Consider the following 115343-nt stretch of genomic DNA (forward strand, 5'->3'; position numbering starts at 1 on the left):
TCATCCAATGAGCGTTTGATATAAGTATAGGCTCTTTCAATATCGCCATCTTCATAAAGTAAAAATGCTAATGAACGAAGCGAAATATATTCTTTTTTAGATAATTGCAAGTCTGATAAAGCCGAAATACTCAGCCATTTTTTCTCCTGTAATCTGTCTTTTTTTTGTTTATAAGCTTGCGAGATAAGATAGGATATAATCGCTCGATTAGGATCTTTATGATTGGTTTTAGAAAAATATGGGAGTAATAAATGTAATGTTTCACTAGGTTTTTTATGATCTAAATCCCAATCAGCTTTAGCTATAATATTAGAAACAGAATGTGTTGGATAATAAGATATACAGGAATCTCGGTATTTTTTAGCGAGAAAGAGATATTTTTCTTTTTCTTGAGGAGAAGATGTGTTGTCGGCCATTTGACCATAAATTGTTCGACTGACATTATAAAAGGGGCCTTTTAAAGAGGAAGCCAGTGCAATTGTAATCGTTTTAAGAATATCAGTACCTTCTTTGTACATGCCTAATGTTCCCATGATAGACACGAGATTTATTTCGGCTTGATTTAATTTTTCTGAGTCTTTAAGGTTTTCTGCAATTTTAAGATTTTTTCTAGCATAAACCAAAGCTGAGTCAGATTGATATGAATTGTAATTGATGTACAGCTTTTGTGTAATCTCATATTTAGAAATAGAAATGTTGGTGCTTTTTAAAAGTGCTTTAAGCTGAGCAATTTCTCGTTCTTTTTTTTGAGTAAAAAAGGAATTATTTTCAATAGTTTGATCTATTTCAGATAATAATGCATCTGAATTTGTTTGAGCTATAGAATAATAAGGCAGAAGCAAAATTGTGACAAATAGCAAAAACTGATTCATTCAACGAGGTTTTATTTCTGTAAAAATAATCAAAAATTTAAAAGATAAAACCGTCTTAAATCTTTAAAAGATAGAAGACGGTTTAAATATATTGATACTAAAAGTTATTCTATTTCAGAAATTCTTAAGGTATTAACCATTCCTTTTTCAGTAATTGGCATTGCTGCCAAGTTGATCAAGAAATCTCCTTTTTTCACAAATCCTTTTTCTTTTACGATATTATTTACATCAGTAACAGTATCATCTGTACTTACTGATTTTTCATAATAGAATGATTTTACTCCCCATAATAAATTAAGCTGAGTTATAATTCTTTTGTTTGACGTAAAAACCAAAATGTGTGCAGAAGGTCTCCAAGCCGAAATTTGGAAAGCTGTATAACCACTATTTGTTAAAGTACAAATTGCTTTTGCTTTGATAACATTAGCCATAGTAGCAGCATGTTGGCAAACTGTTTTAGTGATAAAACGATTTGTTCTTACTTGTGGAGAGTTTTGAGGTACTTGAATAAGTGGAGAATCTTCAACTGCTTCAAGAATTTGAGTCATTTTTTGAATAACTTGTACAGGATAATTACCAGTAGCTGTTTCACCAGAAAGCATTACTGCATCAGCACCATCCATAACCGAGTTGGCTACGTCATTTACTTCAGCACGAGTTGGAGTCAAACTAGTAATCATTGTCTCCATCATTTGAGTCGCTACAATTACAGGAATTCTAGCTGTTTTAGCTCTGTGAATTAATTCTTTTTGAACTAATGGTACTTCGTGAGCAGGTAATTCAACACCTAAATCACCTCTGGCAACCATCAATGCATCACAATAAGCTACAATTCTATCCATATTTTCTAATGCTTCAGGCATTTCGATTTTGGCTATAATTGGAATTTTATATTCAGAGTGTTTTGCAATTAATTCTTGTAAATCTTGTAAATCTCTAGGAGTTTTAACAAATGAAAGAGCAATCCAGTCTAATTTCATTTCTATTGCAAAAATGGCATCAGCAATGTCTTTTTCAGTCAAAGCAGGTAATGAAATTTTAGTATTTGGTAGATTTACCCCTTTTTTAGATTTCAATTCACCCCCTTGTATAACACGAGCAATTACTTCTGTTTTTTTATCTGTTGAAACGATTTCAAAAATTAATTTTCCATCATCAAGTAGTATTCTTTCTCCAGGGTTAACGTCATTTGGGAAGTTTTGGTATTTCATAAATACCTTTTTTGAAGTACCTATAATATCTTCAGCAGTTGTAAAAGTAATTAAATCACCATCGTTAACAACAACTCCGTCTTCCATAACTCCAACACGAAGTTTAGGCCCTTGTAGATCTCCAAGAATTCCAGTAGTGTATCCAAACTCTTCGTTTATACCACGGATAATGTTGATTTTGTTTTTAACATCTTCGTAGTCAGCGTGTGAAAAATTTACTCTAAATACATTTACACCTGCCTCAATCATATCTTTAATGATCTCTCGTGTACTACATGCAGGCCCAAGTGTGGCTACAATTTTGGTTTTTTTGTTTGTAAGCATTTGTATTAAAAAATTAAATTGTTTTTTGATTTTATTTTATTTATATCAACAACATAGTTAGTAGTTATTTGATCTATTGAATTCAGCTCACTTTGAATTTCCAAAAGATTGGTGTTCTCTTCACTGTTTTCTATTTTTAAAAAGTAGTTAACTTTTTTGAATTCAGGAAGAATGTACACTTTTTTAGCTACTTCTATATCTAAGTTTGAAAACAAACTTTGATCGTCTTCTTTTTTTTGTTGAATGACTTCGTTTATATTTTGTATCAAATCCCAAGAAATATCTTTTTTCTTTTCATAATAATGAAATCTAGAAAAATGAACTTCCCCTTCTTTATCTGTAATTTGAATTTCTTTGATAGATTTATTCAGATTTACATGAAGTTTTTGATTGATAAAATAAGCCAATCGGTAATCTTCTAATGGCGTGTGAATAGCGATAAGACTGTAATCTATCTCGTCAAATTCACCAAAATCCAATTTATGAATTGCCATGTTCATTAAAAAATAAGCTGTAAATATAATATTTCTAAACTAGTAATGGGACGCTTGCTGACTAGGATTATGATATTTTATTAACGAAAACGATGTAGTATTGATAATCATTTAGCTATTTTCTTTCAATTTTTTCTTGAAAAGCAAAATAAGCACGTTGCGAGGCTTTTTCTTCTGCTTTCTTTTTTGATGTGGCTCTGGCTTTTGCAATGACTTTATCATCAATACTCAGTTTTACACCAAATAGACGTTGACCATCAATAGCATTGTCTTCAAAAATATCATAGTGAAATTGTTTCTTCTCTTTTTGACACCATTCAATAACAAGGCTTTTGTAGCTAATTACTTTACCTTCTAATCGAGCAATGTCTACATAAGGTATTATGACTCTTTTTTGAATAAATTTTTCACAATATTGGTATCCTTTATCTAGGTAAATTGCACCAATTAAAGATTCGAATATATTACCATGTATATTCTCTCCAAAATGATGAACAGGAACTTTACTTTCTACAAACTCTATTAGGTTTAAGTCTTTACCTAACTCATTCAAGTGTTCTCTGCTGACTATTTTTGAGCGCATTTTTGTTAAATAACCTTCATCTCCAAGTGGGGCTTCATTAAATAAATAGGCAGCAATAACTGAGCTTAACATAGCATCGCCTAAAAATTCAAGTCTTTCGTAATTAATAGGGTTGCCTTTCGAATCGATACGGTTTGAAGAACGATGTGTAAATGCTTTTTTGTAACAATTTATGTTTGTAGGTTCAAATCCAAGGATGTTTTGGATAGCATCAAAAAAAATCCCGTCTTCTTGAGAACGGGATTTTGAGAATATTTTTTTTAGAAAATGCATTTTAAGCTTTGAAATCTAATTTTTTAACCAAAACGCAAGCGTTATGACCTCCAAATCCAAATGTATTACTCATAACAACATTCATTTCTCTTTTTTGAGCTACGTTAAAAGTAAAGTTTAATTTTGGATCGATATTTTCATCATCTGTAAAATGATTTATTGTAGGAGGTACAATTCCGTATTTTAATGAAAGAATACATGATATTGCTTCTATTGCTCCAGTGGCACCAAGTAAATGGCCAGTCATTGATTTTGTCGAATTCAAATTCATGGTGTAGGCATGTTCGCCAAAAACATGAAGAATTGCTTTAGATTCACCAATATCACCAAGTGGAGTTGAAGTACCGTGCATGTTTACACCGTCTACATCCGATGGTTCTAAACCAGCATCTCTTAAACAGTTTAACATTACATTTTTAGCTCCTAATCCTTCAGGGTGCGGTGCGGTAATGTGGTAAGCATCAGCAGACATTCCGCCTCCTCCAATTTCACAATATATTGTTGCCCCACGGGCTACAGCATGTTCGTATTCTTCTAGGATTAATGCTCCCGCACCTTCACCTAGTACAAATCCGTCTCTGCCTTTATCCATTGGTCTTGAAGCTGTTTTTGGGTCATCATTTCTAGTTGATAAGGCATGCATAGCATTAAAACCTCCCATTCCAGCAATTGTTACAGCTGCTTCTGAACCTCCAGTTACTATCACATCAGCATGACCAAGGCGTATGTAATTGAAAGCATCAATAATAGCATTTGTTGATGACGCACAAGCGGAAACTGTTGTGAAATTTGGACCTCTAAATCCATGTTTCATTGAAATAAGTCCACCTGCTATATCAGCAATCATTTTTGGTATGAAGAAAGGATTGAACTTTGGAGTACCATCACCAGCTGAAAAATTAAGAACTTCTATTTGAAAAGTTTCTAATCCTCCAATTCCTGAACCCCAAATGACACCTACTCTATCTTTATCTAATTTGTCATAATCGAAATTAGCATCCTTTACGGCTTGGTCAGATGCAACCATAGCGTATTGTGCGTAACGGTCCATTTTTCGGGCCTCTTTCCTGTCAATAAAATCTTCGACATTGAAGTTTTTTACTTCACAGGCAAATTTTGTTCTAAACTTTGAAGCATCAAAATATGTTATTGGTGCAGCACCACTAACACCATTAATTAAACCATTCCAAAATTCTTCAATATTATTACCAATGGGAGTAAGAGCACCAAGGCCTGTTACAACAACTCTTCTTAAAACCATAACGTTTTTATTTTTGTTATCTTTTAACAAATAAAGCCCATGCTTTCTATACTATAAAAAGTAACTAAAAGAGACATGGGTATTATAATGTAAATATAATGTGATTGAAATTCAATCGAATATTTAATTAAATCAAATAATAACACCCGATTTAAAATTATAAAATTTTAGTAATCGGGTGTATAATTATTATTTTTTAGCTTCCTCGATGTAAGAGATAGCTTGACCTACAGTAGCAATGTTTTCTGCTTGATCATCTGGAATTTGAATGTCAAATTCTTTTTCGAATTCCATAATAAGCTCAACAGTGTCTAATGAGTCAGCTCCCAAATCATTAGTGAAGCTTGCTTCTGTTACAACTTCGTTTTCGTCAACACCTAATTTGTCTACGATAATCGCTTTTACTCTTGATGCAATGTCTGACATAATCTTTTAATTTTAGAATTTAATTTGTTGGCAAAAATAAAACAACTTTATTTTAAAACAACTATTTAGTGAATAAATGTGTCTACTAAATTATAAAATTTATTCCAACAAAGATTTCTTAAAGCTATTTATTTTCGTTTTTTATTCCTTTTTTTGCATAAATTTAAAAAGTAGAATTATGAAAAAAATACTGATATTTGCTTCTGGGTCGGGGACTAACGCTGAAAATATTATAAAATATTTTAAGAATAGTTCTACAGGAACTGTTGTGGCAGTTTTTTCAAATAATTCAAATGCAGGGGTTCTTGATAAAGCAAAAAAATTAACAGTTCCGACTGATATTTTCTCAAAAGAAGATTTAAATTCAGGAAAAGTACTACAAAAAGTTATTCAATTTCAACCTGATTTAATCGTTTTAGCTGGTTTTTTATTAAAATTCCCTCAAGATTTGATTGAAGCTTATCCAAATAAGGTTGTAAATATACATCCTGCGTTGTTGCCAAAATTTGGAGGAAAAGGAATGTACGGAATGTATATTCACTTAGCGGTAGTCGATAATAAAGAGAAAGAAACGGGAATTACTATTCATTATGTAAATGAAAATTATGATGAGGGAGCTATTATTTTTCAGAAAAATGTTGCAGTTTTAGGAACGGATACACCCGAAGTGGTTGCAGAAAAAATTCATGAATTAGAACAAAAATATTTCCCAGAGATAATAGATAAATTGCTTCTTAATAAACTTTAAAACATCATTTTGAATTACGACGTACATATATATACTGATGGAGCGGCTAAAGGGAATCCTGGAAATGGAGGATACGGCGTTGTTATGGAGTGGGTTGGAAAGCCTTATAAAAAGGAATTCTACGAGGGTTTTAGACATACTACAAATAATAGAATGGAATTATTGGCAGTTATTGTAGGTTTAGAAAAACTTAAAAAAGATAATACTTCAGTTTTAGTTATCTCAGATTCAAAGTACGTTGTAGATTCTGTACAAAAAAAATGGGTTTTCGGTTGGGAGAAAAAAGGTTTTACAGGAAAAAAAAACCCCGATTTATGGAAGCGTTTCTTAATTATGTACAAAAAACACAAAGTAGATTTTAAGTGGATTAAAGGTCATAATAATCATCCTCAAAACGAAAGATGCGATGAGTTGGCAGTTATGGCTTCCATGCAAAAGGTGGTTTCCATTGATTCTTATTATGAAAATGTAGCTTCTAAAGAATAAAAAAACGCATCAAAAGCAATTTTTTGATGCGTAATTAAGTTTACTAATTCAAATTTCGGTTACTCTTTGTCGAGATCTTTGGCTTTGTTAAATCCTACAAGCAAGCCCACTCCAGACATTATAATAATTGTTGCTGGGTAAACAACATCTGATTTCAACGCCGTGTAAGTTGTAAGGATTAAAGCAATAAAAAGACCAATCCCTATTCCGATTAAAAGAAAAGCTGTGTTCAGGATAAAGATTTTCCACATAGCAACACCGCTTTGTCTTCCTTGTGCAAAAATGCTTGCGTCTGCACCTTTTTCTATAAGTGCTAAACGTTCCCTGTTTCTTGTTGAAAAAATAAGATAAACGATCCCGAAGATCATTAAAAATAGACTAATTGGTATTAAAAGTTCTGGTCCCATATTGTATAGTATTAAATTGATTGATACTTCATAGGACGAGACAACTTTGATTTAGGTTACAACTTTATTGAAAAAAATAAAATTTTGAAGTATTCTATTTAACTTTATAAGAATTAATTCAATTGTTTTTTAAATAAGTTGTAACCAAAGGGATAATATACTCGTCCTACTATAATCATGAGTAAATTAGAGGATCACCATTATATTAATTTAATATTGCAGGGAGAGCGAAATGCTTTTGCCGTGTTAGTTGATCGTTATAAGGATATGATTTTTTCTTTGGCTTTGAAAATGGTAAAAAACAGAGAAGAAGCGGAGGAAGTTGCACAAGATACTTTTATCAAAATTTTCAATTCCTTGAATAAGTTTAAAGGTGACTCTAAGTTTTCGACTTGGATTTATAAAATCGCCTACAATACATGTTTAGATAATTTGAAGAAAATGAAGAAAGAAGAAAATAACATTTCGATTGATGAATTTTCGGCACATTTAATAAAAACAATGGATAATGCTTTGAGTGCATTGGAAGATAAAGAACGAAAGCAAACTATTCAAAATTGTTTAAATTTGTTACCCAGCGAAGAAAATTTCTTGCTGACTTTATATTATTTTGATGATCAAAGTTTAGAGGAAATTGGTAAGATAATGGATATTTCGGCTAATAATGCTAAAGTAAAATTATTTAGAAGTAGACAAAAATTAGCCCTTATTTTGAAGAAGCATTTAGAATCAGAAAGACTAGAGTATTATGAAAGAGGATAATAAAAATATAGAAAATCTTATTGATAAAATGATGGCAGAAAGTAGTTTGCAATCGCCATCTATTGATTTTACGTTAAGAATAATGTCGCAAGTTTTAGCTGTTGAAAGTAATAAAATTAAAGCATACAAGCCTTTGATTTCAAAGGAAATTTGGATACTGATTATTGGTGCTTTAATTTTTTGTGCTTTTAATAGTGTGGTGACAAATAGCAGTTACGACCTTAGAATAGATGAGTTATATTCTCAAAGAATTTCTAATTTATTTTCAGGAATTCAAATCTCCAAAAAAAGTTTGTATATCATCCTGATTGTGCCAGTTATGATTTTGATACAAATACCATTGTTAAAAAATTATTACTACAAGAAGTATCATTTGTAGCATTTTTCAAGAACACTTTTTTCTTGTAATAAATTGCAGCTTATAACCTTCTGTGAAATTAAATATAATTTACTCATTTATAGGTCTTTTACGCTATAAAAACAATTTATTTTTTTATGAAAATTTTGAGAGCTTGACCCGTTGCAATATTGCAACTTATGGACTATCTTTGCACCCTAATTCGAAACTCATATAATGAATAAATTATTGATTGTTGGAACAGTAGCTTTCGACGCAATTGAAACTCCTTTTGGAAAAACAAACAAAATTCTGGGTGGAGCAGCAACATATATAGGAATATCTGCTTCTTTTTTTAATGTAAAATCTGCAATAGTTTCTGTAGTTGGAGATGATTTTCCACAAGAATATTTAGATTTGTTAACAGATAGAAATATTGATATTTCTGGAATTGAAGTTGTTAAAGGAGGAAAAACTTTCTTTTGGAGCGGATTGTATCACAATGATTTAAACTCTAGAGATACTTTGGTAACAGAACTTAATGTTTTGGCAGATTTTCAACCAAAAGTACCCCAAGATTATAAAAATGCTGAAATTGTAATGTTGGGTAATTTGCATCCTTTAGTACAAAGCAGTGTTTTGGATCAAATGGAAACCAAACCAAAATTAGTAGTTCTTGATACTATGAATTTTTGGATGGATTGTGCTTTACCCGAATTATTAGATATCATCAAAAGAGTAGATGTTATTACCATAAATGATGAAGAAGCACGTCAGCTCTCAGGGGAATATTCTTTGGTAAAAGCGGCTGCAAAAATTCATGAAATGGGACCAAAATATGTGGTAATTAAAAAAGGAGAACATGGAGCTTTATTATTCCATGGTAAAGAAATTTTCTTTGCACCAGCATTACCATTAGAAGAAGTTTTTGATCCAACAGGAGCAGGAGATACTTTTGCAGGAGGATTCTCTGGGTACATTACACAAAGTGAAAATGTATCTTTCGATAATATGAAAAATGCAATAATTTATGGTTCGAATTTGGCTTCCTTCTGTGTAGAGAAATTTGGAACAGAAAGGATGGTTAATTTAAAAGAAGATGAAGTGGTCTCAAGATTGAAACAGTTCAAATCTTTAACCCAGTTTGATATAGAATTATAATGTTCTAAAGCCTCTGTATGAGGCTTTTTTTAATTAGTACAGTCAATATTTATAAGAAGTAGTACGAATTTGCTTCCTATTTTAGTTTAAAAATATAATACAGACACCAATAAAATACCAACAACTACAAACAACAAAACAATGAGCGACGCTTTAAAACACGAATGTGGAATAGCTTTAGTTAGACTTTTAAAACCTCTTGAATTTTATAAAGAAAAGTACGGTACTGCTTTCTATGGTATACAAAAAATGTATTTGATGATGGAGAAACAGCACAATCGCGGTCAAGACGGTGCTGGTTTTGCAAGTATAAAAATGGATGTAGAACCTGGTGAAAGATACATAAGCCGAGTTCGTTCTAATCATGCACAACCGATTCAAGATGTTTTCAAACAAATAAACGAAAGGATAAGCGAAGAAATGACTGCTAATCCTGAGTATGCAGACAATGTTTCTCAAATTAAAGCAAATATTCCTTATGTAGGAGAATTGTATTTAGGACACGTTCGTTATGGAACTTTTGGTAAAAACAGTATCGAAAGTGTACATCCGTTTTTACGTCAGAGTAACTGGATGCATAGAAACCTTATTTTGGCAGGAAATTTTAACATGACGAATGTTAAAGAACTTTTTCAAAATTTAGTAGAATTAGGACAGCATCCAAAAGAAATGGCCGATACCGTTACAGTAATGGAAAAAATTGGTCACTTTCTGGATAAAGAAGTAATGCAGCTGTATCAAGACTGCAAGGCTGAAGGGTATTCTAAAAGAGAAGCTTCACCAGTTATTGCTGAAAGACTTGATATTGCTAAAATATTAACTCGTTCTTCTAAAAATTTAGATGGAGGATACGCTATGGCAGGTCTTTTAGGTCATGGTGATGCTTTCGTTTTTAGAGATCCAGCAGGAATACGCCCAGCTTATTATTATCAAGATGACGAAATTGTGGTTGTAGCATCTGAACGTCCTGTTATTCAAACTGTTTTTAATGTTCCTTTTGAGGGAGTACATGAAATTGATCCAGGAAGCGCCTTAATTATTAAAAAGAATGGAGATGTCTCTATGAAAGAAATATTACCTCCAACAGTAAAAAAGGCATGTTCATTTGAGCGTATTTATTTTTCAAGAGGAAGTGATGCCGAAATTTATCAGGAAAGAAAAAATTTAGGAAAACTAATTTTGCCTGCAGTTTTAGAATCTATTGATAGTGATACTGACAACACTGTTTTCTCATACATTCCAAATACAGCAGAAACTTCTTTTTACGGTTTGGTTGAAGCTGCTCAAGATTTTTTAAATCAAAGAAAGAAAAATTATATTCTTCAAAATAAGGATACTTTAAATGCTGATACTTTAGATGAATTACTTTCAGTAAAAATCAGAACCGAAAAAGTAGCCATAAAAGATGCTAAACTTAGAACTTTTATTACTGAAGATAGTAGTAGAGATGATTTAGTTGCCCACGTTTATGATGTGACTTATGGAGTAATCAAGCCAACTGATAATCTTGTGATTATTGATGATAGTATTGTAAGAGGAACAACTCTTAAGATGAGTATTATCAAAATGATGGATCGTTTAAAGCCAAAAAGAATTGTAATTGTTTCTTCGGCTCCACAAATTCGTTTCCCTGATTGTTATGGAATCGATATGGCAAAATTAGAAGGCCTAGTTGCTTTTAGAGCAGCATTGGAATTGTTGAAAGAAAGGAACTTATATCATATCGTAGATGAAGTGTATGCGAAATGTAAAGCACAAGAAAACTTCCATGATAACGACGTTGTGAATTATGTAACAGCAATATACGACACTTTCACTCCTCAAGAAATATCAGATAAAATTGCTGAAATGCTTAGTTCATCTGATATTAACGCAGAAGTAAAGATTATTTTCCAAACAGTAGAGGATTTACATACAGCTTGTCCAAAGAATTTAGGAGATTGGTACTTTACTGGTGATTATCCTACTCCAGGAGGTAATCGTGTGGTTAATAGAGCATTTATGAATTTTTATGAAGGTAAGGATGCAAGAGCATATTAATGATATTGTCCGATTATCGGCTTTGTAGGTACTTTATCGAATTTATTTTTTAAATCATTAATGCTAAAGTATATTTGCTCTACCATAATTTAGTAGGTTAAGTTTATGGTAGATTTGGGGCAAAAAGGGTGAAAGTAACATTTCACCTTTTTTATTGGAATAAAGTCAGATTTTGATTTTTCTTTGCAAAGGTCATTTATGAAAGAATAATTAGTGATTAAATTTTCTTAATATCAATCAATTCTTTTTTTCAACGACTTTATAGGGCATTCATCGAATAAAATATTGATATTGTTTTTTTCAAATTACATTTGACTACCATAATTTTAGTAGGTTAAGTTTATGGTAGATTTGGGGCAAAAAGGGTGAAAGTAACATTTCACCTTTTTTATTGGAATAAAGTCAAGGTCTTGTTTTTTATATATAAATCGTTGATTAAATGAATAAGTAGTAAATTAACTAATTGTTTATCAGTTAATTATAAATTCAACGACTTTATAGGGTATTCATCGAAAATAGTTTAAAAATAGTTTTTTACAGTGTACATTTGACTACCATAATTTTTAGTAGGTTAAGTTTATGGTAGATTTGGGGCAAAAAGGGTGAAAGTAACATTTCACCTTTTTTATTTTTAAAAAATCACCTCTTAGTTTGTTAATTAACTCATAAATAAACAACTAATTAATTGCTAAACCTACTGTTTATCAATCGATTAGTTGTTTAACGATTTTATTAGGCATTCGTCGAAAATAATATTTAAATCGTTTTTTTCGTTATACATTTGAATACCATAATTTTTAGTAGGTTAAGTTTATGGTAGATTTGGGGCAAAAAGGGTGAAAGTAACATTTCACCTTTTTTATTGAATAGAAATGAAATTATAGTATAAAAAAAGTCGGAAGAATTAATTCTTCCGACTTTTATATTTTCTATTGGTAATAGAAAGAGCTTGTTTAAGAAACTCTTTTTGTTATTTATCTAAAGCAAAACGTCTAGATACTTCAGTCCAGTTAATAACACTGAAGAAAGCCTCGATATAATCAGGTCTTCTGTTTTGGTAATTCAAATAATAAGCATGTTCCCATACGTCCATTCCTAAAATTGGAGTTCCGCCACAACCTACTTCTGGCATTAATGGATTATCTTGATTAGGAGTTCCGCAAACATCAAGTTTACCTCCTTTTTGTACACATAGCCAAGCCCATCCTGAACCAAATTGTGTAGCACCAGCTTTAGCAAATTTTGCTTTAAACTCTTCAAAAGTTCCAAAAGAACTTTCAATCGCTTCTAGTAATTCACCAGTTGGTAACCCACCGCCATTTGCAGACATAACAGTCCAAAATAAGTTGTGATTGTAAAATCCACCACCATTATTACGAACAGCAGCATTAGTTTTATCAAGGTTTATTAAGATATTTTCGATAGTTTTTCCTTCCAAATCTGTTCCTGCGATAGCAGCATTCAAGTTTGTAGTGTAAGCATTGTGATGTTTTGAATGGTGTATTTCCATCGTACGAGCATCAATATGTGGTTCTAATGCGTCATACGCATAAGGTAATTGTGGTAATTCAAAAGCCATAATATAGTTGTTTAATGATTTATAAAATTATTCAAATTTAAACATTTAACTTTGGAATTGAAAATTCTATTTCGTTATAATTTCATCAAGTAAAATGATGTAACAATTTTTATTGATAGAAATAAAGTAATTAGGAGCTATTTCCCGCTGTCATTCCAATCTTTTTTGTTGCAGAAAAAGCAACAAAAAAGGATTTTCCCTTCCATCGGGGCTAGGGCTTTTGAGATTTTAACAACATCAGATTTAGGCAATAAATTTAGTACTTATCAATATGGAAAGACCTTCTTTCGCCATTTACGATGCCTCGGCAGGCTCTGGAAAAACATACGCTCTTGTAAAAGAATATTTAAAAATTATCCTAACGGCGCATAAGAATGACGCCTATCGAAATATTCTGGCTATTACGTTTACTAACAAAGCGGTTCACGAAATGAAAAGCAGAATTGTTGGCAGTTTATCTGAATTTGCAAAAGATGAGCCTTCAAAAAAAGCAGAGGATTTAATGCAGGATCTGGCTCGTGAAACGCAGCTTTCCATTATCCAAATCAAAACCAAATCACAACAAATCATTAAGCATATTATTCATAATTATGCCGCTTTTGATATTTCTACTATTGATAAATTTACACATAAAGTCATTCGCGCTTTTGCTCATGATTTAGGATTACCTATGACTTTCGAAGTAACTTTGGATACCGAAAATCTTCTGATTGAAGCCGTAGACGCAATTATTGCCAAAGCAGGTGATGATGACATTTTAACCAAATTACTTGTAGATTTCACCATAGAAAAAACGGATGATGATAAATCCTGGGACATTTCACGAGAAATTTTAGAAACCGGAAAATTAGTGCTCAATGAAAATAATCGAAATGAAATAGTTCATTTTCAGGATAAATCAATAAATGATTTTATTGTCGTAAAAGAAAAACTAATTCAAGTTTGTAAAGATTTAGAAGAGGAAAATGCAACTCTTGCCAAAGCACTTTTAGAATTAATTGATACAAACGCAATTGATTTAAAATCGTTCTCCAGAGGCACTTTTCCAAATCATCTTCAAAGCATTGCAGATGGAAAATTCAACCCAAAAAATAAAATGTTTCGTGAATTTGAGGACATAGCTATTAATAAAACAGCAAAAGACAAAGCTTTAATAGAAAACATTGTCCCGAATTTACTGAAAAGTCTTTCTGAAATATATAAAAACTTTGAAAAACGAAATTTCTATAAAGCATTCTTAAGGAATATTACTCCTTTGTCGCTATTAAATACAGTAAGTAACGAATTAACGAAAATTCAAAGCGAACAAAATATCCTTTCGATAACAGAGTTTAATGCGATCATCCATCGTGAAATTCAAAATCAGCCGGCTCCTTTTATATACGAGAGATTGGGTGAGCGTTATCGTCACTTTTTTATTGACGAGTTTCAGGACACTTCCGAAATGCAATGGCAAAATTTGATTCCGCTTATTGATAATGCACTTTCAGGTCAAGATGATTCTGGACAAAAAGGGACTTTAATGATTGTAGGAGACCCGAAACAATCCATTTACAGATGGCGTGGAGGTAAAGCTGAACAGTTTATTGAGTTGAGTAAAGCTGAAAATCCTTTTAGTAACCCGGATAAAAAACTAGAGCATTTAGATAAGAACTATAGGAGTTACTCTCAAGTCATAGAGTTTAATAATGATTTCTTTCAATTGTTGTCCAATGAGTTCAGTAATGCAGATTATAAAGATTTATACGAAAACCACAGTCGTCAAAAGATAAATGATAAAGTGGGTGGCTACGTTAATATTTCTTTTTTACCAAAAATAGAAGAACAGGAAGGTGATGAAGAAGAAGCTTTGGATAAAACAGAACAATATGTATTGGCGACTTTAAACACCATTCAAAAAGTTACAAGAGAAGGTTTTGAATATAAAGATATTGTAATCCTTACTCGTAAAAGAAGTCAGGGTATTGCTATTGCTAATTATTTAACGGAGCAAAGTATTCCGCTTTTATCTTCAGAAACGTTGATGATTCAAAATGCAACTGAAGTTCGATTAATCATTCATATATTAAAGTATTTAAAAAACAGCTCTGATTTAGAATCAAAGGCTAATTTCTTGCAGTACCTGGCACAAAACAAACAAAATCAGTTGCCAGTTCACGATTTCATAGCCGAAGGCATGGACAATAGGGAAGAATCTGCTTTCGAAAAATGGCTTGAAAATTGTAATATAGAACTCTCTTTTGAAAACATTAGAAAAAAATCATTGTATGAGGCTGTTGAAGTTATTATTTCAAAATTTTTAAAGACTAATGTGAGTTTGGGAGTGCTTCCATCGGCAACCGCTTATGTTCAATATTTTTTAGACCTTGTTTTGGAACGAGATGTTCGCAATCAGGCAGGAATCTCTGACTTTCTAAATTATTGGGATAAAAACTCTGAAAAATTTAGCATTCCTTCACCCGAGGGGACTAATGCTGTTCGTGTTATGACTATTCACAAATCCAAAGGTTTGGAATTTCCTGTTGTGATTATGCCTTTTGCCGATGAAGATTATAATAGAAAGCCTAAAGACAAGTTATGGTTAAATTCTGAGGAGCTGGATTTTGATATGCCGAAAGTGTTGGTTGATAATACTAGTGGTATTGAAGAATTTGGTGAAGAAGCATCTGCGATTTATAATTTAAAAAAGCAGGAGGAATTATTAGATAATATAAATGTATTGTATGTTGCTTTGACGAGGGCAGAAGAACAATTATATGTTATTTCTCAAAATATTAAGTCTAAAAAAGATGGGGAATATCCAAGTAATATGGCATCATTTTTTATAAAGTATTTGCTGCAACAGGGTATTTACGATGAAAATCTAATTGAATATCAATTTGGAAATTCTGAAAAATTATCAGCAAATGAAAAACATATTGATAAAACTAAAAATATTCCTGTAGTTTCGGAGGTAATGAATCCTAAAAGTATAAAAATAGCTCAAAGAGAAGCTTTAATGTGGGGAACACATCAATTGGAAGCAATTGAATTTGGAAACGTTATTCACGAAATACTATCTTTTGTTGAGACAAAAAAAGATGTTGATCTGGCGATTAATAAGGCTGTTGAAAATGGATTAATTACAATTATCCAAAAAGAACCTGTTACTGATGCCATTTTCAAAATAATGAGTCATAAAGATTTGATAGATTATTTTGCAGAAGGAAATGAAGTTTTTAATGAGCAAACAATCATTCAAAAAGAAAAAGGTACCATAAAACCAGACCGAATAGTAGTTAATAGAAATAAAGAAGCTTTGTTGTTAGATTATAAAACTGGGCTTCCTAATCCAAAGTATAAATATCAATTAGAAAATTATCAAAGTGCTATAGAAAAAATGGGCTTTAAGGTGTTAAAAAAAGCACTCGTGTATATAGGAGTCGAAATCGATGTAGTACATTTGTAACAAAAAAATAAATATTTGTTCAAATAATAACGTTTTGTTTTTCAATTTTAAACAATTCGATTTTAAAACTTAATAAAATGTACGGCAAGATCCAACAACACTTACAGTCAGAACTTCAAACTATTGAAGAAAACGGAATTTTTAAAAAAGAAAGAATTATTACTTCTTCACAAGGTGCAGAAATCACCATTTCAACTGGTGAAACAGTTCTGAATTTTTGTGCCAATAATTATTTAGGATTGTCTTCACATCCTGAAGTTATTCAAGCGGCAAAAGATGCGATGGATTCGCATGGTTTTGGAATGTCATCTGTTCGTTTTATTTGTGGAACTCAAGATATTCATAAAACATTAGAAAAAAAGATAGCAGATTTCTATGGCACAGAAGACACTATATTATATGCTGCGGCTTTTGATGCCAATGGAGGAGTGTTTGAGCCTTTGTTTGGAGAAAATGACGCAATTATATCAGACAGTTTGAATCATGCCTCTATAATTGATGGTGTTCGTTTGTGTAAAGCTGCGCGTTATCGTTATGAAAATAGTAATATGGAAGAGTTAGAGAAACAATTGATTAAAGCAAATGAATCAGGAGCTCGTTTTAAAATAATAGTTACTGATGGAGTATTCTCTATGGATGGGGTAGTAGCGCCATTAGATAAAATATGTGATTTAGCAGATAAATATGATGCTTTGGTTATGGTAGATGAATGTCATGCTGCTGGATTTATTGGCGCCACAGGAAAAGGAACGCTGGAGGCCAAAGGGGTTATGGGGCGTGTAGATATTATCACGGGGACTTTGGGAAAGGCTTTAGGAGGTGCAATGGGAGGATATACAACAGCGAAAAAAGAAATAATTGAATTGCTACGTCAGCGTTCTAGGCCCTATTTGTTTTCAAATTCATTGGCACCAGCTATTGTTGGGGCATCAATAAAGGTTTTTGAATTGTTGGAAAAGGACACTGCTTTGAGAGATCAATTAGAATGGAATACTAATTATTTTAAAGCAGGAATGAAAAAAGCTGGTTTTGATATAGTAGAAGGGGATTCGGCAATAGTGCCTGTAATGCTATATGATGCAAAATTAGCTCAAACGATGGCTAATGAGTTATTAAAAGAAGGAGTTTATGTAATTGGATTCTTTTTTCCAGTAGTTCCCAAGGATAAAGCGAGGATAAGAGTGCAGTTGTCCGCGGCTCACACAAAAGAACATTTGGATAAAACAATAAATGCTTTTGTTACTGTTGGTAAGAGACTTGCTGTAATATAATTGTTAAATTTTATGTTTACAGAGTGTTTTATTTAACAAATTATTTTGATGTTACAGAAAATCGTTCTACTTTTGTCTCAAATTAACTAATTGTAATTAAAATAACAAAGTATGAAACATCTTAACAAACTTTTAGTTGCTGTAACGATGGTGATGGGATTAAGCTCTCAAGCACAGGACAGTAACAATAAATGGGCTGTCGGTTTTGGAGTAAACGCGATTGACTATAGATCTAGTGCTGGTGATGGCTTTCCAAGTCAATTTGATCAGCCATTTAAAGTAAGCGATAACTGGAATATTCTTCCTTCAGTTTCTTATATCAACGTTTCTAGATACGTAGGTAGTGGTTTTATCGTTGGACTTACAGGGTCAATTAATCAAATAGATAAATTTGTTACAGTTCCCAACGTTGTTGTGAATCCTGGAGATTTAATGTACTATGGTATTGATGCTACAGTTACATATAGTTTCATGGAGTTAATTAAGTCTAAAGTATTAGAACCTACATTAAGTGTTGGTGGTGGTTATACTTTCTTAGGAGACGAAAGTTACGGAACAGTTAATCCAGGAGTTGGATTAAATATTTGGTTTACTGAAAACGTAGGTCTTTCATTATTAGGAACTTATAAAGCGTCTTTTGGAGACAGAACATATGATGGTACTCAAACGCCAGATGCTCCATCTTACACTCAATATTCTGCGGGTCTTACTTTCAAGTTTGGTGCTAAAGATACTGATGGAGACGGAATCTATGATAAAGATGATGCTTGTCCAGACGTTGCAGGTTTAAAACAATTCAATGGTTGTCCTGATACAGATGCTGATGGTATCGAAGATTCTAAAGACAAATGTCCTACAACTGCAGGTACAGCAGAATTCCAAGGTTGTGCTGATACAGATGGTGACGGTGTAGCTGATCCTGATGACGCATGTCCTTCAGTTGCTGGTTTGAAACAATTCAAAGGTTGTCCTGATACTGATGGAGATGGTGTAACAGATGCTTCTGATAAATGTCCTACAGTAGCTGGTCCTGCTTCAAATGGTGGATGTCCTGAATTGGATTCTGATAAAGATGGTGTAATTGACAAAGAAGATGCTTGTCCTACAGTACCTGGTCCTGCAAGTAACAAAGGATGTCCAGAAGTAACTGAACAAGTTTTACAAGATCTTAAAGTACAAGCAAGAGCTGTATACTTCGTAAGTGGTAAAGCTGTTTTAGCTACTGCAGATAAAGGAGCTACAGATGGTAGATTAGAAGCGATTAAAGAAATCCTTAAAAACTACCCTAACGCTAAATTTGCTATCGAAGGACATACTGATAATACAGGTAGTGCTAAAATAAATCAAAAACTTTCTGAAGATAGAGCTAAAGTTGTTATGGATAAGTTAATTGAAAAAGGTGTAAACCCTGCTAATTTAACTTCAGCTGGTTATGGTTCAACTAAACCAGTAGCTTCTAACAAAACTAAAGAAGGTAAAGCACTTAACAGAAGAACAGAAATTAGACACATAGGTACAGTATACGAAGGTAAATTGTAATCAAGTCTCTAAATAATTTTAAAAAGCCATTCTTAATTGAATGGCTTTTTTTATATTTATAAAATGACAAATATTTCTTTTTTAAATAAAATAGCAACTGTAATTCTATCAGATTATAATAATGTACTAACTGAAACAGTTATTGTTTTACCTAATAAACGAGCAAAAATATTTCTTGTTGAAGCATTAAAAAATCAAACTGATGAGAATATATTTTCTCCAGAAATTATAAGTATTGAAGATTTTGTTCAAAATATTGCTGGGATAAGAGCAATTGATCCTATAGAACTGCTTTTTGAGTTTTATGAGGTCTATTTATCTATCACTGAAAAAAAGAATCAGCAATCTTTTGAAATTTTTGCCAATTGGGCAAAGACACTTCTTCAAGATTTTAATGAAATTGATCGTTACTTATTAGATCCAGATCATGTTTTATCCTACTTAAAGGATATTGAAGATATTAAGAAATGGGGAATTGAAGTCGAAAACAAAACACAATTACTAGAAAATTACATTGATTTTTGGAAATTATTACCGAATTATTACCAATCATTATACGAACATTTATTAAAAAAAGGAATTGGATATCAAGGTTTAATTTATCGGGAAGCAGTAAAAAATATTAATCATTTTTCTAAATCAATAGAAAAAAAACAGTTCGTTTTTGCAGGATTTAATGCCTTGAACGCTTCTGAAGAAAAAATAATTCAGCTTCTTATTGCCTCAGGTCAGGCTAAAATATATTGGGATGCGGATCAAACATTTTTAAATGATCCCTATCATGATGCAGGTTTGTTTTTGAGACGTTTCAAAGAAAGTTGGAAACATTATAAATCGCATCCGTTTGAATGGATAGTTGATGAATTCTCAGCTGTTAAAAACATTCAAGTCATTGGTACGCCAAAAACTATAGGTCAAGCCAAAATAGCTGGGAGTATTATAGAAAATATTACGGTTAAAAATCCAAACGCTTCATTAGATAAAGTTGCTGTTGTTTTGGGGGAAGAGAATTTGTTGATTCCACTATTATATTCTTTGCCAAATACTGTTGGTGCTTTGAATATTACAATGGGATATTCCAGTAAAAATAACCCAGCCCAAATATTAATTGCCAAATTATTTAAAATGCACACCAATGCATTGTCTAGAAGTAATAGTAGTTATGTATTTTACTATAAAGATGTGTTGGATGTATTAACACATCCATTAATTGAACCGTATGCAAATACAAGCGCTCTGGTTGGAATCATAAATAAAAACAACTATACTTTTATTAGCCATCATAAATTATTAGAACTAAATGATCCTGTCAGTGATTTATTCTTACTAGTGTTTCAAAAGTGGGAGAAAGGGTCTGTTGAAGTTTTAGAAATAATTTCAAGTTTATTATTGAAGGTTAAGAATAATTTGAGCAATGAAAATGAGGAAGAAAAAATAACGAAAGCTTTTGTCTATGCCATTTTCAAAGTAATTAATAAACTCATTAATTATTATTCGCAACACAAGGAAATTGATACAATAGATACACTTTATGCGATTTACAAACAAGTAATTGATTTGGCAGAAGTTTCGTTTGAAGGAGAGCCTTTGAATGGACTTCAAATTATGGGAGTTCTTGAAAGCAGAGTATTGGATTTCGAAACTGTAATAATTACTTCTATGAATGAAGGGAAGTTTCCAGCGGGGAAATCTCAAAATTCGTTTATTCCTTATGATGTGAAGCGCGAATTAGGCTTGCCTACTTTTAAAGAGAAAGATGCCATCTATACGTATCACTTTTATCATTTACTGCAACGTGCCAAGAATATTTATTTGCTTTATAATACCGAGAGTGATGGATTAGACGCAGGAGAAAAAAGCCGTTTTATTACCCAATTGGAAGTTGAGAAACAGCGAAATCATAATTTAACTCATGAAATTTACAATGCAGTTTTGCCAGATACAGCTTATTCACCAATGGTAATACCAAAGTCTGAAAAAGTGATGTTGCGCTTAAAAGAAATTGCAGAAAAAGGATTTTCACCTTCGGCATTGACGAGTTATATTCGTAATCCTATCCAGTTTTATTTTCAAAAGATTTTGAGAATTAGTGAAGTTGAAGAAGTAGAGGAAAATATTGCGTTGAATACTTTGGGAACTATAATTCACGAGACTTTACGAGTTTTATACGAACCTTTTGTTGGTAAATTTATTTCTGAATTTGATATTCAAAATTGTATCAAGCGAATTGATTCTGAAGTTTTAATTCAATTTAAATTGGTTTACAAAGAAGGAGAAATCAAAAAAGGGCGTAATCTTTTGGCTTTTGAAGTGGCCAAACGCAATGTTTTAAATTTCTTAAAAGTAGAATTAGAGAACATTAAAAATGGAGATGCCATAAAAATTGTGGAACTTGAAAAAACATTTGAACGAATAGTTGAACATCCGAGTTTGCCTTTTCCAGTTTTGATTAAAGGAAACGTGGACAGAATTGAAGAACGCAACGGAATAGTTAGAATCATTGATTACAAAACCGGTAAAGTTGAAAAAGCGAGTGTTACTCTTAAATCTTGGAAAGGATTGACAGATGATATTAAAAGTGACAAAATTATTCAGGTTTTGGCATATGCCTATATGTATGAACAACACGCGAAAGGGAAACCGATTGAAGCAGGAATTATTTCTTTTAAAAACCTTAAATCTGGGTTTTTACCTTTTAATTTGAAAGAAGAAAAAGAAAGTGTTGCCATTATTAACAATGAAATACAATCAAGTTACTTGGAGCAAATTGTTTTGTTGTTGAATGAGATATTGGATGAAACGATTCCTTTTGAGGAGAAAATTCTGTAACAAATGAAGAAAACTTGGATGAATGTTTTTGAGTTTTTTAAAAGCACACTTTTTATTAATTTATCTGTTTGTTTGGTGTGTTTGCTCTTTGGAAATATTGATAGCCTCTTTTTTATTTTTGCAAGCTTTGGTTTTATGATTAGTATTTTCTACAAAGAAATTTACAGAAAAAGTGATTATTTGTTTTATGCTAATAATGGAATTTCAAAAATGAAGTTGATTATTTCAAGTTATTTTTGCACCCTTAGTTTGTCTATTTTAGGAATGATTTTGTTTTTTTACATAAAGAAATTATTTTGAGTAAACATGTTTTAGAAGTAGATAGTCTTAGGAAACTTTTTGGAAACAAATTAGCTGTTTCGGATGTGTACTTAAAATGTGAGACTAGTAAGATTATTGGTTTGTTAGGTCGGAATGGTTCTGGAAAGTCAACATTATTAAAAATTATTTTTGGAATTGTTTCTGCTGAAAATAAATGCATTCGTATTGATGGAACAGTAAAACTCAAAACATCAGAAATACTTAAGGATGTTAGTTATCTGCATCAAGAACAATTTATACCAAATTATTTCTCTGTTACAAAGGCTATTTCTTTGTCTATAGGAGTTTTAGAAATGAAACAATTTTTGGAAGATAATTTTATTCAATCAATTTTGAATAAAAAAATACGTCAATTATCTTCTGGAGAATTACGGTATTTGGAGATAAAATTAGTGCTTTATAACTCTTCTAAATTTGTTTTGCTAGACGAACCGTTTAATGGTTTATCTCCTTTAATGGTTGAAAAAGTAATTCAATTGATAAAAGAGAATTCGTTTAAAAAGGGAATTATAATTACAGATCATGATTATGAAAATGTAATGACTATTGCGACTCAACTTTTATTAATGAAGGATGGAAAAATTCATGCAATTAAAGATAAAACAGATTTGATTGAAAAACAGTATTTAAGTCCAAGTATGATTTAAATTCTCTTGAAGAAGTCCGTTAAAACAGTAGTCAACTCCGTTTTGTTTTCTATGGAACTCATGTGACCATCGTGGAAAGTAACTAGTTCTACATCTGTTCCTTTTATTTGTTCCAAATTTTCTTCGTAGTTGAGAACAGGGTCTTTTTCCCCTAAAATTAATAATTTTGGAAAGGCTGTTGTGTGTAAAAGAAACTCTCTGTCTTTTCGGATTTTCATTCCTTCAAGAGAGGCAACGATTCCTTGCAAAGGCGTTTTTAAAGCTTGAATTTTTACTTCTTCGATTTCTTTAATGAGTTTCTCTCTATTTTCTTCGCTGAACAAATTAGAAATAGATAATCGGATGAAAGTTTCGTAATCTTTCTTAACGGCTTTGATGGCACGGTCTCTGTTTTTCTTTCTTTCAGCGCTGTCTTCTTTGGAAGTAGAGTTGAGTAAAACCAATCCTTTTATCTTTTCAGGATATAATTCGGCGAAAGCCAAAGCAACATAACCACCCATAGAATGACCAACAAAAATCGCTTTTCGAATTCGTAATTTGGATAAAACATCATAAACCATATCGGCATTTTCTTCCATAGTTTGCACATAGCCCAAACTTTCTGTTTGACCGTGACCTAACAAATCGATGGTAATGATTCTGTTTTTTGTACTTAATTGAGATACATAATGATCCCACATGGTTTTGTTTTCCAGAAAACCGTGTAGTAAGACTACGGCAGTTCCTTTTCCAGAATCAGTATAGGATATTTGTGTGTTTTTGTAGAGTAATGTTTCCAAAGGAATTGCGAATTAAGTTCAAGATTTATGATTGCAAAATTAATTCTTTCTAATGCAAAATGCTGTATTTGAGAAAAGCATTTTATAAAATAAAACAGCTCACCAATTGAAGTGAGCTGTAGTTATTTAGAATAAAATAATTTTTAAAATCGATTATCACCATCCAAAAGATTGCCTAATCCTCCGAGTAAACTGCCTTCTTCACGACTGTTTCCTCCAGCTCGTGGAGCCGAAGCAATAATACGATCAGCTAATCTAGAGAAAGGTAATGATTGTATATAAACAGTTCCTGGGCCTTGCAAGGTTGCGTAAAATAAACCTTCACCACCAAAAAGAGAGTTTTTGATTCCGCCAATAAACTGAATATCGTAATTAACATCTTTTGTAAAACCGATAATGCATCCAGTATCAACTTTGAGGATTTCCCCGTGAGCTAATTCTTTTTTGGCCATCGTTCCTCCAGAATGCACGAATGCCATTCCGTCTCCTTCTATTTTTTGCATGATGAAACCTTCACCTCCAAAGAAGCCGCGTCCTAGTTTTTGAGAAAATTCTATTCCAACAGAAACACCTTTGGCAGCGCATAAAAAAGAGCTTTTTTGACAGATGAATTTGCCTTGAAATTGTGTTAAATCAATAGGAAGGATTTTTCCAGGATACGGTGAAGCAAATGAAACTTTACTTTTAGTATTTCCTTGGTTTAAAAAAGCCGTCATAAATAAGCTTTCGCCAGTAAGGACTCTTTTTCCCGCATTGAGAAGTTTGTCAAACAAACCTGATCCCTGTTGTTGAGAGCCATCACCAAATATAGTTTCCATCTGTATGTTATTCTCCATCATCATGAAGCTCCCTGCCTCGGCAACTACAATTTCCTGTGGGTCTAATTCTATTTCAACATACTGCATTTCTTCTCCAAAAATCTGATAATCTATTTCGTGTGCTTGCATGATTTCTAATGATTTAGTTTTTAAAATAAGTCGAATGAGTATTTAGAATGTTACAACCGAAAAATTATTTTTTTATTTTAATTGAGGCTAAAAAAAAATGGCTTGCATTACTGCAAACCATTTTTTGTGTTTTATATTGATTTTCTTTAAACTAAGAATTCATTAAACTTTCGATTTCATCTACTTCTATCGGAATGTTACGCATCAGGTTAAAAGGCTCGCCTTTCTCCTGAATAACAACATTATCTTCCAAACGAATTCCGAAACCTTCTGCTGGAATATAAATTCCTGGCTCTACCGTAAATACCATGTTGGCTTTCATAGGCTCGTGTAATAACCCGTAATCGTGAGTATCAAGTCCCATGTGGTGCGAAGTCCCGTGCATGAAATATTTTTTGTAAGCTGGCCACTCTGGATTTTCATTTTGCACATCGGCTTTGTCTATTAATCCTAAACCAAGCAATTCCGAAGTCATGATTTTACCCACTTCTACGTGATATTGTTTCCAAAGAGTTCCAGGAGTCAGCATTTTGGTTGCTTCATTTTTCACATTCAAAACAGCGTTGTAAACTGCTTTTTGTCGGTCTGTAAATTTTCCTGAAACAGGAATCACGCGTGTCATATCGCTTGAGTAATTAGCGTATTCGGCAGCCACGTCTAGCAAAATTAAATCCCCTGCTTTGCATTGTTGGTTGTTTTCGATATAATGCAATACATTGGCATTATTTCCAGAAGCAATAATTGGAGTATAAGCAAAACCTTTGGAGCGATTGCGAACGAATTCATGAATCAATTCCGCTTCAATTTCATATTCGGTTACATTTGGTTTTACAAACGAAAGCAGCCTGCGGAACCCTTTTTCGGTGATATTACAAGCATTCTGAATTAAATCAATTTCTTCAGTTTCCTTAACAGAACGAAGGCGTTGTAATATAGGGTTGCTTTTGGCTACTTGATGTGCAGGGTATTTTTCTTTCCACCATTTTACAAAACGCGCTTCGCGAGTCTCCGTTTCAACAGAGGCACGGTAGTGTTCGTTAGTATTGATGTACATAGTATCTGAATACGTCATCATTTCGTTCAGGATTTTATGAAAATCCTGTAACCAATACACGGTTTTAATTCCCGAAACTTCAAAAGCTCTCTCTTTGGTTAGTTTTTCACCTTCCCAAATAGCAATATGTTCGCTAGTTTCTTTTAGGAACAAGATTTCTCTTTGGTTCTCGTACGGCGCGTCTGGAAAAAGCAGTAGGATACTTTCCTCTTGATCTACACCCGAGAGATAAAAAATATCACGATGCTGTGCAAATGGTAAAGTACTATCTGCAGAAACTGGATAAATGTCATTCGAATTGAAAATAGCGACACTATTTGGCTTCATTTCGGCAATGAATTTTGAACGATTTTTTATAAAAAGGGCGCGATCTATTTGATGATATTTCATTTTAAAGCGATTTTGGGTGTTGATTCATCAAAAATAGTAACTTTTGAAATGTAATTTGTCTTTATATGGTTTTTTTTAAGGTTTACAATTAATCTTTGAATCAATTATTTTTTTGGAGCAGTAGGATCGGGCTTTTTTAGTGAGATGGTTCCTGCTCTTCGCTGTAATCTTTTTATTTTTAAAGAAAAAATAAAAAGGATTTCCACTTCGATCAGGGCTAAAGAGAGAGATCTTGCTTCTTTGTTATTATTTAGACACTGAGTCTTGTTTTACGAGGGGTACTATCAATAAACAGTAAGCATAGCAAGTTGTATTAGGGTTTATCATAAAGTAACTTATGGTTTAACACCCCTATTATTGGTGCTTAACACCAATATACCTACAGTTTAACACTATATTATTGGTGTTTATCACTAATGGAGTTATGGTTTAATACCCCTATTATTGGTGCTTAACACCAATATACCTACAGTTTAACACTATATTATTGGTGTTTATCACTAATAGAGTTATGGTTAAACACCTTTATTGTTGGTGTTTAATACTTCTATTATTGGTGCTTATCACCAATAGAGTTATGGTTTAACACCTATAGTGTTGGTACTTATCACCAATACAATTATGGTTTAGCATCTGTTTTTATTTTTTAAGTAAAATTCTTCAGTTTTCTGTTCTGTTTTTCTGCGAAATCTGAGAGCCGTTTTTCTCTTGATAGCCTCTTATTTTGCTGATTGTTTGCGTGAGGGATAGAAGCAGGCTACCAAAGTAGCGCGTATAGCCCGACAGCATCTAAATAAAAGGGCGAATACTCGTAAAGTGAATTTGCCCTTTTATTGAGATGGGGTCACGCCCAAAAGATTTTAAGAGGTAGTAATGCAAAAAAAACACGAAGAAATAATGGTTTCTTCATGCTTTTTAGAAAAGTAATTAAAATTAAAATTGAGCTACTTCGGTTGAATCTTTCATGGCTGTTGTAGAAGATTTTCCTGTTGTAACGGTGTTTTGTACAGCATCAAAATAAGTGGTGCCAACAAATCCTTGATGTTTTACGGCTTTGAAACCGTGTTGTTGTAAAGCGAATTCTCTTTCCTGTAGTTCAGAGTAACCTGCCATTCCTCTTTCTTTGTAGGCTCTTGATAATTCGAACATGCTGGTATTCAAAGCGTGGAATCCTGCTAAAGTGATGAATTGAAATTTATAGCCCATTGCCGCCAAGTCTTCTCTGAAGGTTTCCATTTCGGCTACCGATAATTTGGCAGCCCAGTTGAATGATGGTGAGCAGTTGTAAGCCAATAATTTTCCAGGGAATTTAGCATGAATAGCATCGGCAAAGCGTTTTGCATATGCTAAATCTGGATTACTAGTTTCCATCCAAAGCAAATCGGCGTAAGGAGCATAGCTCAAACCACGGTCAATTCCTTGATCTACACCGCAATTTACGTAGAAGAACCCTTCGGCAGTTTTTTCTCCAGTAATGAACTTCGCATCTCTTGGGTCGATATCGCTGGTTAATAAATTAGCAGCATCGGCATCTGTTCTGGCTACGATTAGTGTTGGCGTACCCATTACATCGGCAGCCAATCGTGCTGCTACTAGTTTATTGATGGCTTCCTGAGTAGGTACTAAAACCTTCCCACCTAAATGACCGCATTTTTTAGCAGAACTCAATTGATCTTCGAAGTGAACTCCTGCCGCTCCTGATTCTATCATGGATTTCATCAACTCGAAAGCATTTAGATTACCACCAAAACCCGCTTCGGCATCGGCAACAATAGGAACTAAATAGTCTTTTTTGTCTGCAGATCCATTTACTACTTGTATTTGGTCGGCGCGCAAAAGCGCATTGTTGATTCTTTTTACAACCAAAGGAACGCTGTTGGCAGGGTATAAAGATTGGTCAGGGTACATTTCACCAGCTACATTAGCATCAGCTGCAACTTGCCATCCACTCAGATAAATGGCTTCAAGTCCGGCTTCTACTTCCTGAATAGCTTGGTTTCCTGTAAGTGCGCCTAAACCTGCGACGAAATCCTGTGAATTAAGTTTGTTCCATAATTTGGTGGCTCCCATTCTGGCAATACTGTGCTCTATTTGATAAGAACCTTGAAGATTGATTACTTCTTCGGCAGTATAAGGACGTTCGATTCCTTTCCACCTTGGGTTTGTTAGCCAGTCTGTAATTAATTCCTGAATTTTGGTTTCGGTTGTTTTCATGGTGTTTTAAGTTAATAGTGTTTGTTGGTTATTAGTTTGGTTGGTTTTTTATGTTTAAAATCGTAGTTCTGACTTTTATAAGTACTTATAGCCTGTTAGGGTTAGAAATTCTATGAAGTTGTCGTTTACTACAAGTGTATCCAATAGCTTTTCGGCTAAGTGATAGTTGTGGTTTTTATAATTATCATCTCCCACTTGCTTTTTGATTTTTTCAAATTCTTCCATGGCTAAAAAATGATAGTATTTTTTGGTTAGTATTTTGTAGTTGTCCAATTCTACTTCGTTTTGAAGCCATTGCCAAAGTTGCGATCTTGAAATTTCGGCAGTTGCTGCGTCTTCCATTAGATGGTGTAACGCGGCAGCACCTTGTCCGTTAAGCCATGAAGCAATATAAAGTACCGATATACTGATGTTTTTACGAACACCTTGCTCAGTGATTGTACCTTTTGGAACTGCTAGCAAATCTTCTTCTACTACGTTTACATCTTCTCTTTTTATATGAATTTGATTTTGTGTTGGCATGTACTTATCAAAAACTGATTGAGCCAACGGAACTAAATCTGGATGTGCTACCCAAGTGCCGTCGTGTCCATTTTGTACTTCTCTTCTTTTATCGGTTACTACTTTGTCAAACGCAATGTTATTGGCTTCTTCATCATTCTTAATTGGAATTTGAGCAGCCATTCCGCCAATGGCATGAATGTTTCGTTTGTGGCATCTTTGAATAACCAATTGTGAATAAGCACTCATGAAAGGTGATATCATGGTAACTTGGTCACGATTCGGAACGATGTAGGTTTTGTTTCTTCTTAATTTTTTGATGAAAGAAAAAATGTAATCCCAACGACCGCAATTTAGCCCAACGATATGATCTCTTAATTCGAAAATAATTTCGTCCAGTTGAAAACTGGCAGTAATCGTTTCTATCAATACGGTTGCTTTGAAAGTGCCGTTTTGTTCCCCTAAATATTCTTGCGCAAATTCAAAAACTTCATTCCACCATCTTGCTTCCAGGTAATGCTCTAATTTTGGCAAATAGAAGTAAGGAGCCGTTCCATTCTTGGATAATTGCTCATGATTATGAAAGGCATACAATCCAAAATCAATTAAAGAACCAGATGCTTCCTGATTGTCAATAAGAATATGCTTTTCGTTTAAATGCAAACCGCGTGGTCTAACAATTAAAACAGCTGTCTTTTCTTTTAAAGCGTATTTTTTATTTTTTATAGGGTCTTCAAGAGTTATGGTTTTGTTTACAGCATCGATTAGATTTTGTTGACCTTCCATCAAGTTTTTCCAAGTAGGCGAGGTGCTGTCTTCAAAGTCGGCCATAAATGTTTTTGCCCCCGAATTGAGTGCGTTGATAACCATTTTTCGATCCACAGGCCCTGTTATTTCAACTCTTCGGTCACGTAAATCTCTTGGTGTGATTGCGGCAGTCCAATTACTTTCTCTAATCATTCGTGTTTCTGGTGGAAAACACGGTAAGGCTCCGGCATCAAATAAGACTTGTTGTTTTTTACGGTCTTCTAATAACGAAAGTCTTTTGTTATTAAATTTTTGATGCAATTCAGTTAAGAATTCAATAGCTGCATCCGTCAATATTTGTGGATACTGCTGATCCATTCCAGTTGTTATCTGAAATGTTTTTTCTGTGGTTTCAGTTTGGTTTATCATGGTTAGTGCTTTTTGATAATGCAATACTACAAAAAGTTTTTTACAAAACAAGCGAACGTTCGCTAAAAATGAAAAATATTTTTTTTGAGTTTTTTCTTTTTTTAATTTACCTTTGATTTTATGAATATAGAAAAGGATTATATCAAGTTGATTTTCGGGCTTAAACTCAAGCAGGCTCGAACAAATAAAGATTTGTCATTATTTGGTCTTGCCAAAATAACAGAACTGTCAAAATCCTATTTGAATGAAATAGAGAAAGGAAAAAAATATCCCAAAACGGATAAAATCATTCTTTTAGCAGAGAAATTGGATGTTTCTTATGATCACATGGTGTCTTTGAAACTGGATAATAATCTCGCGCCGATAGGTGAAATTTTAAAATCAGGAATTTTAAAAGAGATTCCTTTGGATCTTTTTGGGATTCAGGAAGCCGATTTAATTGATATCATTGCCAATGCTCCGGCCAAAGTCAATGCTTTTATAAGTACTATCATTGAGATAGCACAGCATTATAATTTAAGTCGGGAAAGTTTTTTCTTAGCGTCATTGCGTTCCTATCAAGAAGCACATAATAATTACTTTGAAGACCTTGAGGAAAAAGTGCTGTTGTTTTGCAAAGCATTTCATATTACAAATACTACCAATATTTCAATAGAAGAATTGTCGGCGATATTGATCGAAGAGTATGGCTATAGTATTCAGGAAATCATTTTTTCGGAACAGGAAGAATTGGGCGATTTGAGATCTATTTTTGTGCCAAAAAGCAAAACCTTATTGCTTTCGGTTGGTATTGATGATTCTCAAAAAGCATTTATTTTGGCTAAAGAGATTGCTTATAATTTTCTTGAAATTAAAGAAAGACTCTATACTTTTAGTTGGATTAAGTTTGAAAATTTTGATCAAGTCCTCAATAACTTTTATGCTTCCTATTTTGCTGGGGCATTACTTATTCCGAGAGAACCATTGATTGAAGAGCTAAATGCTTTTTTATCGAAAGAAAATCCAAAACCACAAGAAATGGTTCAGTTGATTAATAAGTTTACTGTTTCGCCAGAATCATTTTACCAACGATTGACGAATATTTTACCAAAAGATTTTCAAATAAAGAACCTGTTTTTTCTTCGTTTGTCTCATGAAATTGGTTCGAATACCTATCAGATTAAAAAAGAATTGCATATCACCAATCAGCAAGAGCCTCATGCTAATGAAATGGATGAGCATTATTGCAGAAGATGGGTTTCTATAAAAACGATTGTAGAATCTTTAAAACAAAAAAAAGAGCACTTTTTTGACGCACAGATTTCACGTTATGAAAACAGTAATAATGAATATCTCGTTTTTTCATCAGCTACGCCCGATCCGTTTAAGAAAAACTGTTTAAGAAGTATTTCGGTTGGAATTTTGATAACACCTTCTGTAAAAAAGAAATTTAAGTTTATTGAAGGAGATTTGATTCAAAAGCAACTGGTTGGAGTTACTTGTGAAACTTGTTCGGTTAAAGATTGTTTAGAACGTGCATCGCCTCCAATTCATTTAGACCAAAAAATCAGACACGAAAAGACGGATGCAACGGTACAAGAATATATTGCTAAATTTAGTTAAGCATTAATTTCTAAACTGATTTTAGCTTAAATAAAAAGAGCCACGAATGGATGTTGTATCTTTCGTGGCTCTTTTTCAGTGTCAATTGTAATTTTAATCAACCCATTTGTAATAACGAGCACCTATCAAATTTGGAATTTCGGTTTCTATTCGATCTAGAATCCATTCATTTTTTGGTGTTTGAATACTTTGTTTTTGTTCCTTTTTATGTAATTTTTCATAAGTGTCAAAATCAATTTCAAAACTTTTTTCCAATGTTTCAAAAAGAGCAATATTGGTTAAAGCTGATTTCCATTCAGTCTGAATAGTTCCTTCAAAAACTTTAGATTTTGATCCGCTTCCGTATGCTAAGAATCCAAATTTTGTTTCTGAAATATCTTTTTTTGTGTCATAAAAATGAGCCAAAGTCGATAATAATCCCATGAAAATGGAACCTGTATAAAGGTTTCCAATTAAAGAAGAAGCTAATTCTGCAGGCTGTAATTTTTCGGAAACAAATGTTTTATAATTCTCAGATTTACTGATTTCTTTCAATTTGTTTTGATATTCCGAAGGATCTTCATTACCAGTAATAATCTTTGTAGAAGCATCCAAAGCGTAAATTTCAGATAGCATTCTTCGCCCTTGAAAAGCGTACGGTAGGTGCATAACAATGCTTTTCCATGTGCTATAAACCGTTTCTTGAGTATTCTTTATTTTTTTGAATGAAAAATAAGCTTCTCTGGTTCGGTCCATATAACATTGGTTCGAATATTGTCCGTCAAACACAGGTTGGTCTTTATGGATTTCAATTTCGGCCTCCAAATTATCAAACCAAGATTCGTTGTTTGTATTCCCAGTAATTACTTGTTTTGAGATTGTTCTGTAAGGTTTAAAGAAATCAAAAACGCCTTTGGTGCTAACTCCCCAATGGTTTTCGAAACTAATGATTCTTGGGTTTTGAGTAACCAACATGGCTACAGCTCCAGCTCCTTGCGTATATTCTCCAGTAGAATTTAAATCGTATTTGGCAAAATCAGTAGTGACAACAATTGCTTTTTTGGTTGGATTTAATTGAACAAAATCAAGGCAGTTTTGTAACGCATCAACACCTCCGATACAGGCAAAGGTAAAATCAACAACATCACATTCTGATAAAGAACCTTCTCCAAATTTTTGTTCCATCAATGCTATTAAAAAAGAACTAATCGGTTTAGAACTGTCAATAGCACTTTCGGTTCCAACGTATATTCGGGCAACTTCATTTAAATTAATGTTGTTGTCTTGGATTAATTTTGTTAATGCATTGGCTCCAAATACAACAGTATCTTGATGTGTATCTGGTAATGTCATTTTTAATAAACCTAATCCTTTTTCTAATTTTTCGGGTTCTATGTTTCTAGCTAAAGCTAATGTTTTTATTGGTAAGTGTAGTTTTGCAACATCAAATGCAAGAGCGTCAATTCCGGTTTTCATGAATAAAATTTAAGGATGTAAAGTTAAAATTGCTTTGGGGGAAATACAATTTTTTAAGGGTGTAAAATGATTGAAATTTAATTTTTAGGGAATAATTTGTAAACCTTGTTTTGAATTATACAATTGTTAGTTTTTTAAACATTTGGCGATAAAATATAATTAGGTTTGTAATTTTAATGCCTTTTTTTGATTTACGATGGATTTCGTTATAAAGGACAAATTTAGCTTGTAAACTACGTATTTTTGTAAGTATTAAATACGTATTTTTTACGTACTTTAAAATGATTATAAATAGTGTAGTAAAATTGCATATTTGGTTGTTATTCTTTCCTAATTACCATAAATTTGTTGGACTTTTTAAAAAAATAAAATATTTATATCATTATGGCAAAATCTTCAATGTTGAAGTCGTCAATAGCTAAAAAAGTAGCTATGGCGCTTTCAGGTCTTTTTTTGATTTCGTTTCTATCGCTACACTTCTTTATTAATTTCGTATCCGTTTTTAGTGAGAATTCTTTTAATGCGATGTCACATTTCATGGGTTATAACCCTTTAATTCAATATGTTATGCAACCTATTTTGGTTGCGGGTGTGATTTTTCACTTCGTTATGGGATTCGTTCTCGAGTTGAAAAACAGAAGCGCCAGACCTGTTGCGTATGTAAAATACGATGGTGCTGCAAATGCTTCATGGGCTTCAAGAAATATGATTATTTCTGGTTTGGTTGTATTGGCTTTCTTAGGATTGCACATGTATGATTTTTGGTTTCATGAAATTGTTTATAAATATGTAGATGTAAATGCAATTAATGAATCTAGATATTATGAAGAATTGGTAGCTAAATTTGAAAGCCCAGTTCGTACAGGATTGTATTGTGTTGCTTTCGTGTTATTGGCATTACACCTTTGGCATGGTTTCACTTCTTCTTTACAATCAGTAGGGTTTGACAATAAAATTGGAAAGTCTTTGCATAAAATTTGTTATGCATTTGCAATTATAGTTCCTTTTGGATTTATTTTCATTGCACTTTTTCACCATTTTAATAATTAATATCAATCTATATAATGAAACTAGATTCTAAAATACCAGAAGGTCACATTTCACAAAAATGGACTGATTATAAAGATCACTTAAGGTTAGTTGCTCCAAACAACCGACCAAAAATAGATATCATCGTTGTAGGTACAGGATTAGCTGGTGCTTCGGCAGCTGCTTCTTTTGCTGAGATGGGTTATAATGTAAAAGCTTTTTGTTACCAAGATTCTCCACGTCGTGCGCACTCAATCGCTGCACAAGGAGGTATCAATGCTGCAAAAAATTATCAAAATGATGGAGATAGTACTTTCCGTTTGTTTTACGATACAATTAAAGGAGGAGATTACAGAGCACGTGAAGCAAACGTTCACCGTTTAGCTGAAGTTTCTGGAAACATCATCGATCAATGTGTGGCTCAAGGTGTTCCTTTCGCACGTGATTATGGTGGAATGTTGGACAACCGTTCTTTTGGTGGTACACAAGTACAACGTACTTTTTATGCTGCTGGACAAACAGGACAACAATTATTATTAGGAGCTTATTCTTCTTTATCAAGACAAATCGGTTTAGGGAAAATCGATATGTACAACCGTCACGAAATGTTAGAATTGGTAAAAGTTGATGGTAAGGCTCGTGGAATCATTGCTCGTAACTTGATTACTGGAGAAATCGAAAGACATTCTGCTCACGCTGTTATTATTGCAACTGGAGGATACGGAAATGTTTATTTCCTTTCTACTAATGCAATGGGATCGAATGTAACTGCTGGTTGGAAAATCCACAAACAAGGAGCTTATTTTGCAAATCCTTGTTACGTACAAATTCACCCAACTTGTATTCCGGTACACGGAACAAATCAATCTAAATTGACATTGATGTCAGAGTCATTAAGAAACTCTGGACGTATTTGGGTTCCAAAGAAAATAGAAGATGCTCAAGCTATTCGTGCAGGTAAAATGAAACCTACACAAATCGCTGAAGAAGATAGAGATTACTACTTAGAAAGAAAATATCCTGCATTTGGTAACTTAGTTCCTCGTGACGTTGCTTCAAGAGCTGGTAAAGAAGTTTGTGACGCAGGTTTCGGAATTGAAGCGAACGCTACTAACGAAGGAGTTTATTTGGATTTCTCTACAGAGATTCAATCTAAAGGAAAACAAACAGCTTACGCTAAAGGAAATCATCATCCAACAGCAGAAGAAATTGATTCTTTAGGGAAAAAATGGTTGGAAGAGAAATATGGTAACTTGTTTACAATGTACCAAAAAATCACGGATGAGAATCCTTATGAAACTCCAATGAAAATTTATCCAGCAGTTCACTACACAATGGGTGGTGTTTGGGTTGATTATAATTTACAATCATCTATTCCAGGATGTTTCGTTGCAGGAGAAGCTAACTTCTCTGATCACGGAGCGAACCGTTTGGGAGCTTCGGCTTTGATGCAAGGTTTGGCAGATGGATATTTCGTATTACCTTACACTGTTTCTGATTATTTGGCTGATGATATTCGTACTGGAAAAATTTCAACAGATTTACCAGAATTCGTAGAAGCTGAGAAAAATGTAAAAGAGACTATCAATAAATTCTTGTCTAATAAAGGATCAAAATCTGTGGATCATTTCCATAAACTTTTAGGACACATTATGTGGAATAAAGTTGGAATGGGTCGTAACGAAAAAGGTTTAACAGAAGCTATTGCGGAAATTGCAGCTTTAAAAGAAGAATTCTTTAAAGAAGTTTATGTTCCTGGAAGTTCAGATGAATTGAATCCTGAATTAGAAAAAGCACTTCGTGTTGCTGATTTTATCGAATTAGGACAATTAATGGCTATGGATGCTTTACAACGTAAAGAATCTTGTGGAGGTCACTTCCGTGAAGAATATCAAGATGCTGAAGGGGAAACTCTTCGTGATGATGAAAACTTCAAATTTGTTGGTGCTTGGGAATACAAAGGATACGACATTACTAAAGAAGAACTTCACAAAGAAGAATTGAATTACGAGTTTATTAAAATAGCCGCAAGAAACTACAAATAAAAGATTATGAGCGCAGCAAAAAATATCAATATAAGCCTTCAAATTTGGCGTCAAAAAGATGCTAAACAAAAAGGAAAAATGGAAACATACAAATTGAATGATGTCTCTACGGCTAGTTCATTTTTGGAAATGTTAGACCAATTAAACGAACAATTAATAAACGAAAAGAAAGAGCCAGTTGCATTTGACCACGATTGTCGTGAAGGAATCTGCGGAATGTGTTCTTTGTATATCAACGGACGTGCACACGGACCAGATACTGGAATCACTACTTGTCAATTACACATGAGAATGTTTAATGACGGAGATACGATTGTTATTGAGCCTTGGCGTTCTGCAGCATTTCCAGTAATTAAAGATTTAATTGTAGATAGAACTTCTTTCGATAGAATTCAACAAGCAGGAGGATTCGTTTCTGTAAATACTTCTGGAAACACTATCGATGCAAATGCAACTCCAATTAATAAAGGTGATGCTGATAAAGCTTTTGAAGCAGCAGCTTGTATTGGTTGTGGAGCTTGTGTTGCTACTTGTAAAAATGGTTCTGCTATGTTATTTGTAGGTGCTAAAGTTTCTCAATATGCGTTATTACCACAAGGAAGAGTCGAAGCTACTGACCGTGTTTTAAACATGGTTCGTCAAATGGATGAAGAAGGTTTTGGTAACTGTACCAATACTGGAGCTTGTGAAATCGAATGTCCAAAAGGAATTTCTTTGGAAAACATCGCTCGCATGAACAGAGAATTCTTATCTGCGAGTTTGAAATAATACTTTCAAATATTTTATATCAAAAACGTCCCGAGAAATTGGGACGTTTTTTTTGTTTTATCTCATTATTTTTGAATGGATATAATATGCAATTTAGATAGCTGTATAAATTATAAACAAGATTCAATAAGCAATTTATGTAACTATATAAAGAACAAACAATATTCAATAAATAATTTAAAGAATTATATAAATTACGAACAAGACTTAATAAACAATTTAGATAAATGTATAAATTATAGACAAGATTCAATAAACAATTTAGATAAATATATAAATTATAAACAAGAATCGATAAACAATTTAAATAATTATAGAAATTCCATCGAACAGTTAATTTTACTAATTTTATAATATGAAAATTGCACTTATCCAATCCTCTTTATCTTGGGAGAACCCAAAAGCCAACCGAAATCATTTCGAAGAACAAATCAATGCTATTGATGAAATAGTAGATTTAATTGTACTTCCGGAAATGTTCTCAACGGGCTTCACTATGAATCCATCAGCTGTTTTTGAAACTATGCAAGGCGAAACCGTTTTGTGGTTACAATCTTTGGCAAAAGTCAAAAGTGTGGCTATTACGGGAAGTTTGGTTGTCAAAGAAAATGATAATTTCTATAACCGATTGTTGTTTGTTTTTCCTTCTGGTGAAATTCAATTTTATGATAAACGACATTTGTTTACTCTTGCTGGTGAAGATAAAATTTATACAGCTGGAAAAGAAAAATTGATTTTTGAGTACAAAGGCTGGAGAATTTGTCCTTTGATTTGTTATGATTTGCGTTTTCCTGTTTTTGCTCGAAATGTTGAAGAATATGATCTCTTAATTTATGTTGCCAATTGGCCAAAATCAAGAATTCTAGCTTGGGATACTTTACTACAAGCGCGTGCCATAGAGAACATGAGTTACACGATTGGAGTTAATAGAGTAGGTTTTGATAATAATAATTTCGAGCACAATGGATATTCCCAAGTTGTTGATTTCTTGGGAAATTATATTTTGGAGCCAATAGAGACAGAAGGTATTTTTATTGTTGAATTGAGCAAAAAAGAGCAGCTTCAAGCCAGAAAAAAATTTAATTTTTTAAATGATCAAGATTTTTTTGATTTAAAATGAACTCTTTTTCTTTCTTTCTTCTTCCTTAGTTTTCTTCTTTTTCTTGGGTTCAGGAGTGTATGGAATACTTAAGTCAAAGGTTTCTTGGTAATCAAAATTAACATGAACATCTATTTCTTTAGAACGATAAATAACTTCTTCGGCTTGTTTCTTTTCTAAATAACTTCCGGTATCCCACTCCTTATTTTTATTATCGTCATAAATTGCTCGAAAGTTGTATATAGCTGGTTCGACCAGATTAAATTGGATCTCTGTTTTGGATTCGGTATATTCGCTTGCTTTTACTATGTCTCCTTTTTCATTGGTCAATTCGATGATAACTGGAAAACGATTTACATTTTTCAAAGAGAGAATGATATTCCCATAATCTGTATAGTTACGAGTAGTAGTTTTAAAAGATAAAGTGTCATTGGTTTTTTCTAAAAAATCAACAACTGCACCAGGTAACATCTTAAAGTTGTATTTCTGTGCTTCATCGATTTTAAAATCAACATATAATTGCTGTTTAAATTCATCGTAGGCTGTAGTAAATGGGACAGCAACCGAATCTTTGTCGATAAGCGTCATTTTGGTTTTATCAAAATTTACTAAAGGAGTACTGGATTCTAAAGTAAATCGATCCCTAAAATTTAAAGTTCCTGATTGAAGAGCTTTAATGCTTAAGGTGTCATTTTTTTGTTTCTTAATTTTAAAAGTAAAGTCTTTTGAGTATTTATCTTTTGTAATATTTAGTGAAAGTGAATCGACTTTCAGTGGTTTATACCAAATTTGCAAAGAGTCTTTTTTATCTATTCTAGTGATTATGGCTGGAATTATCTCCTCTTTATTTTTCAGAGTAAGTTTGGCTAATTCTCCATTGCTTTTTGGATTCCCTTCATAACCAATAATTAATCTATTTCCGGAAGCTTGGCTTGGTTTGTTGGCTTTGAAAGGAAGTGCTTCTTTGAATAATTCCAATTCAAAAACAGTATCGTTAGGAATGGTCACAATTTGTTTGTTAAACCCAATTTTATCGGATTTGGGATTGAATTTGTTATTGCTATTATTATCTTTCATAGCAACCAAAAAGTATTTACCAGCTTTTAAATTTTCTAATCTAAACGTTTTTAAGCTATCTAAAGTGTTGGTAATGTATCGTGGATTTTCTTTATAGACGGTAGAATCGTTAAATTTTTCATTTGCTTCATAAAGCATAATTGAAACAAAAGAAGGGGCTTCTTTATCATAAGCATCTTTTATTCTTCCTCCAAGAGCTAATGAATCAATATAATCTCCAGTTGAAAATACGTATTTAAATTGGTTAAAAGGGTTTCCTTCATTGTTATCAGCAATACTTTGTCCAAAATTAAGGCTGTATGTAGTGTCTGGTGCCAAAGTATCATTTATGGTAATGGATAATGTTTTTGACGCAGTTGTTGGAATGATTAATAGTTCATTCTTCATGGGAGGTGAAACAATTAATTGCTTGTTAAGATTTTTAAGCTTGATGTTTTCGTCGAAAGTAAGTTTGATTTTGTTTCCAGTAAATTTTGTAGAATAATTTTCAGGATAACTAGATTTCAATGTTGGAGCGATGGTATCTTTCAAACCACCAGTTATAGAACCTCTTTTGGCACAACTTATAAAAAAAATCAAAAGCAAAAAGGGAAGATATTTAAAATGTTTTTTGAACATAATGAGCTAAAATTTGATTCTACAAAATAACAATTATATTTACTGTAATCGAAATATTTTAGCAATTATTAGAAGCTATTTACGGCTATCCGCTTGTGTCTTTTTATAAAGTGAAGAAAAATCACTTCATAAAAAGGATACCGCTTCTATCAGGGCTAGGGTATTTGGGTTAAAAAAAAATTAACCAAAAAAAAAGACCTTCTTTACAGAAGGTCTTTATAATATTTTAATTAGTTCAAATTATAGGCTGTATTTCAATCCTAAAGTAAAACCAAGACCAGAAATTCCAACATAAGAACTTAATTCATTCATAGGTTTTGTTTCGTCAAATCCAGTTGAATTATATGTTGAATTATTGGAATTACTATCTAAATGATCAACATAATCTGTGTGAATTGTAGAATATGTTGCTTTTCTGAAAGATGTAGTAGTATTCAATTTATCTACACCATTTTCAGTATATTCTGTAGTTTCTTTAGTTTTTCCATGAACAGTAAAGTTACGGTATTCTAATTCAGCAAAAGCAGAGATATGATTTCCTAATTTATAAGAAGTACCTAAAGCAGCCATAAAACCAACAGTAGCATTAGGTTTAACGACATCTTTTGAATATGCTACGGTATTTGCCACTTGATTGGCGCCTACAAAAGTTGCATAATCTCGGTTAGTTTCGATTTCTAATGTTCCATGAACAGGAACAATAATTCCAACTTTAGTATATGGTTCAAAACCATGAGATTCACCTAAAAACATTACAATTGCTGGAGCTAAATCAAAAGCTTTAATTTGTCCTTCGGCTGTAAAACTTAAATATGTAACTGGTGTACTAGCAGTAGGACTTGGTGTAACAAGTCTATCAGTTGTTTGAGCCATAGTTTTAGAATTACTTGAATAATAATTAGCCGCCAATTCTACTCCTAAGCGTGGAGAAAAACGGTAACCAGCAGTAATTCCACTTCTAAATCCTTCTCCAAAAGATCCTGTCACACTTTCTCTTGAAATTAATTTATTATTTGTCAAAGTACCCGCATAAACATCTCTATTTGGCAACTGTCCTCCAACAACTGGAAATTCAGTTGCGGCAGTTTGTATAAAATAAGAACCTCCTAGTTTAAAATACCAAGTTTCTTTTTTACTATCTGTTGAGTTAGTAGTTTGTCCTACCATAGTCATAGTAGAAACCAATAATCCTAATAAAAATAATTTTGTCTTCATGTTAGAAATTTAAATTTGGACAAATTTATATTTTATTACCTTTCCTATGAACAACGCTTCGTCGAATAACACAAAATGATTATTTTATCTTAAATTTTTTGATGTTAATTGTATTTTTTTGTTAAAAACACTTATTTAAATCATTTATTTTCCAAAAATAACAATGCATGCATACTATTATATTGAAGAATAATATTACATTTAAATTAAAAATAAGTTATTTAACGTGTGTTTTTACAGATAGTTAGTGATGATATTTCTTAATTTAACATTTTTAAATAAAAAAATTCACTTAGAATTTAACTTAAAATTCAAGAGTTCTTTTTTGAATAAATACATAATGGATTGTTATTGCTTTTAAAAATTAAATAATAGAATTAAGCTTGAACCCCAAAAAAAAGTCGGAAATGTGAATTTATTATTTCCGACTTTTAACTTTGTATTTTTGAATTATTTACATGTGACTCAAAATCACTTTTTTGAAAGCATCATACTCTCCTTGTAAGATCAGTCCGTTATCAAGGAGTTTTTTATAATTTTGAAGTTTAGCAAAAAGTTCGTCTTGTGTTAATTCACTATCTTTTTTCTCAGCTGAAACTGTTGTGTCTTCAAGAATAGGTTCTGCAAAATTTGAAACAACAGGCATAATTTCAGCAAAATCTGTCACTTCTTCTGTTTCCATTTCTTCAATCAATTCTGATTCCTGTATTAATGAAGGAGCAATTTCTTCAGTTATTACTGATGCTGGAGTAGCAGTCGTTGTTGTAGTATTTTTCAATAAATCCAATTGTTCTTTGGCATACGTAAATATTTTACGTGCTTGAATCTTAGGAATATAATCAATTGAAACCTGTAATTCAGTTTTGGTAGAAAAAGAAAATTCAGACCCAAGAATGTTCTCTTTTATAAAAGTCGCTTCAATATCATCCCAAGTATAATCAATAAAGTTCATCGACAAGCCTAAGTTTTTAGGTTGACAAATGATAATCCTTTTGTTAGTCATTACAATACTATCTGGAAGTACGGTCAATGCAGGTTTTTTTTGTACTGCAATGTATCCTACTTCTTCATTTTTCATTAAAATATCCTGCAACTTTGAAGTTACTTTCTCAATCGCTTTTGGATCTTGTTCTTCGTTTAAAAACTTTTTAATTTGTTCTTTCATTTTTTTATAAAGTTGCTGAGTTACTAAGTAACCAAGTTGCTATGTTTTTTATTGTTTTACAAAAGTAATGTCTATTTTTCTAATTCAATAATTTCCATTTGAATTTTCTTCGTTAAACTTTTAAAAACCAAGTCATAGGAATGATCGATTAATTCTTTCAATAAAGTATTTGAAACATCATTGTTTACCGTGATAGTGTTCCAATGCACTTTGCTCATATGGAAACCTGGATTTATGGCATCATATTCAGCACGTAATTCTTGTGCTCTTTCGGGATCGCATTTAAGATTTATATGTGGATTTCCTTTTTCCCATTGCAATAAGGATGAAAGAGCAAACATTTTCCCTCCAACCTTAAAAACCAAAGTATCTTCATCAAATGGAAAATGCTCAGTAACTCCTTTTTTTGAAAGACAATATTCGTAATATGTTTCTAGATTCATTTATTTTCCAATTTCACCCAAATGGGTATATTTAAAACCTTTTTCGTATTTCAATCCATAACCAAGTATCCTGTCCATAGCCGAATGCGAGAACAAAATAACTCCTAAAAGTTGAATTTCTGCATTGGAAAAATAAACTCCCGAAAGATATAAAATAACAGCAATACCTCTATGATGGGCAATATTATAGCATACAGCACCAATTTTATCTCCAAATATATAACCAATCATAGATAAATCTGGAACTAAAATTAAGACTAAAAACCACCACCAAGCATAATCGATTTGATTAAAAAAGTAAATTCCGAGTATAAATAATCCTAATTCTTCTAATTTGATAATTGATTTCATTATACTATTTTTTCCATTAATTTTTCGGGGTGTGCTAATGCTTTGAAACCAAATTTCTGATACAAAAAATGAGCATCAGATGTTGCTAAACGCCATATTTTTACTTCTTGTAATTGTGGCTCTTTCATCATAGTATCGATTAAAATAGAAGAATATCCTTTCCCTCTATGTTCTTCGGTTATAAAAACATCCATCAAATAAGCAAAAACTACATAATCGGTAATCACTCTGGCAAAACCAATTTGAGTATCATTAAGATAAATTCCAAAACAAACTGAAGCATCAATTGTTCTTTGTACTTCCTCAAGTGTTCTTCCAGCTGCCCAATAAATATCCTTCAAAAAATGTTGAATGAATGGAACATCTAATTTGTTTTTATCAGTAGAAACGTAAATAATATTGTCCATAACGAACGTTTGAAAATTTTATTTTAAAATATACTTATTTTACCCTCAGCAAATGGCTTATCAAATAAAATTGTCGAATGGTCACTTGTGTCATCATAAGAGGATTTTGGCAAAACAGACGGATTGGAAGGGTATTTTTTTCCATTAAATGATAAATCTTTAAAAACTCCCCGGTCATTTACCAATAAGACTGCCCAACCATTTTTAGTCGTATTTTCAATATAAACAGGCGCTTCCATTACGGTAAATTTAGTAATTATTTTTTGGTGATTGTCTAAAAGTAAAAATGTACAACCTCCTGAACCACAAAAATAAGGAGAAGAAAAGCGAACAAAAGTTTCTGGAATAGCATCTCCATTCAAATCGATATTTTCAAATTGAAATTTATGATCACTTTCTGTTAAAAATTTCATATCATCTTTAATGTAATCATGAACCATAAAATTTTTCAATTTAATTTCTGTCGAATCAATAATTACTTGAGGGTTTGTTTTTACAGTATCAGAAATTGTGCTAACACCATCTTTTACAATATTTTTTTCTTCTTTTACCTCTTGTTTTTTGTCACTACAGGAGAAGAGCACAAGAGTAACTAAACCTAATAATTCAATTTTAAGCTTCATACCTTATTTTTTAAAGTTTAATTTATCGTCGATTTTGTTTACAGGTTTGCTAATAAATTTTGGAGTATCAAATCGGTATCCAAAATACAACAATCCAAACGAACCATCACTTGAAACAATTTGATTTTTACTTTCATTATAAAAACTGGTATTAAAATGAAGACTTAATCCCAAAAGAATTCTATCTGAGTTATATCCCATTTTTAGTCCGCCATTAAGAGTTGTCAAAAAATAGTTATCCTGTTCTTTTTCTTGAATTCCAGATTCATTCGTTTTAGAATTCATGAATTTTACACCTATAGCAGTTGTCAAATTAGGTGCTATGTAAAATCTTTTATGAATGATAAAATTATAAAAATAACCAGTTCCTAAACTTACATCGTATTCATTTTGTTCGGCGTTTAAAATAGTTGCATCCAAAGAAGTTCTTTTATAATCATAAATCAGTGTTGGAATAAAACTTCCTGCACTTTCCTTTTGCCATTCAGTAAAAGAGGTGATACTTTTTAGGGAAAAATTTGGATTGAAAATATAGGATGTTGACATTCCATATTTTATTATTTTTAAATCGGGAAATTGAATATATGGATCAATGTCGGGTTGCCAATCAGTAGAGAAATCTTGTGTATTCTCGATATAATACCCTTTAACTCTACTATAATCAACCGTCTGAAGCCATTTTCCCAAAAAAAAGCGAAAGTTGTATTCTGAGAATTTAGATTTTCCTTTTTTATCTTCATCTTTATTTCCTCCTATAAATTGAGGATAAAATCCATAACTAAAACCTATGAATTTATAATCTACTGATAAAAATACTTTGTAACTATTATTGGTTTCCAAATCTAGATTACTTCCATTTTTGTCTTCTAGAATTTGAGCATCTGTTTGAGTACTTAAATTTGCTCGAATCAGTATTTTATCAGGGTAAAACACAAATTTTGAAGTGTCTCTTTCTTTTTTTTGACTAAAAACAGTACCATTACATAAAAACAAAACAGCAAAAAAAACTACTGATTTAAGTAAATATTGATTAATCTGCTGGGTATAAAATACTCTTGTTGTTTTCAACTCTTAATTATTTAAGAATAATGATGACAATTTAAGCATTTAAAGCCAATTTACAATTCCTCCTACAAAATACTATACAAAATTGGCTTACTTGGACTCGCATCATTTTCAAACGAAGCAATTTGTAAATTCAATAAATAATTTCCGTCTTCGACGTTATCATCTACAAAAATCATCTCGGTAATTGTAGAATCTAATCTCGCATTAGGGTTCAAATTATTAACATCTTTTACATTCCAAAATGCTTTATGAGCCAATAATTTCCCTTCATCGTGTTCTTTATCCACGCTAGGTAAATCAATAAGTAAATGTTTAATTCCGATTTCGCGAATGAAATGTGCTGCGCTCTCTTCTAGATACGGTGGATTGGTATTCGAATATTTTAGGTGTTTTTTTATTTTAAAATTAGGCAATGTTCTAATGATCAGAGCTTCTGTATTCGATCCAAACTCAATTGAAGTATTCAACGTTTTTTTAATCTGTTCTCTTGTTATAACCAAATTTTCATCTTGACTTTCAGGAACAATAGAAACTAATTCGGCCAAAAAGAAAAACTGCTTTAACGATTCATTGATGCTGTAAAAATCGTGTGTAATATGTCCAAGACATTCTGTGTGTGTTCCGTGTCCATGGGGGTTAAAGAAAATATTATTGAAGTTAGTTGATGATTTTCCTTCAGATACTTTTCCAATCCAATCTCCAAAGACAACTGGTTCTATTACGGGTTTTTCTATATACCAGGCAATTGGATTTTCGTCCGTATTCGTTAGCGGAATTGAAATATCAATAGGTTTTGATAAGTCAACCTCAATAGTTTGATCGTTATGTTTGATTGTAGCTTTCATAAAACTAATAAAATGGTTTGGGATATTTCTGTTTAAGGCTAAAAACAATTTCTGAAGTGCCATTTTTTTGTAAATAATCCAGTTTTTCCATTGCTTCGGTAAGATCTGGAATTTCCCCTTTTTTAATCCACCACATTGCAGTTGAAATCTGTCCAAAAGTCTGAAACCATTCTTTTCTACGCCTTAAAAACTCCGAATGGAAGGTTTTATGCATATAATGTTCTAATGTTTCGATACTTTCCCAAATCGAATAATTCACAATAATTTGTTCATCATTGTAGGGATTTAAATTAGTTGCATTATTGTCTTCATCCTTTAATCTCCATATAAATCCGTCACTGTTTTCGGCAATTTTATTAACTTTATCTAGATTATCGACAAACTCTTTCATAATAGGGTCGTTAATGTTTACACCCTTTATTCTAGCTATATTTATTTCTGCAAGTTGATATTCTGCCATTTTTTATTCTTCTATTTGATAAATTCGTTGTTGATAATTGATTCAATAGTTTTTAAAGTTTCATTTCCATAATCGGCATGAATCTGTTTTTAATTGAAGTTTCAAATTCGCCAATTTTTATAAATCCCATTTTCTGATAAAATTTTTCTGCATTTGGTTCTGAATTAAGAATGATTTTTTTGCATTTTTCATCTCGCATTCTTTTTAAAAAATCAGCTATTAAGTATTTACCAAATCCTTTTCCAATATATTCGGGCAAAACAAATAAGTTATCGAGTTTGACAGTATGATTTTCTTCAGTTATATATGAATAGTAACCAATAATTTTAGTGTCACTAACTAATTTAAATACATCATTTTTTTCGATGTAATCCATAGAAACAGTTAGACTATTATTCCATTGTAAAATTTGTTCTGGAGAATATCCCCAGTATGCTTTTGACTTTTTTGTGATTTCTGTTAGGATCTCGTGCTCTTCACTATTTGCTTTTTCAATTGTCATTTTGAATATTTTCCTTAGTTAAGTAACTCCTACGAATTTAAGAAAAATAAATCCGAAGCAATTCCATCGGTAAGAAATTTTCCTTTGGGAGTAGGTTTCAAAATATTATTATCAATTGAAAGTAAACCGTCATTTATAAATTTTTGAGTTTGTTTGTGCAAATAGTTTAAGTAATCCATTCCAAATTCGGTTTCAACTCGCTGAAGCGAGACGCCCCAAATAGTTCGTAATCCCGTCATAATATATTCATTGTAGCGGTCTGTAATGGACAGAATTTCTATTTCGTTAGGAAGTTTATCCTCTTGTATAGACTTTAAATAAAGAGAATTATTAGACACATTCCAACTTCGGGAAATACCATCATAACTATGCGCTGACGGACCAATACCAATGTATTTTTTGCCTAACCAATAGGCCGAATTATTTTTAGAGAAATAGTTTTCTTTACCAAAATTTGACAATTCATAATGAATAAAAGCATTCGCTTCAAGCGTTTCAACAAGAATGGCAAAATGTTCCTGGGCTAATTCATCATTGGGTTTGGCAATTTTTCCCGTTTGAATAAGCTTGTTCAAAGCTGTTTTGGGTTCAACAGTCAAAGCGTAACTCGAAATATGTGGAATTCCAAAAGATAGAGCTGTTTCAATATTTTGTTTCCATTTTTCGTTACTCATGCCTGGAATTCCATAAATCAAATCCAGCGAAATATTATCGAAATGTTGTGTCGCAAATTCTAAACAATTTTTGGCTTCTGCCGAATTATGAGCGCGATTCATCATCTTCAAATCATCTTCGAAAAAGGATTGAATTCCGATGCTTAATCGGTTTATTGGGCTTTGAGATAATTCAATAATTCTATTTTTAGATAAATCATCAGGGTTTGCTTCGATTGTTATTTCTGGATTTTCGGAAACATTATAGTTTTTATATACTTCTGAAATCAAAAATTGTATTTGCTCAGTCGTTAAAACACTTGGCGTGCCACCACCAAAATAAATCGTTTCAATAATCTCATCTTGAAACTCTTTTTTTCGCATCTGCAATTCTTTGGCAATAGCCAAAACCATTTCTTCTTTCTTCTTCATTGAAGTCGAAAAATGAAAATCGCAATAATGACAAGCCTGCTTACAGAATGGTATGTGTATGTAGATTCCGGACATAATAAAAAAAGAGCAAGTTAAATCTTGCTCTTGAATAATTACCATTAATCTCCGATAAATTTAAAATTATCTTTTTAATCCAGTTCGGTGATTAATTGTATATTTAAATAAATGTTATTTATCTTCCTTCTTTAAACTTGCCACTTGTAATTACAATTTTTGATTCATTAACGGGGTTAGTTGCTGTCAAACTAAAAGTTCCCTCCAAATAAGAATCATTTACTTCAGAATACGTTATAGTTCCAGAAACATTATAATTTATAAATTCATGAGTTTCTAAATCAAATTTCATGAAAGAAACTCTGTTATAAAATTCATTGCTTGTAAAAACGTACGTACCTGTTTTTACGTCGGCTTTTGGAAAAACAATACCTAAACTATATTCTCCATCATTTTCAACATTAAGTGTTGTAATTTTGTCAAAATCTATTAATTCAGTAGAACTATCTAGTGACATTCCATGCCAATCTTTACCATCAAATTTCGCAAAAGTTCCTAATCCTGGAATATTTGGCACTAAGTTATCATACGGCACATTAAACGAGCCGCTTACGGGTATGAATTTTGATGGATCGGTGCTATAATTCGCATCGTAATCGTATCCGTCTTCATACAATTTACCGGAAAACTTTACTTTAACTGTTTTATTGATCGTATTAAGATCCTCCAAAGTAAAGGTAAAAGTGTTGGAGGTAAAAACCTCTGAAACCTCATAGCTTGTTCCTGAAGTACTAAGAGTAAAGCCTTGGTACAAATTCCCGTAAATATTAAATTTAAAGTCAACACCAATTCCATCAGCTGTTTGTCCAGTAACTTTGATGAAATCATCTATTTTAATAGCTTTCCATGAACTAACTTTTTTTACTTCATTATTGTAAACAAAGTCAAAAGATGCAGTTGTTGATTGATTCCCATTATTATTATTATTATCATCTCCAGAAGAACATGATGTAGCAAGAGCTATAAATAGCATAAAAGCTATAATTTTAATTTTTATCATTATTTAATAAACTTAAGTTAAGTTTTACAAATATAACTATTTTCTTATCTTATCCTCATTCTGTTTCACAAAAGCATCCCAACCCGAATAACTTTTTCCTGCAACGATTTTTCCTGAATTAAAAAAATGACAAACTGCCGCTGCCAAACCATCTGTTGAATCTAGATTTTTTGGTAATTCCTTTAAACCCAAAAGTTGTTGAAGCATTTTGGCAACTTGCTCCTTACTAGCATTTCCATTTCCGGTAATTGCCATTTTTATTTTTTTGGGCTCGTATTCTGTGATTGGAATGTCTCTCGAAAGTCCCGCTGCCATTGCAACACCTTGGGCTCTTCCTAATTTCAACATCGACTGAACATTTTTCCCAAAGAAAGGAGCTTCAATCGCAATTTCATCGGGATGATGTGTTTCGATTAATTCTATGGTACGTTCAAAAATAATTTTTAATTTTTGGTAATGATTGTCGTATTTGGATAATTGCAATTCGTTGAGTTGCAAAAATTCCATTTTTTTATTGATAACTTTAATCAATCCAAAACCCATAATTGTGGTTCCTGGATCAATACCTAATATGATACGTTCTTTTGTCAAGGTTAGTTTTTTATTTATGTAATCTATGATATATTTTAGTTCTAATCTATTTACTCGAATTGATTTTGGCCTCTTCTAACATCGTAATTATTTTGTCTAATTTTTCGACTTCGATTTTATCCAATCTCAAGGCCAAAGCTTCAATCTCTAATTTTGCTTCAATGTTGGTTTGATAGTCTGATTGTGCTTGGACTCTGTCTCTTTCACTCTGTCTATTTTGAGACATCATAATAATTGGTGCTGCATAGGCAGCCTGAGTTGAAAAAAGTAAATTTAATAATATAAAAGGATAAGCATCCCAATGATTGAAATACGCAACAAGGTTTAGTCCCATCCAAATTATTACAAAAACAGTTTGAATTATAATGAATTTCCAGGATCCCATTCCTTTGGCGACTGAATCTGCCAAACGGCTACCATATCCTAGAGTATCCCTATGTCTTTCGTGCCAATTTTTATTGTGAAATAAATTCATAAGTTTTAATTGTTAGATGTATTCTTCATTGTTTTATTACAGAAAGTGAATCTTAATTAATGCTAAAGTTCTCCTGAAGTAATTTAAAAAATCGACTGCTTATACAAAACTCTATAAGTTCGAATACGCCTTTGTATACTAGTTTTTCCGTTACTTTGCCGTATGATTTCAATTTCAAACAAAATTAAGCAATTCCTTGTACTTCTAATCAAAATTATGATTGTTGGTGGTGCCTTTTATTTTATTTACAATCAATTGGCAAATAACGATAAACTCGATTGGCAAAAATTTATAATTTTATTTCATAAAAATCAATCGGTTTTTGGAATTGGTTTTATTCTGCTTTTGAGTGTTTTGAATCGTTTATTTGAAATTTTAAAATGGAAGTATTTAGTTTCTTATCTAAGACCTATTACTTTGGGTGAAGCAACCAAGCAAGTTTTGGCTTCGCTTACTGCGGGACTATTTACTCCAAATGGTGTGGGAGAATATGCTGGAAAAGCGCTTTATTTTGATAAAAAAGAGACTAAAAAGATTGTTTTTTTAAATCTGATATGTAACGGAATTCAAATGATTTTGACTGTAATTTTTGGTATTTTTGGACTGTTGTATTTCAACTCACAATACAGTGTTATCACTTCAAAAACAGTTGTAATTCTTTTTGCAGGCTGTTTTCTACTTGTTGGAATTCTGTTCTTTTCAAAAAAAGTAAATATTAAAGGATATTCTATTGAAAAGCTAATTCATAAAATTAACGAAATACCAAAATCGATTCATCAAAAAAACACACTTTTGGCGATTTTACGATATCTTGTTTTTTCGCATCAATACTATTTTTTGTTTTTAGCTTTTGATGTTGATTTGCCATATTTGATTCTAATATCGGCTATCTCAAGTGTCTATTTTCTGGCGTCTTCTTTGCCCACTTTTCAATTTTTGGATTTTGCTGTAAAAGGTAGTGTGGCTGTATATTTCTTTGGAAAATTAGGTGTAAATGAATGGATTGTGATTTTTATTACTACGTTAATGTGGTTTCTAAATGTAGTTTTACCAGTGCTTTTTGGAAGTTACTATGTGTTGAATTTCAGAACTAAAACGGCCCAAAAGATATGATTTTAGTTTTATTAGGTATATCAATCATTTATGTACTTACTATAGGTTGGCTCATTTATGGTTTTGCCAAAATAAATTTATTTGAGTACACTAGTTCATCACCAAAAACAAGCTTTACTATTATTGTGCCTTTTCGAAATGAAGCCGAAAATTTGCCAATTTTATTAGAAAGTTTCTCCAAGTTGAATTACCCAACAACTTTGTTTGAAGTGATTTTGGTAGATGATGAATCGGAAAAAGAATTCAAATGGCAGAATACAGATTACAGAATACAGATTGTAAAAAATAATCGATATTCCAATTCTCCAAAAAAAGATGCTATTACTACCGCAATGCAACACATAAAAACCAATTGGGTCATCACCACCGATGCTGATTGTGTGGTTCCTAAAAACTGGTTACTTTCTTTAGATAACTTTATTCAACTGAATGCAGTTTCAATGATTGTGGGTGCAGTCACTTACGATTGCAACAACTCTTTTTTGCATCATTTTCAACAATTGGATTTGGCTAGTTTACAAGGAGCAACAATAGGTAGTTTCGGAATTAAAAAAGGCTTTATGTGTAATGGTGCAAACTTTGCTTATACCAAATCTTTTTTTCAAAAACTCAATGGGTTTGAGAATAATAATAGTATTGCTAGTGGGGATGATGTTTTTCTACTTCAAAAAGCGTTACTTCAATATCCCGAAAAAGTTGCTTATTTAAAATCAAAAAACTCCATTGTTGTCACAAAACCTGTGAATAACTGGAAAGCGTTGTTTTACCAAAGAGTTCGTTGGGCATCAAAAACAACTTCTTATCAAATTGCTTTTGGAAAAAGATTGGGAGTTCTTGTGTTTATTATGAATATTAGCTTAATTATTGCTTTTGTACAAATGCTTTTGGGCATGTTTCCTTGGTTTTTCCTTGGATTACTCTTCATAATCAAATTTGTAATCGATACCGTTTTGATGCAACAAACTAATAGTTTCTTAACCAAAAGCAAAATTTCCTATTTGTTTTTAAGCAGTTTATGGTACCCTTTTTTTAGTTCTGTAGTGGCTTTATATTGTGTCTTTGGAAAATACGAATGGAAAGGGAGACGATTTTAAACAAATTTTGATGTGAAAATGAATGTCTTAGCCCAGATGGAAACGGCATCCTGTTATACCGGGGTTCGTGATAACAGATATAGTGTACAGCTGGAATTGCTCCTGAAAACTACTCCACTTTTAGAATCACAGGAAGTATAAATTGAGTTTTCACGGGTAACCCTCGCTTGATAGCTGGGTTGATTTTTGGGAAATCAATCAAACGGACTTTCAGGATACTGTCAATTTTTACCCTATCGTATGCTACTGAATCTTTAGGAAATTGTGGCTCGAATTTCATAGTTGCGTTAGGAAAAATGGTAACTTTTACTTCAATAGTGTCCAATTCTGGGTAAAGCATCGCTAGTGTATCGTTGCACAATTTCTCTTGAATTAACTGTGTCAAAACCTCAAAAAAGCATTGTTGACGTTGTTTTTTGTCTTCTATTTTATCACAATCAACAACTGAAGGGTATTCGTCTACTTCTTTCCAATTGATAGCTTTTAACTCCTTTTGCAATAATTCCTTTTCGGAAGGAACTTGCTTGTCAAAGTATTGACAGGAATTAAAAAGTATAATGACTAGAAAAAAGGAAAACTGCTTCAAGGTTTGTTTTTTGAATGGGACTATTATCTTATAAAAATACAATTATTTTTCTCATATTCGTGTATTGAATAAGTCTTGTATTTTCGGTTTCAAAATTACTAAAAATATTTTTATGGATATCCTGCTTTTGTTATTGGGTTTTATTTGTGTTGTAGTGGGAGTTTTTGGAAGTTTTCTGCCTGTCTTACCTGGACCTAGCATCAGTTGGGTTGGGATTCTATTAGTTTATTTAACTAAAGCAGTACCTGTGAATTATTGGATTTTGGGTATTTCTGCAATTATAACCATAGTACTTACTATTTTAGATTATATCATTCCTGCCAAGGGAACCAAAAAATTTGGGGGCAGTTCTTATGGTATTTGGGGAACTAATATTGGCTTAATTGTTGGTCTTATTGCTCCAATTCCTTTAGGTTTCTTAATAGGTCCTTTTTTGGGAGCTTTTTTAGGAGAACTTATTTATGACAATAAAGATCATCAGCGAGCTTTGAAAGCGGCCACGGGTTCTTTTCTAGGTTTTTTGGCTTCGTCTTTCATGAAATTTATTGTGTGTATGATATATTTGGGATTGTTCCTTTGGATTGTATGGCAAAATAAATACCTATGAATAAGTGATCTCTTTTTATACTTTTTCTAAATTGGTTAAAAAACAATTTTCAAATTCAAAAATTAAATTGGTACCTTTGCATTTAAATATTTAAAATTTGGCAATTAAGATAAATAAACGTATTTATAAGTTTTTTCTTTCTAGTTGAAAAAATAAATTTATTTAAACGTTAATTTGTACCCTTAATCCAAATTTTTATTTTCATTATAAAAAAATAATTATAGATTTGCGTTTAGGTTATATACTAAAATAAAATTACAATACCACATCTGAGAACAATATGAAGATAAATTCAAATAAAGCATTTCACAAAATAATTCTTTTTGCCTATTGCTTTTATGGTTACGGGGCCTATGCTGAAGACCCTGAAGTGCCAGATGAGCCGCCACTTGAGGATGCTCCAATAGACGGAAATATTATGATACTACTTGTTATTGCTGTATTATTTGGAATATACGTTATATATAAATACAAACTAAACAAAAAAAGACTCATTTAAAATGAGTCTTTTTTTTATAATATAATTTTCTGTTCTATTTGTTAGCGTATAATCTAGAGACATACTTTCCAATTATATCAAATTCCAAATTAATTTTAGTTCCAACAACAAACGAATGAAAATTGGTATGTTCATAGGTATAAGGTATAATGGCTACGCTGAAATTATTTTTGTTAGAATCAACGACGGTCAAACTTACTCCATTTACGGTTATTGATCCTTTTTCAATAGTGATATTATTTAAATCGGTATCATACTCAAAAGTATAAAACCAACTTCCATTTGTTTCTTGAGCCACAATACAAGTCCCAGTTTGATCCACATGACCTTGCACAATGTGTCCATCCAAACGATCTCCTAGTTTCATTGCTCTTTCTAAATTGATGTTATCACCAACTTTCCAATTTGAAATATTAGTTTTTTTAATTGTTTCCCCAATGGCTGTAACCGTATAATGATTTCCAGTAATGGCGACGACTGTTAAACATATTCCATTATGAGCTACACTTTGATCAATTTTTAATTCGTTGGACAAAGCTGAATCTATAGTGATATGGATATTATCTTGCTCTTTTTTAACTTCTTGAACAATGCCAAGTGTTTCGATTATTCCTGTAAACATTTCTTGTTTTATTTTACTAAATTTGCAGTTCAAAATTAGCAATAAATAATTAGAGGGCATTATGAAAAAAGCAGAAAATATAATCGTAGGAATTTCAATCGGAGATTTAAACGGTATTGGAAGCGAAGTAATTCTAAAAACATTCGAAGATACACGGATGTTAGAATTATGTACTCCAGTTATTTTTGCCAATGTGAAAATATTGTCTTTCATCAGAAAGAATTTTGAATCTATAGTTCCTTTACATGGAATAGATAAATTAGATCAAATTGTAATTGGTAAAGTCAATGTTTTCAATCTTTGGAAAGAGGGAATTGATTTAAGTCTTGGAACGAATGACGAAAAAGTAGGGCAGTACGCTATCAAATCATTTGTCGCGGCTACCAAAGCTTTAAAAGACGGAGAGATAGATGTGCTGGTGACAGCACCTATAAATAAGTATAATATTCAATCTGAAGATTTTAAATTCCCAGGACATACAGATTATCTAAATCAGGAATTAGAAGGTGATGCCTTAATGTTAATGGTGCAAGACAACTTAAGAGTAGGTTTGTTGACAGATCATATTCCAATTAATGAAGTGGCTTCACATTTAACAGAAGAGTTGATTTTTAAGAAAATTGAAACCATCAATAAAACTTTAATTCAGGATTTTAGCATTAACAAACCTAAAATTGCAGTTCTCGGACTTAATCCTCATTGTGGTGATGGAGGGGTTATAGGAAATGAAGATGATGCTATATTAAAACCTGCTTTGAAAAAAATATTCGAAAAAGGAACTCTTGTTTTTGGTCCTTTTGCTGCAGATGGCTTCTTTGGTAGTAATCAGTATGAAAAATATGATGCTATTATAGCAACTTACCATGACCAAGGATTAATCCCTTTTAAAACATTATCTTTTGGTAGTGGTGTTAATTATACAGCAGGACTTAATAAAATAAGAACTTCACCAGATCATGGAACGGCTTATGATATAGCAGGAAAGAATAAAGCCGACTATAATTCTTTCAAAGAAGCTGTTTACCTCGCAATTGATGTTTATAATGCGAGAAATCAGTATGCAGAAATTAGCCAAAAGCCCCTAAAAACAAAAGAAAAACAGTTATAAACAAAAAAAGGTGAATAACATTATTAGATTTACATTTATTTTATATCTTTGCACTCCCGAAGTTTAGGGCAAATTGTTGTTGAAATGAAACAGACAAAAGAATATACAATTCCTTTCGTAGGATTGAAGCTTGGGAAACATAAATTTGAGTATCAAATAAGTAATGCGTTCTTTGAAATCTTTGATTATAATGAATTTCAAAATTCAGATATCAAAGTGAATGTTGTTTTAGAAAAACAAAGCAACTTGTTAGAGATAAACTTCAAGCACCAAGGAGTAATAAATGTTCCTTGTGATATGACAGGAGAAGATTTTGATTTACCAATAAAAGGAAAATTGAAACTAATTGTTCGATTTGGAGAGGATTTTAACAATGATAATGAAGAGTTGCTAATACTTCCTTTTGGGGAGTTTGAAATAGATATTGCTCAATATATATATGAGATGATTGTCCTTTCAATTCCACAAAGAAGAATACATCCAGGAATAAAGGATGGTAGTTTAAACACTGAAGCTTTGACAAAACTGAAAGAATTGACAATTAAAGAGCAAAAAAAAGAAAAGAAAGAAGAAGAAAATATAGACCCACGTTGGGACAAATTAAAGCAACTATTAACGGATAAATAATATAGTAAAATGGCACATCCTAAGAGAAAAATCTCGAAAACAAGAAGAGACAAAAGAAGAACACATTACAAAGCTACTGTAGCTCAAATCGCTACATGTCCAATTACTGGAGAAGCACATTTATACCACAGAGCTTATTGGCATGAAGGGAAAATGTACTACAGAGGACAAGTTGTTATCGATAAATCTGTCGTAGCTCTTGCTTAATACGTTTTTGTAAACAATACTAGAACTCTCACCTCGTGAGAGTTTTTTTTGTTGTTTATAATTTCACCCCCAAATAAGAAAAACTTAACACAATTAGTTTGGTTTTTTTATTGTAATTTTAGAGACTTTTAAAAATTTTGCAAATGGTAACATTTGGCAATAAATAATCGCATATAATGAGTACAATTACAGCCGCAATTACCGCAGTTGGTGGTTATGTTCCTGACTTTGTTCTTTCTAACAAAGTGCTAGAAACGATGGTCGACACTAATGATGAATGGATAACCACACGTACGGGGATTAAAGAAAGAAGAATACTAAAAGATGCTGATAAAGGAACTTCTTTTCTTGCTATAAAAGCAGCGCAAGATTTAATCGCTAAATCAAATATTGACCCTCTTGAAATAGATCTAGTTCTAATGGCAACTGCAACTGCAGATATGCCAGTAGCTGCTACTGGTGCCTTTGTCGCTACTTCAATAGGTGCTACGAATGCATTTGCATACGATTTACAGGCTGCTTGCTCTAGTTTCCTTTTTGGAATGTCAACGGCATCTGCTTATATTCAATCTGGAAAATACAAAAAGGTACTACTTATAGGTGCTGATAAAATGTCATCCATCGTTGATTATAAAGACAGAGCAACTTGCATTATTTTTGGAGATGGTGCTGGTGCAGTATTGTTTGAGCCTAACTATGAAGGTTACGGTCTACAAGATGAATACTTGAGAAGTGATAGTGTTGGGCGTGATTTCTTAAAAATACCTGCCGGCGGATCCATTATGCCAACAAGTATCGAAACGGTAAATGATAACAAACACAACATCATTCAAGATGGGAAAACTGTTTTTAAATATGCAGTTACCAATATGGCTGATGCCAGTGAATTGATTCTAAAAAGAAATAATTTGACTAACGAAGATGTAAATTGGTTAGTCCCACATCAAGCAAACAAACGTATCATTGACGCTACAGCTCATAGAATGAACTTAGAAGATGCTAAAGTATTGATGAATATAGAAAAATACGGAAACACTACATCTGCAACATTACCTTTAGTATTATACGATTTTGAGCACCTTTTCAAAAAAGGAGATACTATAATTTTTGCTGCTTTTGGAGGTGGTTTTACTTGGGGATCCATTTACCTAACTTGGGCTTACGATAAAAAATAAATTAAACTAAAAAGAAATAATTATGGATTTAAAAGAAATTCAAAATCTAATCAAATTTGTAGCAAATTCAGGTGTTGCAGAAGTTAAATTAGAAATGGATGATGTTAAAATCACCATCAGAACTACTTTAGAAGGAAACGTTACCGAAGCAACTTATGTTCAACAGTTACCTATTCAAAACGCTCTTCCACAAGCCGCTCCACAGCAGATTGTTCCAGTAGCAGCTACACCAGCAGCTGCAGAGCCAGTTGAGAAAAATAATTACATTACTATAAAATCACCAATCATTGGTACATTTTACAGAAAACCTTCTCCAGACAAACCAATGTTTGTTGAGGTTGGTAAAACTATTGCTAAAGGAGATGTTCTTTGTGTAATTGAAGCTATGAAATTATTCAACGAAATTGAATCAGAAGTATCTGGTAAAATCGTAAAAATATTGGTAGATGATATGTCTCCAGTAGAATTTGATCAACCTTTATTCTTAGTAGATCCATCATAAGGAATTATAAATTATAAATTAATAAATTATAAATGGTTTAATGCATTTGCATTTTGCTATTTAGAATTTAGATTTTATAATTAAATTTTAACTCTTTGCTTTCTTAGCAAAGAATTTAAAATTTATAATTCATAATTTAAAATTTTAAAATTATGTTTAAAAAAATACTAATTGCAAATAGGGGAGAGATAGCACTTCGTGTCATTCGAACTTGTAGAGAAATGGGCATCAAAACTGTCGCTGTTTATTCTACCGCCGATGCTGAAAGTTTACATGTTAAATTTGCAGATGAAGCTGTTTGTATTGGCCCACCACCAAGTAACTTGTCTTATTTAAAGATGTCTAATATTATTGCTGCTGCTGAAATTACAAATGCAGATGCAATTCATCCAGGTTACGGATTCCTTTCTGAAAATTCAAAATTCTCGAAGATTTGTCAAGAACATGGTATCAAATTTATTGGAGCTTCTCCTGAAATGATTGATAGAATGGGGGATAAAGCTTCAGCTAAATCCACGATGATCGAAGCCGGAGTACCTTGCGTACCAGGTTCGGTTGGGATTTTAGAATCTTTTGAACAAGCTGCTGAATTAGCCGACAAATTTGGATATCCAGTTATGCTAAAAGCTACAGCTGGTGGCGGTGGAAAAGGAATGAGAGCTGTATGGGCTCCTGAAGATTTATTAAAAGCTTGGGAAGGTGCTCGTCAAGAATCTGCAGCTGCTTTTGGAAATGACGGAATGTATCTTGAAAAATTAATTGAAGAGCCTCGTCATATCGAAATTCAAGTTGTAGGTGATTCATATGGTAAAGCTTGTCACCTTTCTGAAAGAGACTGTTCTGTTCAACGTCGTCATCAAAAATTGACTGAAGAAACACCTTCTCCATTCATGACAGATGAATTACGTACAAAAATGGGAGAAGCGGCTGTAAAAGCTGCAGAATATATAAAATATGAAGGTGCTGGTACTGTTGAGTTTTTAGTTGACAAACACAGAAACTTTTACTTCATGGAAATGAATACTCGTATCCAAGTAGAACACCCTATTACTGAACAAGTAGTAGATTATGACTTAATTCGTGAGCAAATCCTTGTAGCTGCAGGTGTGCCAATTTCAGGAAGAAATTATCTTCCTCAATTACATGCTATCGAATGCCGTATTAACGCTGAAGATCCTTATAACGATTTTAGACCATCACCAGGAAAAATTACTACTTTGCACATGCCAGGTGGTCACGGAGTACGTCTAGATACACACGTATACTCAGGTTATACAATTCCACCAAATTATGATTCAATGATTGCTAAATTAATTACTACAGCCCAAACTCGTGAAGAAGCTATTAGTAAAATGAGAAGAGCATTAGACGAATTCGTGATTGAAGGAATTAAAACAACGATCCCATTCCATAGACAATTGATGGATAATCCTAAATATATTGAAGGCGATTATACAACTGCTTTCATGGACAATTTCAAAATGAATCCAATAGAATAATATTAAAGGCTGTCAATATTGACAGCCTTTTTTTATTTCATTAGTGATAACCCGACAGATTATTAAAATCTGTCGGGTTTTTTTGTTGCTGTTTTTTTAAAGTAAACAGTGTTTATGTATCCTTTTTACACACTTATTTGGGTAATTACACACTTTTTAGTTTTTAAATTTTTGGTGTATTTTTTAATAAACCCTTTAAAAATAGGCTTTACGGAGAATTGGTATACTTCTTTTTGGTAATGGCACAATTATTTCATTATCTAAAGCGTAAACAACAATTTAATAATTAAAATAAAACACATTATGAAAAAATTATTTCTATCTGCCGCAATTGTTTTAGGAAGTTTAACTTCATTCGCTTCGACTTCTCCTGTTACAAATACTATTGTTAAAAGTATTTCTATCGGAGACGAATACACAGAAATTAAATTAGAAGAATTGCCAGCGCCTATTGCAGAAGCTTTTAAAAAAGGATATCCAGATGCAGTAATTACAAAAGCATACAAAAATGAAAAATCAGAATACAAATTAGATGTTACTGTTGGTAGTAAAGTAGGTTCTCTATATGCAAATGCAGACGGAACTTGGATTAAAAAATAATCCCAACATCTTTAAACTTATATTAATAAACAATACTAAATAATCATATCATGAAAAATCTATTTTTATCAGCCGCAATCGTTTTGGGAGGTTTAACTTCATTTGCTTCAACTTCTCCAATTTCAAATACAATCGTAAAAACAATCTCAATTCAGGAAGAATACACTGAAATAAAATTAGAAGAAGTTCCTGTTGCAGTAACGGATGCTCTTAAAAAAGCATACCCTGATGGAGTTCTTTCTAAAGCATATAAAAATGCTAAATCTGAATATAAATTAGAGGTTACAGTGGGTGACAAAGTTGGGTCTCTGTATGCAAATGCAGATGGGACTTGGATTAAAAAATAAGAATAAATTTAACCATATAAAACTATAACTATGAAAAAGTTAATGGTAGCAGCGGCAATTATTTTTGGAAGTTTGTCAATCTATGCGATAACAAATAAACCTTTTGAAAATGTAAAGATTGAAGCAAATCTTCAAACAGAATATACAGAAATTAGCCTAGATAGCATTCCTGCAGTTGTAAAAACTGCTGTAGAAAAAGCATATCCTGGTGCAAAGCTTGAAAAAGCGTATATAAATGAAAAGAAAGAGTACAAACTTGATTTATCAGTTGGAGACCAGAAAGCTACTGTTTACACAGATGTTAATGGCAATTGGTTAAAATAAAATTTGGGGTAATTAGATTTATGTTTTTGACTAAAAAGAGATTGTTGTACAACAATCTCTTTTTTTTTGCATAATTTTATGAAAATACAAGTTTATTAATATTATTTTCGTGAAAAGTCCCTACAATTAGATGTCAAAGATATTACTGATAGAAGATGATATTTCATTCTGCAAATTATTAGAGAAATTTCTAATAAAGAAAGCATATGATGTGACCATAGCTTTTTCTGCTGCGGAAGCCAGATTAGCAATCAAAAAGGATTCGTTTAATTTGATTCTGATGGATATACGTTTGCCAGATTCGGATGGTATTGGACTTATGTCCGAATTTAAAACTTCAAATTCAGAGATACCAGTTGTACTTATGACGGGATATTCGGATGTGAATACTGCTGTAAAAGCGATCAAAAATGGTGCAGCTGATTATATTTCAAAGCCTTTTAATCCTGATGAGGTTTTATTGGTAATTACAAATGCAATGCTGACTCATCAAGAAGTGGCACCAATCAAAGAAAAGAAAGCCGACAAAAAACAAACAACTTCAGAAAATGAATTTGTAAAAGGGATTTCTATAGCTTCAAAGAAATTATTGGATCATATTCAATTGGTAAGCCCAACGGATATGTCAGTTTTAATTATTGGAGAAAGCGGTACTGGAAAAGAAATTATTGCCAAAAGCATTCACCAGCAAAGTAATAGAAAGAACAATAATTTTATAGCTGTTGATTGTGGAGCAATCCCAAAGGAATTGGCTACAAGTGAGTTTTTCGGGCATTTGAAAGGATCATTTACTGGAGCAATCAGTGATAAAATTGGCTATTTTGAAGCAGCTAATGGAGGAACACTTTTTTTAGATGAAATTGGAAATCTTTCATATGAAAATCAAATACAGTTATTAAGAGCACTTCAGGAACGAAAAATAAAGCCAGTCGGAAGTAACAAAGAAATTAATGTTGATATTCGTATCATTACTGCAACCAATGAAGATTTGCGTGAAGCGGTTAAAAATGGCAATTTTAGAGAAGATTTATATCATAGAATTAATGAGTTTTCCATTCTCTCACCATCATTAACAGACCGAGGGGAAGACTTAATGATTTTTGCCGATTATTTTTTGGAAAAAGCAAACCAGCAACTTAACAAAGAAGTTATCGGATTTTCGCCTGAAGTTGTTGCTATTTTTCAAAAATACAATTGGCCGGGAAATTTACGTGAACTACAAAATTGTGTAAAACGAGCTACCCTTTTGACACGTGGTAATTATATTGAAAGCGATGTTTTACCTGCAGAATTTTTTCAAATCCAAAAGCAACAGGATTCCAGTGAAAGTTTTTCTTTATCAGAAAATGAAAAAGAAGCCATTATTCAAGCCTTATCAAGAACACAAAACAACAAATCTGAGGCTGCGAAATTGCTTAAGATTACTAGAAAAACACTTTATAATAAATTGAAGTATTATAATATAGACTAAGCCACCTCTTTATTTAAAGCTGTAAATAGCGAACTGATTTTTGTTTTTAAAGAATCTAAAAGATTTTTTAAATCAGAATTTTTCAAATCATTTTTCTCTAATGCTGTTAAAATTTCACCTACTGAATGGGCTTCAATCTGCTTAAACATTGGTGCAATTCTGTGTGCAATAGCATTAATTTCGGGAATGTCTTTTTTATCTACAGCATTTTCCAAATACACCAAATTATCTTTACTGCTTTGAATAAATTGTTTCAAAATAACATCTAAAGCTTCATTATCATTCACTAAAAACTGTTTTAAAGTTTTTAGTGAATATAGTTTTTCCGCTGTTATTTCTTCAGATCTATTAATTTCAATTGCTGGGAGGTCTTTTTTTTCTAAAATATTCTGAATCATTTCCAGCAAAACTTTTGGAGAATATGGTTTTTTGATCACAGTGGTAAATCCTGCTTCAATAAAAACGGAGTAATCCAAGTCTGCACGGCCGGTAAGTGCAATTATTGGTTGGTTTTTATAGGTCGATTTTTCTTGAGTTTTTAATTTTTCAATAAATGCAAAACCATCCATTATAGGCATTTGAATATCGGTAATTATAAAATCAAAATCGGTATTTACAATTGTTTCTAAAGCTTTAACAGCATTATCAAAAGATAAAACATTATGTTTTTCCTGTTTTAAAACACCGCTGGTTAAATTCAGCAAATTGATATCATCATCAACTACAATAAAAGTATATTTTTCAGTGTTTAAAGAGATTGTTTTTTCAATTTCTGGAACATCACTTACACTAAAATCATAGAGTAAGGGCAGTTCGATTGTAAAAGTACTTCCTTTACCAAACTCACTTACCAGTTTTAAATTCCCACCTAAAATAGTGATAATTTTTTGACAGATAGACAATCCTAGACCAGTCCCTCCATATTTCTTTTCAATATTTTCATTCGCTTGAGCAAATTCTTCAAAAACAAATTTTTGATTTCCTTTTTCAATACCAATTCCGGAATCTTCAATTGAAATAGTAAAAAAATCATCAGCCGATGTTTTATAAGCGTTGATCTTTATGTATCCTTCTTCGGTAAATTTATAGGCGTTGCCTATGATATTAGTCAAAATTTGTTTTAATCGAAATGGGTCTCCAACTATTCTATTATTTAATCGATCATCAACATGAATAATAAGATCTATATTTTTTTCCTTATAAACAGTCTGAATACTTTTGGAAACTTCATCTATAACGTCGGGCAATGAAAATGGCACTTTTTCAATTGTAATTTTTCCTGCTTCAATTTGAGAAAAGTCTAATAAATCCTGAACCAGTTGTGTAATATACTCTGAAGAGTTTTTTATATTTTTTACAAAATACGATTGTTTTGTGTTGACTTCAGAATTGCTCAAAAGTTCTGTATAACCAACAATTGTACTCAAAGGTGTTTTCAAATCATGACTTACTGTTGAGATAAGCTGTTCACGACTTTTAAGCAAGTTCTTGGTTTTGAAATTGGCAATTTCCAGTTGCTTTTTATACAATTGAGATTTTGAATAATCACTCACAATCAAAATCGAAAAAATTAATGTTAATACTAAACCAATAATTGCTGAAGCCGTTACTACTTCATTGACTTTTTTAAGTGATTTTTCTTTTAGCGTATTGTTTTTTATAGAGTTAATAATGATTTCACGCTCAATGATTCGAAGCACTTTTCGGAGTTGTTCTGAGATTGCGATTTCATTTTTGAGGAGCTTGTTTTCTTCAAAATTCAATGATTCCTTTTTCTTTTCAGCTTTCAGTTTTACTGTGGTCAAAAGCTTTTTTGAATTGGCTAAGATAGAATCGGAAGCTTTTTTACTCAGTGTATTTGTGCTGTCATCAGGAATGTTCTGGTTGAGATAATCTACGTATTTCCGAAGTACATTTCGCTGATAACTTCCTAATTGTTCTGGATTCTTAGTAAAATCCTTAAGAACCAATTTACGAAGTTTTGACTCCATTCGGGTAATTTCACTAATTGCATTATCTACAGAAACTTCATCATCGGCTTTGTTTTTTATAGCTTTTAATTGACGGATATTTTTAGTTTTTTCCGATAATAAATAAGTTACACTATCTAATAAAGTCTTTTGATATTGTGTTGTAACAATTTGTTTTAGTGTGTCAATTCTTGATTTTAAGGAATCGGTTTCAATAAGATAACTTTTAAAATCTTTTTGAGAATTCGTTTGAATCGTTTTTCGTGCTAAACTTTCTGTTTTATAAATATTGGAAAAAAGTTTACTGACTTTTAAAATCTTAGTTTTTTCGAAAGCAATTTTATCTTCCAGTTTGTTATAAACTACATTTTCAGAATATAAAATCCAACCTACAGTAACGACCAATGCTAACAATGCAACGTAACTTAAAAGTACTTTAATAGGTGTATAACTTTTTTTACTCTCCATAAATTATATAACGTTGTTTTGTAAATTTTAGTCCTTGATAGTTGTGCAATTTATTTTTAGACCTGAGCTTAATCGCAATCGTAAATCCTAATAAAGAAATACTGTCTTTCTTTTTACTTCTAAATAAGAAATAATAAAGTTAAGGGTTTTTAGTTTTTCTTAATATAAAAAAATAAGCCGTCTCAGGTTGAGACGGCTTATTCAGTATTGTGGATTTAATTTTTATTAAGCTCCGATTTTCTTAACTATATCAGTTGGAACTCCTCCTTTATTTACCATAAATGAAGTTGTTTTGTATTTTACAAAATTCTTACTCACATACAAATAGCCTTTGTAATCATTTGTAGCTCCCCAAGAATTTTTTACAATATAATATTCTTTGCCCATTTGATCTTTGGCAATACCAACGATATGCATAGCGTGATCATCTGTAGTTTGGTAATTGTCGAAGGCTTTTTGACGAATTTCTTCGGTGATTTCCAATTCTTGTTTTGGACCGTTGAACATATTCTCTTTCTCATCAGCAGTCATGTCGTCAAATTTTTTGATTGGAACATAAGCAACACCATTTTTCCAGCTAAAACTTTTTTCACTTACATCTGACGCCCAGGCTACAGTATAACCATTTTTCAAAGCGTTGTCAATGATGTTAGTCATATCGTTCATTTTGATATTATAAACCAAATCAAATGACCAGTTGTCAGGAACCATCATCATTGTTTTAGAATAATATGGCTGATTAGCATAAGATGCAAATTCAACATATTCGTCTGGATTAATTCCTACTACTTCTTTAGCAAAACTTTGAGGGGTATAGTTTTTTCCTTTGTATGTAAAATTTTCCGGAACCTGACCTAAATAAGAATCAATTACAGCAGCATACGCTTTTTCCCAGTTTGGAGTTAATTCTCCATTTGGATTTTTTACAACTGCAGCCAGCATTGCTTCTGTTAATGAAGCCATTTCTGCAAATTTATTTTTGGATGTACCGTAGTTTAAACCTGTGTACACTGATTGAGGCACCGCTCCGTATTTTTTGTACATATTTATTACATCATGTAATTCTCCTCCGTCACCCAAAGTTACAGCTCCATGCATACGTACGTAGTTTTTTCCTTTTTCTACATAAGCATTTCGAGCCGAGAATACTTGAGATAATTCTACTGGTTGTTTTCCTAATCTAATCATTTCAGATTCTAAAAAGGAATTAGTAGAATAACTCCAACAAGTTCCTGAAGAACCTTGATTTTTGATAGAAGTATTTTCTAAGTTAATTACATCGGTAAACTGAAAACTTTCAACACTTTTTGCACTAGCATTTACTTTCAATGAGTTGACTAGCCCGTCTTGAGCAGTCATAGTATTCATCCCAACTAGTAAGGTTGTTGCAATGAAAAACGATTTAATGGGCAATTTATACATTTTAAAATAGGTTAAGGTTTTGTAATATGTAACAAAAAGATAAATATTGTTACAAAAATATCAATCAATTTAAGAATTACAAGGTTTCCTTAAGCCATTTGTAAAACTCTTTTTGCCAAACTTGAGCATTTTGAGGATGTAAAACCCAGTGATTTTCTTCTGGGAAATATAACAATCTGCTTTTTATTCCTCTCATCTGAGCCGCTTGAAAAGCTTCTTGTCCTTGTCCTATTGGTACTCTAAAATCAATTCCACCTTGAATAATCAAAATAGGTGTATTCCAGTTTTGCACGTGATTGATTGGGTTAAACTCATTGTACGCTTTTTGTGCTACAGCATTGCCTTTTTCCCAGTAAGGACCACCAAAATCCCAATTATTAAAGAAAACTTCTTCGGTGGTTCCAAACATACTTTGTGTATTGAAAACTCCGTCATGAGCAATAAATGTTTTGAATCTATTATTATGAATACCCGCTAAATAAAATACTGAATATCCTCCATAGCTAGCGCCAATGCATCCTAAACGAGTTTTATCTACATAGCTTTCTTTGGCCACATCATCAATTGCCGAAAGATAATCGTTCATTACTTGTCCACCCCAATCTTTACTAATTTGCTCATTCCATTCTACACCATGACCTTGCATTCCACGACGATTTGGTGCAACAACAATATATCCGTTAGCAGCCATTAACTGAAAATTCCATCTAAAAGAGTACGATTGAGTCAATGGAGATTGTGGTCCACCTTGACAAAACAATAATGTTGGGTATTTTTTGGAAGCATCAAAATTAGGAGGTAAAGCTACCCAAACCATCATTTTTTTACCATCGGTAGTAGTAACGTAACGTCTTTCAACTTTCCCCATTTGTAATGAAGCATAAGTTATTGTATTCACGTTAGATAATTGTTTCCAAGTGTTTTTCTTCAAATTATAAGAGAAAATTTCTGCTGCATGATTCATATCGGTTCTTGTAACGATGAAATCATCACCCGAAATACCAATCATATCACTCACATCAAAATCACCATTTGATACTTGGCGAACTTGAACAGCTATTTTGGTCATTCCTGGAAAATTCACTTCAAACAATTGTCTTGTTCCATCAATTGGAGCTATAAAATAAATTTTTCGCCCGTCTTTAGCCCACATAAATTGTTCTACAGTTCCATCCCAATTGGCTGTTAGATTCATTGTCATTCCTTTGAAACTAACCACTAAATCATTTTTATCTGATTCATATCCGTCACGTTTCATTTGCAACCAAGTCAAATCTCCAGATGGTGAAAATTGAGGAGCAGTATCATAACCCAAATTTCCTTCAGATCTATTTACCGTTTTTCCAGATTCCAGATTGTATTCAAATATATTAGTGTCTGTAGAAAGAGCGTATTGTGTTCCAGCTTTTTTCTTGGATACATATACAATACTTTTGCTGTCTGGTGACCAAATATAATCTTCATCACCACCAAAAGGTTTTTGCGGACTATCAAAATTTTCTCCTTTTAGGATATCAATTCCTTTAGCTCCTTCTTTATTCTCTTTGTAAAAAACGTGATTGAATTTACCCTCGTTCCAAGTGTCCCAATGGCGATAATCCAAACCATTATAAATTTGAACATTGGATTTGTCCAAATCAGGGTAATAGTCTTTTCCTAATACCTTATCGATTTTTACTTCTTCATTATAAACCAAATATTTTCCATCTGCAGAGACATTTTTATCTGCTAGAATTTCTTTTGTATCCGTAATTTCAACTGCTGTACCACCAGTAATTGCAACCGTATAATATTTAGAACTGGATTTGTTTTCTTCGATTGAAGGAGTTGATACTTTATAGACAATATTTTTGCCATCTTTAGAAATTCCTAAGGGAGAAATTCGTCCTAATTTCCAAAGTAATTCTGGAGTCATTACATTTTGAGCACTTGCCGTTAAACCCATCATTGTTAGCATTAAAAAGAGTGTTTTTTTCATAATTATTGAAAATATATGTTCAGTTTTCAAATATAGCAATATAATTATCAATTCGAACAAGTAGTTGCACTTAAAAAAAACTTAAAAGAACTGATGCTTTTTATTGCTGAAAAAGAATGTAAATAATTTATTATTTATGGAATATTTCAATTGTAATTAAGGTTACAAAAAAGCATAATACCACTATAATTATGCTGGCAATCATTATTTTTTTCATAAATGATTGTTTTGTTTTTTTTGCTTCAGAATTGATTGTAACCGTTGTATTGACTTTTGAAAAAGGTTCAACGGTTCGCATATACTTTAACCATCCTCCATTCGCATAAATTTGTCTGCCTAAATCTGTTAAATCACATCGAAATCCTTGATCACATTCCAATATAACAAGTCCTTTTTTAACTAATACATCAGCAAAAGCTTTGGAATTTTTCAGATTAAAACCGTATTCGTCCTTGAAATTTATACGCATCATATATTGGGATTTTGATGCATACAATAGCTTCATATTTACTTCTATGAGCTCATCAATATTTTCAAACATAACAAAATATTTTAATTCAATTTTTATATTTAGGCTTCAGATTTCGTCTAACGAAAGAAAAATCTTTTACATAAAACCTTCATTTACTTCACAATTATGATGCCAAATCATATTCCATTGGAAATAATAATATATTTTAAAAGTTAGCAATCTTGGTCATATATTAAATTGATAACATTTGAAAACTGAAAAATTTATTTAATTTTATAAAAAAAAGCAGATGCAACTAAGCTATTGGGAATTGAAAAATTGGTTCAGCCAGATAGATTACACTATTATTGGCAGTGGTATTGTTGGGTTACATACAGCGTTGCGCTTGCGCGAAAAATATCCAGATAGTAAAATATTAATTCTTGAAAAAGGTATGTTGCCACAGGGAGCCAGTACTAAAAACGCTGGATTTGCTTGTTTTGGTAGTATTTCTGAGATCATAGATGATTTAAAATCTCATACAGAAGAAGAGGTTATTCAACTCATCCAAAAAAGATGGAGTGGACTCCAATTATTAAGAAAACGCCTTGGTGATTCCACAATAGATTTCAAACCTTACGGAGGTTATGAATTGTTTTTGAAAGAGGATGAAAGCAGTTTTTCAGAGTGTTCCAATAAATTGCCTTTTATTAATTCCATTTTAAAGCCTCTTTTTAAAACTGATGTATTTGCTAAAGAAGTAGACCGTTTTGGTTTTGGAGGTATCAACGAATATTTAATTTTCAATCCTTTTGAAGCTCAAATAGACACTGGAAATATGATGCAGGCCTTATTGAAGGAAGCCATTGCACAAGATATTTTAATTCTGAACCAACAAACGCTTACTTCCTATATAGATAACGAAAACAGTGTTGAAGTTGCTTTGGGAGATTTTAGTTTCACTACCAAAAAATTATTGTTTGCTACTAATGGTTTTGCCAACAAACTAACCGAAGGAGCTGTAAAACCAGCAAGAGCTCAGGTTATTATCACAGAACCCATTCCAAATCTTGACATTAAAGGAACATTTCATTTAGACAAAGGCTATTATTATTTTAGAAACATAGGCAACCGAATATTGCTTGGTGGTGGACGAAACCTAGATTTTGAAGCTGAAAATACAACTGAATTTGGTCAAACAGAAATTGTGCAAAAAAAATTGGAAGACTTATTAAAAAAAGTAATTTTGCCCAACCAAGAAGTTCAAATTGAACACCGCTGGAGCGGAATCATGGGCATTGGTAACAGCAAAAAACCTATTGTGGAGCAACTGTCTGAAAACGTGTATTGTGGCGTTCGTCTTGGCGGTATGGGAGTAGCAATAGGCAGTATAATAGGAACAGAATTAGCAGATTTAGTATAAAAAAATGGCAACCAAAATAACACCAAAAAAAACAACAACTAAGAAGCCCGTGAAAAAAAAATCGGGAAGTTTTATGACCAAAGTAAAATGGTTTTTATTAAAAGTGTTGTTGTGGTTTTTTGGACTTTCAATAGCCTCTGTAGTCCTTTTTAAATTTGTACCCGTTCCATTCACACCTTTAATGGTAATGCGTTATTTTGAAAACAACGGAGCGAATAAGGAAAATCATTTTAGTCACAATTGGGAACCAATCGAAAAAATTTCTATGAATTTACAAAAAGCCGTAATCGCTAGTGAAGACGGAACTTTTTTAACTCATAATGGTTTTGATTTTATCGCCATGCAAAAAGCCTATAAAAGCAATGAAAGAGGGCGAAAAATAAAAGGAGGAAGTACTATTTCACAACAAACGGCCAAAAATGTTTTTCTTTGGCAAGGACGTAGTTACCTTCGTAAAGGTCTCGAAGCTTATTTTACTGTTTTAATAGAGCTCATTTGGGGCAAAGAACGCATCATGGAGGTCTATCTCAATAGTATCGAAATGGGCGATGGTGTTTACGGAGCTTATGCCGCAACAGAACATTGGTATCGTAAAGATGCATCTAGTTTAACGATGCAACAAGCGGCTGGAATCGCAGCTATTTTACCAAATCCAAGAAGATTTAAAGCAACTAGTTCCTCATCCTACATCAACAATAGAAAAGCAAAAATTGTTCGAATTATGAGGCAAATTGGAAAAATTGAATATTAAAAATAAACCCCAATAGCAAAATGGTATTGGGGTTTTCTTTTTTTAAATATTTCAATTTAGAATTTAAAAGCAATTCCTAAAACACCATTGATTCCTATATTGGGAATCCCTGCCGTTGCCAAACGTGACAAATGTGGAACATAGGTTTTGTTTAGTAAATTATTTCCGTTCAAGTTGATATCAAAAGCGGTTTTTCCAAATTTTACTTTTCCACCAAAACCCATATTTAGTAATGTATAACCATCTGAAGAAATATCATAACCACTTACATTATTTTGGCTAAAAGTGGTTGAAACATTCAAAGTTGCGAATCCATCTTCAAGCCATTTGCCAAGGATAAAATCTGTTTTTAAAGTATTATTCCAATTGTTTGCTGGAATTTGAGGCAAAAAGCCTCCACTTTGTAATTTTCCAGTTACTGTAGAAAAGCTTGTTTCAAAATGCAACCAATCCAAAGGATGCGGATGAATATGCAAGGCAACTTCTCCACCATATAAATTTGCATTGTTTTGAATGTAATCATATACTTTCACTCCATCAAGTTCTTCTCCAGAAGGAGCAGCATAAATATAATCGTTGATATGATTGTAAAAACCACTTACGCTAAACTCAAAATGACTGATTTTATATTCTAAATCTAAATCAGTTTGTAGGTTTTGCTCCGTTTTCAAATTAGGATTCCCAACTTCATATCGAAAAGTACCTTCATGAATACCATTAGACGATAACTCAGCTAAGTTTGGTGCTCTGAAACCAGTTGCAGCATTCAAACGAAAAGTTAAATCAGTTGCTAAATCGGTTTTATAACCCAATGAAGCATTGAAACTATCGTATTTTTTATCAAGAGCTTCAAAATAACCTTCTTCATCAATAATTCCATGCTCATCAGAAACTAAATGTCTGTTATCAAAACGAATTCCTGCTTGTAATGAATTAGAACCCCAACTATAAATTCCTGTTCCAAATATTCCAAAATCATTGGTTACAGCATTTGGAATTAAATATTCTTCACCAAGATTTTTATTTTGTTGAGACATTCCTTGAACACCAACAATAGTTTCAAACTTCCCTAAAGTAGGCAAATAATATTTGACGTTATAATCGAAAGTATTCAAAATCATGTGTAAAACGGCAACATTACTGTCTTCAAACTCATTACGATCATTTCTGATGTAACCCAAATTTACATCCATTTTAGAATTACTAAAAAACAAAGTATTATTCAAAGAGAATAAATTATTATAAACCCCTTGTTTTGGAAAAGCCGTTTTCTTGGAAGTCGTTTGATCTGCAATACCTTCTTCTGGAATTCCAAGATCTAAATTGTTGTAATTATATCTCAAAACACTGGAGAATTTGGCATTACTATACCCAATTCCAGCTTTGAAATCCATTTCTTGATAACGAGTATTAGTAACACGATCTCCGTCTGGAATTTTATAATCAGATTGAGTTGTGTATGCTCCACGAATTAAATATTTCCAATTATCGGTAGATGCTTTTAAACCCAAAGTAGTATTACTTCCAAGAGTATTCGAAAATAATCTTTGTCCAAAATCTCCTTGAAAAGTATTGGCAGCAGCAAATTTTTCGGGATTAAAAAATAAAACACCACCTAACGCATCAGAACCGTACAATAAAGAAGCAGGTCCTTTGATTACTTCGACATTTTCTACACCAGCATCATTTAAGCCCAAACCATGTTCATCACCAAACTGCTGATTTTCTATTCGAACACCTTGGCTGTAGACCAAAACTCGGTTACCGCTTAGCCCTCGAATTACTGGTTTACCAATAGAAGTTCCTGTAGAAACTTGAGAGACTCCAGGAATAGTAGCTAATCCTTCTATTAAAGTTGCACTTCCTTTTTCGTGCATCGATTTGATACTTTGTCTATCAACTTTCATTACATTTTGTGATTGTAATTTTGAGAAAGGGGTAGACACTATAACTTCATCCATTTGAAAAGCCATTTCTTCTAAAACCACATCAAGTATTGGTGTATTTTGAACTTTTACTACTCGTTGGTTTTGAGATGCAAATCCCACGAATGAAAACGCAAGAGTTACATCGCCATTAGGCAATTGAGTCAAAGTATACAACCCATTTTCATCTGTTTTTGTGGATTTATGTAGTTCTGGAGCATCAACTATAACTCCCGCTAAAGGGTTATTTTGAGAATTAGTTACTTTTCCAGAGATTGAATTTTGTGCTTGTAAAAAACTGCTAAGCCCTAGTAATAGAGCTACTATATATTTTTTCATTTAAATAATTGTATTATCTCTGATCAAAGCTCTTTATAGAAAAGTAGCAAATGACAGAAAGTGATTTTGTAAATAATAAAGCATCCGACAATTTTTCAACAAAGAAAATTGTCAGTACATAAGTGCTTAAATTTAAAAATGGAATAACCCAAAAAATGGTTATTTAAATACAATTTGGGGGACCACGATGGGAATACAAACTGCCCGAAAATGAAAAAATAGATTCGGCGTATGTAGAGAAATAGGGGATATTATAATTCCCAGCTAAAAATGCGTAGGAATATTTTATTGGAGTTATAAAACTGCTGAAACCAAATTGACAAACATAACAATGATCAAAACTGTGATGTTGATGGGTAAATTCAGAACTGGAATTATAGGCGTGATGACATTGTTTCTCAGAAAACTTCTCTTGAAGATGCCCAATACTATCAAAAGATTGAAACAGTATCGAGAACAATACTGCAACGACTAAAGAGAGATTTATTATGAGTTGTTTCCTTTTCATCATCGCAAAGGTAGTAAAACAAAAAAACTACAACTGTTTAAAGTTGTAGTTTTTGTAGTTATTAAATTGTAAAAAAGGATTAAACCAATTTTGAAGCTATTAAGTATTCAGCAATTTGAATCGTATTTGTTGCAGCACCTTTTCTTAAGTTATCAGCAACAATCCACATATTCAATGTGTTATCCTGGCTTTCGTCACGACGAATTCTACCTACGAAAACATCATTTTTGCCTTCAGCATATCTTGGCATTGGGTATGTAAAAGTGTCTAAATTATCTTGAACTACAATACCAGCAGTTTGACTCAAAATAGTTCTTACATCGTTTACATCAAAATCATTACTGAATTCAACATTTACTGCTTCACTATGTCCACCAACAACAGGTACACGAACAGCAGTAGCAGTAACTTTGATACTATCATCGCTTAAGATTTTTTTGGTTTCTTTAACCAATTTCATCTCTTCTTTAGTGTATCCATTATCTTCAAAGCTATCACATTGTGGAATACAGTTTCTGTTGATTTTGTATTTGTAAACCATGTCGCCTTCTATTCCAGCCACTTCATTTTCGAATTGCTGAACCGCTTTTACACCAGTCCCAGTGATAGATTGGTAAGTTGAAACAATTACACGTTTTACATTGTATTTTTTGTGTAACGGAGCCAAAGCCAATACCATTTGAATAGTCGAACAGTTTGGATTAGCAATAATTTTATCTTCTTTTGTTAATTGGTCAGCATTGATTTCTGGAACCACTAATTTTTTGGTTGGATCCATTCTCCAAGCAGATGAATTGTCAATAACTGTAGTTCCTGCTTCAGCAAATTTTGGAGCCCATAGTAATGAGGTTTCTCCTCCAGCAGAGAACAAAGCAATATCTGCTTTCATATCCACAGCAGTTTGTAATCCTACTACAGTATGTTTTTGCCCTTTGAATTCAATTACTTTTCCCACTGATCTTTCAGAAGCAACTAATATTAATTCTGTGTATGGAAAATTTCTTTCTTCTAATACTTTCAACATGATTTCGCCAACCATTCCGGTAGCACCTACAACTGCTATTTTCATTCTATATATTTTTATTGTGTATTTCTATTTTGAAGGACAAAAGTAAGTAATCTTCAAAAGATAACAAGGGGGTTAACAAAAATTAACAAAATGTTATAAATCAAACAAAATAGAAAAACCACTCTTTTAGAGAGTGGTTTGGTTAGAATATATAATGTAGCGGTATTTTTTAGAGTTGCTAAGTTTCAAAGTTTATACTGCTCTTTAAAGAATATTTCGAGAACTCTTTATTTTTTAAATCAAAAGCTTAGTCAGTTAGATACTTTTATTGCTTTTCAATAAATCACGAATCTGTATAAGTAATTCTTCCTGTGTAGGTCCTGCTGGCGGAGCTTCAACAACTGCTTCTTTCTTTTTAGCTGCGTTAATTCCTTTGATAATAAGGAATAATACAAAAGCAATGATGATAAAATTAATCACGGCTGAAATAAACATTCCGTATTTTACACCACCAAAAACAGTAAGCTCTTCTATTTTTGACAAATTAGCGGCTGACAATGCTGGCTTTAATAAAAGAGGAGTAATTACATCTTCAATTAATGAGCTTATGATTTTTCCGAAAGCACCACCGATGATAACCCCTATAGCAAGATCAACTACGTTGCCTTTCATTGCAAAGGCTTTAAATTCTGAAAGCATTCCCATATAATTAAAATTTAAGATTAATAACTCCTACGAATATAGTTAATTTTTGAAAGCAAAATCGTGTTTGTATTGCTACTTCTCAATATGATTTTGTCATTTTATTATTAGAAAAATTCGTTTATTTATTCCGCGTGAGGGATTGTAGTGGAGCTCTTTTTATATTTGGCGATTTTTCTTCGCCAAATATAAAAAAGCGGGAACGGAAAGCCCGACCCGACCTTTTCGGGAGGGTCACGCCCAAATAATTGAAATGATTTTATTCTCTATAAAAAACGCGTTTCACTCTTTGCGAAATACTAGTAAGGATTTCATAAGGAATCGTTTTCAGTTGCTCTGCCATATAAGTTACGGTTGGGCTTTCGCCAAAAATAATTACAGCATCGCCTTCTCTGCAATCAATTTCTGTAACATCGACCATTAGCATATCCATACAAACGCTTCCGAGAATGCTGGCTTTTTTATTCTTTATGGTTACAAATCCCACGCCATTCCCCCAACTTCGGGCAATACCATCGGCGTAACCAATAGGAATAGTTGCAATTTTTGATTCTCTACCCGCAATAAATCGTCTGCCGTAACCAACGCTTTCATCTTTTTGAATCGTTCTGATTTGTGATATAATCGATTTTAAAGTACCTACATTTTCAAGATATTTTTGTTCCTCCGGATCATTGGAAACTCCATAAAGGCCAATACCTAAGCGAACCATATCGTATTGTGCCTGTGGAAAATTACTAATTCCCGAAGTGTTCAAAATATGACGAATAGGGGTAATTTGCAATTCGTTCATTAATTGCGAAGATAATTTCTCGAATAAGGCAATTTGATACTGAACAAAATCTTTGTGATTCAAATCATCACTTGTGGCCAAATGAGACAAAATACTTTTTACTTTAACCGCTTGATTCCCTTTTAAAGTAGTTATCAAATCATCAATTGTGTTCGCTTCAAATCCCAATCGATGCATTCCGGTATCTAATTTTATATGTATCGGAAAGTCTTTTAATTTCTTTTGCTCGGCAATTTTCAAAAAGGCATTTAGTCCTTTTATACTATAAATTTCGGGTTCAAGCTGATGCTGAATTATAGCCGAAAAGCTGGTGCTTTCGGGATTCAAAACCATAATTGGTAAATTGATTCCTGCTGTTTTTAGCGATATTCCTTCATCGGCGAAAGCCACACCCAAATAATCTACTTTGTGATGTTCTAATAATTTTGCAACTTCAAATCCTCCGCTTCCATAACCAAATGCTTTTACCATCGCCATCATTTTCGTGCTGGGTTTCAGTTTTGATTTAAAGAAATTGAAATTATGACTTATCGCATTGAGATTAATCTCCAACATCGTTTCATGTGTTTTCTCTGCCAATGCCGACACGATTTCTTCAAATTGAAAAGACCTTGCTCCTTTAACTAAAATGGTTTCATTTTCAAAAGACAAGGATTCTAGTTGCTCTAAAAATTCATTAGTATCTTTATAGAAAAAGGCGTTAGGAAGCTTTGTTTTCAAAGTTGAAATCGTTTCTCCAATTCCGATAAAACGACTGATTTTATTAGAAATAATTAACTCAGCTACTTTAGAATATAATGCTTCATTGGACAATCCACTTTGAAAAATATCCGATAGAATCACCGTTTTTTTCTGATGTTGTTTTTGATTTTCTAAGAAATCCAAAGCGATTTTCAATGACTGAAAATCGGAACTATAACTATCATCAATCAGACTGCAATTATTGATTCCGTTTTTTACTTTCAAACGCATTTCAATTGGATACAATAATTCGATTCGGTTTTGAATCGTTTTGGCATCGTATTCCAAATACAGTAAAACCGAAAGACATGAAATCACATTTTCTAATGAAGCATCATCTACAAAAGGAATTTGCAAAGTCGAAACGGTTCGGTTATAGGTATATTCAATAGTTGTATGTTCGTGAGTATGTTCTTTTTTGGATACAAAAACAGTGGCTGTTTCGTCTGTAAAAGACCAAGAAAAAGGGTTAGTTTCAGGGAGAATAGATTGCTCTACACTATTATTTTTTTGATAAATGACTACTTCCGAATGTTGAAAAAGTAACATTTTTTCTTTAATTTTTGACTCTAAATTTTCAAATCCTTCATCATGCGCCGAACCGATACTGGTTAGAATTCCAATGGTTGGATGAATGATTTTTTCTAATTTCTCCATTTCAGAAGTTGTCGAAATTCCAGCTTCGAAAATACCAAGATTATGTTGTTCATTGATGGCAAGCACCGACAACGGAACCCCAACTTGAGAATTGTAACTTTTTGGACTTCGGATAATGTTAAAATCAGGACTCAAAAGAAAATTGAGCCATTCTTTTACGATGGTTTTACCGTTGCTTCCAGTCAATCCGATAATTGGAAAGGTGAAAAGACTGCGGTAATGGGAAGCAATTTGCTGTAAAGCTGTTAAAGTATTTTCTACAATTAAAAAATTAGCTTTACCTTGAAGATTTTCGGGAATATAAGCAACTACAAAATTCCTAACACCTTTTTCAATTAAATCCTGGATGTATAAATGCGCATCATTATTAACTCCGATTAACGCAAAAAAAATGGTTTTATCGTTGTTTTGTAATGAGCGACTGTCGATAGAAATGGTTTCAATTATTGCGTTACTGTCTCCAAGTCTTTTGGCTTGGAGGATTTTTTCGATTTTTGGGATAGATAAAGTCAAGGGTTTAACTTTTTGGTATTGAAATTAAAAATGAGTGGTTGTCATTATTTGAATATAGTGTTTTTATAATAAAAAAGCAATAACCCATTATGACTTAATTTGTATGTATAAAAGTATAAAATAAATGCTTTGTAGAAATAAATATTCTTGTTAATTATTTATTCCCCTTTTAATGTTCATTTTGGATAAGTATGAATTAATTGGTGATTAATTTAAATTTCACTGGTTGAAAAAATAGTTGCGAATCTTTCTCAAAATAAATTCCGTTTTCCTTTTCCTCTAATTTTACTTGGTAGTTATGAATCATAGTGGTTTGTGCAATCACATTTACTTGGTAAGTAGTACCAATTTTGTTTTCTTTTGTAATATTTTGAACAATACCATTTATCACAATCGATTTTGGAATAATAGCAGTGTTGTTCAGCTCAAAACTAACTACATACCCTTTTTCACTATTTCTGTTATAACTTTTATAGGTTTGGTTCTTAATGTCTAATAGTTGTCTAGAACATGAAAAAAGAAAGAAGCATCCTAAAGAAAGCAGTAAAAAGATGGTTTTTGATGTACTATTTTTCATAATTTTAGAGTTTTAAAGTTTACAAATTTAATTTAAAATAATATTGAATAATAATGAAATTAAAATATGTCATTTTAACGTTGCTTGTAGGGTTGGTTTTTACTTCTTGCAGCAAGGATTCTGATTCTAATGAGACCAAAACTACTACACCAGACGAGATTAACAATTTTGTATGGAAAGCAATGAATTCTTGGTATTATTGGCAGCCCAATGTTGCCGATTTGTCTGATAACAAAATAGCTTCTACCACGACCTATGCTAATTTTATTAACGGAAAAACCCCCGATGCTCTTTTTTATTCGCTCCTATATCAAAGAGGAACTGTTGACCGATTTTCTTGGATTGAAAACAGTAATGAGGTCGTGTATGCTTCCAAAATTGCCGAAGTCGAAAAAAGTGGCGGTTTTAGTTATGGAATTTACCCTAAAGACGCTTCAAATATTAATATGGTAGCCTTGATTAATTATATTGTGCCAGGTTCACCTGCAGCTTTGGCGGGATTGAAAAGAGGTGATGTTATTACAAAATTAAATGGTAGTCCCCTTACTTCAAGCAATTATGATCAATTAAACAATACACAACTAACACTTACTTTGGCAGCAAGCGTGCAATTTATAAGCACTGGTTTGGTAACCACAGATAAAGCAGGAACAGTAACTGTAACCAAAACCGAAATTGATGAAAACCCAGTTGCTTATTACGAAAAGAAAGTATATGATAGCAAAAACATTGGTTATTTGGTTTATAATGGTTTCAAGTCAGATTACAATGACGAACTGAATGCGGCTTTTGCCAAAATGAAAACGGACGGAATTAACGAATTGGTTTTAGATTTAAGATACAACGGAGGCGGATCATTAGAAACTGCAGTTGCTTTGGCACAAATGATTAACGGAAGTTTTACCAATAAACCTTATATTTATTTAGACTTCAATAACAAACACAATAGCGAAGATGGCTTTGAAAACCTTTCCGATAAAGTAAATATTTTCAACTTGGTTGACAACGAACCCACTTTACAGAGGAACGAAAGTATCAACAGCCTTGCTTTGACAAAAATATATGTCTTGGTAAGTTTTCAAACGGCTTCTGCCAGTGAACTCACTATTCAATGTTTAAAAAAATACATTAACGTGACCACAATAGGCGAAGAAACAGTAGGTAAATTTGTAGGATCTAATACGCTATATGATTCCCCTGCTTATAATTACGCTTCATATGCTCATAGAAGCACTAAACACAAATGGCAATTGCAACCTATTACTTTTTCATATTATAATAAAGACAAAGACGTAAATCCAACAAAAATTACGCCTGATTACGAAGTTAATCCTTATCTTGTTTTCTTAAATCTGGTTGAGTTTGGAAACGTAAATGACCCATGTTTGAAGAAGGCTCTCGAACTAATTACTGGGCAAACTATGCGAACTACAGGGAAAAATACCGACACCTCATTATCTTTTAGAATCGACAATCTTGCTGCATTCAATCCTACTAACACTGCCAAAGGATTGTATATCGAGGATTTCAAAAGTTTAAAAAATAAGAATCAGTAACTGCCTAAATTGGATTGTTAAAAATTACAGACAGCAAGGATTTACTAATTTCTATTTAAAAAAAAAGTCTAAAAAAATAAAAGAAACCCTTTCAAAAATTTAAATTCTGAAAGGGTTTCTTTTATTTTTTAGAAAATTTTCTAGACGAACTACAATTTCTTCATTCTGAATAGAAAGCAACTCTTAAACAAATGATATTTCTCTAGTTTGTAAATCTATTGCAGTTAATTTTATATTTTATTGAAACTAAAAAATAGTATTAATTGCTTCCAGACAAACTATTTCTCTTCCTCTTTCCTCATAGCATGATAATAAGCAGCTCGACTCAAAGGTTCATATTCTTCAGTTTCACCAAGCATTACGAGTTTATCATTATCGGTTTTTCTAAAGCTGTAATGCGCCAAATTTCCTGTTCGCGTACAAACAGCATGCACTTTGGTAACATACTCGGCGGTAGCCATTAGAGCTGGCATAGGACCAAAAGGGTTTCCTTTGAAATCCATATCCAAACCAGCAACAATAACGCGAATTCCCTGATTAGCAAGATCATTACAAACCGTAACAATTTCGTCATCAAAAAACTGTGCTTCATCAATCCCAACTACATCACAGCCCTGTGCTAAAATAGCAATGTTGGCTGCAGCGGGAACTGGTGTAGAACGAATTTCATTACTGTCGTGAGAAACTACCATTTCATCATGATAACGAGTATCAATAGCGGGTTTAAAAATCTCTACTTTTTGTTTGGCAAATTGAGCTCGTTTCAATCTACGAATAAGTTCTTCGGTCTTTCCCGAAAACATGGATCCGCAAATTACTTCAATCCATCCAAACTGCTCTTTATGATTTACTGTGTTTTCGAGAAACATTTTGTATTTTTCTACCTTAAAAAATGAATAGTTTTTATTACTTTGTAACGGGTAATAAATCGAATGGGTAAACTTCTATTTTACCTCGTTTCAAAAGTAGATAATTTTTATCAATTCGAAAATTTGAGAGGTCTTATTTCAATAATAAAAATTGAAATAGAAGTTTAATCCTCCTTAATCATTGCCGCCAAATAATAATTTTATTTAAAGCCACATATTCATTATAATTTCAAAAGTCATGCAAAAGAAACTGGAAGCCGATTTAATCAGCATTGCTCATAGAATTTTACAACTTAAGAATAAATCTGACATCAATCAGCTTTATTTGGAAACACAAAAACTCTATGAAAAACTAGCTGTTTTACGATTTGTTGAAGAGCATTTTGGAGAGCCAAAACCGACTATTGGTCAGGCAGAAGTTGTAGAGAAAATGAAAGAGTTTTTTGAAAACATGGCAGTGCCTGAATTTCAGAAACCTGTTGCAATCAGTGAAACAATTATAGAAGACAGTCCGATAACAGAAGAAATAATTGAAGATACAGTTTTAGATTCTATCGAAATTGAAGAAGTAAAAGAAGATGTCATAGACATTGAAGCAGAAGAAATTTCATCTCCTGAAATTACTGCCGATCCAATTGCTACTGTGGAAGAACCCGAAGTTATTGTTGCTGAAGTTATCGAAAACCCAACGCCAATTGAAGAGCCAATCGTTTCTGAAAAAATAGCATTTGAACCAATTGTTGATGCTATAGAACCAATACAACCTGAAATTCCTAAGAAAAAAGAAGCAGTTCAAATTTCATTTGATGATCTTCTTGGTGGTAATTATTCCGATCCTCAGTTTGTAAAAGTATCTCCATCTGATAAAAAACAGGAATTGGAACCAGTTAAAAATGAATCTTCTTTTGAATTCGAACAAGAGCCTATTCCGACTGCTCCTCAAACCACTTTTGAAAAAGAGGAACCAAAATCCATTACTCTGAATGACAAATTGGTAAAAGAAATTACTATTGGTTTAAATGACCGAATTGCATTTGTTAAACATTTATTTGGCGGAAGCAATGAGGATTACAATCGTGTTCTTAACCAATTGATAACTTTTGACACTTTTATAGAAACTAAAAGTTTTATCGATGAAATGGTAAAACCAGATTATAATAATTGGGAAGGAAAGGAAGATTATGAAAACCGTTTTATGGAAATCATAGAGAAAAAATTCTTGTCGTTTTAAGAATTAAATCATTTATTATATTTTATCAAATACTATCTTTAAGTAAGAAAAATGTCAAAATTATATATCGTCCCTACTCCAATTGGCAATCTCGAAGACATGACTTTTCGAGCCATTAGGATTCTTAAAGAAGTAGATTTAATTCTTGCTGAAGATACCAGAACGAGTGGAAAATTACTCAAGCATTTTGAGATTGGCACACATATGTACAGCCATCACATGCATAATGAGCACAAAACAACCGAGAATTTAATCTCAAGATTAAAAGCTGGAGAAACCATCGCTTTAATTTCGGATGCAGGTACGCCAGCGATTTCAGATCCTGGTTTTTTATTAACCCGCGCTTGTATCGAAAACGGAATTGCCGTAGAATGTTTGCCAGGAGCAACAGCTTTTGTTCCCGCTCTTGTCAATAGTGGATTACCCAATGATAAATTTGTTTTTGAAGGTTTTCTGCCAGAAAAAAAAGGAAGGCAAACAAGATATCTGGAATTAGCAGAAGAAACCCGTACAATGATTTTGTATGTTTCACCTCATAAATTACTCAAAACATTAGCTGAATTTATAACCTATTTTGGCGAAGAACGAGTTATTTGTGTGTGTAGAGAATTATCAAAACTGCATGAAGAAAATGTTAGAGGCACTACTCGTGAAGTCTTAACTCACTTTGAAAAAATAGCACCACGTGGTGAAATTGTTGTGGTCGTATCTGGAAAACCAATTGTAAAAGAAGCTAAGAAAAATAAATTCCAAAAAGAAGAAGAATAAATACATATATCATGACCATTACTGAATTTTTAGACAAACTAAAACAAACACCAAACACAATAACATTTCCAGAAACAATCGCAGTGATTGAGGAAAATTACGATTTTACTCCAACGACTTTCGATAATGGAACTCAACATAATGAAGCAGGACAAAACTCAGGTTCTTGCAAATTATTTGCTTTTGCACAATTGCACAATTTATCTCAAGCTGAAACATTGGCTTGTTTTGGAGCTTATTATTTTGAAGAAGTTTTGGGAGATCCAGAAGGAACAAACCACCAAAATATCCGTAATTTTATAAAATTAGGTTGGGATGGAATTCAATTTGAAGGAGTTGCATTAAGTCGTAAGTAATTAATACCTTATATATTCTCAACAAAACTACGATTCTTTTATAGTAAGAATCGGTTAAATCTACACAAAATGCGCTGGACACTTAAGCCAAAACCCGCTGAAGAAAAAATAAAACATTTAGCCCAAGCTTTGAATGTAGAAGAATTTGTTGCAACACTATTGATACAAAGAGGCATTGAAACTTTCGAACAGGCCAAACATTTTTTCCGCCCTACTTTAGACGATTTACATGATCCTTTCTTAATGAAGGATATGGACAAAGCTGTAGAGCGTATTGAATCAGCTATTGAAAAAGGTGAAAACATTCTCGTTTTTGGTGATTATGATGTTGATGGAACTACGGCAGTATCTCTTGTTTCATCGTATCTAAAGAGTTTTTATCCCAATGTTGCTACTTATATCCCTGATCGGTACGCTGAAGGTTATGGGATTTCCTATGCAGGAATTGATTTTGCCGATGACAATGAATTTTCGTTAATAATTGCATTGGATTGTGGCATAAAATCCATTGATCATGTCGCTTACGCAAAAGCACGAAACATTGATTTTATCATCTGTGATCACCACAGACCTGGTGCTTCTTTACCTGATGCCGTTGCTGTTCTCGATCCAAAGCGGGAAGATTGCCAGTATCCCTATGACGAATTGTGTGGTTGTGGTGTAGGTTTCAAACTCATTCAGGCGCTTGGAAGTAACAGAGATCAAACTATTGAAGATCTAGTTTCATACCTTGACTTGGTTGCTACAGCGATAGCAGCTGATATTGTACCAATGACTGGTGAGAACAGAGTTTTGGCTTATTTCGGATTACAGGTTATAAATGTAGAACCAAGACCTGGAATCAAGGCATTAATACATCAGCTGAAAAAGAAAACACTCGACATTACTGATGTTGTATTTATAATTGCCCCTAGAATCAATGCTGCCGGACGTATTAAACACGGGAATCATGCTGTAGAATTATTATCCGAATTTAATTTTGAACAAGCACAACAATTTGCTTCCGAAATTGAACAATACAATTCTGATCGAAAAGATTTAGACAAACTCATTACCAAAGAAGCACTTCAACAAATAAACCAAAATCAAGAAGAAAAAAACTTCACTACTGTGGTTTTTCAAGAAGATTGGCACAAAGGAGTTATTGGAATTGTAGCGTCCCGATTGATAGAAACATATTATCGTCCCACTTTAGTTTTTACTAAAAGCGGTGATAAATATGCAGCTTCAGCACGATCTGTAAAAGGATTTGATGTGTACAATGCTCTCGAAGCCTGCTCAGAACATTTGGAACAATTTGGAGGACACATGTATGCTGCTGGAATGACTTTGGCAGCAGAGAATTATCATAATTTTAAAAATGCATTTGAAAAAATTGTTCAGGAAACTATTCATCCAGATCATTTAACGCCTGAAATAGCCATCGATGCTGAAATTAATTTTGAAGATATCAGCCCAAAACTAATTCGAATTCTAAAACAATTTGAACCTTTTGGGCCATTAAATATGACTCCAGTTTTTTTAACCAAAAAAATTAAAGACACAGGTTATGCCAAAACTTTAGGTTCTGAAGATGAGCATTTAAAGTTATTTGTAAAGCAAAATAATCCGGAAGGCTTTACGGCTATTGGCTTTGGGCTAGGAAACAAAAAAGAATTTACAACCAATCAAAAAGAATTTGAAGCCATATATTGCATCGATGAAAACGAATGGAATGATAAAGTGAGCATTCAATTACGATTAAAAGATATTAAATAATTTAGAATTTATGAAGAAGAAAAATGACCCTTACGCAGCCTTGAGATTTAAAGAATTCAACACCTTTTTATTAATCCGTTTTGCAATGGTTTTTGCTTGGTCAATGCAATTTGTTATCATCGAATGGGAAGTTTATCGAATTACAAAAAGCGCATTATCATTAGGAATTATTGGATTAATGGAAATCATACCTGCCATTGCCATATCCCTTTTTGCTGGTCATATTGTCGATCAAAACGAAAAAAAAGGACTTTTACTCAAATGTATTTTGGGATTCTCCGTAATTAGTTTTGGCTTGTTTTTAATTACTTGGCCAACAGTCACCAATGGATTACCAACCACAACTATATTATATGTTATATATTCCTTAGTATTTTTAGGAGGAATTGTTCGTTCCTTTTTAGGTCCTACTATATTCTCGCTTTTGGCTTTGATTGTTCCTAAAAAAGCATATTCAAACGCTGCCACTTGGAGTAGCTCTGTTTGGCAAGTAGGGTCTGTTGTAGGTCCTGCAGTAGCTGGTTTTTCTATTAATTTAATTGGCGTTCACTGGGCTATGTGCTCTGTATTTGCTTGCTCAATTTTTGCTTTATTAATGTTAACTCAAATTGAAAAGAAACCTATTTTGAATCCAAAAATCGGAGAACCAGTTTTAGAAAGTTTAAAAGAAGGAGTCAAATTTGTTTTCACCAATAAAACCATTTTGGGAGCTTTAACTCTCGATATGGCAGCGGTATTGTTTGGAGGAGCTGTAGCTTTATTGCCTATTTTTGCTTTGGATATTTTGAAAGTTGGTTCGGAAGGATTTGGTGTTTTAAGAGCTGCACCCGCTATTGGAGCCATAATTACAATGTTTTTTGCAGCCTACGTTCCTTTGAACAAAAATGCTGGTATGAAACTATTAACCGCTATCTTTTTGTTTGGACTATGTATCATTATATTTGGCCTTTCTACTAGTTTTTGGATCTCATTAGCTGCTCTATTTTTTAGTGGAGTTGTCGATGGAATCTCGATGGTCATCAGACAAACTATTTTACAAATTAAAACTCCAGATCACATGCGAGGTCGTGTAGCTTCAGTAAATTCGATATTTGTAGGATCTTCTAATGAACTTGGTGCTTTTGAAAGTGGATTGACTGCAAAGCTTATGGGAACTGTTACTGCAGTTGTATTTGGTGGTAGTATGACACTTATTATTGTACTTTTTACCGGATTTGTATCTCCAGAATTTAGAAAATTAGATTTACAAAAAGATTTAGAAGAACACGAAAATCACAAATAATTTTTCGAAATGCTAAGTTGATTTTTTTAAATTGTTATGAATCTAGTAGATTGATTATTAATAATTTACCATATTTCTATTGAATTTACTTAGTATTACTTTTGTTTTTGAAAGGTATGAGGCTCGTGAATTACTTTAGAGCTAAAACAAAAGCTCTGTGTAAATGATTTACTTTGCTATTGGTTTTTAACAATATTCCAAACACTTATTTTAGTTCTAATTTGAAAACCTAATTTTTCATACAGCTTAATAGCTCCGATATTGGATTCAGCAACATGTAAAAAGGGTATTTTGTCTTTAGAAAAAATAGTATTAACAGTATGGGCAACTAATTGTTTGGCGTAGCCTCTACCTGTGTGTTCAGGATGTGTAATTACAGCACTCACTTCAGTAAATTGATCCATTTGCATTCTTTCTCCTGTTACAGCAACGAGTTGATTGTCTTTGTAAATCCCATAATAATTACCCAATGAATAAGTTTTCTTTTTAAAATACTCTGGGTAAACCATCTTTACTAACTCTAACAAATCATTCAGGTGTTCATCTCCCAATTTCACGATTTGATCGTCAACAGTACTATCAATTTGATTATGAATAATCATTTGTAAACAAATCAATTCATTCTTTAATTTTAGATTTTCTGGAATAATAGGTTTTTGGCCAATAATAAAAAAGGTATTGGCTAACACAGCATATTCAGAAATAGCATCTTTAATAGTCTCAAAAGAGGTAAACCCTCCGAAAGGGCAATAGTCAGGGTGATAAAATTTTGTAGTTCCTGAATCGATTCCAAAATTTTTATGCGTTTCAGATAATGAATACCAAACCGGATTGTCTAATTTATATTCAGGAATTGCCATTTTTATTTATTTATGAATCTCGAAAAGAAGTTATCTAAAGTTTTAAATCTATTTTCTTTGTCTATCCAGTTGTAGTATAAGAACAAGTTACGATAAAGATCTAAACAAAGAAATATTCTAAACTATTTAACAATTATTTTTAATTATAAAAATATATTTTAGATTTACGCTGAAAAAAGTATATTTACCCCAATGAAAAAAATAAGGATTCTTTTTGCTATTACTATTTTAGCCCTTTTGTTGACAAACTGCACCAACAAGTCAGATGAATATATTGACCCTCGTGGAACCGATTATGCAGGTTCTGAAAGTTGCATTCAATGTCATCAAGTACAATATGAATCTGCTACTCACACCTCACATTTCAAAGCTACATTGCCTGGTCTTAAAGAAAATATTTTAGGCCATTTTAAAACTGGTCATAATACCTTCATCTATGACAAAAACACTAAAGTAGTCATGGAAGAACGTAATGATACTCTTTATCAAGTATTGTACAAAAATGAAAAAGAAATTGAGGCTTACCCTTTTAATATTATTTTTGGAATTAAACATGCACAAACTAGTGGTTACTGGAAAAATCATTATGCCTATGAATTACCTATTTCTTACTATAAATCTATAAACAATTGGGCAACAAGCCCTACATATTCAGCTGCAACAGCCGATTTTGGAAGAAAAATAATGAAAGAATGTTTTGGATGCCATAGCTCTAATATTTCAAGTAGATACATTACTACAAATAGTTCGGATAGTTACAATAATACTTTTATGGGAATGGATGTTGAAGACTTTATGAGTACAAAAACTTTGATTTATGGAATAGATTGTGAGCGTTGCCATGGGCCAGCAAAAAAACATGTTCAAACGCATTTAAAATTTCCAGATTTAAAGAAGGCTCAATATATGGTAGCTTTTAGTAATCTAAACAGACAACAAAAAATAGATGCCTGTGCTGTATGTCATTCAGGAAATGATCAGACAAAAGTAAAATCTCGATTTCAATATAAACCTGGAGAAAGTCTTTCAGATTATTTTATTCAAAACCAAAAATCAAAAGACACATTGAATTATGATGTTCATGGTAATCAATTAGGCCTACTTTCACAAAGTAAATGTTTTAAGAAAAGTCAAATTATGGATTGTATCACCTGTCATAATTCTCATAAGGATATACCACAAAATCAAATTACTTATTCTAAAATTTGTATGAGTTGTCATCAAGATGCAAAACACAATGCTATAACCTTAAAAACAATTTCAAAATCGATGTTAACAAATAATTGTGTGGAATGCCATATGCCAAAACAGGATTCGAGAGCAATACGTTTTCAAGAATCAAACTCTGCACCAATTATCAGTTATTCTTTAAGAACACATAAAATTGGAATTTATCAAGCGGCGAAAAAATAATTATTTTTCAAACTTTTTTACTTCGAATGTTTCACCATCAAAAACACCGTAGGTAAAATAACCAATCCAATCACCGAGATTGACATATTCTGAGTTTTCGCCTACTGATTTAATCATTGGTAGGTGACGGTGTCCAAACACGAAATAATTATAGTGTTTGGTTTCTAATTTACGTTTGGCATAAAGTATGAGCCATTCGTTTTCATCTCCTAGGAATTTCACATCTTCAGAACCCGAAATAAGTTTGTTTTTAACGGAAAGATATTGTGCTAGTTTAACTCCAATATCTGGATGAAGCCATCTGAAAAGCCACTTTGAAAATGGATTTGTAAATACTTTTTTCATTCTCTTATAACCCAAGTCTCCAGGTCCTTTGCCGTCACCATGACCAATTAAAAAGGTTTTATTGGCAAAAGTAAATTCTTTATTATCGTGATAAACTGGAATATTTAATTCAGTTTCAAAATAATCGGCCATCCATAAATCATGGTTTCCTACAAAAAAATAAATTGGAATTCCGCTGTCACGAATTTCGGCGAGTTTGCCCAAAATACGAACAAATCCTTTAGGGACTACCGTTTTATATTCGAACCAAAAATCAAATAAATCGCCAAGTAAAAAAATAGCTTCTGCATCTTTTTTTACTTCGTCAAGCCAGGCAACGAATTTTTGTTCTCTAGGAAAACTCAATTCTGGAGTTGGTGCACCAAAATGCTGATCGGAAGCGAAATAAATTTTTTTATTATTTGATAATTGCATGAACTACGTTATAGATTATTGATTGTCACTTGCAAACCATTCGGCAAATGATGACTCGGTTTCCTGAAGTTTCAAAGAAAAAAGTTTAATATTAGAAGGTAATCTGCGGATAATTCTTTGAGAAAAATCGACTACCATATTTTCGCTTGTAGGTTGATAATCTACTAATATTACATGATGACCTCTGTTTTTCAATTCGTTTGCCAATTCGATATGTGGTGTAGTCTCGTTGAAAACAGTAGCGTGATCAAATTGATCAACGATTTCTTCTTTTACGATCTTTTTTAAATCTGAAAAATCGATTACCATACCAAACTTTACGTTATTGCGATCGGTAATTGGTTTTCCAATAACTGTAACAGATAATTTATAACTATGGCCGTGCACATTTTTACACTTCCCATCATAGCCATATAAGGCGTGACCTGTTTCAAAATTAAATTGTTTAGTAATTCTAATATTGCTCATCGAAAATCTATTTTGAGTGCAAATTTAATGAATTTGCACGAGAAAAGGGTATTAAAAAGAGGGTTTCCATAGTTAGCCACTTCTAAGCGACCTAATTAATTCTGTTTGTTTTAATGATTTTTAAAGAAATAATTTTGAAATTTTAAAACTATATATAGCTAAGGAATTAGATAATTTAAAGAGTATAATACATTTTTAGTTTTGTAATATTTTCAAAAATGCGACACCTCTCTTGATCCCTGATGGAAACGGCATCTTTTTTATCTCGATTTTTTCGGTATAAAAGATATAGTGAACAGCAGGAACTTTATTTACTAAAAAAAGCTCCATTTTTTGCGCTTTAAAATAATAGAATGCATATAAAAACTTCAGGAGTTTATTACTTTGTAAGGTTGTCTCTCAAAAAAATAGTATTTTTGCACTATGGAAACAAATAGACAGAAAAAAATAGGTGGAGTTATCCAAAAAGATTTGGTTGATATTCTACAAGGTGAAGTGAGAAAAAATGGAATTACAAATTTGATAATTTCAGTATCCAAGGTTGTTGTAACTACAGATTTGTCTGTGGCTACGGTGCATTTAAGTATTTTTCCTCAGGAAAAAGCAGCGGAAACGTTGGTGGGGATTAAAGCTAATTCGACTTTAATTAAGCATGATTTATCTCAAAGAGTGCGTTTGCAATTGCGTAAAGTGCCAAATTTGGTTTTCTTTATCGATGATTCATTGGATTATATTGAAAAGATTGATAATGCTTTGGCAAGTAAAGAAAATCCGATTGAGAATAGAGAGCTTTTGGACAAACGCAGATTTCAATAAAATTTGAATTTTCCTCTTTACATAGCCAAGCGATATATTTTTAGCAAAAGTTCCAATAATGCTATTAATATTATTAATCGTATTGCGAGTATGGGAGTTATTGTGGGTGCAATGGCATTGTTTGTCGTTCTCTCGGTTTTTACTGGATTGAGAGATTTTAGTCTTTCGTTTACTAGTGATATTGATCCTGATCTTAAAGTAAGCAGTACGCTTGGGAAATCTTTTTTTGTTGTACCTGAACAGGAAAAAGAAATCACGAAAATTGAAGGCATTGCATCCTATTCTAAAGTTATCGAGGAAAGGGTGTTGTTTACTTTTAATGGGAAACAAGAAGTTACCTATCTTAAAGGTGTTGACTCTATTTTTAACACCGTCAGCTCATTTGATAAAAAGCTGTATAATGGGCAATGGTTAAAGCCTGATACGTATCAGGTAGTTGTAGGGTATGGTATTGCTCAAAAGTTCTCGATGGGTTTGTTGGACTATAAAAATCCCTTTGAGGTTTTTGTTCCGAAACCGGGTAAAGGAACTATCGATACACCTGAACAGGCATTTAATTCAGTAGATATTTTCCCTGTTGGAATTTATGCTATTAGCGAAGATTTAGATTCCAAATATGTATTTGCTGATTTGGGTTTGGCTCAGGAATTATTGGAATACAAAACCAATCAGATTTCTAATCTTGAAATAAAATTAAAGAAAGATGCTGATGAGAGTGCTGTTATCCAAAAACTTCAATCGGTTTTTAAAAATAAAATTACTGTAAAAAATAAAGAGCAACTCAATGAATCTTTATATAAAATGTTGAACACCGAGAATATTGCGGTGTATTTGATATTTACGTTGGTAATTATTGTGGCGCTTTTTAATTTAATTGGCGCACTTATTATGATGATTTTAGATAAAAAGGGAAACTTAAAAACTCTTTTTAATTTAGGAACAGATATCAAAGATCTGCGTAATATCTTCTTGCTTCAAGGAACTTTATTGAGTTTCTTTGGCGGAATAATTGGATTGTTATTGGGAGTTGTAATTGTTTTATTGCAACAACAATATGAATTGATTATGATTACTCCTACTTTGGCTTATCCTGTAGTTTTTTCTATGGAAAATGTTCTAATTGTTATGGCTACTATTAGTATACTTGGTTTTGTTGCGTCATTAATTGCAAGTAGTAGAGTGAGTAAAAAGCTGTTGGATTAAAAATCGTATCCAATTCTTGCTTGAAGATCTACCGTTGTATTGTTATGATCACAATCGCACCCTTTATTAGTACTAAAAATATTATATTGATAACCAAAACCTCCTGAAAATTCATAATTAAAATGCTTTCCAAATGCCCTTCTAATACCAAATTTAGGAATAACAGTAATTGCCGAAACAACATCAAAATCAGAATTATTTATTAGTGGAGTTTTATTAGAAATATACGATGTTTCTAATGAAACATAATTTGAAGAATTATTAAAGGTTTTTTTTCCAAGTCTTTTGCGTCTATCTAAACCATAATACCAACGTGGTTCCAAGCTTAAATAAGGACTAATCAATGTTGCCGTTTCATCTTCAATTTCAGGATCTTCATAATCCTTAGTAGATGTAATTAAATCTAAACCTGCTTCTGCACGAAGTACAATTTTTCTTTGCAATTGAACTTCATAATAAAAACTAGCACTTATTAAACCTAATTGCACTCCAAAAAGACTTTTCTCTACAGAAACTTTTTCTACTTCTTGTGCATTTGCTAAAAAACTTATTAAAACGAAACCTAGAACTAAATAATTTCTCATTATAATTTTTTCCGCAAAAGTAAATTTTATTTTACAAAAACAAAGAAAAGTAATGATTATTATACCACCTGATAGTCAGAATAAGCTTCTTCAATTTTATTTAAAACGGCATATAATTCTTCAGGACGATCTAGGGTTACTAACTGTTGTTTGAAAGCTTTGAAAGAATGAATTCCTTTGAAATAATTGGTATAATGCGGACGAGTTTCTACAATTCCTAATCGTTCGCCTTTCCATTCCATTGCCCAAGTTAGGTGATTGCGGACAGCTTCGACTCTGTCGGAAACAGTAGGTTTTGCTAAATGTCCTCCTGTTTTGAAAAAATGTTTGATTTCATCAAAAATCCAAGGGTAACCAATAGCGGCGCGACCAATCATGATTCCGTCAATACCGTATTCGTTTTTATAATGTAAAGCTTTTTCTGGGCTATCAATATCTCCGTTTCCAAAGATTGGCATCGTGATTCTTGGGTTGTTTTTTACACGTGCAATATGTGACCAATCGGAATGGCCTTTATACATTTGGGCGCGTGTACGAGCATGAATACTCAAAGCGGCTACGCCAATGTCTTGCAAACGTTCGGCTACTTCATCAATATTAATTGAATTATCATCCCAACCTAAACGGGTTTTTACGGTTACAGGCAAATGCGTACTATCAATAACGGCTTGTGTTAAACGAATCATTAAATCAACATCTTTTAAAACTCCAGCTCCAGCTCCTTTGCAAACTACTTTTTTTACAGGGCAACCAAAATTGATGTCTATAATATCTGGATTTACGGTAGAAACTATTTTTGAAGACAAAGCCATTGCTTCTTCGTCTCCGCCAAAAATTTGAATTCCAACAGGGCGTTCGTAATCGAAAATATCTAATTTCATTCGGCTTTTGATGGCGTCACGAATTAATCCTTCGGAAGAAATAAATTCAGAGTACATCATATCGGCTCCGTGTTGTTTGCACAATCTACGGAACGGCGGATCGCTCACGTCCTCCATAGGTGCTAGTAAAAGTGGGAAATCCGGTAATTCTATGTTGCCAATCTTAATCATCTTCCTGAAATTTTTTGCAAAATTACTGTTTTTAAGTGGAAAGACAAAAGATGGTAAGGAAAGCCTTAATTATAAACTATTTAGTGCTTAAATATGTAACTGAAAAATAGGTTACAGATGAGGCTGATAAAATAGATAAACACAGATTTAGTTTTTGAAAATTTGTAAAAAACCAGTAAATAATTGACTGATAGCTTCCTAAAATAAAAATGTTTGTTCGGAGTTTGTAGTTGTGAAGCTTTGAAACTATTGAATTTAGCGTATATTTGCAGATTAATTGTAGTAATGACGGGATTGCGTGAGGGATAGCAGTGGAAAGCCCACAGCAAAGTGTAGCGTTAGCGGAACTTTGTGAGGACTTCTAACGGATAGCCCGACCCTTGTGGTAACGCCCAAATGATTATGACATATAATATTGATATTTAGATAAAATGAAACATATTAGAAATTTTTGCATTATTGCACATATTGATCACGGGAAAAGTACATTGGCTGACCGTTTACTTGGGGCAACTCAGACGGTTACGGCTCGTGAAGAAAAGGCGCAATTGCTTGATAATATGGACTTGGAGCGTGAACGTGGAATTACAATTAAGAGTCACGCGATACAAATGGAATATACTTACCAAGGTCAGGAATATGTCCTGAACTTGATTGATACTCCTGGACATGTTGATTTTTCTTACGAGGTTTCTCGTTCGATTGCAGCTTGTGAAGGAGCACTTTTAATTGTAGATGCGGCGCAGAGTATTCAGGCACAAACGATTTCAAATTTGTATTTGGCATTGGAAAATGACTTGGAAATTATTCCGGTTTTGAATAAAGTGGATTTACCAAGTGCCAATCCTGAGGAAGTTAGTGACGATATTATTGATTTACTTGGGTGTAAATTGGAGGATATTATTCATGCTTCTGGTAAAACTGGTTTTGGTGTTGAAAATATATTGGCAGCGATTATTGAAAAAATTCCGCCTCCATCTGGGAATAAGGACGAGCCACTTCAGGCTTTGATTTTTGATTCACATTACAATCCTTTTAGAGGAATTGAAGTTATTTTCCGTGTGAAAAATGGAGAAATTAAGAAAGGGCAAAAAATTAAATTCATGGCTACCGGCAATGAATATTTTGCTGATGAAATTGGTACGTTGAAACTGAATCAAGTTCCGAAACAAGTAATTTCAGCAGGTGATGTTGGTTATTTGATTTCGGGTATTAAAGAGGCGAAAGAAGTAAAAGTAGGTGATACTTTAACAGATGCCAAAACGCCAACTACCAATGTAATTACTGGTTTTGAAGATGTAAAACCAATGGTATTTGCTGGAATTTATCCTGTAGATACCGAAGATTATGAAGAGTTGAGAAACTCTATGGAGAAATTACAGTTGAATGATGCTTCATTGGTGTTTTTGCCAGAAAGTTCGGCAGCATTAGGATTTGGTTTCCGTTGTGGGTTCTTAGGAATGTTACACATGGAAATCATTCAAGAGCGTTTGGAGAGAGAGTTTAATATGACGGTTATTACTACGGTTCCCAACGTTTCGTATCATGCGTTTACCAAAAAGGATCCAACTACTGTTTTAATTGTAAACAACCCTTCGGACTTGCCCGAACCGTCTCGTTTAGATCACGTTGAAGAACCTTTTATAAAAGCAACAATCATTACAAAAGCTGATTATGTTGGGAATGTAATGAGTTTATGTATTGAAAAACGTGGTTTGATTACCAACCAAACATATTTGACCACAGAACGTGTAGAATTGACTTTTGACATGCCGTTGGCAGAGATTGTATTTGACTTTTACGACCGTTTGAAAACTGTTTCTAAAGGATATGCTTCTTTTGATTATACACCAATTGGAATGAAAACTTCTAATTTGGTTAAAGTAGATATTTTGTTGAATGCTACAATCGTAGATGCTTTGTCTTCTTTAATGCACGTTGATAATGCTTATTCGATTGGTAAAAAGATGTGTGAGAAATTGAAAGAATTGATTCCACGTCAGCAATTTGACATTCCGGTTCAAGCTGCAATTGGTGTGAAAGTTATCTCTCGTGAAACGATAAAAGCTTTAAGAAAAGACGTTACCGCTAAATGTTATGGTGGGGATATTTCTCGTAAACGTAAATTACTTGAAAAACAGAAAAAAGGTAAAAAGAGAATGCGTTTAGTTGGAAACGTTGAGATTCCTCAAGAGGCATTTATGGCTGTTTTGAAATTGAATGATTAATCTTTTATCTAGAGAATAGAATAAAGAGAATAGAATAAAGAGAAACCTGATGATGTAAAAATTGTCAGGTTTTTTTGTTTTAATTCTATTTTTAAACTTAGTAACTTAGCCTCTTTCAAACTTAGAAACTTTAAAAAAATGCTCGACGAAACTCCTAAGCGATTTGACCGCATTGTTGCTATTCTTATTCAATTGCAATCTAAAAAGATTGTAAAAGCACAGGAATTGGCTGATCGTTTTGAGGTAAGTTTACGAACCATTTATCGTGATATAAGAACATTAGAAGCTTCGGGAGTTCCTATTTACAGTGAAGCTGGAGTTGGTTATGCTCTAATGGATGGTTACCGATTGCCACCAGTGATGTTTACCCGTGAAGAAGCCAGCAGTTTTATTGCAGCTGAAAAATTAATGCAGAAATTTACAGATACAATTCTGGGGAATCATTATGCTTCGGCGATGTACAAGCTAAAAGCAGTGCTTCGAAGTGATGATAAAGATTGGGTTTCTAGCATTGAATCGAGTATTTTGATGCAATCTTCGGAAAAGCTTTTTAATGATAAATCTCCAAATACTTTAGCAACTCTTTTTGAAAGTATTGCCGAGAAAACACAAATTTGCCTTTCTTACGAGGCGTTAAATTCTGATAAAATTACAGAACGAAAAATCGAACCCGTTGGTGTATTTCATGATAACAACAATTGGTACTTTCTAGGTTATTGTCATTTACGCAAAGATTACAGACAATTTCGGGCAGATCGTATTCACGAAATCAAAAAAACTGAAATCCCTTTTTCGTTAGAACATAATTCCTTAGAGACTTATTTGGATAAAGAAAAAACCATTTCGACGATTAAAATCCGAATTCTTGTTGAGAAAAAAATAGCACATTATTTGACATCCGAACGGAAATACCACGGCTTTATTTCTGAACAGAAAATCGATGATAAAATCGAAATGACTTTTATGTCTTGTGATTCTCTGGAAGGATTTTCACGTTGGTATGTCATGTTTGGTGATTATGCTACGGTATTGGAACCAGAAAGTTTAAAAACAAAAATTCTCGATTTACTGGAACGAAACAAACAGCGGCTTTTATAAAAAAAGCTCCAAAAATGAATATTTCATTTTTGGAGCTTTAAATTTTTATCTTTCCCAGAAAAAAGGAGGGTCAATTCCTAAGGCTCTTAAATACACATAACCTTGTCCGCGGTGGTGTATTTCGTTGTCAATTAAATACATGATATTCTGAATTACGGGAAAATTATAAAGGCCAAACAAATTGAAAGTTTCATTAAAATCTTCAATAGTCAATTGGTGCCAGTATTTATTAATTTCTAAAGTTGCTTCATCCCATTTTTCAAGATATTGCGCTTTAAAAATCAAATTTTCAGATGACTCAGTATAAGGGTCCGTACTTTTGTTAATAATTCCTTTCATGGCTGGGGCTCCCATTGCCAAAAATTCATCAACTAATTTTGCAAATGGTCTCATTCCTCCTAGCGAGAATTCGAAAAAATCTTTATCTGGAAAAGCCTCGATGATACGTCTTGTAAGAGCGCGATGTCCTTGCCAGTGTTTCAATAAATCTTCAGGAGTAATAACTTGTGTTGCTAACGTTTTCATAATTTTAAAGTATTTGATTTTTTACTTCTTCAAAATTAGAGAGGGTTGGTGACAACAGTTTGTCAGTAGGTTTTTATTTTTTCAAAAAAAGTTATTTATCCTTTAACCAATCAAATAATCGCTGTGCATCTGAACCTTTAAATAATTGGGTTCCTTCGTTCATTGTTGCGGCAGAACCGCAGGCAACTCCCCAACGAATTACTTCTTTCAAGCTTTTATTTTGCGAAAGTGCCCAAACCATTCCTCCAACCATACTGTCACCAGCACCAACGGTACTCTTTTTGGCTACATTGGGAGCAGGAACAAATTCATAAGTATCTTTAGTTACCAAAACTGCACCTTGTGGTCCAAGAGAAACTACCACAATTTCGGCTCCACCTTTGGCAATGATTTGTTTAGCAGCATCGTTTACTTCTTCCATTTCTAATCGCTCAACACCTACTAATTTAGCTAGTTCTCCAACGTTGGGTTTAATTAAATAAGCACCTGTTTCGAGTACTTTTGCTAAGGCTTCTCCCGAAGTATCGACAATTAATTTTGCTCCAGTTTGTTTGGCAATTTTAGCTATTTTTTGATAAAAATCAGAGGATAAACCTTCGTTCAGGCTTCCACTCGCAACCAAAAAATTTGACTTTGAATTGGCAACTGCATCCAGTACAGCTTGTTCTTCTTCATTGGTGATTTCTCCTCCGGTAAAGCCAAAACGATATTGTGAATTGGTATTCTCATCAACGGCTACAAAACTTTCTCTTGTCCAAGTTTGAATAGGAATAGCTTGAAATGGAATAGATTCTTTAGAAACTAATTCTTCTAGCATTTTACCCATAGGACCTCCAGATGTGAAAATTGCTAAAGAGGCACCGCCCAAACGAGAAATAGCTTTAGAAACATTGATTCCGCCTCCTCCAGCATCAAATCTTGGTTGTGCACAACGGATTTTTTGTTCAGCAACCAAACCTTTAAAATGAGTGCTTTTGTCTAAGGCAGGATTTACTGTTAAAGTAATTATATCGTATGAATTCATTTTTTGATGTTTTGAATACTAAAGATGCAAAAAAAATCATGAAAAGCCATCCAAAAGAACGCGAATATTTCTTTGTATATTTGCAACCACAAAATTTTGTAAAATCAATAATACTGAATGAAGTAATTGCTTCGTTCCTCTCATAATCATGATTGAAGATAAAAACCCACAACGCACTAGCATAGCACAATTAGGAGAATTTGGTTTGATAGACCATTTAACTAATAAATTTGAAATAACTCAGCCTTCTACACTAAAAGGAATTGGTGACGACGCTGCAGTGCTGGATTTCAAAGAAAAGAAAGTAGTTGTTTCTACTGATTTGTTGATTGAAGGCGTGCATTTTGATTTAGCTTACGTGCCATTAAAACATTTAGGATACAAAGCCGTAGTTGTAAATGTATCGGATATTTGCGCAATGAATGCAAGAGCAACGCAAATTACAGTTTCTATTGCAGTTTCTAATCGTTTTCCATTGGAAGCATTAGAGGAATTGTATGAAGGAATTGCCCATGCAGCACAAGAATATAAAATAGATGTAATTGGTGGAGATACAACTTCTTCTCAAAAAGGATTAATTATTAGCATTACTGCTCTTGGTGAAGCGGATGAAAACGAAATTGTTTATAGAAATGGAGCCAAACAAACTGATTTATTGGTGGTTACTGGTGATATTGGTGCCGCTTACATGGGATTACAAGTATTGGAGAGAGAGAAACAAGTTTTTCAAGTCAATCCAAATTCACAGCCCGATTTAGATGCCTATACGTATTTAATTGAACGACAATTAAAACCTGAAGCCCGTAAAGACGTGCGTACGTTATTACACGCTTTAGAAATAAAACCTACATCGATGATTGATATCTCGGATGGATTGTCTTCAGAGATTATGCATTTGTGTAAACAATCAGGCGTGGGTTGTAATTTATATGAAGATAAGTTGCCAATAGATCCTCAATTTATTTCAACTTGCGAAGAGTTTAATATTGATAGTACAACTGTAGCAATCAACGGAGGTGAGGATTATGAATTACTTTTTACCATTGCTATGGAAGATTTTGATAAAATAAAAGGAAATCCGAACTTCTCTATAATTGGTCACATGACTCAAGAAAGCGAAGGGGTACATTTAGTTACTCGTGCGAATACTAGGATACCTTTAAAAGCTAGAGGTTGGGACGCTATAAGTGAATAAAGCACTTTAAATCACAAATGATATTTAAAAAAAAACGATACTATTTAAGTATCGTTTTTTTATTTATTAAAGGTATTTAAAAAATAATTCCTCTGTTTTTAGCTTCCCTAATTAAATCAACGTCGCTTCCTTCCTCTATTTTAAATAATTCTTTGAGATTATCTTTTCGACGTTCAATAGCATGTAAGGAAATAGGAATGTACTGTGGAATATCTTTGGTTTTAGTTCCTTTAGAAATATGAAATAAAATTAATTTATCAAATTGATCAATTCCGTCAATATCATTATTGTTTTGATTGGCCATTTTAATAACAGAATGACTATAATAAATCTCATCTTTCAATATGATATCAAAACCAAAAAGCAACTCATCAAAGGTTAAATCATTTTTGATTACCAATCCAGCTGGATTTATGGTGTCGATTATATTTTTTATTTTGAGTAATTCGGTGTACATGGTGAGCAAAATTATTTTGCAATTGGGCATGTATTCCATAATTAATTTGGCTAAATCTTCGCCAGAATGTATCCCTTTTTCTTCATAGACAGGCATACTTATATCTAAGAAAGCAACATCAAAAGGAGGTATTTCTGGATTTATAACAATATCATAACCAGTTTTACAGTCTTTACCTTGAGTAAATGAATATTCATAAAGATCAGGTTTATAACGGGTGATAGCGTTTTTATATCCGTCAATTATAAAAGGATGGTCATCTACAATTAAAATGTTCTTTTTAATTAACTTTTCTACATTTGAATCAACTGTCATTATGCTGTAGGTTTTTGTGTTTTCTTGATTGGAATTACTAACGTTATAGAGGTACCTTCTTCTTTTTTTGTTTTTATTTCTAGGGTTCCTTCACATTCTATAGTTCTCGTTTTTATATTTTGGAGACCTATTCCTTTTTTGGCTCGATTAATGTTAAATCCTACGCCATCATCACTAATTTTTAATACTAAACTGTCATTTTGTTTTTTGAATTCTACTTTTATCTTTGTTGCATTAGCATATTTGTTGCAATTTTGAAGCGATTCTTGAAGAATACGATATATATTAATTTTATCAGTATTATCAATAGAATCCCACTTTATAGCAGGATCTATATGGGCTAAAAACTTTGTAGGATATGTTTTTTTCTGTTCTTCAAATAAATTAGTTACTATTGCTACGAAGTTATTAATTAATTCTGATTTTTCTCTATTAAGGTTGTGAGATATTTCACGAATATCTTGCTCTATGTTTTTTAGTTCGGTTAAATAGTTTAATCGCATTTCGATTCCAGAGTCGTCCTTAATTTTGTTTAAACCATCTAGATTGATTCGAACTCCAAATAATCTACCTAGAACTCCATCATGTAGTTCTCTTGCAACTCTCTTTTTTTCTTTAATGCTATTTATTTCTATAGTGTTTTGTTGATTGATTAATAAATTATAAATTTCAGCATTGGCTTGTTGTTGTTGTTGTTTGAATAATAATTCTCTCTGCTTAACTTTTTGATTATTAATTATGTACAACAGTATAGCCAAGATAATAAAAGATCCAAATATTAGCAAAAGTTTTTTATTCTGACCTTCTAAATTGGTATTTTCTACTTTGATTTCATCCGTTTCATATTCTATCCGCGAGAATTTTTCACCCATTTTACGTTCTGCTTTTTGTAAGCGGTCATTAATAAGAATGTATTCTTTCGAATATGTTGCGGCATTTTTAGGATCTACAGTTCCCATTTGCTTGAGAGATTCTAGTATGCTTCTCAGTCGATTGGTACTGCGGGATAGAATAAGTGCTTCTTTTGCGTATTGTGTTGCTTTTAAAATATCATTTTGAGCTGCATAGTATTCGGATAAATGTGTTTTGTTAATAATAATCCCCGATGTAAGGTGTAAACTATCTCTAATTTTAAGGGCTTTGTAAAACAAGGCTGGCAGTTCATTTTTCTCATTAAGTTTAAATTTGGCATAAGCCAAATTATCAAGTAACATGGCATATAGAATTGGTTTTTCTATAAATAGGTTTTCTTGTTTTAGTGCCTCTTCAAAATAATTTTTGGCCTGTTTGTAATTTTTTAAATTTACATATACATAACCCATATTATTTAGAGAAGTTGCTTTCGATTGAAAAATGGATGGTATTGATTTTCCATCGATACTAGTTAAGGCTTTGTTGTGAAATTCAAGTGCCTTACCATATTCCTCACGTTCATTATATAGAATGCCTAAAAGATTATAGGAATCATATAGTAAATCATTGGCTTTTATTTGTTTTAGAACTCTCAGAGCTTTAAAAACGGTAAGTTCACTGTCTGAAAAATCATTTTCATTGTATCGTAGGTTAGCTTTACTAATTCTTGTTTTAGCAATATTATAATTGTCGTTGAGTTTTATATACAATTTCTCCGCTTTATAGTAACAGTAAAATGCGCTGTCTGAAACGGATTTTGTAACATAATAATCTCCAAGATAGGTGTATGCTTTAGCAATATTGACTGTGTCATGACTATTTTTTGAACGCTCTAGAATAAGTTTAGATGTATTAAAGTATCCTTTTGTATCGTTCATATTGTAATAGCGGTTTGCTATTTTGAATAAGTTGACTTTATTAATTGAATCATCTTTTTGATTCAAAATAATTGCTAAAGCTTTTTGATTGTATTTTTTTTTGTAAACATTTGGTAAATGATCGTCATTTGCTAAAGTAAGAAAAATAGAAAGACTGTCTCTGGATGGGATGTTGTTCTTATTACCTATTTTATTTTTGGTACAACCAATCAAAATAGTAAAAAAAATAAATAGTATGTAGTAATTTTTTTTCAATAGTAGTTTCTGAATTATATCAAAAATACTAAAACTTTTCATATAAAAAAAGCTGTCAATTTTTTGACAGCCTCTTTCTATATTTTTGATTTGTTTTTTAGTCTACTTTTTTATTATTTCCTGTTGACTGTCCGCCAGTACCATCAATATTGGTTATTTGAGTTCTAAGAGTGTTATTGTTGTAATCTACTTTTTTGTTATTTCCTGTTGATTGTCCACCGGTTCCATCGATAGATGTTATTATTGTATTATCAGCAATTAAAGAAGTTGAATTTTTTGGAGAGGCAAATGAAGTTGATGCCAATACTAATGTAAATAATCCGATAGTTAAGATAGCTTTTTTCATGATTTCTGGGCTTTATGTTGTTGTTTTTTTTTACGTTTTTGATTCCGTTTGTGTTGGAATTCTTTTGTAAAACTAAACAGTAAGCCACAATAAACAATTTAAAAAGAGGCGTTTATGGTCAATGATGCTCGTTTGATAGTGAATGGATGTCAAATTTGAGCAAATGACTATTTCTTAAGTTTCGATATAATTTTCATTGGCAAATTCATTAATTATAAAATCAATATTCGTTTTGTAAGACTTTGAAAAAGGGAGTTTTATAGTAGTTTTCTTAATGTAGCATAACGAGTTTCCAGTGTGAATTCTAGAAATATAATTACGATTTACAATGTAGCTATTGTGTATTCTTATAAAAGGATTAGACAATACAGATTCAAAATGTTTTAGAGTTTTGAATGCGGTTATCATTTCCCCATTTTTTAAATGGATATCTGTTGAATTATTATCTGCTTGGAAATAGCAAATTTCGTCAGAATCAATGTATCTGTGATCGCCATAGGATTTGACGCATAGTATGAATGATTTTTTACTATTTCTTGATTCAATTTTTTCCAGATTTTGTTTTTCTGTGGAATTAGGATTTTGAACAAGCACTATTTCGTCTTCTGCATTTGTTTTATTCAATTTATGAATCAATTTTACAAAATCAATAACTAGTAATGGTTTTAATAAATAATCAATTACTTCATATTTAATACAGTCGAAGGCAAAATCCTTTTTCTTAGTTGTAATAACAATTTTTGGTAAATCTTTCAAATACATTAATAACCCATTGATTAATTGCAGGGATAAATTACTGTTCTTGTCATTAGGATCAATTTCCAAAAAAATGAGCCTTGGCATATGTTCTAAAATTAGATTTACACCATCTGCATAATTATCAGCAGAACCAAGAAAGTTCAATTCTGAAAATTCATCGGCCATTGCCTTTGTTTTCAAAACACTTTCAGGATCATCATCAATAATAATGTAGGTGTAATTCATTTTTTTGGGACTTAATTTCAATACGGTATCCTATATCTTTTTTATAAATATATGGGTTTTCTACTTAATATATTTGTGTTAAAATAATAATTAGTATTGGGGGAATAAATAATTATTGCAAATAATAAAATAAAAAACACTCAAAGTTATGTTTTTTTATTATAAATAAATCAAAAAGGGTAAAGAATTTTGACGGTATTTAATTGTAAACTAAAGATATACGGAAATTGTAAAGTGTTTTTTTTGGTTTCAAGGCAAAAAAAATGCTTCTCAGATGAGAAGCATTTTTAGATAATTATTGAGAAAATTACATTTTCATTAACCAATTTTTCATTGAAACTTCATCTTCTATAATTGATTTCAAATCGGCAATTGCTACGCGGTCTTGTTTCATCGTATCTCTGTGACGAATCGTTACTGTTTGGTCTTCGATTGTTTGATGATCTACAGTTATACAGAATGGCGTTCCTAAAGCATCTTGTCTTCTGTAACGTCTTCCTACTGCATCTTTTTCATCATAAGCTACATTGAAATCCCATTTTAAATCTTCGATTATTTTTTTAGAAATTTCTGGTAAACCATCTTTTTTAACTAATGGTAAAACCGCTGCTTTTGTTGGAGCTAAAACTGATGGTAATTTTAAAACTGTTCTTGTAGAACCATCTTCTAATGTTTCTTCTTTTAACGAAGTTGCGAAAACAGCTAAGAACATTCTGTCTAAACCAACTGAAGTTTCTACTACATAAGGAACATAGTTTTCATTTAATTCAGGATCAAAATATTGTAATTTTCTTCCAGAGAATTGTTCGTGTGCTTTTAAATCAAAATCTGTACGAGAGTGTATTCCTTCTAATTCTTTGAATCCAAAAGGGAAATTAAACTCAATATCAGCGGCAGCATTTGCATAATGCGCTAATTTTTCGTGATCGTGAAAACGGTAATTTTCTTTTCCTAAACCAAGAGATAAATGCCAGTTTAAACGAGTTGTTTTCCAGTGTTCATACCATTGCATTTCTTCGCCTGGACGTACAAAAAATTGCATCTCCATTTGTTCAAATTCACGCATACGGAAGATGAATTGTCTAGCAACAATTTCGTTTCTAAACGCTTTTCCAGTTTGAGCAATTCCAAAAGGAACTTTCATTCTTCCTGATTTTTGCACATTCAAGAAATTCACAAAAATACCCTGAGCTGTTTCTGGGCGTAAATACAAATCCATTGCAGAATCTGCTGAAGCACCAAGTTTTGTTCCGAACATTAAGTTAAATTGCTTTACATCTGTCCAGTTTCTAGAACCAGTTTCAGGATCAGCGATTTCAAGTTCTTCAATTAATGCTTTTACATCTTGAAGATCTTCGCTCATTCCTTTAGCAAGTCTTTCCAGAATTTCTCTTTCTTTCGCCAAATATTCAACTACACGTGGATTTGTTGTAACAAATTCTTCTTCGTTGAAAGCATCACCAAAACGAGCTTTTGCTTTTTCAATTTCTTTTTTAGCCTTCACATTAAGCTTTTCCGCATAATCTTCAACCAAAACGTCAGCTCTATATCTTTTTTTCGAATCTTTGTTATCTATCAATGGATCATTGAAGGCGTCTACGTGACCTGATGCTTTCCAAGTTGTTGGGTGCATCAAAATTGCCGCATCTAGTCCTACGATGTTCTCGTTCATTTGAACCATCGATTTCCACCAATATTCGCGTATGTTCTTTTTTAATTCTACTCCGTTTTGTGCATAATCATAAACAGCACTCAATCCATCGTATACTTCGCTAGACGGAAAAATAAATCCGTACTCTTTTGCGTGCGAAACCACATTCTTAAATAAATCTTCTTGTTTTGCCATAGTGGTGCAAAAATATAAAAAGTGAAATTAAAAAAAGAAAAAAAATGAAGTTTGAAGTTGTGGATTTCTTATTTTTATGGATAAATCAATTTTTTTATGCTTAATTCCTTGATTAATTTGTTTTTCCCAAAGGTTTGTGCTGGTTGTAAATCATTTATAGGTTCCAATGAATATGTGGTTTGTACCGTTTGCAGACATGAGTTACCTTTGACTAATCATCATTTGAATCCCGAAAATGAAGCTTTTAAAAGGTTTTATGGTAGGATTCCAGTAGAATATGTTTCGGCATTTTTGTATTTTAATAAAAAAGGAATGGTTCAGGAAATGATTCATAACCTAAAATACAAAGGACATGAAGAAATAGGAACTTTTTTGGGAGAGTGGTGTGCTGCCGATTTAGAAAATTGTAGTATTATGAAAAATGTAGATGCTATTATTCCGGTTCCCTTGCATAAAAAGCGATTGAAAGAGCGTGGATACAATCAGGTGACGAATTTTGGTTTGGCATTGTCCAAGAGTTTTGAAATTCCTCTGAATGATACAATTTTAATGCGAAAAGTATATTCTAAAACTCAATCAAAGAAAAATCTTTTGGGACGAATGGATGGTATTCAAACTGTTTTTGATGTAGTTTATGATGAGAATGATAAAGGGAAACACTATTTACTTATTGACGATGTAATTACTACAGGAGCTACTCTCGAAGCTTGTTCGAAAGCTTTGCTGAAAATTCCAGATGTAAAAATTAGTATTATTTGTATGGCGATGGCACATTCCTGATTTTTTAGTTTAGTCTAAAGTTCTTGTGTGTCGCATGAGGGATAGCAGCAAGTTACCTTGTAACGAATATTAACCCTTTTATTGAAATACAGGCATGCCCTAGTGGACTTTAGAATTATTTTTGAACATAGGTTCTGAAATACCCACACTCCTTTATGATTTCTTTATAATATTTGGTTTTTGGATAATTAGCTTTAATGTTTTTGAATCCCTGCCAAGCGATAAAGTTGCTTTTATCGTCCTGAATGTCCCAAGTGGATAAATTAAGCGAATAGTATTTTTTATTATAATAATCGTTGCGCTCGCATTTGGCAATCATGTATTGTGTTTTGGCTTTTTGCTCATCGTTTTTGGCGGCTGTAAACGCTTTTTGATAATAGGCTTTCGACAAAGAACAATTGGTAATCATGTCTCGAATGGGATCTCTAAAAAAATCGGGTGTAGAACCAGATCCAGCAATATTTCCTTCGTAAAATAATCGGCCATTACCAAAGTGTGAGATGTTGTAAAAAGCATTTCCAAGTAAGACACTGTTGTTGTACACGTCAGTTTGTTTGGTGACATTGTCCTGTAATTTTTGAATAATGGTTAGAAAATCAAGTATAGTGTATTTCTTTTTTTGAACGGCTTGATGTTCACAATCGTGACAATCTTTAATGTTTCCTAGAAATGGATTTCCATAGAATGCAGTGTTTTCCTGACCTTCTGCTTGCTTCATAAAGGCTATAGCTTCGGGAATTTTATTTTGAAAAGCGGCTTTCGTTCCTTGAAAATAGTTTATATCAGCTAGTTTTACAGAATAAATTGATGCGCCAATTTTTTCGATTTCGGTTTTGTTTGTTTTGGATAAAAAGGCTTTCATATCGAGAAGTTGTTTTTCGTTATCATAAAAGTTAGATTCATGATTGAAAATCTCGGTCATTACCGTATTTTTTTGTGAACGGTATAATGCAGCCAAATAGTTTTGACTCCAAGCTGTAGCATTTTCATATCGAAAATTATCAATTGGATTTTTAGGCAGTTCCAAATACAACCATGATAAATCGTCCAAAATAGTTTTTTCGTTTTCGGGGTTAAGTTGGTCTATTTTGCTGAGGTTGTTTACAAACTTCAATAGGCGTACTTGACTTATGGCCAAAGGAGTTTTTGGCATTTTGTTTTCGGCTTCATTAAAATCCTTTTCGGCTTGTTTGAAATTTCCGTTCAAGGTTTCTAAATAACCAGCGGCTACATTCCATAAATAGGGTTGCGATGTTTTGTTGGATTGTGCGATTTTGGTAACCAAATTGATAGTCGATTTACGAATGCTGTCTTTGGCTCTTTTTTTGTTTTCAAGAACAGTTTTGTCTTTAAAGGAACGGTCTATTTTGTTCTCTTGATTATTGATTAATCGGGTTAATAAATAATCGATATGTTGATTTTTTGGTTGTATTTTATAGATTTCGGTAATAGCTTTTTCTTCATCATTATAATAACCTTGAATGGCCCAAAGAGCAGTTTTTTCATCATCGGTTTTAGCCATAGCTAAGGATTGTTTCCAATCTTTTTCTTGTTGAGGGTGAAAACAATAGGCAGAAACAACACGCATTGTTGGACATTTGTCAAATACTTTACTGTATAAAAAGTTAGATTTTGCATAATGCTTTTGTTGGTATTCAATTCCAGCTATGTAAGCCAATGCTCTGTAGTAAAGAGTGTTTTTTGGTGTTAATTTTTCGGTTTGATTAAAGAAAGTTACCGTATTTTCTTGTTGAGCACTGTAAAAATTGGCTTTGATTGTTAGAAACCAATACCTGTTTTTAAGAAAAGGATCTTTGGCATCATTATATTTTTGTTCTAGTGACTTGATCAATTTAAGGTCGGAGATAACTTCTCTTTTTACAGTCTCATCGTAATTCCAAGAATCGAATCGCTGGGTAGAATAGGTTTCAATGGTTTGAGCATCATTTAAAAATAGTATAAAGTCTTTGGTTTTAGAATCATCTAATTTTATTTTTTTATTCCATTTTTCAGATGTTTTATTTGCTTTGCTTTTTTTGTAATACATGAATAGATTAGAAACATCGGCACTGCTGGAATCTGCTAAGAAAAAGGTTAAGTCTTTTTCGTTAATTTTACCTTCCAAATAGGCTGACCAGTCTTTTACATTTTCATTGTTGAATCTTGTAAGATGTTCAGTGTCGAAACCAATTCCGTAGAAGATATCATTAGATAAAAATAGAGGCGAATAGGACTTATCCACAAAAGTTTCTGGAGTAAAATTGGAATCAAATGACCAACCCCAATCGCCATCAGCGCAAGCATAAATAGTTCCGTAAACTAAAAGAGTAAGCCCACTAAAAGCAATTAATAACTTCTTTAAAAATGTCTTTTTCATAATTTTTTAAATTGAATTCGTCTAAATCGTAAAAGATAATTTCTTTCGGATTTTGAGTTGTATTTTCTTTGAGATCATTTGCCATTTCTAGCAAATCATTTTGTGATATCGTTTCTAACTTTAATTGGTCATTTTCTTTGTAAAAAACACTATTCATGAAAATAGATTTTTTACAACTAAACCAATTATTTTTTGTAGGAACAAAACTACTGTTATTTTTTAAATTATCAATATCAATTTTGTTTCTTAGTCCAATTATTTTCCCTTCTCTTGTATGAATGCCCCATGAATAAATAGGTAATGCAATGTTTATAGATAGAGGATAGTTTTTTAGGCTTGCTAAATAGCGGTTTGCAATATTGCGATCGTAAATAGAATTCAGTGAATCGGGAGCTATTGTGCCCATGTTGTAGTACATTAAAATGCCTCTGTCTACATTTGGGATCTTTGTTTTTTTAAAATATTTTATTTGATGTAGGCGTATGGTTGCTGAGAGTTTTTTATTTGAAATTTTTTTGAATGCTTCAATAAATCGCAAATAATTGTCTTTGCTTTCAAGAGTCCAATCGCAATCAATTTGAATTTCTTGAATACTGATTTTGTTTTTTAAGTTGATTTGTTGAATGAAATTATTTGTTTTTTGAGCTAAATCCGATACGTTTAATTTTGAGTCCAGCATCACTCTGTTTTTGATATATACTACTGGTATTATTTTAAAATTATAGATTTTATCTTCAAATCGGATTGGGCTTCTTGGATAGGCTTCTTTAGTGTTTGGGTTTAAATCTATATCAAAATACCGAATATAAAGTCTCTGAACTTGATTGGCAGTCAAACAGTCTTTTTCTGTTGGTGAAAGTCTAAAAATAGTTTTCCAATAGTAAAAAGAGATTATAGGCTGTTCTTGTTGTTGACAGGAAACAAAGAAACAGAGAGCAATTCCAAAAAGAAATATTTTTTTCAAAAAGTGATTATTTTATAAGTTACTCTTTTCGTTTTTTGGCACGACTATATGTCCAGTAAGCTAGCACTACTAGTATAACAAACGGAATATAGGAACCAATGAGCACACCAATTTCATAACCATTATTGGGTGCGTTTTTAATTTTTTCTTCAATGTTTACTTTTTGAAGTAATGTTATGAAAAGTGTCATTGTTATTTTATTAAAGCATTTTTTGTAAAATCCGAAAGAACTAATTTTCCAGAAATAGCAGCTCTTTCTTTTAATAATTTGTCCCAATTAGTTGTTCCTTCCCAAAATATTTTTTTCATTTCCAAAAGAGCTTCTGGGTTGTAATGGGCTAGTTTTCTTGTAAAAAGGTCTACTTCTAGATCAAGTTCTTCTTTTGTTTCCAGAACTTTTGCATATAATCCCTTTTGAAAAGCCCATGAAGCTGTTTTCCATTCATGTGCAGCCAAGGTCATTTCGGACATTGCTATTTTACCTATTTTTCTGCTTACGGCTGGTTCTATGACAAAAGGACCAATTCCAATAGCTAATTCTGATAATTTAATACTGCATTCTAGAGTTGCCAAAGCATAATCACAAGCGGCAATGATACCAACACCTCCGCCAACGGCTTTACCCTGAATACGTCCTATAATTATTTTTTTGCACGTACGCATCGCATTGATCAAATTGGCAAAACCAGTAAAAAATCGAGTTCCTTCTTCAAAGGTGCTTACAGCTAATAATTCGTCAAATGAGGCACCCGCACAAAAAGTACCCGTACCTTCACTTTTTAAAATAATTACGGAAACAGCTGCGTTGTCACTCAAATAAATAAGTTCATTAGTCAATCGATCCAGTAATACTCTTGGAAAAGAGTTGCTGGCAGGATGTCCAAACTGCACTGTAGCTATTTTGTTTTCGATTGTTGTTAAGAGTGTTCCAGTTTTATCAGATGTTAACATAAGGCGTATTTTGATGTAAAGTTAAAAAAGTAAAGGAAGCAAAATGGATTATTTTTAGATTAACAGAATAGTCTTTTTGAAATTTGCATATTCCTATAATTAAATGTTATATTTGCCCAATCGTTTTGGGGGATTAGCTCATTTGGCTAGAGCGCTTGCCTGGCAGGCAAGAGGTGGTCGGTTCGAATCCGATATTCTCCACGAAATACAAAAGGTTGTTCTAATTTTAGAGCAACCTTTTTTCTATTTCTGCCAAAAAACAATAATTATTTCAAAGTATTGACTTGTGAAATCAGTGTTCCTTTTTTAACTCTTTTACGAGCACATAACCAATAAACTTTTTCTATTTTTGTTGGAAACTCCAATGAATATCAAAATGAAAAAAACACTATTTCTTATGGCTGTATCTACTTCAATCGCTTCTTTTGGGCAATACTCAAAAGGGAATCCGATAACCTATCCTGAAACAAAAAAAGGAGAGACAGTTGATGTTTATTTCGATACTAAAGTAAGTGATCCTTATCGTTGGCTTGAAGACGATAAATCTGCTGAAACTGCTGCTTGGGTCAAAGAAGAAAACAAAGTTACGTATGATTATTTATCAAAAATCCCTTTTAGAAATGCTTTAAAAACAAGACTCGAAAAGCTTTGGAACTATGAAAAAATAAGTGCTCCGTCCAAAGAAGGGAAATTTATTTATTATTACAAAAACAACGGATTACAAAATCAATCAGTTTTGTATCGAAAAGACGCTAATGGGAAAGAAGAAATTTTCCTAGATCCTAACACTTTTTCAAAATTAGGAACAACATCATTAGGAGGCGTAGATTTCTCTAAAGATGGTTCGAAAGTAGCATATGCAATATCTGAAGGAGGAAGTGATTGGCGAAAAGTAATTTTGATGGATGTCAATAATTTCAAGATTATAGAAGATACTTTGGTAGATATTAAGTTTAGTGGTGTGTCTTGGAAAGAAAACGAAGGATTCTATTACTCCAGTTATGACAAACCCAAAGGAAGCGAACTATCGGCAAAAACCGACCAACATAAATTGTATTACCATAAGTTAGGAACAGCTCAAAAAGAAGATCAGGTTATTTTTGGGGCAGACATAAAACGACGCTATGTAGGTGGAGGTGTTACCGAGGACAATCATTATCTCGTAATTTCGGCATCAAATTCTACTTACGGAAATGAATTGTATATTCAGGATTTAACCAAGCCAAATAGTCCTATTGTGACGATTGTAGATAATTTTAATAGTGATAATCATATCGTTGAAAACGTAGGAGGAAAGTTGTTTATAGTTACCGATTTAAACGCTCCAAATAAGCGCGTCGTAAGTGTAGATGTAAACAATCCGAAGCCAGAAAACTGGAAAGACGTTATTGCCGAAACCGAAAATGTTTTGACAATAGCAACAGGCGGTGGTTGTTTCTTTGCTAATTATATGAAAGATGCTGTGTCTGTTGTTAAGCAATATGATTTGGCGGGCAAATTAGTACTTGATATTAAGTTGCCAGGATTAGGAACTGCGTCTGGTTTTGGAGGTAAATTAGATGAAAAGATATTGTATTATTCATTTACCAATTACATAACGCCAGGGACTATTTATTCTTTTGAGGCGCAAACAGGTAAATCAACGGTGTACGATAAACCAAAAGTAGATTTTGAAAGTGAGAACTACGTTTCTTCGCAAATATTTTATACTTCAAAAGATGGTACTAAAATCCCAATGATTATCACTCATAAAAAAGGAGTAAAACTCAACGGGAAAAACCCGACAATTCTATATGGATATGGCGGATTTAATATCAGTCTAACACCAAGTTTTAGCATTGCCAATGCTGTTTGGATGGAAAATGGTGGTATTTACGCCGTGGCCAACTTACGAGGAGGAGGAGAATACGGTAAAAAATGGCACGATGCAGGAACCAAAATGCAAAAGCAAAATGTTTTTGATGATTTCATCGCTGCAGCCGAATATTTAATTGCCAAAAAATATACTTCATCCAGTTTTCTTGCTATTCGTGGAGGGTCTAATGGGGGATTGCTGGTAGGAGCTACCATGACACAACGTCCCGATTTAATGAAAGTTGCCTTGCCGGCGGTAGGAGTGATGGATATGTTGCGTTATCACACCTTTACTGCGGGTGCGGGTTGGGCTTTCGATTATGGCACTTCGGCAGACAGTAAGGAAATGTTCGAATATATTAAAGGATATTCTCCGGTAGCTAATGTGAAAGCAGGGGTTAAATACCCGGCAACGATGGTTACTACAGGTGATCATGACGATAGAGTAGTTCCGGCACACAGCTTTAAGTTTGCTGCCGAGTTACAGGAAAAACAAACAGGAGATAATCCAGTTTTAATTAGAATCGACATCAATGCAGGTCATGGAGCAGGAAAATCCGTGACAGCAACCATACAAGAAGCCTGCGATATACAAGCGTTTACGCTCTTTAACATGGGATTTACCGAATTGCCAAAATAATAAAAACTGAAAAATTGATCAACAAATAATAAGGAGCAATTTCCTGCTGTACGTTACAAGCTTTTTTATAAAATTGTTTTTTCCAAGGACAAAAAGGAGCTTCCGTTGGTCGCTCTTTTTGTCCAGGAAAAAAATCAATTTTATTACAAAAGGCTTTCCACTTCCATCAGGGCTACAAGAGATACAATAGTTTTCTTTTGTAGTGTTTCCCAAATAAGAAACATAAAACTACAACTAATGAGAAAAATAGAACATATTGGTATAGCAGTAAAAAGCCTCGAAGTGTCCAATTTATTATTTGAAAAACTATTTGGCGCACCATCGTATAAACAAGAAGAAGTAGCGAGCGAAGGTGTAAAAACATCTTTCTTTATGAATGGTCCTAATAAAATTGAACTTCTTGAAGCTACCAATCCAGAAAGTCCAATAGCTAAGTTTCTAGAAAAAAAAGGAGAGGGAATCCATCACATCGCTTTTGATGTAGAAGATATTGTTTCCGAAATCGAGCGCCTCAAATCAGAAGGTTTTATTGTTTTAAATGAAACGCCAAAAAAAGGAGCCGACAATAAATTGGTTGCTTTTTTACATCCAAAAGGTACTAATGGTGTATTAATTGAATTATGTCAGGAAATTAAATAAATAAAATAAAATTTAGTCAATTCATAATCAGTTCTTTTCAAAACAGATTCTATTTATTGGTTAAAATATTCGAAAATCTACTCTAAAAATACTTGTGACAATAAAAAAAATGTAGTAATATTGCAAACTCTTAACCGGTCCTATAGCTCAGCTGGTTAGAGCACCTGACTCATAATCAGGTGGTCCCTGGTTCGAGCCCAGGTGGGACCACAGTTTAAGTTTAAAAAGCCTTGAAAATCATTCGATTTTTGAGGCTTTTTTGTTTTTCTGAATGAATTAGGGTAGGATTAAAATAGATTAATGGGTTAATCTTAAAACGTGGGATTTGAGAAATAATTTAGTTTGTCTAAGAGGAGATAGATTTGTTTTGCAAACCTGCATTTATTGCATAAAAAAAGCCTTTCCATTACGAAAAGGCTTTTAAACAATGTTGCGGTCTGGACGGGACTCGAACCTATCCAGATATTTTGAGTAATTACTACACTTTACAATGGTTGAAAAATAATAGGGGAAGTCCTAGGGGATGTTTGTTGTAAATTTACATTACTAAAATATTCTAATTTATTAATTCAAAAAGTTGCTTAACCTATATTTTGATTGATAAAAACAAAGGATTTTACTTTATCTAAATGTTAAAAGTGTTAAATTTTGTTTTTTTGGTAAACACTCCAAATGCCACTATATCAATTATTTAATTATTATTTGTAAGTTTTTATTTATACTTTAGCCGAAATATTAGAACTTATTAAAACTCTTACTAGAGTTATAACATAAAGTACTAATTCCTAAATTATATAAAAAATGGAAACAAATTACTTTACCGTGAAAGCGGTTTTAAGAATGGACAAGATTAGAAAAGACGAAACTTGTCCTATTTATATTGTATTACAACGTAATAATGTAACTCAAAAATTATCCTTATCTGAATTTATACAAGTTAAGCATTGGGATAAAAATACCGAGCAAGGTATTGGAAAAGGTTATGGTAACCTGAATGCAATAATTAAAAAAAGGAAGCAAAATCTTGAAGATTTTATTAGAGAGAGTAAAAGTTTTGGAAAACCACTTACTAAAGCTGACATTAATAACTTTTGGAATGGAAAATCTGTAAACGAGGACGACGTATTATTTTCTAAATTTTATAAATCGTTTTGTAAACGCCATTTTAAAACTATAAAAGAAAGTACTCAAGTCCATTACGTAACTCTTGAAAAAAAATTGAACCATTTTAAGCCTAATCTAAAAATTTCTGAAATAAATTATTCCTTTATGGTTGAGTTTGACAACTATTTAATAGAGACTAAAAGTGGTAGATACAATATGATTAAATTTCTAAAAACGACTTTAAAAGAAGCTTTGAAATTAGGCGTTGTAAAAAATGAATCTTGGAAAGGTTTTCAAAATGTTTCTCCCA

Annotated in this window: 106 protein-coding genes and 2 tRNA genes (2 of these 108 running past the window's edge); 51 read left to right on the forward strand and 57 right to left on the reverse strand. The window is 32.4% G+C overall.

The genetic code is table 11. The features are described from left to right. The 6 genes from CLU82_RS09845 to CLU82_RS09870 all read right to left on the reverse strand — a co-directional run. A protein-coding gene (locus tag CLU82_RS09845) for a DUF6377 domain-containing protein (RefSeq protein ID WP_100842932.1) crosses the window boundary here: on the reverse strand, positions 1–872 show its 5' portion. 775 nt of this gene lie to the left of the window's left edge; the window shows 872 of its 1647 coding nt (coding positions 1–872); its start codon is at positions 870–872; the stop codon falls past the left edge of the window. 104 nt (positions 873–976) lie between these two features. Continuing rightward, positions 977–2407 (reverse strand): pyruvate kinase, encoded by a 1431-nt coding sequence (gene pyk / locus CLU82_RS09850; RefSeq protein ID WP_100842933.1) that lies wholly within the window; start codon positions 2405–2407, stop codon positions 977–979. A gap of 5 nt (positions 2408–2412) precedes the next feature. Further along, positions 2413–2901, reverse strand: coding sequence for an IPExxxVDY family protein (locus CLU82_RS09855; protein WP_100842934.1), 489 nt, complete (start codon positions 2899–2901; stop codon positions 2413–2415). Positions 2902–3016: 115 nt separating this feature from the next. Further along, the gene (gene rnc, locus CLU82_RS09860; protein ID WP_100842935.1) at positions 3017–3757 is read right to left on the reverse strand and encodes a ribonuclease III; all 741 of its coding nucleotides are present in this window, start codon (positions 3755–3757) and stop codon (positions 3017–3019) included. Between the two features lies 1 nt (position 3758). After that, positions 3759–5018: a beta-ketoacyl-ACP synthase II gene (fabF, locus tag CLU82_RS09865; RefSeq protein WP_100842936.1), complete on the reverse strand. Its 1260-nt coding sequence runs from the start codon at positions 5016–5018 to the stop codon at positions 3759–3761. 189 nt (positions 5019–5207) lie between these two features. Next, complete coding sequence (locus CLU82_RS09870; protein ID WP_007137004.1) at positions 5208–5444, reverse strand: acyl carrier protein; 237 nt, start codon at positions 5442–5444, stop codon at positions 5208–5210. Between the two features lie 178 nt (positions 5445–5622). Between CLU82_RS09870 and CLU82_RS09875 the strand changes: the two genes are divergently transcribed. Beyond that, positions 5623–6192 carry a phosphoribosylglycinamide formyltransferase gene (locus CLU82_RS09875; protein ID WP_100842937.1) on the forward strand — a complete coding sequence of 190 codons (570 nt, stop codon included), beginning with the start codon at positions 5623–5625 and terminating at the stop codon, positions 6190–6192. A gap of 9 nt (positions 6193–6201) precedes the next feature. Continuing rightward, positions 6202–6678 carry a ribonuclease HI gene (gene rnhA, locus CLU82_RS09880; protein ID WP_100842938.1) on the forward strand — a complete coding sequence of 159 codons (477 nt, stop codon included), beginning with the start codon at positions 6202–6204 and terminating at the stop codon, positions 6676–6678. 59 nt (positions 6679–6737) lie between these two features. Here rnhA and CLU82_RS09885 read toward each other — a convergent pair whose 3' ends face one another. Continuing rightward, positions 6738–7085: a DUF6249 domain-containing protein gene (locus CLU82_RS09885; RefSeq protein WP_100842939.1), complete on the reverse strand. Its 348-nt coding sequence runs from the start codon at positions 7083–7085 to the stop codon at positions 6738–6740. Between the two features lie 177 nt (positions 7086–7262). Between CLU82_RS09885 and CLU82_RS09890 the strand changes: the two genes are divergently transcribed. The 4 genes from CLU82_RS09890 (at position 7263) to CLU82_RS09905 (ending at position 11385) form a co-directional block, all read left to right on the forward strand. After that, complete coding sequence (locus CLU82_RS09890; RefSeq protein WP_100842940.1) at positions 7263–7847, forward strand: RNA polymerase sigma factor; 585 nt, start codon at positions 7263–7265, stop codon at positions 7845–7847. After that, the gene (locus CLU82_RS09895) at positions 7834–8226 is read left to right on the forward strand and encodes a hypothetical protein (protein WP_100842941.1); all 393 of its coding nucleotides are present in this window, start codon (positions 7834–7836) and stop codon (positions 8224–8226) included. Before CLU82_RS09890 ends, CLU82_RS09895 begins: the two co-directional genes overlap by 14 nt. A 195-nt stretch (positions 8227–8421) precedes the next feature. Continuing rightward, the gene (locus CLU82_RS09900) at positions 8422–9345 is read left to right on the forward strand and encodes a PfkB family carbohydrate kinase (RefSeq protein ID WP_100842942.1); all 924 of its coding nucleotides are present in this window, start codon (positions 8422–8424) and stop codon (positions 9343–9345) included. A gap of 141 nt (positions 9346–9486) precedes the next feature. Continuing rightward, positions 9487–11385: an amidophosphoribosyltransferase gene (locus CLU82_RS09905; protein WP_100842943.1), complete on the forward strand. Its 1899-nt coding sequence runs from the start codon at positions 9487–9489 to the stop codon at positions 11383–11385. Between the two features lie 970 nt (positions 11386–12355). On the opposite strand, the gene CLU82_RS09910 is transcribed toward CLU82_RS09905, so the two are convergent. Then, positions 12356–12964 (reverse strand): superoxide dismutase, encoded by a 609-nt coding sequence (locus tag CLU82_RS09910; protein ID WP_100842944.1) that lies wholly within the window; start codon positions 12962–12964, stop codon positions 12356–12358. Between the two features lie 271 nt (positions 12965–13235). Here CLU82_RS09910 and CLU82_RS09915 point away from each other — a divergent pair, with 271 nt between their 5' ends. From CLU82_RS09915 to CLU82_RS09940, 5 genes are all read left to right on the forward strand, one after another. Beyond that, positions 13236–16412 (forward strand): exodeoxyribonuclease V subunit beta, encoded by a 3177-nt coding sequence (locus CLU82_RS09915; protein ID WP_100842945.1) that lies wholly within the window; start codon positions 13236–13238, stop codon positions 16410–16412. Between the two features lie 77 nt (positions 16413–16489). Further along, complete coding sequence (kbl, locus tag CLU82_RS09920) at positions 16490–17683, forward strand: glycine C-acetyltransferase (protein ID WP_100842946.1); 1194 nt, start codon at positions 16490–16492, stop codon at positions 17681–17683. Positions 17684–17794: 111 nt separating this feature from the next. After that, on the forward strand, positions 17795–19222 hold the full coding sequence (locus tag CLU82_RS09925) for an OmpA family protein (RefSeq protein ID WP_100842947.1): 1428 nt from the start codon (positions 17795–17797) through the stop codon (positions 19220–19222). 63 nt (positions 19223–19285) lie between these two features. Beyond that, positions 19286–22051, forward strand: a complete 2766-nt coding sequence (locus CLU82_RS09930) for a PD-(D/E)XK nuclease family protein (RefSeq protein WP_100842948.1) — start codon at positions 19286–19288, stop codon at positions 22049–22051. Positions 22052–22347: 296 nt separating this feature from the next. Further along, a complete protein-coding gene (locus tag CLU82_RS09940) occupies positions 22348–23019 on the forward strand; it encodes an ATP-binding cassette domain-containing protein (protein WP_100842950.1) in 672 nt (223 codons plus the stop codon). Here CLU82_RS09940 and CLU82_RS09945 read toward each other — a convergent pair. The 5 genes from CLU82_RS09945 to aceB form a co-directional block, all read right to left on the reverse strand. Next, positions 23016–23798: an alpha/beta fold hydrolase gene (locus CLU82_RS09945; RefSeq protein WP_100842951.1), complete on the reverse strand. Its 783-nt coding sequence runs from the start codon at positions 23796–23798 to the stop codon at positions 23016–23018. The genes CLU82_RS09940 and CLU82_RS09945 overlap by 4 nt on opposite strands. 143 nt (positions 23799–23941) lie before the next feature. Then, a complete protein-coding gene (locus CLU82_RS09950) occupies positions 23942–24745 on the reverse strand; it encodes a TIGR00266 family protein (protein WP_100842952.1) in 804 nt (267 codons plus the stop codon). Between the two features lie 151 nt (positions 24746–24896). Beyond that, positions 24897–26189: an aminopeptidase P family protein gene (locus CLU82_RS09955; RefSeq protein ID WP_100842953.1), complete on the reverse strand. Its 1293-nt coding sequence runs from the start codon at positions 26187–26189 to the stop codon at positions 24897–24899. A gap of 933 nt (positions 26190–27122) precedes the next feature. Beyond that, positions 27123–28403, reverse strand: a complete 1281-nt coding sequence (gene aceA, locus CLU82_RS09960; RefSeq protein WP_100842954.1) for an isocitrate lyase — start codon at positions 28401–28403, stop codon at positions 27123–27125. 75 nt (positions 28404–28478) lie between these two features. Then, positions 28479–30080 carry a malate synthase A gene (gene aceB / locus CLU82_RS09965; protein WP_100842955.1) on the reverse strand — a complete coding sequence of 534 codons (1602 nt, stop codon included), beginning with the start codon at positions 30078–30080 and terminating at the stop codon, positions 28479–28481. A 120-nt stretch (positions 30081–30200) separates the two neighbouring features. Between aceB and CLU82_RS09970 the strand changes: the two genes are divergently transcribed. Continuing rightward, entirely contained in the window at positions 30201–31682 is a 1482-nt protein-coding gene (locus CLU82_RS09970; protein WP_100842956.1) for a helix-turn-helix domain-containing protein, read from the forward strand. Between the two features lie 93 nt (positions 31683–31775). On the opposite strand, the gene CLU82_RS09975 is transcribed toward CLU82_RS09970, so the two are convergent. Continuing rightward, positions 31776–33137: a hydroxymethylglutaryl-CoA synthase family protein gene (locus CLU82_RS09975; protein WP_100842957.1), complete on the reverse strand. Its 1362-nt coding sequence runs from the start codon at positions 33135–33137 to the stop codon at positions 31776–31778. 384 nt (positions 33138–33521) lie between these two features. Here CLU82_RS09975 and CLU82_RS09980 point away from each other — a divergent pair, with 384 nt between their 5' ends. From CLU82_RS09980 to CLU82_RS09995, 4 genes are all read left to right on the forward strand, one after another. Then, positions 33522–34187, forward strand: coding sequence for a succinate dehydrogenase cytochrome b subunit (locus CLU82_RS09980; protein WP_100842958.1), 666 nt, complete (start codon positions 33522–33524; stop codon positions 34185–34187). Positions 34188–34201: 14 nt separating this feature from the next. Further along, positions 34202–36211, forward strand: a complete 2010-nt coding sequence (locus tag CLU82_RS09985; protein WP_100842959.1) for a fumarate reductase/succinate dehydrogenase flavoprotein subunit — start codon at positions 34202–34204, stop codon at positions 36209–36211. Positions 36212–36217: 6 nt separating this feature from the next. Continuing rightward, entirely contained in the window at positions 36218–36979 is a 762-nt protein-coding gene (locus tag CLU82_RS09990) for a succinate dehydrogenase/fumarate reductase iron-sulfur subunit (protein WP_100842960.1), read from the forward strand. Between the two features lie 355 nt (positions 36980–37334). Further along, positions 37335–38099, forward strand: coding sequence for an amidohydrolase (locus CLU82_RS09995; protein WP_100842961.1), 765 nt, complete (start codon positions 37335–37337; stop codon positions 38097–38099). On the opposite strand, the gene CLU82_RS10000 is transcribed toward CLU82_RS09995, so the two are convergent. The 15 genes from CLU82_RS10000 to CLU82_RS10070 form a co-directional block, all read right to left on the reverse strand. Continuing rightward, positions 38091–39773, reverse strand: coding sequence for an Ig-like domain-containing protein (locus tag CLU82_RS10000; RefSeq protein WP_100842962.1), 1683 nt, complete (start codon positions 39771–39773; stop codon positions 38091–38093). The two genes, CLU82_RS09995 and CLU82_RS10000, sit on opposite strands and share 9 nt — an antisense overlap. A 240-nt stretch (positions 39774–40013) precedes the next feature. Then, positions 40014–40988: an outer membrane beta-barrel protein gene (locus CLU82_RS10005; RefSeq protein ID WP_100842963.1), complete on the reverse strand. Its 975-nt coding sequence runs from the start codon at positions 40986–40988 to the stop codon at positions 40014–40016. 454 nt (positions 40989–41442) lie between these two features. Next, positions 41443–42153: a PH domain-containing protein gene (locus tag CLU82_RS10010; protein WP_100842964.1), complete on the reverse strand. Its 711-nt coding sequence runs from the start codon at positions 42151–42153 to the stop codon at positions 41443–41445. A 71-nt stretch (positions 42154–42224) separates the two neighbouring features. Then, positions 42225–42596 carry an MmcQ/YjbR family DNA-binding protein gene (locus tag CLU82_RS10015; RefSeq protein WP_100842965.1) on the reverse strand — a complete coding sequence of 124 codons (372 nt, stop codon included), beginning with the start codon at positions 42594–42596 and terminating at the stop codon, positions 42225–42227. Continuing rightward, a complete protein-coding gene (locus CLU82_RS10020) occupies positions 42597–42947 on the reverse strand; it encodes a DUF4260 domain-containing protein (protein WP_100842966.1) in 351 nt (116 codons plus the stop codon). Beyond that, positions 42947–43345 carry a GNAT family N-acetyltransferase gene (locus CLU82_RS10025; RefSeq protein WP_100845000.1) on the reverse strand — a complete coding sequence of 133 codons (399 nt, stop codon included), beginning with the start codon at positions 43343–43345 and terminating at the stop codon, positions 42947–42949. The genes CLU82_RS10020 and CLU82_RS10025 overlap by 1 nt, the downstream gene beginning before the upstream one ends. 32 nt (positions 43346–43377) lie before the next feature. Further along, positions 43378–43977 (reverse strand): hypothetical protein, encoded by a 600-nt coding sequence (locus tag CLU82_RS10030; protein ID WP_100842967.1) that lies wholly within the window; start codon positions 43975–43977, stop codon positions 43378–43380. Between the two features lie 3 nt (positions 43978–43980). Next, positions 43981–45045, reverse strand: a complete 1065-nt coding sequence (locus tag CLU82_RS10035) for a DUF4421 family protein (RefSeq protein WP_100842968.1) — start codon at positions 45043–45045, stop codon at positions 43981–43983. A gap of 62 nt (positions 45046–45107) precedes the next feature. Further along, positions 45108–45890, reverse strand: coding sequence for a cyclase family protein (locus CLU82_RS10040; RefSeq protein WP_100845001.1), 783 nt, complete (start codon positions 45888–45890; stop codon positions 45108–45110). Between the two features lie 4 nt (positions 45891–45894). Further along, positions 45895–46350 carry a DUF3291 domain-containing protein gene (locus CLU82_RS10045; RefSeq protein WP_100842969.1) on the reverse strand — a complete coding sequence of 152 codons (456 nt, stop codon included), beginning with the start codon at positions 46348–46350 and terminating at the stop codon, positions 45895–45897. A gap of 52 nt (positions 46351–46402) precedes the next feature. Beyond that, positions 46403–46852, reverse strand: coding sequence for a GNAT family N-acetyltransferase (locus tag CLU82_RS10050; RefSeq protein ID WP_100842970.1), 450 nt, complete (start codon positions 46850–46852; stop codon positions 46403–46405). A 29-nt stretch (positions 46853–46881) separates the two neighbouring features. Further along, a complete protein-coding gene (gene hemW / locus CLU82_RS10055) occupies positions 46882–48012 on the reverse strand; it encodes a radical SAM family heme chaperone HemW (protein ID WP_100845002.1) in 1131 nt (376 codons plus the stop codon). Between the two features lie 118 nt (positions 48013–48130). After that, the gene (locus CLU82_RS10060; protein WP_100842971.1) at positions 48131–49012 is read right to left on the reverse strand and encodes a hypothetical protein; all 882 of its coding nucleotides are present in this window, start codon (positions 49010–49012) and stop codon (positions 48131–48133) included. A gap of 36 nt (positions 49013–49048) precedes the next feature. Next, positions 49049–49603 (reverse strand): crossover junction endodeoxyribonuclease RuvC, encoded by a 555-nt coding sequence (ruvC, locus tag CLU82_RS10065; protein ID WP_035686340.1) that lies wholly within the window; start codon positions 49601–49603, stop codon positions 49049–49051. A gap of 46 nt (positions 49604–49649) precedes the next feature. Beyond that, on the reverse strand, positions 49650–50078 hold the full coding sequence (locus CLU82_RS10070; RefSeq protein WP_100842972.1) for a DUF1003 domain-containing protein: 429 nt from the start codon (positions 50076–50078) through the stop codon (positions 49650–49652). A 162-nt stretch (positions 50079–50240) separates the two neighbouring features. Here CLU82_RS10070 and CLU82_RS10075 point away from each other — a divergent pair, with 162 nt between their 5' ends. Together CLU82_RS10075 and CLU82_RS10080 are read left to right on the forward strand one after the other, a co-directional pair. Then, entirely contained in the window at positions 50241–51191 is a 951-nt protein-coding gene (locus CLU82_RS10075; RefSeq protein ID WP_100842973.1) for a lysylphosphatidylglycerol synthase domain-containing protein, read from the forward strand. Continuing rightward, positions 51188–52285 carry a glycosyltransferase gene (locus CLU82_RS10080; RefSeq protein WP_100842974.1) on the forward strand — a complete coding sequence of 366 codons (1098 nt, stop codon included), beginning with the start codon at positions 51188–51190 and terminating at the stop codon, positions 52283–52285. The genes CLU82_RS10075 and CLU82_RS10080 overlap by 4 nt, the downstream gene beginning before the upstream one ends. A gap of 109 nt (positions 52286–52394) precedes the next feature. Here the strand turns inward: CLU82_RS10080 and CLU82_RS10085 are convergent, their stop codons facing one another. Continuing rightward, positions 52395–52871 (reverse strand): hypothetical protein, encoded by a 477-nt coding sequence (locus CLU82_RS10085; RefSeq protein ID WP_100842975.1) that lies wholly within the window; start codon positions 52869–52871, stop codon positions 52395–52397. Between the two features lie 112 nt (positions 52872–52983). Between CLU82_RS10085 and CLU82_RS10090 the strand changes: the two genes are divergently transcribed. Together CLU82_RS10090 and CLU82_RS10095 are read left to right on the forward strand one after the other, a co-directional pair. Further along, on the forward strand, positions 52984–53478 hold the full coding sequence (locus tag CLU82_RS10090) for a DUF456 domain-containing protein (RefSeq protein WP_100842976.1): 495 nt from the start codon (positions 52984–52986) through the stop codon (positions 53476–53478). Between the two features lie 280 nt (positions 53479–53758). After that, a complete protein-coding gene (locus tag CLU82_RS10095) occupies positions 53759–53977 on the forward strand; it encodes a hypothetical protein (RefSeq protein ID WP_100842977.1) in 219 nt (72 codons plus the stop codon). A gap of 34 nt (positions 53978–54011) precedes the next feature. Here the strand turns inward: CLU82_RS10095 and CLU82_RS10100 are convergent, their stop codons facing one another. Beyond that, positions 54012–54599, reverse strand: a complete 588-nt coding sequence (locus CLU82_RS10100) for a riboflavin synthase (protein WP_100845003.1) — start codon at positions 54597–54599, stop codon at positions 54012–54014. Between the two features lie 58 nt (positions 54600–54657). Here CLU82_RS10100 and pdxA point away from each other — a divergent pair, with 58 nt between their 5' ends. From pdxA to CLU82_RS10150, 10 genes are all read left to right on the forward strand, one after another. Beyond that, the gene (gene pdxA / locus CLU82_RS10105; protein ID WP_100842978.1) at positions 54658–55707 is read left to right on the forward strand and encodes a 4-hydroxythreonine-4-phosphate dehydrogenase PdxA; all 1050 of its coding nucleotides are present in this window, start codon (positions 54658–54660) and stop codon (positions 55705–55707) included. Between the two features lie 84 nt (positions 55708–55791). After that, entirely contained in the window at positions 55792–56334 is a 543-nt protein-coding gene (locus CLU82_RS10110; RefSeq protein WP_100842979.1) for a DUF177 domain-containing protein, read from the forward strand. 9 nt (positions 56335–56343) lie between these two features. After that, positions 56344–56541 carry a 50S ribosomal protein L32 gene (gene rpmF / locus CLU82_RS10115; protein ID WP_100432852.1) on the forward strand — a complete coding sequence of 66 codons (198 nt, stop codon included), beginning with the start codon at positions 56344–56346 and terminating at the stop codon, positions 56539–56541. Positions 56542–56717: 176 nt separating this feature from the next. After that, positions 56718–57716 carry a beta-ketoacyl-ACP synthase III gene (locus CLU82_RS10120; protein WP_100842980.1) on the forward strand — a complete coding sequence of 333 codons (999 nt, stop codon included), beginning with the start codon at positions 56718–56720 and terminating at the stop codon, positions 57714–57716. Between the two features lie 22 nt (positions 57717–57738). Next, on the forward strand, positions 57739–58218 hold the full coding sequence (accB, locus tag CLU82_RS10125) for an acetyl-CoA carboxylase biotin carboxyl carrier protein (protein ID WP_100842981.1): 480 nt from the start codon (positions 57739–57741) through the stop codon (positions 58216–58218). Positions 58219–58370: 152 nt separating this feature from the next. Continuing rightward, positions 58371–59717, forward strand: coding sequence for an acetyl-CoA carboxylase biotin carboxylase subunit (gene accC, locus CLU82_RS10130; protein ID WP_100842982.1), 1347 nt, complete (start codon positions 58371–58373; stop codon positions 59715–59717). 303 nt (positions 59718–60020) lie between these two features. After that, positions 60021–60317, forward strand: coding sequence for a hypothetical protein (locus CLU82_RS10135; RefSeq protein WP_100842983.1), 297 nt, complete (start codon positions 60021–60023; stop codon positions 60315–60317). 50 nt (positions 60318–60367) lie between these two features. After that, positions 60368–60664, forward strand: coding sequence for a hypothetical protein (locus tag CLU82_RS10140; protein ID WP_100842984.1), 297 nt, complete (start codon positions 60368–60370; stop codon positions 60662–60664). Positions 60665–60694: 30 nt separating this feature from the next. Beyond that, on the forward strand, positions 60695–60988 hold the full coding sequence (locus tag CLU82_RS10145) for a hypothetical protein (RefSeq protein WP_100842985.1): 294 nt from the start codon (positions 60695–60697) through the stop codon (positions 60986–60988). A gap of 130 nt (positions 60989–61118) precedes the next feature. Beyond that, the gene (locus tag CLU82_RS10150; protein ID WP_100842986.1) at positions 61119–62459 is read left to right on the forward strand and encodes a sigma-54 dependent transcriptional regulator; all 1341 of its coding nucleotides are present in this window, start codon (positions 61119–61121) and stop codon (positions 62457–62459) included. Here CLU82_RS10150 and CLU82_RS10155 read toward each other — a convergent pair. From CLU82_RS10155 to CLU82_RS10170, 4 genes are all read right to left on the reverse strand, one after another. Then, on the reverse strand, positions 62456–64897 hold the full coding sequence (locus CLU82_RS10155; protein ID WP_100842987.1) for an ATP-binding protein: 2442 nt from the start codon (positions 64895–64897) through the stop codon (positions 62456–62458). The two genes, CLU82_RS10150 and CLU82_RS10155, sit on opposite strands and share 4 nt — an antisense overlap. 225 nt (positions 64898–65122) lie before the next feature. Further along, positions 65123–66319: an aminopeptidase C gene (locus tag CLU82_RS10160; protein WP_100842988.1), complete on the reverse strand. Its 1197-nt coding sequence runs from the start codon at positions 66317–66319 to the stop codon at positions 65123–65125. 76 nt (positions 66320–66395) lie between these two features. Further along, positions 66396–68297, reverse strand: coding sequence for a S9 family peptidase (locus CLU82_RS10165; RefSeq protein ID WP_100842989.1), 1902 nt, complete (start codon positions 68295–68297; stop codon positions 66396–66398). Between the two features lie 130 nt (positions 68298–68427). Next, on the reverse strand, positions 68428–68838 hold the full coding sequence (locus tag CLU82_RS10170) for a hypothetical protein (protein ID WP_100842990.1): 411 nt from the start codon (positions 68836–68838) through the stop codon (positions 68428–68430). 220 nt (positions 68839–69058) lie between these two features. On the opposite strand from CLU82_RS10170, the gene CLU82_RS10175 reads away from it, so the two are divergent. Further along, positions 69059–70171: an FAD-binding oxidoreductase gene (locus tag CLU82_RS10175; RefSeq protein WP_100842991.1), complete on the forward strand. Its 1113-nt coding sequence runs from the start codon at positions 69059–69061 to the stop codon at positions 70169–70171. Between the two features lie 4 nt (positions 70172–70175). Next, positions 70176–70922, forward strand: coding sequence for a monofunctional biosynthetic peptidoglycan transglycosylase (gene mtgA, locus CLU82_RS10180; RefSeq protein WP_100842992.1), 747 nt, complete (start codon positions 70176–70178; stop codon positions 70920–70922). A 56-nt stretch (positions 70923–70978) separates the two neighbouring features. Here mtgA and CLU82_RS10185 read toward each other — a convergent pair whose 3' ends face one another. The 5 genes from CLU82_RS10185 to CLU82_RS10210 all read right to left on the reverse strand — a co-directional run bounded on the left by CLU82_RS10185 (position 70979) and on the right by CLU82_RS10210 (position 78686). Then, positions 70979–73186 carry a TonB-dependent receptor gene (locus tag CLU82_RS10185; protein ID WP_100842993.1) on the reverse strand — a complete coding sequence of 736 codons (2208 nt, stop codon included), beginning with the start codon at positions 73184–73186 and terminating at the stop codon, positions 70979–70981. 587 nt (positions 73187–73773) lie between these two features. Continuing rightward, positions 73774–74763, reverse strand: coding sequence for an aspartate-semialdehyde dehydrogenase (locus CLU82_RS10195; RefSeq protein WP_100842995.1), 990 nt, complete (start codon positions 74761–74763; stop codon positions 73774–73776). A gap of 255 nt (positions 74764–75018) precedes the next feature. Continuing rightward, positions 75019–75408: a large conductance mechanosensitive channel protein MscL gene (gene mscL, locus CLU82_RS10200; RefSeq protein WP_100842996.1), complete on the reverse strand. Its 390-nt coding sequence runs from the start codon at positions 75406–75408 to the stop codon at positions 75019–75021. Positions 75409–75664: 256 nt separating this feature from the next. Beyond that, on the reverse strand, positions 75665–78109 hold the full coding sequence (locus CLU82_RS10205) for a bifunctional UDP-N-acetylmuramoyl-tripeptide:D-alanyl-D-alanine ligase/alanine racemase (protein ID WP_100842997.1): 2445 nt from the start codon (positions 78107–78109) through the stop codon (positions 75665–75667). Positions 78110–78305: 196 nt separating this feature from the next. Next, positions 78306–78686: a hypothetical protein gene (locus CLU82_RS10210; protein ID WP_100842998.1), complete on the reverse strand. Its 381-nt coding sequence runs from the start codon at positions 78684–78686 to the stop codon at positions 78306–78308. A gap of 53 nt (positions 78687–78739) precedes the next feature. Between CLU82_RS10210 and CLU82_RS10215 the strand changes: the two genes are divergently transcribed. After that, on the forward strand, positions 78740–80242 hold the full coding sequence (locus CLU82_RS10215) for a S41 family peptidase (RefSeq protein WP_100842999.1): 1503 nt from the start codon (positions 78740–78742) through the stop codon (positions 80240–80242). 278 nt (positions 80243–80520) lie between these two features. On the opposite strand, the gene CLU82_RS10220 is transcribed toward CLU82_RS10215, so the two are convergent. After that, complete coding sequence (locus tag CLU82_RS10220) at positions 80521–81111, reverse strand: thymidine kinase (RefSeq protein ID WP_100843000.1); 591 nt, start codon at positions 81109–81111, stop codon at positions 80521–80523. A gap of 238 nt (positions 81112–81349) precedes the next feature. Between CLU82_RS10220 and CLU82_RS10225 the strand changes: the two genes are divergently transcribed. From CLU82_RS10225 to CLU82_RS10245, 5 genes are all read left to right on the forward strand, one after another. After that, the gene (locus CLU82_RS10225) at positions 81350–82342 is read left to right on the forward strand and encodes a hypothetical protein (RefSeq protein WP_100843001.1); all 993 of its coding nucleotides are present in this window, start codon (positions 81350–81352) and stop codon (positions 82340–82342) included. 51 nt (positions 82343–82393) lie between these two features. Then, a complete protein-coding gene (gene rsmI / locus CLU82_RS10230; RefSeq protein WP_100843002.1) occupies positions 82394–83110 on the forward strand; it encodes a 16S rRNA (cytidine(1402)-2'-O)-methyltransferase in 717 nt (238 codons plus the stop codon). An 11-nt stretch (positions 83111–83121) separates the two neighbouring features. Continuing rightward, complete coding sequence (locus CLU82_RS10235; RefSeq protein WP_100843003.1) at positions 83122–83466, forward strand: HopJ type III effector protein; 345 nt, start codon at positions 83122–83124, stop codon at positions 83464–83466. A gap of 69 nt (positions 83467–83535) precedes the next feature. Further along, complete coding sequence (recJ, locus tag CLU82_RS10240; RefSeq protein WP_100843004.1) at positions 83536–85224, forward strand: single-stranded-DNA-specific exonuclease RecJ; 1689 nt, start codon at positions 83536–83538, stop codon at positions 85222–85224. A gap of 10 nt (positions 85225–85234) precedes the next feature. After that, positions 85235–86506 (forward strand): MFS transporter, encoded by a 1272-nt coding sequence (locus CLU82_RS10245; RefSeq protein ID WP_100843005.1) that lies wholly within the window; start codon positions 85235–85237, stop codon positions 86504–86506. Between the two features lie 176 nt (positions 86507–86682). Here the strand turns inward: CLU82_RS10245 and CLU82_RS10250 are convergent, their stop codons facing one another. Continuing rightward, positions 86683–87366 carry a GNAT family N-acetyltransferase gene (locus CLU82_RS10250; protein WP_100843006.1) on the reverse strand — a complete coding sequence of 228 codons (684 nt, stop codon included), beginning with the start codon at positions 87364–87366 and terminating at the stop codon, positions 86683–86685. 192 nt (positions 87367–87558) lie between these two features. Between CLU82_RS10250 and CLU82_RS10255 the strand changes: the two genes are divergently transcribed. Further along, positions 87559–88779 (forward strand): hypothetical protein, encoded by a 1221-nt coding sequence (locus CLU82_RS10255; protein ID WP_100843007.1) that lies wholly within the window; start codon positions 87559–87561, stop codon positions 88777–88779. Here CLU82_RS10255 and CLU82_RS10260 read toward each other — a convergent pair whose 3' ends face one another. Together CLU82_RS10260 and CLU82_RS10265 are read right to left on the reverse strand one after the other, a co-directional pair. After that, a complete protein-coding gene (locus CLU82_RS10260) occupies positions 88780–89538 on the reverse strand; it encodes a UDP-2,3-diacylglucosamine diphosphatase (RefSeq protein ID WP_100843008.1) in 759 nt (252 codons plus the stop codon). A 15-nt stretch (positions 89539–89553) separates the two neighbouring features. Next, positions 89554–90006 (reverse strand): 6-carboxytetrahydropterin synthase, encoded by a 453-nt coding sequence (locus tag CLU82_RS10265; protein WP_100843009.1) that lies wholly within the window; start codon positions 90004–90006, stop codon positions 89554–89556. A 423-nt stretch (positions 90007–90429) separates the two neighbouring features. On the opposite strand from CLU82_RS10265, the gene rbfA reads away from it, so the two are divergent. Beyond that, entirely contained in the window at positions 90430–90822 is a 393-nt protein-coding gene (rbfA, locus tag CLU82_RS10270) for a 30S ribosome-binding factor RbfA (RefSeq protein WP_100843010.1), read from the forward strand. Between the two features lie 3 nt (positions 90823–90825). Continuing rightward, positions 90826–92025 carry an FtsX-like permease family protein gene (locus CLU82_RS10275; RefSeq protein WP_100843011.1) on the forward strand — a complete coding sequence of 400 codons (1200 nt, stop codon included), beginning with the start codon at positions 90826–90828 and terminating at the stop codon, positions 92023–92025. Here CLU82_RS10275 and CLU82_RS10280 read toward each other — a convergent pair. Together CLU82_RS10280 and dusB are read right to left on the reverse strand one after the other, a co-directional pair. After that, on the reverse strand, positions 92022–92609 hold the full coding sequence (locus tag CLU82_RS10280; protein ID WP_100843012.1) for a hypothetical protein: 588 nt from the start codon (positions 92607–92609) through the stop codon (positions 92022–92024). The two genes, CLU82_RS10275 and CLU82_RS10280, sit on opposite strands and share 4 nt — an antisense overlap. A gap of 59 nt (positions 92610–92668) precedes the next feature. Beyond that, the gene (gene dusB / locus CLU82_RS10285; protein WP_100843013.1) at positions 92669–93661 is read right to left on the reverse strand and encodes a tRNA dihydrouridine synthase DusB; all 993 of its coding nucleotides are present in this window, start codon (positions 93659–93661) and stop codon (positions 92669–92671) included. Between the two features lie 431 nt (positions 93662–94092). Here dusB and lepA point away from each other — a divergent pair, with 431 nt between their 5' ends. Together lepA and CLU82_RS10295 are read left to right on the forward strand one after the other, a co-directional pair. After that, positions 94093–95889: a translation elongation factor 4 gene (gene lepA, locus CLU82_RS10290; protein WP_100843014.1), complete on the forward strand. Its 1797-nt coding sequence runs from the start codon at positions 94093–94095 to the stop codon at positions 95887–95889. Between the two features lie 138 nt (positions 95890–96027). Further along, on the forward strand, positions 96028–96987 hold the full coding sequence (locus CLU82_RS10295) for a YafY family protein (RefSeq protein WP_100843015.1): 960 nt from the start codon (positions 96028–96030) through the stop codon (positions 96985–96987). 45 nt (positions 96988–97032) lie between these two features. Here the strand turns inward: CLU82_RS10295 and CLU82_RS10300 are convergent, their stop codons facing one another. Together CLU82_RS10300 and CLU82_RS10305 are read right to left on the reverse strand one after the other, a co-directional pair. Continuing rightward, the gene (locus CLU82_RS10300) at positions 97033–97512 is read right to left on the reverse strand and encodes a DinB family protein (protein WP_100843016.1); all 480 of its coding nucleotides are present in this window, start codon (positions 97510–97512) and stop codon (positions 97033–97035) included. Positions 97513–97603: 91 nt separating this feature from the next. Continuing rightward, entirely contained in the window at positions 97604–98536 is a 933-nt protein-coding gene (locus tag CLU82_RS10305) for a 1-phosphofructokinase family hexose kinase (RefSeq protein WP_100843017.1), read from the reverse strand. On the opposite strand from CLU82_RS10305, the gene CLU82_RS20720 reads away from it, so the two are divergent. Together CLU82_RS20720 and thiL are read left to right on the forward strand one after the other, a co-directional pair. Further along, positions 98527–98682: a hypothetical protein gene (locus tag CLU82_RS20720; RefSeq protein ID WP_157813343.1), complete on the forward strand. Its 156-nt coding sequence runs from the start codon at positions 98527–98529 to the stop codon at positions 98680–98682. The two genes, CLU82_RS10305 and CLU82_RS20720, sit on opposite strands and share 10 nt — an antisense overlap. Before the next feature lie 2 nt (positions 98683–98684). Beyond that, positions 98685–99731 (forward strand): thiamine-phosphate kinase, encoded by a 1047-nt coding sequence (gene thiL / locus CLU82_RS10310; RefSeq protein ID WP_100843018.1) that lies wholly within the window; start codon positions 98685–98687, stop codon positions 99729–99731. Positions 99732–99807: 76 nt separating this feature from the next. On the opposite strand, the gene CLU82_RS10315 is transcribed toward thiL, so the two are convergent. The 5 genes from CLU82_RS10315 to CLU82_RS10335 all read right to left on the reverse strand — a co-directional run bounded on the left by CLU82_RS10315 (position 99808) and on the right by CLU82_RS10335 (position 105724). Next, a complete protein-coding gene (locus CLU82_RS10315) occupies positions 99808–100503 on the reverse strand; it encodes a response regulator (protein ID WP_100843019.1) in 696 nt (231 codons plus the stop codon). Then, on the reverse strand, positions 100503–102293 hold the full coding sequence (locus tag CLU82_RS10320) for an ATP-binding protein (protein WP_232735238.1): 1791 nt from the start codon (positions 102291–102293) through the stop codon (positions 100503–100505). The genes CLU82_RS10315 and CLU82_RS10320 overlap by 1 nt, the downstream gene beginning before the upstream one ends. A gap of 352 nt (positions 102294–102645) precedes the next feature. After that, complete coding sequence (locus CLU82_RS10325) at positions 102646–102894, reverse strand: hypothetical protein (protein WP_100843021.1); 249 nt, start codon at positions 102892–102894, stop codon at positions 102646–102648. Positions 102895–103068: 174 nt separating this feature from the next. Further along, positions 103069–103878: a LytTR family DNA-binding domain-containing protein gene (locus tag CLU82_RS10330; RefSeq protein ID WP_100843022.1), complete on the reverse strand. Its 810-nt coding sequence runs from the start codon at positions 103876–103878 to the stop codon at positions 103069–103071. A gap of 307 nt (positions 103879–104185) precedes the next feature. Next, positions 104186–105724 (reverse strand): glycine--tRNA ligase, encoded by a 1539-nt coding sequence (locus tag CLU82_RS10335; RefSeq protein ID WP_100843023.1) that lies wholly within the window; start codon positions 105722–105724, stop codon positions 104186–104188. A 96-nt stretch (positions 105725–105820) separates the two neighbouring features. On the opposite strand from CLU82_RS10335, the gene CLU82_RS10340 reads away from it, so the two are divergent. Further along, on the forward strand, positions 105821–106504 hold the full coding sequence (locus tag CLU82_RS10340; protein WP_100843024.1) for a ComF family protein: 684 nt from the start codon (positions 105821–105823) through the stop codon (positions 106502–106504). A 115-nt stretch (positions 106505–106619) separates the two neighbouring features. On the opposite strand, the gene CLU82_RS10345 is transcribed toward CLU82_RS10340, so the two are convergent. From CLU82_RS10345 to CLU82_RS10355, 4 genes are read right to left on the reverse strand one after another with little or no spacing between them, the layout of a single operon-like run. Further along, positions 106620–108881 (reverse strand): hypothetical protein, encoded by a 2262-nt coding sequence (locus CLU82_RS10345; RefSeq protein ID WP_100843025.1) that lies wholly within the window; start codon positions 108879–108881, stop codon positions 106620–106622. After that, positions 108841–109845 carry a hypothetical protein gene (locus CLU82_RS10350; protein ID WP_100843026.1) on the reverse strand — a complete coding sequence of 335 codons (1005 nt, stop codon included), beginning with the start codon at positions 109843–109845 and terminating at the stop codon, positions 108841–108843. Before CLU82_RS10350 ends, CLU82_RS10345 begins: the two co-directional genes overlap by 41 nt. Positions 109846–109864: 19 nt before the next feature. After that, positions 109865–110035, reverse strand: coding sequence for a hypothetical protein (locus CLU82_RS20860; protein WP_198520213.1), 171 nt, complete (start codon positions 110033–110035; stop codon positions 109865–109867). A gap of 2 nt (positions 110036–110037) precedes the next feature. Continuing rightward, positions 110038–110796, reverse strand: coding sequence for an enoyl-CoA hydratase/isomerase family protein (locus tag CLU82_RS10355; RefSeq protein ID WP_100843027.1), 759 nt, complete (start codon positions 110794–110796; stop codon positions 110038–110040). A 127-nt stretch (positions 110797–110923) separates the two neighbouring features. Between CLU82_RS10355 and CLU82_RS10360 the strand changes: the two genes are divergently transcribed. The 5 genes from CLU82_RS10360 to CLU82_RS10380 all read left to right on the forward strand — a co-directional run. Next, positions 110924–110997 (forward strand) — tRNA-Ala (locus tag CLU82_RS10360). Between the two features lie 196 nt (positions 110998–111193). Further along, positions 111194–113290, forward strand: coding sequence for a prolyl oligopeptidase family protein (locus CLU82_RS10365; RefSeq protein WP_232735298.1), 2097 nt, complete (start codon positions 111194–111196; stop codon positions 113288–113290). A gap of 237 nt (positions 113291–113527) precedes the next feature. Beyond that, on the forward strand, positions 113528–113929 hold the full coding sequence (gene mce, locus CLU82_RS10370; RefSeq protein ID WP_100843028.1) for a methylmalonyl-CoA epimerase: 402 nt from the start codon (positions 113528–113530) through the stop codon (positions 113927–113929). 136 nt (positions 113930–114065) lie between these two features. Next, a tRNA-Ile gene (locus CLU82_RS10375) sits at positions 114066–114139 on the forward strand. Positions 114140–114730: 591 nt separating this feature from the next. After that, positions 114731–115343, forward strand: the 5' portion of a protein-coding gene (locus CLU82_RS10380) for a site-specific integrase (protein ID WP_100843029.1). It continues 542 nt past the right edge of the window; the window shows 613 of its 1155 coding nt (coding positions 1–613); it begins with the start codon at positions 114731–114733; the stop codon falls past the right edge of the window.

The organism is Flavobacterium sp. 5 (assembly GCF_002813295.1).
GTDB lineage: Bacteria > Bacteroidota > Bacteroidia > Flavobacteriales > Flavobacteriaceae > Flavobacterium.

What these genes read in the sequence shown, in the direction of transcription:
- pyk (WP_100842933.1), bottom strand. Translation starts at nt 2,407, where the DNA reads ATGCTTACAAACAAAAAAACCAAAATTGTAGCCACACTTGGGCCTGCA.
- CLU82_RS09855 (WP_100842934.1), bottom strand. Translation starts at nt 2,901, where the DNA reads ATGGCAATTCATAAATTGGATTTTGGTGAATTTGACGAGATAGATTAC.
- rnc (WP_100842935.1), bottom strand. Translation starts at nt 3,757, where the DNA reads ATGCATTTTCTAAAAAAAATATTCTCAAAATCCCGTTCTCAAGAAGAC.
- fabF (WP_100842936.1), bottom strand. Translation starts at nt 5,018, where the DNA reads ATGGTTTTAAGAAGAGTTGTTGTAACAGGCCTTGGTGCTCTTACTCCC.
- CLU82_RS09870 (WP_007137004.1), bottom strand. Translation starts at nt 5,444, where the DNA reads ATGTCAGACATTGCATCAAGAGTAAAAGCGATTATCGTAGACAAATTA.
- CLU82_RS09875 (WP_100842937.1), top strand. Translation starts at nt 5,623, where the DNA reads ATGAAAAAAATACTGATATTTGCTTCTGGGTCGGGGACTAACGCTGAA.
- CLU82_RS09885 (WP_100842939.1), bottom strand. Translation starts at nt 7,085, where the DNA reads ATGGGACCAGAACTTTTAATACCAATTAGTCTATTTTTAATGATCTTC.
- CLU82_RS09890 (WP_100842940.1), top strand. Translation starts at nt 7,263, where the DNA reads ATGAGTAAATTAGAGGATCACCATTATATTAATTTAATATTGCAGGGA.
- CLU82_RS09895 (WP_100842941.1), top strand. Translation starts at nt 7,834, where the DNA reads ATGAAAGAGGATAATAAAAATATAGAAAATCTTATTGATAAAATGATG.
- CLU82_RS09900 (WP_100842942.1), top strand. Translation starts at nt 8,422, where the DNA reads ATGAATAAATTATTGATTGTTGGAACAGTAGCTTTCGACGCAATTGAA.
- CLU82_RS09905 (WP_100842943.1), top strand. Translation starts at nt 9,487, where the DNA reads ATGAGCGACGCTTTAAAACACGAATGTGGAATAGCTTTAGTTAGACTT.
- CLU82_RS09910 (WP_100842944.1), bottom strand. Translation starts at nt 12,964, where the DNA reads ATGGCTTTTGAATTACCACAATTACCTTATGCGTATGACGCATTAGAA.
- CLU82_RS09915 (WP_100842945.1), top strand. Translation starts at nt 13,236, where the DNA reads ATGGAAAGACCTTCTTTCGCCATTTACGATGCCTCGGCAGGCTCTGGA.
- kbl (WP_100842946.1), top strand. Translation starts at nt 16,490, where the DNA reads ATGTACGGCAAGATCCAACAACACTTACAGTCAGAACTTCAAACTATT.
- CLU82_RS09925 (WP_100842947.1), top strand. Translation starts at nt 17,795, where the DNA reads ATGAAACATCTTAACAAACTTTTAGTTGCTGTAACGATGGTGATGGGA.
- CLU82_RS09930 (WP_100842948.1), top strand. Translation starts at nt 19,286, where the DNA reads ATGACAAATATTTCTTTTTTAAATAAAATAGCAACTGTAATTCTATCA.
- CLU82_RS09950 (WP_100842952.1), bottom strand. Translation starts at nt 24,745, where the DNA reads ATGCAAGCACACGAAATAGATTATCAGATTTTTGGAGAAGAAATGCAG.
- CLU82_RS09955 (WP_100842953.1), bottom strand. Translation starts at nt 26,189, where the DNA reads ATGAAATATCATCAAATAGATCGCGCCCTTTTTATAAAAAATCGTTCA.
- aceA (WP_100842954.1), bottom strand. Translation starts at nt 28,403, where the DNA reads ATGAAAACAACCGAAACCAAAATTCAGGAATTAATTACAGACTGGCTA.
- aceB (WP_100842955.1), bottom strand. Translation starts at nt 30,080, where the DNA reads ATGATAAACCAAACTGAAACCACAGAAAAAACATTTCAGATAACAACT.
- CLU82_RS09970 (WP_100842956.1), top strand. Translation starts at nt 30,201, where the DNA reads ATGAATATAGAAAAGGATTATATCAAGTTGATTTTCGGGCTTAAACTC.
- CLU82_RS09975 (WP_100842957.1), bottom strand. Translation starts at nt 33,137, where the DNA reads ATGAAAACCGGAATTGACGCTCTTGCATTTGATGTTGCAAAACTACAC.
- CLU82_RS09980 (WP_100842958.1), top strand. Translation starts at nt 33,522, where the DNA reads ATGGCAAAATCTTCAATGTTGAAGTCGTCAATAGCTAAAAAAGTAGCT.
- CLU82_RS09985 (WP_100842959.1), top strand. Translation starts at nt 34,202, where the DNA reads ATGAAACTAGATTCTAAAATACCAGAAGGTCACATTTCACAAAAATGG.
- CLU82_RS09990 (WP_100842960.1), top strand. Translation starts at nt 36,218, where the DNA reads ATGAGCGCAGCAAAAAATATCAATATAAGCCTTCAAATTTGGCGTCAA.
- CLU82_RS09995 (WP_100842961.1), top strand. Translation starts at nt 37,335, where the DNA reads ATGAAAATTGCACTTATCCAATCCTCTTTATCTTGGGAGAACCCAAAA.
- CLU82_RS10000 (WP_100842962.1), bottom strand. Translation starts at nt 39,773, where the DNA reads ATGTTCAAAAAACATTTTAAATATCTTCCCTTTTTGCTTTTGATTTTT.
- CLU82_RS10005 (WP_100842963.1), bottom strand. Translation starts at nt 40,988, where the DNA reads ATGAAGACAAAATTATTTTTATTAGGATTATTGGTTTCTACTATGACT.
- CLU82_RS10010 (WP_100842964.1), bottom strand. Translation starts at nt 42,153, where the DNA reads ATGAAAGAACAAATTAAAAAGTTTTTAAACGAAGAACAAGATCCAAAA.
- CLU82_RS10015 (WP_100842965.1), bottom strand. Translation starts at nt 42,596, where the DNA reads ATGAATCTAGAAACATATTACGAATATTGTCTTTCAAAAAAAGGAGTT.
- CLU82_RS10020 (WP_100842966.1), bottom strand. Translation starts at nt 42,947, where the DNA reads ATGAAATCAATTATCAAATTAGAAGAATTAGGATTATTTATACTCGGA.
- CLU82_RS10030 (WP_100842967.1), bottom strand. Translation starts at nt 43,977, where the DNA reads ATGAAGCTTAAAATTGAATTATTAGGTTTAGTTACTCTTGTGCTCTTC.
- CLU82_RS10040 (WP_100845001.1), bottom strand. Translation starts at nt 45,890, where the DNA reads ATGAAAGCTACAATCAAACATAACGATCAAACTATTGAGGTTGACTTA.
- CLU82_RS10045 (WP_100842969.1), bottom strand. Translation starts at nt 46,350, where the DNA reads ATGGCAGAATATCAACTTGCAGAAATAAATATAGCTAGAATAAAGGGT.
- CLU82_RS10050 (WP_100842970.1), bottom strand. Translation starts at nt 46,852, where the DNA reads ATGACAATTGAAAAAGCAAATAGTGAAGAGCACGAGATCCTAACAGAA.
- hemW (WP_100845002.1), bottom strand. Translation starts at nt 48,012, where the DNA reads ATGTCCGGAATCTACATACACATACCATTCTGTAAGCAGGCTTGTCAT.
- CLU82_RS10060 (WP_100842971.1), bottom strand. Translation starts at nt 49,012, where the DNA reads ATGATAAAAATTAAAATTATAGCTTTTATGCTATTTATAGCTCTTGCT.
- CLU82_RS10070 (WP_100842972.1), bottom strand. Translation starts at nt 50,078, where the DNA reads ATGAATTTATTTCACAATAAAAATTGGCACGAAAGACATAGGGATACT.
- CLU82_RS10075 (WP_100842973.1), top strand. Translation starts at nt 50,241, where the DNA reads ATGATTTCAATTTCAAACAAAATTAAGCAATTCCTTGTACTTCTAATC.
- CLU82_RS10080 (WP_100842974.1), top strand. Translation starts at nt 51,188, where the DNA reads ATGATTTTAGTTTTATTAGGTATATCAATCATTTATGTACTTACTATA.
- CLU82_RS10090 (WP_100842976.1), top strand. Translation starts at nt 52,984, where the DNA reads ATGGATATCCTGCTTTTGTTATTGGGTTTTATTTGTGTTGTAGTGGGA.
- CLU82_RS10095 (WP_100842977.1), top strand. Translation starts at nt 53,759, where the DNA reads ATGAAGATAAATTCAAATAAAGCATTTCACAAAATAATTCTTTTTGCC.
- CLU82_RS10100 (WP_100845003.1), bottom strand. Translation starts at nt 54,599, where the DNA reads ATGTTTACAGGAATAATCGAAACACTTGGCATTGTTCAAGAAGTTAAA.
- CLU82_RS10110 (WP_100842979.1), top strand. Translation starts at nt 55,792, where the DNA reads ATGAAACAGACAAAAGAATATACAATTCCTTTCGTAGGATTGAAGCTT.
- rpmF (WP_100432852.1), top strand. Translation starts at nt 56,344, where the DNA reads ATGGCACATCCTAAGAGAAAAATCTCGAAAACAAGAAGAGACAAAAGA.
- CLU82_RS10120 (WP_100842980.1), top strand. Translation starts at nt 56,718, where the DNA reads ATGAGTACAATTACAGCCGCAATTACCGCAGTTGGTGGTTATGTTCCT.
- accB (WP_100842981.1), top strand. Translation starts at nt 57,739, where the DNA reads ATGGATTTAAAAGAAATTCAAAATCTAATCAAATTTGTAGCAAATTCA.
- accC (WP_100842982.1), top strand. Translation starts at nt 58,371, where the DNA reads ATGTTTAAAAAAATACTAATTGCAAATAGGGGAGAGATAGCACTTCGT.
- CLU82_RS10135 (WP_100842983.1), top strand. Translation starts at nt 60,021, where the DNA reads ATGAAAAAATTATTTCTATCTGCCGCAATTGTTTTAGGAAGTTTAACT.
- CLU82_RS10140 (WP_100842984.1), top strand. Translation starts at nt 60,368, where the DNA reads ATGAAAAATCTATTTTTATCAGCCGCAATCGTTTTGGGAGGTTTAACT.
- CLU82_RS10145 (WP_100842985.1), top strand. Translation starts at nt 60,695, where the DNA reads ATGAAAAAGTTAATGGTAGCAGCGGCAATTATTTTTGGAAGTTTGTCA.
- CLU82_RS10150 (WP_100842986.1), top strand. Translation starts at nt 61,119, where the DNA reads ATGTCAAAGATATTACTGATAGAAGATGATATTTCATTCTGCAAATTA.
- CLU82_RS10155 (WP_100842987.1), bottom strand. Translation starts at nt 64,897, where the DNA reads ATGGAGAGTAAAAAAAGTTATACACCTATTAAAGTACTTTTAAGTTAC.
- CLU82_RS10160 (WP_100842988.1), bottom strand. Translation starts at nt 66,319, where the DNA reads ATGTATAAATTGCCCATTAAATCGTTTTTCATTGCAACAACCTTACTA.
- CLU82_RS10165 (WP_100842989.1), bottom strand. Translation starts at nt 68,297, where the DNA reads ATGAAAAAAACACTCTTTTTAATGCTAACAATGATGGGTTTAACGGCA.
- CLU82_RS10170 (WP_100842990.1), bottom strand. Translation starts at nt 68,838, where the DNA reads ATGTTTGAAAATATTGATGAGCTCATAGAAGTAAATATGAAGCTATTG.
- CLU82_RS10175 (WP_100842991.1), top strand. Translation starts at nt 69,059, where the DNA reads ATGCAACTAAGCTATTGGGAATTGAAAAATTGGTTCAGCCAGATAGAT.
- mtgA (WP_100842992.1), top strand. Translation starts at nt 70,176, where the DNA reads ATGGCAACCAAAATAACACCAAAAAAAACAACAACTAAGAAGCCCGTG.
- CLU82_RS10185 (WP_100842993.1), bottom strand. Translation starts at nt 73,186, where the DNA reads ATGAAAAAATATATAGTAGCTCTATTACTAGGGCTTAGCAGTTTTTTA.
- CLU82_RS10195 (WP_100842995.1), bottom strand. Translation starts at nt 74,763, where the DNA reads ATGAAAATAGCAGTTGTAGGTGCTACCGGAATGGTTGGCGAAATCATG.
- mscL (WP_100842996.1), bottom strand. Translation starts at nt 75,408, where the DNA reads ATGGGAATGCTTTCAGAATTTAAAGCCTTTGCAATGAAAGGCAACGTA.
- CLU82_RS10210 (WP_100842998.1), bottom strand. Translation starts at nt 78,686, where the DNA reads ATGAAAAATAGTACATCAAAAACCATCTTTTTACTGCTTTCTTTAGGA.
- CLU82_RS10215 (WP_100842999.1), top strand. Translation starts at nt 78,740, where the DNA reads ATGAAATTAAAATATGTCATTTTAACGTTGCTTGTAGGGTTGGTTTTT.
- CLU82_RS10220 (WP_100843000.1), bottom strand. Translation starts at nt 81,111, where the DNA reads ATGTTTCTCGAAAACACAGTAAATCATAAAGAGCAGTTTGGATGGATT.
- CLU82_RS10225 (WP_100843001.1), top strand. Translation starts at nt 81,350, where the DNA reads ATGCAAAAGAAACTGGAAGCCGATTTAATCAGCATTGCTCATAGAATT.
- rsmI (WP_100843002.1), top strand. Translation starts at nt 82,394, where the DNA reads ATGTCAAAATTATATATCGTCCCTACTCCAATTGGCAATCTCGAAGAC.
- CLU82_RS10235 (WP_100843003.1), top strand. Translation starts at nt 83,122, where the DNA reads ATGACCATTACTGAATTTTTAGACAAACTAAAACAAACACCAAACACA.
- recJ (WP_100843004.1), top strand. Translation starts at nt 83,536, where the DNA reads ATGCGCTGGACACTTAAGCCAAAACCCGCTGAAGAAAAAATAAAACAT.
- CLU82_RS10245 (WP_100843005.1), top strand. Translation starts at nt 85,235, where the DNA reads ATGAAGAAGAAAAATGACCCTTACGCAGCCTTGAGATTTAAAGAATTC.
- CLU82_RS10250 (WP_100843006.1), bottom strand. Translation starts at nt 87,366, where the DNA reads ATGGCAATTCCTGAATATAAATTAGACAATCCGGTTTGGTATTCATTA.
- CLU82_RS10255 (WP_100843007.1), top strand. Translation starts at nt 87,559, where the DNA reads ATGAAAAAAATAAGGATTCTTTTTGCTATTACTATTTTAGCCCTTTTG.
- CLU82_RS10260 (WP_100843008.1), bottom strand. Translation starts at nt 89,538, where the DNA reads ATGCAATTATCAAATAATAAAAAAATTTATTTCGCTTCCGATCAGCAT.
- CLU82_RS10265 (WP_100843009.1), bottom strand. Translation starts at nt 90,006, where the DNA reads ATGAGCAATATTAGAATTACTAAACAATTTAATTTTGAAACAGGTCAC.
- rbfA (WP_100843010.1), top strand. Translation starts at nt 90,430, where the DNA reads ATGGAAACAAATAGACAGAAAAAAATAGGTGGAGTTATCCAAAAAGAT.
- CLU82_RS10280 (WP_100843012.1), bottom strand. Translation starts at nt 92,609, where the DNA reads ATGAGAAATTATTTAGTTCTAGGTTTCGTTTTAATAAGTTTTTTAGCA.
- dusB (WP_100843013.1), bottom strand. Translation starts at nt 93,661, where the DNA reads ATGATTAAGATTGGCAACATAGAATTACCGGATTTCCCACTTTTACTA.
- lepA (WP_100843014.1), top strand. Translation starts at nt 94,093, where the DNA reads ATGAAACATATTAGAAATTTTTGCATTATTGCACATATTGATCACGGG.
- CLU82_RS10295 (WP_100843015.1), top strand. Translation starts at nt 96,028, where the DNA reads ATGCTCGACGAAACTCCTAAGCGATTTGACCGCATTGTTGCTATTCTT.
- CLU82_RS10300 (WP_100843016.1), bottom strand. Translation starts at nt 97,512, where the DNA reads ATGAAAACGTTAGCAACACAAGTTATTACTCCTGAAGATTTATTGAAA.
- CLU82_RS20720 (WP_157813343.1), top strand. Translation starts at nt 98,527, where the DNA reads ATGAATTCATTTTTTGATGTTTTGAATACTAAAGATGCAAAAAAAATC.
- CLU82_RS10305 (WP_100843017.1), bottom strand. Translation starts at nt 98,536, where the DNA reads ATGAATTCATACGATATAATTACTTTAACAGTAAATCCTGCCTTAGAC.
- thiL (WP_100843018.1), top strand. Translation starts at nt 98,685, where the DNA reads ATGATTGAAGATAAAAACCCACAACGCACTAGCATAGCACAATTAGGA.
- CLU82_RS10315 (WP_100843019.1), bottom strand. Translation starts at nt 100,503, where the DNA reads ATGACAGTTGATTCAAATGTAGAAAAGTTAATTAAAAAGAACATTTTA.
- CLU82_RS10320 (WP_232735238.1), bottom strand. Translation starts at nt 102,293, where the DNA reads ATGAACGATACAAAAGGATACTTTAATACATCTAAACTTATTCTAGAG.
- CLU82_RS10325 (WP_100843021.1), bottom strand. Translation starts at nt 102,894, where the DNA reads ATGAAAAAAGCTATCTTAACTATCGGATTATTTACATTAGTATTGGCA.
- CLU82_RS10330 (WP_100843022.1), bottom strand. Translation starts at nt 103,878, where the DNA reads ATGAATTACACCTACATTATTATTGATGATGATCCTGAAAGTGTTTTG.
- CLU82_RS10335 (WP_100843023.1), bottom strand. Translation starts at nt 105,724, where the DNA reads ATGGCAAAACAAGAAGATTTATTTAAGAATGTGGTTTCGCACGCAAAA.
- CLU82_RS10340 (WP_100843024.1), top strand. Translation starts at nt 105,821, where the DNA reads ATGCTTAATTCCTTGATTAATTTGTTTTTCCCAAAGGTTTGTGCTGGT.
- CLU82_RS10345 (WP_100843025.1), bottom strand. Translation starts at nt 108,881, where the DNA reads ATGAAAAAGACATTTTTAAAGAAGTTATTAATTGCTTTTAGTGGGCTT.
- CLU82_RS20860 (WP_198520213.1), bottom strand. Translation starts at nt 110,035, where the DNA reads ATGACACTTTTCATAACATTACTTCAAAAAGTAAACATTGAAGAAAAA.
- CLU82_RS10355 (WP_100843027.1), bottom strand. Translation starts at nt 110,796, where the DNA reads ATGTTAACATCTGATAAAACTGGAACACTCTTAACAACAATCGAAAAC.
- CLU82_RS10365 (WP_232735298.1), top strand. Translation starts at nt 111,194, where the DNA reads ATGGCTGTATCTACTTCAATCGCTTCTTTTGGGCAATACTCAAAAGGG.
- mce (WP_100843028.1), top strand. Translation starts at nt 113,528, where the DNA reads ATGAGAAAAATAGAACATATTGGTATAGCAGTAAAAAGCCTCGAAGTG.